A 113,834-nucleotide genomic window follows, 5' to 3' on the forward strand; every position below is an offset into this window, starting at 1 on the left:
ACCGAAGAGCCGACGCCCACCGAAGACGCCACCACGCCGGCCACCGAAGAGCCGACGCCCACCGAAGACGCCACGACCTCCGCCTCACCGTCCCCATCGGAGAGCGCCCCCGAGGACGACGAGTCGTGGAACCCGTACGAGGACTGCGAGACCTTCGACCTCGACGACAACCTCTCGGCCGAGATCTCCGGTCTGCCGAGCAAGATCGTCGCGGGTTCGGGGTGGCACAACTTCGAGTTCGTCGCCACGAACAACTCCGACAAGGACCTGGAGAACGTCTGGATCGAGGCGTTCACCGAGTACGCGGACGAGGTCAACGACGAGTCCTCGCTGTACCTTGACCTGGCCGAGATCCAGGTCAAGGAGGACGGCAAGTGGACCAGCAGCTACCAGGACTTCTACAAGGACGAGGACGGCAAGATCGTCTTCACCGGTAGCTTCGTCGCCTCCCTCGACAAGCTGGAGGCGAACTCCTCCTCCTCGCTGGACCTCCGCGTCCGCGTGAAGTCCTCCGCCCCGGCCGGCGCGTCCTTCGCGGTGAGCCAGGCGATCTACGCCGGCGACGACGCCGCGTGCTACGGCAACGGTGAGTTCTACGAGTTCACTGTGCTCGCCGCGGGCAGCAACCCCGGTGACGTCGACCCCGCCGACCCGACCGGCGAGAAGCCCTCGGGCATCGACGGCAAGAAGCCGCAGGGTGAGGTCCAGGAGATCACGGGCAACCTGGCCGAGACCGGTTCCAGCTCCCAGCTCCCGGTCATCGCGACCATCGGTGGCGTCGCCATCCTCGCCGGTGCGGGCGTCGTGTTCGCCATGAAGCGCCGCAAGGTCGGTGCGGAGGCCTGAGCCTCGCTGAGGCCTGAGCCTCGCCAATAGCTTTACCGCAAGACAGAGAAGGACCTGCGCTCGGAGGGGGGTGCAGGTCCTTCTCTTATGTCTGTTGGGTTTGTCCGTCGCCGCCCGCTACTTCTTCGGCGGCACCGCCGGCATCCCCAGGAACGGCAGCCTGAGCGACCCGAACGCCTCGGCCGGGACCGCCGGGGACTGGGGCTCGACCGGCTTCAGGCGTTCGTATGCCGCTCCCTGCGCGGGACGCGGGTCGGTCTCGCCGTTGTTGGGCCAGTACGACATCGCCCGCTCGGCCTGCGCGGTGATCGTCAGGGAGGGGTTCACCCCCAGGTTGGCCGAGACGGCCGCCCCGTCGACGACCGAGATGCCGGGGTGGCCGTACAGGCGGTGGTACGGGTCGATGACGCCGGTCTCGGGCGAGTCGCCGATCGGGCAGCCGCCGAGGAAGTGGGCGGTGAGCGGGGTGCCCATCAGCTCGCCGACGTTGGAGCCGGCGAAGCCGTTGATATCGGCCGCGATGGCCGACGCGGCCTCCGAGGCGGCCTTGATCTGCTTGGGGTTGGGAGCGCCGTGGCCCTGGCGGGCGGTCAGCAGGCCTTTGCCGACGCCGTCCGGCTTCAGATACGTCGTCAGCGAGTTGTCCAGCGACTGCATCACCAGGCCGATGATGGTCCGTTCCGACCAGCGGCGGTTGGAGAGGGAGCGCAGGACCAGGAGGGGATGCCGGGCCGCGTTCGCCAGCCAGGCCGCCACCCTCGACGAGCCCTCCGCGTACGGGACCTGGAGGATCGACAGGCCGCCCATCGAGTTGGAGCCCTTGCCGTAGCGGACCGGCTCGATGTGGGTGTTCTCGTCCGGGTGGATCGAGGACGTGATGGCGACTCCGCGGGTGAAGTCGACCTTCGGCTCGCCCGTGACCTTGCGGTAGCGCCGGTTGACGGTCTGCGCGCCGACCAGGGCCTCCGAGTTGGTGCGGGTCAGCTCGCCCAGCTTCGGGGAGAGGTACGGCAGTTGGCCGCCCGCCTTCATGCGGTGCAGGAGGGTCTGGGTGCCGTACGTGCCCGCCGCCACCACCACTCGGCGGGCCTTGAACAACCTGCCCTCGGACTCCCCCCGCCCCTTGGTCTTCCCCTTGCGGTCGGTCGGCAGCGTCGCGACCGCGTAGCCGCCCTGCGAGTCGTCCGTGATCGAGACGACCGTCGTCAGGGGGTGGACAACGGCGCCCGCCTTCTCGGCCAGGTAGAGGTAGTTCTCGTTGAGGGTGTTCTTTGCGCCGTGTCGGCAGCCCGTCATGCACTCACCGCACTCCGTGCACGCCTTGCGCGCCGGGCCCGCCCCGCCGAAGTACGGGTCGGCGACCTCCTGGCCGGGCTTGGCCTGGGACTCCCCCTCGGCGTCCTTGCCGTCGCCGAAGAAGACGCCGACCGGTGCCATGTGGAAGGTGTCGCCGACGCCCATCCGCTGGGCCGCCGCCTTCAGATGGACGTCGGAGGGGGTCATCGTCGGGTTGAGCCGTACGCCGAGCATGCGCTGGGCCTGGTCGTAGTACGGCTTCAACTCCTCCTGCCAGTCGGTGATGTCACGCCACTGCGGGTCGTCGAAGAAGGGCTTCGGCGGTACGTAGAGGGTGTTGGCGTAGTTGAGGGAGCCACCGCCGACGCCCGCGCCCGCCAGCACCATGACGTTGCCCAGCAGGTGGATGCGCTGGATGCCGTACATGCCGAGCTTGGGTGCCCAGAGGTAGTTCTTCAGGTCCCAGGAGTTCTTGGGGAGGGTCTCGCGGGTCCAGCGGCGGCCGGCCTCCAGTACCCCGACGCGGTAGCCCTTCTCGGTCAGGCGGAGCGCCGTGACGGACCCGCCGAACCCCGACCCGACGACGATGACGTCATAGTCGTATCCGGAGCCGTCGTCCTGTTTGTGGGCAGAGTTCTCCTGTGACACGTGCTCTCCTCATTGAAAGCGGTAAAGCGGCGGTGCGGCCTCTGACCGAGGCAGTTCGGTCCAGCCGGTCAAGCTGGTCTAGCGGAAACGGAACGCCTTCATCAGGCGCAGGCTCCGGCTCATGAACTGCGCGTACTTCTCGTCGTCCATGCCCAGCGACGGCGCCATCGGCAGCAGTCGCTGCTGGGCGACCGTCTGGGCCTCCGTGTACTTGAGGATGCCCTCGGAGCCGTGGCGGCGGCCGAGGCCGGAGTCCTTCATGCCGCCCATGGGCGACTGGACGCTGCCGTACGCCGGGGCGTAGCCCTCGTTGACGTTGACCGTGCCGGTGCGCAGGCGGGCGGCGACCGCGCGGCCGCGGCTGCCGTCCTTCGTCCAGACCGAGGAGTTCAGGCCGTACGCCGTGGAGTTGGCCTGCTCGATCGCCTCGTCCTCCGTCTTGAATCGGTAGATCGAGACGACCGGGCCGAAGGTCTCCTCGGCGCAGACGGCCATCGGCGCCTCGACGCCGTCGAGGATGGTCGGCTCGAAGAAGTACGGGCCGATGTCGGGGCGGGCCGAGCCGCCGGCGACGACCTTCGCGCCCTTGGCGACGGCCTCCTCCACATGCCGGGTGACCGTCTCCAGCTGGCGCTCGCCGACCAGGGAGCCCATGTCGGCGCCGTAGGCGAGGGACCTGCCCAGCCGCATCGCCTTGGTGCGGGCGGCGAAGCGTTCCACGAAGGCGTCGGCGATCGACTCGTGGACGTACAACCGCTCGATGGAGATGCACAGTTGGCCCGCGGAGGAGAAGCAGGCGCGGACGGCGCCCGCGGCGGCCTTCTCGATGTCCGCGTCCTCCAGCACCAGCATGGCGTTCTTGCCGCCGAGTTCGAGGGAGACGCCGACCAGACGGGCGGCGGCGCCCTGGGCGACCTCGCGGCCGGTGCGGGTGGAGCCGGTGAAGGAGACGTAGTCGGCGTGCCGGACGACCTCGGGGCCGACGACCGGGCCCTCGCCGAGGACGACCTGGAAGACATCGGCGGGGAGTCCCGCCTCGATGAGCAGGTCACGGGCCCAGAGCGCGGTGAGGCAGGTCTCGGTGTCGGGCTTCATGACGACCGCGTTGCCCGTGACGAACGCCGGGAGCGCGTCGCCGACGGACAGCTCCAGGGGGTAGTTCCAGGGGGCTATCTGACCGATGACGCCGCGCGGGTGGCGCAGTTCGGTGACCTTCGTCAGCGTGGGCATGGCGCCCGCGTGTCGCTTCGGCTTCAGGTAGGCGGGGGCCTTACGGCCGTAGTGGCGGGCCGCGACGGCTACGGCCTGCACCTCCTCGTGGGCGTGCAGCCGGGCCTTGCCGGTCTCCAGCTGGATGAGGTCGAGGACCTCGGCCTGGCGTTCGAGCACCAGGTCGTGGAAGCGGAGCAGGACGGCGGCGCGCTGCCGCACGGGGACCTGGGCCCAGACGGCCTGCGCCTTACGGGCCGCCTCGAAGGCCTTCTGCACGTCCTCGGGCGTGGATTCCGGCAGGTCGGCCAGCTTCTCGCCGGTGAACGGCGTGTGGTTGGCCGTACGACCGGAGCCGACCACGCCCTTGGTGAGCTGGGCGACCAGCTCGGGGGTGACCACGTCGGCGGCGGTACGGGCGCCCTCCGGTGCGGGGGCGAGGGGGTTCGTGCCGGTCTTGGCCGGGGCCTGCGCGTCCGTCATGAGCCGCAGGGTATGCCGGAGCGGGGCCTTTGTGTACCCGTCAGTAACGCGGATTCACCGAGTGCTCACATGCCGCCAGTGTCCACTGGCAACAAACACGCTGATCAGGGCGTTGCCGAATCGGCGCCGAGTCACTCGATCTCGAGTCGGTCACGGGCTCCCTTGAAGACCGCGGTGCCCTTCTTCTCCGAGGGCGTGCCCTTGGGCATGTCGACGCGCAGCTCGTACATGCGGTCGTCCTCGGTAACGATCAACAGCTGCATGACGCGGGACGGGGACTCCTCCATGCCGTAGGTGGTGTCGACGAGGACGGCGTCGTAGCCCTTGAAGCTGGTGCGCGTGTACTGGCTGCTCGCGTCGTTGTTGTAGCTGTTCCAGGTTTCCTGGGCCTCCTCCGCCTGGTCCAGCAACGGGCGGGGCGCCTTGTCCCACTGGGTGAGGCGGACCTGGACGAGGCCGATGTCGTAGACGACGAGCCGGGGCGGGTCGGTGGCGCTGCCCTCCCTCGCCATCTCCTTGTACTCGGCGGGGAGGGAGAGGACGGCGTTCATGTCCTTCTCCTCGTGCGCGATCCAGGTGCCGCCGGCGGGGGTGGGAGTGGAAGTGGGGCGAGGGCTGGGGGTCTTGGCCGGGGTCAGGGGGGCCGAGCTGTAGGTGGGGTTCATCTCCTTGACGTCCTCGCCCTTGTCGACGAGGTAGGCGGAGGCGGTGAACCAGGTGCCGGCGATGAGGAGGACGCCGAGGAGTGCCACGGGGATCGGGCGGAGAAGGGTGCTGCCTCTGCGTTGCGGGGTCGGGTCGAGGGTGGGGGTGGGGTTGGGGTTGGGGTTGGGGTTGGGGGACGTGGGATCCGAGGACGAGCCGGATGTGGACCCGGATGTCGAATCGGCCCCATGCCCGTTCCCAGGGCCATTCCCAGGCCCGCTCCCCGGCCCATTCCCAGGGCCATTCCCAGGCCCGCTCCCCGGCCCATTCCCAGGCTCACTCCCCGGCTCGCTCCCAGGCCCGCTCCCTGCCTCGTCCCCCGCCTCGCCCGCCGGTCCACCCGCCGCCGCGCCTCGCAGCCGTACGGTCCCCGAGTCCTCCGCGAACTCCCGCAGCCCCGAGGCGTCCTGCGGCCCCGCCCCCGCCGCACCCCCGGAGGGCTCCGGCACCGGCCATCCCTCCGCCACCGCCTCCAGGACCGAGCCGACCTCCCGCGCGTCCGGCCGCCGCTCGGGATCCTTCGCCAGCAGCCGTACGATCAACGACCCCAGCGGCCCCGCCTGTTTCGGCTCGGGCGGGTCGGCGGCGAGGATCGCGGCGAGCGTGGACTCCAGGGTCGTACGGCGAAAGGGCGACCAGCCCTCCACGGCGGCGTACAAGAGCACACCCAGCGACCACAGGTCGGAGGCGGGCCCGGCGCCGCGGCCGGACATGCGCTCGGGGGCGATGAACTCCAGGGATCCGATGAACTCGCCGCTGACGGTGAGGGATTCCTCGCCCTGGATGTGGGCGATGCCGAAGTCGGTGAGGACGACGCGGCGGTGGGGGCCGAGCAGGACGTTGGCGGGCTTGACGTCCCGGTGCACGATGCCGACGTCGTGGGCGGCGCGCAGGGCGCCGAGAACGGACAGGCCGATGCGGGCCGTCTCCGCGGGCCGGAGCGGGCCGCGCTGGAGGACCTCGTGCAGGGACTCGCCGCGGACCAACTCCATGACGATCCAGGGCAGTCCGTCCTCGACGACGACGTCATGGATGGAGACGGCGGCCGGGTGGTCGACGCGGGCGGCGGCGCGGGCCTCGCGGTAGAGCCGATGGGCGGCCCGCTGATGGGCCGCGTCCTCCGGGTCGCCGGGCAACCTCGGCTGCTTGACGGCGACTTCGCGCTCCACGAGCTGGTCCAGCGCCCGCCAGACGGTGCCCATCCCGCCGGAGCCGATGCGCTCGACCAGGCGGTAACGCCCGCCGATCACACGCTCCTTGTGGCCGGTGCCGCCCCCGTCGTTGGTCATGCCCCATGCCTACCTTGCGGGGCGGGTCGTTGGCCAGTTCAGAGCTTGTCGATGTCCAGGTTCGAGATGGCCGTCTGCGCCACCTCGCGTCCGCGTTCCATGAAGTCGCCTGCGCCCGGGTAGTTGACGGTGAGCTTGTACATGTCACCGGCGGAGGTCTTGTAGTAGAAGATCCTCATCTCGCGCGGGCGCGGGTTCTGGGTGTCCGTGGTGGTGTAGACGATCGTGTTCTCTGCGGACTTCTTGCCCTGGTAGGTGGTCTCGTCGGGCTGTGTCTTCGGGTTCGCCGGCATGCTGGCTTCGTAAGAGCCGCTCTGCTTGAAGTCGCCGTCGTCGTCGTACATCTCGGCGGCCGCGGAGCCCGCGATGTTGCTGCCCGTGTCCTCGGCCTTCTTGTCGAGCCGCAAGCCGATCGATATGGCGCCGCTGGCGTCGGTGTACGTGACCCAGTGGTCGTCGTCCGTCTCCTCGGGCACACCCCGCTTGTAGCCGTCGGGCACCGCCAGGGTCGCGGCGAGAGCCTTCTCCTGGTGGGTCTTCCAGCCGTCCGGCAGCGGGCCCGCGAACGGATCCGCGATCACCAGATACGCCGCCACCGCACCCGCGACGACAGCCGCACCGATGCCGAGCAACGTCTTGCGCCCCAGCCGGACTCCGCCCTTGCCGCCGTCGGGGATCCGCACGACCTGGGTGGTGGCCGGCGTCGGCGGGTTGGCGGCCTCTTCCAGCAGCGCACGCGTCTGCGCAGCGTTCGGGCGGCGCGCCGGGTCCTTCTGGAGCAGGCCGTTGATGGCCTCGGCGAGCGGTCCCTGCGCGGCGGCGGGCGGCGAGGGCACGGCGTTGAGGACGGACTGGAGGGTCGCGGGGGTGTTGCTGCGGCGGAACGGCGAGACACCCTCCGTCGCCGCGTACAGGACGACACCCAGGGACCACAGGTCGCTCGACGGGCCGGGCCGCTGGCCCAGCACCCGCTCCGGCGCGATGTACTCGGGCGAGCCGACGAAGCCGCCGGTGTCGGTGAGGTTGGTCTCGCCCTCGATCTGGGCGATGCCGAAGTCGGTGAGGACGACGCGGTCGTGGCGGCCGAGAAGGACGTTGTCCGGCTTCACGTCACGGTGCAGGATGCCCGCCGCGTGCGCGGCCTCCAGCGCACCTAGCACTTCGAGGCCGATTCTCGCCGCATCCCGGGCCCCGAGCGTGCCCTCCTGCAGCGCGCTGCCCATCGAACGGCCCTGCACCAGCTCCATCACGATCCACGGCCGGCCGTCCACGACGGCGACGTCATGCACGTTCACGACCGCCGGATGGTCGAGCCGGGCCGCAGCGCGTGCCTCGCGGCGCATCCGCTCGAAGGCCTTGACACGTTCGCGTTCGGGAAGATGGTCCGGTACGCGCGGCTCCTTGACGGCGACCTCGCGATCCACGGTCTCGTCCTTGGCCCGCCAGACCGTGCCCATACCGCCGTGCCCGAGCTTGGCGAGCAGCCGGTAACGGCCCGCGATCAGACGTCCGGTGCCGGGGTCCGGATCCGCGGGCTGGGAGGGCGCGACGGGCGCGGACTGTGCCGGGGGCGGGGTCGGCGCGGCGGGCTGGGCGGGCGCGCCCTGGTGCGATACGACCTCGGTGGGCACCGCATACGGGTTGCCCGGGTGCGGCACAGGTGCCGACGGGTTCGGCTGCGGCGGTTGCAGGCCGAAACTCGTCGGCTCGTCGGGCCGGTAAGGGGCTCCCCCGTTGCTGCTCATGCGTCCATCAATATCGCGGCAAGCGCTTCGGCATCCAGCGGGAATGCTTTCCGGTCACAGAGCCGTGACTCAGGCCGCAACTTATCTCCGCTTTATCCGGGGTTGGTGGGCGTGGGGGGTGGGGTGGGCGTCGGGGTGCGGCTGGGTGAAGGGGAGAGGGAGGGGGAGGAGGACGCAGTGGAGGTGCTGGGTTTGCCGGAGGGGCCCGCCGTACTGGGGTTACTGGAGGAGCCGGCCGTACCGGGTCCACCGGAGGCACCCGGCGTATCACTCCCGTCGGCGGAACTCGCCGTCCCCGGCGTCGAACTGGTCGGCACCACACCCCCGTCCCCGTCGCCGTTCACCAGCAGCGCCGCCGCCGACACCCCCGCCACGGCCATCGCGGCGACCAGCACCGCCGTGGCCAGAACGCTGCGCGGCGAGTACGGCCGCTCCGCCCTGCTGAACCGTTTCGGCACAGGCGCGCGAACGGACACGACCCCCGTCTCCAGGAACTCACCCAGCATCCGCTCGGCCCCCGCCGCATCCAGCCGCCGCCCCGGATCGCGCTCCAACAGCCCCTGGACGACCGGCAGGATCGGCGCCGCCTGCCCGGGCGGACGTATCTCGTCGGACACGACGGCATGCACGACACCGCTCAAAGAGTCGCGACGGAACGGCGATTCACCACTGAGGGCCGCACACAGGAGCGCACCCAGCGACCACAGGTCGGAGGCGGGGCCGGTCCCGGAGCCCGACATCCGCTCGGGCGCGGTGTACTCGGGCGAGCCGACGAAGGACCCGGACTCGGTGAGCGTGCTGGCGCCCGGCACCTGGGCGATGCCGAAGTCGGTGAGGACGACGCGGTCGGTGCCGTGCTCGATGAGCACGTTGTCCGGTTTGATGTCCCGGTGCAGGACCCCGGCCGCGTGGGCCGTGCGCAGCGCGCTCAGCAGATCGACGCCGATCCGGGCGGCCTCCGGCGCGTCGACGGGCCCGCGCGCCGCGATCCGGTCGGCGAGGGAGACGCCGTCGATCAACTCCATGACGATGTACGGGCGTTCGTCGTCCTCCACGACGTCGTGCACGACGATGACATGCGGATGGCTGAGCTGCGCGACCGCCTGGGCCTCGCGAAACGTACGCTCGCGCTGGCGCCGAGCCTCGGCCGCGGAGAGCGTCTCGTCGAGGGGCAGTTCCTTGACGGCCACGCCCCGGCCCAGCAACTGGTCGGTCGCCCGCCATACGACGCCCATGCCGCCGCGACCGAGCCTCGCCTCGAGGCGGTAACGCCCCGCGATCACACGGAAGTTGGCGCCCTCGGTCCCCATGCGCCCCATCATGCCGCACCGGACTGATCCACTCCGGGGCGCCGATCGGCCAACTATGCAAAGCCGCAAAGGCTCCGCAACACGGCAAAGGAGGTCACGAGCCGTTCGGCTGCCAGCCCTTCAGCACCGCCGTGAACTGCTCGCGCGTGGTCGTCCAGTCCGACGCGGGCGAGGACATGAGGATCGCGTACTCCGTGCCGTCCCTGTCGATGTACGCCTGATCGATGGCGCGGCGCGGCCCGGGGAAGGGTGTGTCCTTGGCCTGCGCGGTATAGGTGTACTCCCACAGCGAGCCGTCGCGGTCGCGGTAGAGGTCCTCCTTGAGGGACACCGTCCGGAAGTCGACCAGCCGCACGCTCACCTGCTCCTCCAGATCGACCTGGTGGTCGTAGGCGTTCGCGAAGTCGGGCGAGATGTCGACGGCGATGCGGACGAAGTGGTCGCCGCCGTCGGGCGTGTAGTCGACCTGCTGGAGGCCGTCGTTCTCCTCGCCGACCACCTCCCGCTTCCAGCCCTTGGGCAGATAGAGGCTGAAGCCGAGCGGGTCGTCGACACGGACCCAGGACGCGGGCACACCGCCCACCGGGCGCTGGTCGTCCGTGGCCGAAGGACTCGGCGAGGTCGAGGGCGTGGTCGTCGACTCGGACGCGCCGGGGCTGTCCGGCCCCCACTTCTGCAGCACCACCGCGGTGCCCCCGCCGACGACCGCGGCGAGCGCGACGACGAGGGCGAACGTGCGCAGCGGACGGCGCTTGGACGGCCGGGCGGCGGCGCCGCCGTTCGTGTCGTACGGCTGCCCGAGCACCGTGGGACCGGCCATCGGGGGATACGGCGTGCCCGTCGGGGTCGCCTGCCCGGTGTACGGCGTCCCCCCGGTGGGCGGCGTCTGCCGTCCGGTGTACGGCGTGCCTCCGGTGGGCGGCGTAGCCCCGGAGTACTCGGGCCCGGTGCGGGCGTCCGGCTCGTACCGGGTGTGCTGCGTGGGCACGTACGCCTGCGCCGCATTCGGCCTCCGACCCTCCGCCGCCTCGGCGAGCATCTGCTCGGCCTCGGCCGCGTCGGGGCGGGTGGCCGGATCCTTGCGCAGCAGCGCGGTGATCACGGGCGTGAGCGGGCCGGCGTGCTGCAGCTCGGCGGCGTCCTCCTCGACCACGGCCTGCATGGTGCTCAGCGGCGAGGTACGGCGGAAGGGCGAGCGGCCCTCCACCGCGGTGTACAGCGTCGCGCCGAGCGCCCACAGGTCCGAAGAGGGGCCCGGGTCATGGCCGCGGACGCGCTCGGGGGCGAGGTAGTCGACCGAGCCGACGACCTCTCCGGTGCGGGTGATGGTGGTGTCGCCCTCGATCTGGGCGATGCCGAAGTCGGTCAGCAGGACGCGGCCGTCGTCGGCGGAGATCAGCACGTTGCCGGGCTTGATGTCGCGGTGCAGGACGCCGGCGGAGTGCGCGGCGCGCAGGGCCCGCAGCACCCACAGGCCGATGCGTGCGGCCTCGGTCGGCTCGATCCGCCCGCGCTCCTTGACCGCGTCGGCCAGCGAGTACCCCTCGACCAGCTCCATCACGATCCACGGCCGGCCGTCGTGCTCCAGCACGTCGTGCACGGTGACCACGGCGGAGTGGTTGATGCGCGCGGCAGCGCGCGCCTCGGCGCGGGTGCGGGCGAGCAGCCGCTCCTGGTCGCTCTCGGAGACATAGAGCGCGGCGGTCAGTTCCTTGATGGCGACGGCCCGATGCAGCACCTCGTCGTGCGCACGCCAGACTCGGCCCATACCGCCGCTGCCGATCGCGTCGGCGAGCCGGTAGCGCCCCGAAACGAGCTGGCCCTGCATCTGATTCACGTTGCCCCGCAATGTTCTTGACAGGGTCAGACTAAGGACCGGCCGACGTGACCGGAACCACGGGGGTACCAAGGAGACCGCACTGTGATGGTTGTCGCTTTCGATAGAGAGAAGCAACCATCACGCAGGGTTTACGCACGGAGTCGGCAGGTGATTTGACGGTCGCCGAGGGCCGGGAACAAGGCCCGTTGCCCGGGATCACCCCGTGACCTGTTCCCCACATCACCCGGTGGCCTGATACGTCGTCGACGCCTGCTCGAACAGCCGCGTCACCTCGTCCCGCTCGGCCTCCGGTCCGCGCAGCTGCACCACGTGGTACCGCCCGTCGATCAGGATCGCGAGATTCCGCACGAACAGCTCGCGCCCCTGGCCGTCGGTCCAGGTGAACTGCCCCTCCGCCATGGTCCGCTCACCGACCTGAATCGTCTTCAGCCCACTGGAGGAGGCCCAACTGGAGTCGCGGTACGGCTGTAGCTCCCGCTCGTGCTCCCGCTGGTAGACCATCGGGTCGCTGCCGTACTCGTCCGCGGTGTCCCGGCCGGGTACGACGATGAGGTCGAAGTCGCCGTGCGCGTACACGACCTGCCCGCGCCCGTTCTCCGGCGTGCGGTTCCATCCGTTGGCCACGGCGACCTGGAAACCGGCCGTGTCCTCACGCAGGGTGAACCCGTCGGGGACCTCGGGGTCGTTGCTCTGCGCCTTCGTGGAACCGGCTGACTCCGAGGGGCTGTTGCCGGACTCCGGGGAGGTCTGGTCGGGCCGGGGCTCGCTGCTCGCCTCGGCGGACTGCTCGGGCGGGGTCGGATCGGCCTGGCCCGCGGCGCCGGTGCGATCGGCGTCGGCCGTGGCGCCGTCGCCCTGGTCGGCCTTCGGCATGAACAGCATGGCGTACGCGATCGCCGCGGCCATGCCCAGCAGGACGAGCACCAGCAACGTACGGCCCAGCCGCTTCGGCGAATGCGTCTCCTGTCTGGCCCGCTTGTGCCGCCCATGATGCGCGGGCAGCCCGGCCCGCCGTCGGCGCACCAATTCGCCCCGCCGCCGGACGATCGGCAGCCGGTTCGGGTCGGCCGGCGGTACGGCGACGACATGCGCACCGGCCTCCGGCTCGGGCGCGGACCGCACGAGGGACCGCAGCCAGCCCCTCAGCTCCTCGAAGTCGAGGCGCTCGGTGGGGTCCTGACGCAGCAGCGATTCCACGACCGGCCTGAGCGGCCCGCACTCCTCCGCGAAGGCGGGCGGCTCCGCGCACACCAGCTGCACCAGCTCGGCCGTCGACTCCTCCGGATACGGCGCATGCCCCTGCACGGCCCGGAAGAGCAACGCCCCCAGGGCCCACAGATCGGTCGCGGGCCCGATCGGCGCGGCCAACTGCCAGTTCTCATGCACCGGCCCGGCCTGCTCCGGCGCCCACCGCTCGGTCACAGGCCCAACGACGGCCATCCGCGCCTGCCGCGCCCGCTCAGCGGCGAGTGCGGTGGTGGGACCGCCGTGCGCGGCGGGGGTGCGGGAGACGAGGTCGTCCCAACGGGTCGGGGGGTGCGGGGAGTTGGGGGTGGAGGTGCCATGGGTGGTGGTGGGAGCGGGCAGGCCACGGGTGGGGAACCCGTCGGCGCCGGGAGCGGGCAGACCCTCGTCCGTCGGCGCACCGCCGACCGCCCCGCTTCGGGGCGCCGCGCCGTGCCAGGGCGTGGCCTGCACGCCGTACGGGTCGGCGATCTGACCCGGGGGCGTGGCGATGCCGTCGCCGGAGGGATACGGCTGCTGCGCCGATCCGTTGGCCAGCGGGGCGGGGCCGCCTTCGGGCGCCGAGCGGGCCCCGGGCAACGCCGGACGTCCGTTCTGCTGCGACTCCTGCACCCGGGCCGCCGCACGGGCCCCCGCCCGATACGCGGCGATCGCTCCGGCCCGCGCGGCCCTGATGTCCCCACCGGTGTCGAGGGCATCGCCCGGTGCCGCACCGGACCCCCCGGTCCCGTTGCCCGCGTCGGCCCCGGGCACCGGCAACCCTCTGGCCGCTCGCGCCTCGATGGCGGCCCGCCGTGCAGCGTCGGGATCCGTGCCACCGGCACCGGACCCGCCACCGCTCCCCGTCGTGCCCGCCCCGCTCGCCGTACCGCCTGCGGGCACCGGCAGTCCACCCGCCGCCCGCGCCTCGATCGCCGCCCGCCGTGCAGCGTCGGGATCCGCGCCACCGGCACCGGACCCGCCGAAGCCGCCGCCCGAACCCGACCCGTCACCGAACGCCGTGGCCCCGGACCCGACCCCGCCGTCACCGTCCTCGACGGGCACCGGGTCATAGCCGCACAGCGCCTCCTCCGCGGCTCCGACCGCGAGCCCTGTGAGCATCACCCGGCCGTCGTCGCAGATGAGCACCGTGCGCGCGGTGATGTTCCGGTGGACCCAGCCATGGGCGTGCAACACCCGGAGCGCCATGAGGACGTCGGAGGCGACCTCGGCCGCCCGGTACGCCGTCAACGGCTTCTCGGCGAGCAACGCGGCCAGCGGACGCGCGCCCACCAACTCGCTCACTATCCACAGCGACCCGCCGTCGGCGAACACGTCGAAGACCTGGTCCAGCCGCGGATGGTCGGGGATCCGCGCCGCGGCCTGCGCCGCCTCCACCGCCCGCCGCACGGCGGGATCGGTCGGCCTGCGCGTGCTCGAACGCCCCGTGGACCGTCGCCCGGCCCCGCGGTCCCGCGTGTCCCGTGCCGTGAACCCGTCGGGCAGCCCCTCGGCGTCGAGCACCTCCGCCTCGACGACCTCCGGCAACGGCACCTGCCGGACGAGGACTTCCTGCCCGCTGTAGGTGTCGAAGGCCCGGGTCTCGGTGAGTTCGTACTCGTCGGAAGGCGGCAGCGGCAGGCGGTAGCGGTCGGCGAGCACCCGACCCGCATAGTCGTCCACGTTGCCTCCCCCGGCCGCCCGGTTGGTCATTCCCGTTCGCCTTGCGCCGTATTCCGAACGCACGACTGGATGCGTACGGTCCGCAATCATTCACGATACGTGCCAGAGGCAACCCGCAAAGAGGGTTGCCGGATCTCACGGCTCAAACCCGGCCGCCGCAACCCCTGGCCCTCGCAACCCCGAACCGGGACCAGCTCACTTCACGACTTCGGCCGGAACGATTCCGTCAGCGTCCGCCACGTCTTCTTGCGCAGCTCACTGTCCCAATTCGCGCTCTTCGCGGTGTACATCAGCGCATATCCGAGTCGGTCGTTCACGACGAAGCCACGGTCGATCGTCCGGTACTTCGTACCGTTCTCGACATAGGTGAACTCCCAGTCGGCCGTGTTCCAACTGCGGTAGTCCACCTTCTCTATGCGGATCATCTTGTACTGGGAGCGCGTCATGTACTGCTCCTGGTCCTTCCAGTCCGCCACCGGGTCGCCCTTCGGCGTGGTCGTCCAGGCGACGAGCAGCTTCTGCCCTTCAGGCCCGGTGAAGCGGTCCCCCGCCGACCCCGTGCTCTGGAACTTCCATCCCTCGGGCAGCCCGATCGAGTACCCCTGGCTCCCCTTGTGGGTCGACGCGACCCCGCTGTCGCTCCCGGATCCGGCCTCGGCCCCGCTCCCACCGCTCGCGCTCGCCCCGGCGCTCGGCGTGCCACCGGCCTCCGCCCCGGAACCCTTCCCCGTACTCGCGGACGGGGACGCGGCACCGTCCGTGTGCGTACCGCTGTCCTTGTCCTTCTTGGTGCCGGCACTCGCGTCGGCCGAAGCCTTGGCGGCCCCGCCACCGCTCGCCGACGCCTTCGAGCCGTCGTTACCGTTGAAGGCGATGGCCAGCACCACTCCGATCACGGCGAGCGCCACGACCACCGCGATGATCACCAGCGTCCGCTTCGGCACCACATCGGTCAGCGGCGCCCTCGGCGCAGGCCGCGGCGGCAGATCCGGCGGCGTCATCACGGGCCACCCCGAACTCCGCCCCTCACTCTGCCCGTTCGCCGCCTTGCCATCACGCCCACCGGCACCGGCACTGCCACCGGCACCGGCACCGGCACTTGCCGCAGCCCCGGCAGCCGACTTGGACCCGGCCCCGGACGACCGCCCCGAAGTCCCCTCCCCCGACGACGCCTTGGCCCCGCCCACTCCCGTGGACGACCCACCGGCCGCACTCTCGCGGCCACCCTGCGCGCCGGCCCCCGAAACAGCCGTCTCACTCCCGGACTTGTCGCTCCCGGACTTGGCACGAGCCGCAGCCGCCCCGGCCGCCCCCGCACTCACCGCGGCCTTCCGCACGGACCGCAGCGCCCCGCGCAACCGCTCCCCGGCCTCCTCGCCCCGCTTGCCACCGGATCCGGATCCGCTACCCGCACCCGAACGCCTCTTGCTCTCAGGCGCATCGGGCTGCGGCGGCAACGGCACGACCTTCGTCGCGTCCACCGGCTCCGGCTCGTCCTTCGGCTCGGGCGCATGGATGACGGCGTTGAGCATCACCCGCGCACCGGCGTCGTCGAGCCGCTTGGCGGGGTCCTTGGTGAGCAGGCCGTAGATGACGTCCTTCAGCGGTCCCGCGTTCTTCGGCTCCTCCAGCGGCTCGGTCATCACCGCCGTGAGCGTGGCGATGGCGGAGCCCTTGTCGTAGGGCGGCGCACCCTCGACCGACGCGTACAACAGACCGCCCAGCGACCAGAGGTCGGCCGCCGGGCCCGGCTTGTGGCCGCGGGCCCGTTCCGGGGAGATGTAGGAGGGCGCGCCGACGAGCATGCCGGTCGAGGTGATGGAGGGGTCGCCCTCGACCTGGGCGATACCGAAGTCGGTGAGCACGACCCGGTCGGTGTCGGACTCCAGCAGCACGTTCGACGGCTTCACGTCGCGGTGCAGGATGCCCTCGCGGTGCGCGGACCGCAGCACGTCGAGGATGGCCAGGCCGACCTCGGCCGCCCGCTTGGGCTCCAGGAGGCCGTCCTCACGGATGACCTCGGCGAGCGACTTGCCCTCGACGAGCTCCATCACGATCCACGGCCGGTCGTCCTCCTCGACGACGTCGAACACCGTCACCGCACTGTTGTTGCGGATCCGCGCGATCGCCTTGGCCTCACGCAACGTGCGCGTGATCAGCCGCCGCTTCTCCTCCTCGTCGATGTTCGACGGGAACCGCAGCTCCTTGACCGCGACCGTCCGCCCCAGGGTTTCGTCCTCGGCACGCCACACCGTGCCCATGCCGCCCCGGCCGAGCACACCGCCCAGCCGATACCGCCCCGCGAGGAGACGCTCGTGGTTGTCCTGACGAGTGTCCTGACGAGATGTCCCCGCCCGCTCCGCCTCCGACATGCGTCCCCTCATACAACCCGCCCTGACAGAGCCTCCATTGTCTCTCACCCGACAAGTGCCCTACGCCCAGGGTGCCCCTGGCCCCACGACGTCACCGCACGACCCGCCCCTCCCGTCCCCCGTTACACCCGAGCCCCACTGAATCTCACATTCCGCTAACCGGCATGATGGGCCGCGGCAAGGGAAGGAACCCGCATGGCACGACCGGCGACGCCACTGTTTCGGACGCTTTTGGGCACTTCCGTGTCCGTCTCCCTCCTCGGTCTGGTGTCCACGGCACTCCTCGGTCTGGCCCCGATCGCCTCGTCGGCACCTTCACCCAGGCCGTCGGGCGCTTTCCTCCCTCAACTCCTGGCCAAGGGCAAGGCCCCGGCCGCGGCTTTGCTGGCCCGCGACGAGACCGGCACCCGCTATGCCCAGGCCGGCCAGGGCATCGCCCTCACCGACCACTTCCGCGCCGGCAGCATCACGAAGAGCTTCATCGCGACGGTCGTCCTGCAACTGGCCGCCGAAGGACAGCTGTCCCTCTCCGACACGGTGGAGCGGTATCTGCCGGGCCTGGTACGCGGGGCGGGCAACGACGGGCGCGCGCTGACCCTTCGTTCCCTGCTGACCCACACCAGCGGCCTGTACGACTTCACCACCGAGACCGGGGGCACCGTCCCCGTCACCCCGCTTCAGGCCGTCCGCATAGCACTCACCCACCCCCCTGCCGAACGCGGCAGCTTCTCCTACTCGAACACCAACTACGTGCTGCTCGGCCTGGTCATCGAGCACGTCACCGGCCGCTCCTACGCCGCCGAGGCCGAGCGCCGCATCATCGCTCCGCTGGGTCTGACCGGCACCTCCTTCCCTGGATCCCGCACGTCTCTCCCCTTCCCGCACGGCCGCGCCTACGCCACCGACGGGACCGATGTCACCGAGCTCGACCCGCGGATGGCCGGCGCCGCGGGCGAACTGGTGACCACGCTCGCCGACCTCGACCGCTTCTACTCCGCGCTGCTCGCCGGCCGGCTGCTGCCCCCGCACTGGCTGCGCGAGATGCTCGACACCCGTGCCGCACATGGCTCGTACGGCATGGGGCTCTTTCCCGTGAAGTTGCCGTGCGGCACCGTCGTATGGGGGCACAACGGGCGCATCTCCGGCAGCTACGTGCGCTCCGCGGCCACCGTCGGCGGTCGTCGTGTCCTGACATTCCGGGTGAACACGACGGCGATCGCAGATCCCGGTCTCGAACCCCGGCTGCTCGCCGCCGAGTTCTGCCCTCGCACCAGATAGAACGGCCGAGGTCCGAGCAGAGATCCCCATTCCCGTCACCCTTCCGAGTGACGTTCTCCCAGCGGACCTACAACGGCACGATGTCCGGCGCCCCCAACCGCGCCGCGTCCGCCGTCAGGTCGTCCGGCTGTCGCTGCGACTCCCGCTCGGCCTCCACCCTCTTCTCGTAGTGCTGGATCTCGCGCTCGATGTGGTCCTTGTCCCAGCCCAGCACCGGCGCCATCAGCTCGGCCGCCTCGCGGGCGCACCGCGTCCCCCGGTCGAACGTCTCGATCGAGATGCGCGTCCGCCGCGTCAGCACGTCGTCCAGATGCCGCGCCCCTTCGTGCGAGGCGGCGTACACGATCTCGGCGCGCAGATAGTCGTCGGCGGACTGGAGCGGTTCGCCGAGCGCGGCATCCGCGGCGATGAGCTCGAGCACCTCCTCGGCCAGCGCCCCGTACCGGTTCAACAGGTGCTCCACCCGCACCACATGAATCCCTGTCCGCGCCGCGATCCGCGCCCGTGCGTTCCACAGCGCGCGGTACCCCTCGGCGCCCACCAGCGGAATGTCCTCCGTGACGCACTCGGCGACCCGCATGTCGAGCCCGTGCACGGCCGCGTCCACCGCGTCCTTGGCCATCACCCGGTACGTCGTGTACTTGCCGCCGGCCACGACGACGAGCCCGGGCACGGGGTGCGCCACGGTGTGCTCGCGCGACAGTTGGCTGGTGGCGTCCGACTCGCCGGCGAGCAGGGGCCGCAGTCCGGCGTACACACCCTCCACGTCGTCGCGGGTCAGGGGCACCGCGAGCACCGAGTTCACGTGTTCCAGCAGGTAGTCGATGTCGGCGCTGGACGCTGCAGGGTGGGCCTTGTCGAGGTCCCAGTCGGTGTCGGTCGTGCCGACGATCCAGTGCCGGCCCCAGGGGATGACGAACAGCACGGACTTCTCGGTGCGCAGGATCAGGCCCGTCGTGGAGTGGATGCGGTCCTTGGGGACGACCAGGTGGATGCCCTTGGAGGCGCGGACGTGGAACTGCCCGCGCTCCCCCACCATCGACTGGGTGTCGTCGGTCCACACACCGGTGGCGTTGACGATCTGCTGGGCGCGGATCTCGTACTCCCCGCCCCCCTCGACGTCCTGCACCCGGGCCCCGACGACGCGTTCGCCCTCGCGCAGGAACCCGGTCACGCGCGCGCGGTTGGCGACCTTCGCGCCGTAGGCCGCAGCCGTACGGACGAGGGTGGCCACATAGCGTGCGTCGTCCATCTGCGCGTCGTAGTACTGCAGGGCACCGACCAGCGCCTCCTTCTTCAGGGCGGGGGCGACCTGAAGGGCGTGGCGGCGGCTCAGGTGGCGGTGCAGGGGCAGGCCCCGGCCATGGGTGCGGGCCATCGACATCGCGTCGTAGAGCAGGACACCGCACCCCGCGTAGAGCCGCTCCCAGCCCTTGTACTGCAGGGGATACAGAAAGGGGACCGGCTTCACCAGATGGGGAGCCAGCCGCTCCAGCAGGAGCCCGCGCTCCTTCAGCGCCTCCCGTACGAGTGCGAAGTCGAGCATCTCCAGATAGCGCAGGCCGCCATGGATCAGCTTGCTGGACCTGCTGGATGTGCCCGAGGCCCAGTCACGGGCCTCGACCAAGCCGGTGGACAGTCCTCGGGTCGCCGCGTCGAGGGCGGTGCCCGCGCCCACGACGCCACCGCCCACGACCAGTAGGTCCAGCTCGCGCTCGGCCATTGCCGCCAGTGACTCGGCGCGCTCCGCCGGCCCCAGTGTCGCTGTCCTCACCGCTGCCTCCCGCTCATCGGTCGCGTAGGCCGCACCCGTCGGGCGAAGCCCGGTTCGTACCCCCCATTCCCAAATTCTGACCGGGTTGCCCGACTTCAGCCACTACTCACCCCCAGCCTGTGGACAACACACAAGGAAACGCGATCATTCAATCCAGCAAATCGGTCATATTTACTCCTAGTCTGACATTGCGCCCCCTCGTTCTGTCCACAGCGCTTGCGCACCTGCCCCGCTTCGGTTATTGGGAAGGACGGCCTACGCCATGCCCTCAGATCTCGCCGTCATCGGACTGGGCCCATACGGCCTGCCGCTGGCCAAGGCCGCCGTCGCCGCCGGCATCCCCACGCTCGGTTACCGGACCGGACCCGATTCCGCCTCCCTCAGCCCCGCCGAACTGCGCCGGATGCTCTCGGGGGGCTTCCGGCACGCCACCAGCCCCGCCGAGCTCGGCCGCGTACGCACCGCCGTCATCTGCCCGCCGACCCCGCAGGGCGCGGACGGCGGGCTCGATCTGAGCCAGATGGAGACGGCCGCCCGCACCCTGGCCGAAAGGCTGCGCCCGCACACCACCGTCATCCTGGAGTCGCCCGTCCCCCCGGGCACCACCGAGAACGTCCTGCGCCCGCTCCTCGAAGAGGGCTCGGGACTGCGCGCAGGCCGCGACTTCCACCTGGCCTACTCCCCCAGCCGCGTCGACCCCGGCAACCGCGACTTCACGCCCGCCAACACCCCCAAGGTCATCGGCGGCCTCACCCCTGCGTGCACCGAGTCGGCGGCCGCCTTCTACGGCCGTCTCACAGACAAGGTGGTACGCGCGCGTGGCGTGCGCGAGGCAGAGACCGTGCAGGTGCTGGAGACCAACTTCCGGCACGTCAACATCGCCCTCGTCAACGAAATGGCCGTCCTCTGCCACGACTTGGGCATCGACGTGTGGGACGTCATCCGCTGCGCGGAGACCAAGCCGTTCGGCTTCCAGGCCTTCCGCCCCGGCCCCGGCGTCGGCGGCCACGCCGTCCCGCAGGACCTCACCGGCCCCGCCGGCCGCACCCTGCGCATGGTCGAGCTGGCCCAGCAGGTCAACGGCCAGATGCCCCGCTACGTCATCCAGCGCGCCGCCACGCTCCTCAACGAGCACGGCAAGTCCGTGCGCGGCGCCCGCATCCTCCTCCTCGGCGTCACCTACAAGCCCGATGTCGCCGACCAGCAGTCCACGCCCGCCCACGAGGTTGCGACCCGCCTGCTGGAGCTGGGCGCCTGCATCAGCTTCCACGACCCCCACGTCGCCTCCTGGAGCGTCCTGGACCGCCCGGTACCGCGCGCGGACGCGCTGTACGAGGCGGTCGCGGAGGCCGACCTGACGATCCTGCTTCAGCAGCATCGGACGTATGACTTGCAGGGGCTGTCGGTGAAGGCGCAGCTGTTGCTGGACACGCGGGGGGCGGCGCCTACGGGGGCGGCGCATCGGTTGTGAACGGGGGCGCGTGGGGTGCGTGAGCCTCCGGGGTTGGTGCCGTGGGGCATTCTGCGCCGGTACCGTGTGGAGCAGGTGGAGCCCATGCAGCGGGTAATGCAGCACTGCGAAGGCTCCTGGGAACTGATCGGAGTGTGCCCCTACTTCTCTTGGGGGCGGCCGCTCACCAGCCGTAAATCCACAAGATGCACCTCCTCCGGAACTTCACCAGCCGAAGCCAAGTGCGATCCCAGCGGGTGGGCTTGCGGTGACGGCCCATGGGCGCGTCCCCTTCCACGATGCCGCCCATTGACCCGGTAGGCGGTCCGTCTGGAGCTCGGGCCGGGCCCCGAGGGCCGGGGTCCGGAACATCTCCTTGGAAGGGGGCGCCCCGGAGAACGGGACGCCGATCACGGGCACTACCGACTCCCTACGCCCGTTCGGCCCGCATTCGCCCCAAACGCAACCACGCGCCCCCTCCGGCACAACACGCCCCCGCCCAAGCCCACTTGGGCACGCAAAAGGGCCGGTCACCCCACCCGGAGTGACCGGCCCTTCCCTGACGTAGACGACGCAGACGCAGCGGCGTAGCCGCGTAACGCCTACCGCATGTGCTGCGAGTCCGCGACCGTCACCTCGACCCGCTGGAACTCCTTCAGCTCGCTGTACCCGGTCGTGGCCATGGCCCGCCGCAGGGCTCCGAAGAAGTTCATCGAGCCGTCGGGAGTGTGCGACGGACCCGTCAGCACCTCCTCGATCGTGCCGACCGTGCCCAGGTCGACCTTCTTGCCGCGCGGCAGATCCTCGTTGACCGCCTCCATGCCCCAGTGGTTCCCCTTGCCCGGCGCATCCGTGGCGCGGGCGAGCGGGGAGCCCATCATGATGGCGTCCGCGCCGCAGGCGATCGCCTTGGGCAGGTCGCCGGACCAGCCGACGCCGCCGTCCGCGATCACGTGCACGTACCGGCCGCCGGACTCGTCCATGTAGTCCCGGCGGGCCGCCGCCACGTCCGCGACCGCCGTGGCCATCGGGACCCGGATGCCGAGGACGTTGCGCGTGGTGTGCGCGGCGCCGCCGCCGAAGCCGACCAGGACGCCCGCCGCGCCGGTGCGCATCAGGTGCAGGGCGGCGGTGTACGTGGCGCAGCCGCCGACGATCACCGGGACGTCGAGCTCGTAGATGAACTGCTTCAGGTTCAGCGGCTCGTGCGAGGACGAGACGTGCTCCGCCGAGACCGTGGTGCCGCGGATGACGAAGATGTCCACGCCCGCGTCGACGACCGCCTTGGAGAACTGGGCCGTGCGCTGCGGGGAGAGCGCCGCCGCGGTGACCACGCCCGAGTCGCGCACCTCCTTGATGCGCTGCCCGATCAGCTCCTCCTTGATGGGAGCGGCGTAGATCTCCTGGAGGCGGCGCGTGGCGGCCTCGGTGGGCAGTCCGGCGATCTCGTCGAGCAGCGGCTGCGGGTCCTCGTACCGCGTCCACAGGCCTTCGAGGTTCAGCACGCCGAGGCCGCCGAGCTCGCCGATGCGGATCGCGGTGGCCGGAGAGACGACCGAGTCCATGGGGGCGGCCAGGAAGGGCAGCTCGAAGCGGTAGGCGTCGATCTGCCAGGCGATCGAGACCTCCTTCGGGTCCCGCGTACGGCGGCTGGGGACGACGGCGATGTCGTCGAAGGCGTACGCCCGGCGGCCGCGCTTGCCGCGCCCGATCTCGATCTCAGTCACGTCTGTGGCCTTTCCCTGATGCGTTCAGCGTCTTCCAGTATCGCCGACGGGCACGGCAAGGGCGGCCCCGGTGCTTCCGGGGCCGCCCTTCGCGATGCCTGGCGACTACTTGCTGCGGCTGTAGTTCGGCGCCTCGACCGTCATCTGGATGTCGTGCGGGTGGCTCTCCTTGAGGCCCGCGGAGGTGATCCGCACGAAGCGGCCCTTGGTCTCCATCTCGCCGATGGTCGCCGCGCCCACGTAGCCCATGGTCTGGCGCAGACCGCCGACGAGCTGGTGCAGCACGTTGGCCAGCGGGCCGCGGTAGGGCACCTGGCCCTCGATGCCCTCGGGCACGAGCTTGTCGTCGGAGGCGACCTCGGCCTGGAAGTAGCGGTCCTTCGAGTACGACCTGCCCTGGCCACGCGACTGCATGGCGCCCAGGGAGCCCATGCCGCGGTACGACTTGAACTGCTTGCCGTTGATGAAGAGCAGCTCGCCCGGGGACTCCTCGCAGCCCGCGAGCAGCGAGCCCAGCATCACGGTGTCGGCGCCGGCGGCGAGCGCCTTGCCGATGTCGCCGGAGTACTGCAGGCCGCCGTCGCCGATCAGCGGGATGCCCGCGGGGCGGGCGGCGAGGGAGGCCTCGTAGATGGCGGTGACCTGCGGGACGCCGATGCCGGCGACCACGCGGGTCGTACAGATCGAACCGGGGCCCACGCCGACCTTGATGCCGTCGACACCGGCATCGATCAGCGCCTGGGCGCCGTCACGGGTGGCGACGTTGCCGCCGATCACATCGACGCCCACGCTGGACTTGATCTTCGACATCCAGCTGAGGGCGTTGCTGTTGTGGCCGTGCGAGGTGTCGACGACCAGGAAGTCCACCCCGGCCTCGGCGAGCGCCTGGGCCCGCTCCAGGGCCTCGGGGCTGGCGCCGACGGCGGCACCGACGAGGAGGCGGCCCTCGGAGTCCTTGGCGGCGTTGGGGTACTTCTCCGCCTTGACGAAGTCCTTGACGGTGATGAGGCCCTTGAGGACGCCCGCCTCGTCGACCAGGGGAAGCTTCTCGATCTTGTGGCGGCGCAGCAGCTCCATCGCGTCGCTGCCGGAGATGCCGACCTGGCCGGTGACCAGCGGCATCGGCGTCATGACCTCGCGCACCTGACGGCTGCGGTCGCTCTCGAAGGCCATGTCCCGGTTGGTGACGATGCCGAGCAGCTTGCCGGCCGGGTCCGTGACGGGGACGCCGCTGATCCGGAACTTGGCGCACAGGGCGTCGGCCTCGGCGAGGGTCGCCTCCGGGTGCACCGTGATCGGGTCGGTGACCATGCCGGACTCGGACCGCTTCACCAGGTCGACCTGGTTGACCTGGTCCTCGACGGAGAGGTTGCGGTGCAGCACGCCGACGCCGCCGAGGCGGGCCATCGCGATCGCCATGCGGGACTCGGTCACCTTGTCCATGGCGGCCGAGAGGAGGGGGATGTTCACCCGGACGTTGCGGGAGATGCGGGACGAGGTGTCGACCGCGTTGGGGAGCACCTCGGATGCGCCCGGCAGCAGCAGCACGTCGTCGTAGGTCAGCCCGAGAGTCGCGAATTTTCCGGGCACTCCGTCGACGTTGGCAGTCATGACACCTTCCCCAAATGGCCTTGATCGGTGCGGATGTCCATGCTAACGGGAAGCAGGGCTCGCAAATTCCACGGTTCTGGCCCACCCCGGGCTTCGTATGTTCGTACGGAACCGGGGTGAGGCCTGTTCACTTGGGGGCGCACTCAAGGGAGCGCTAGGGGGAGCGCTACTGCTCCGCCAGCGCCCGCAGCCTGCTCAGCGCCCTGTGCTGGGCAACCCGGACCGCACCGGGTGACATTCCCAACATCTGACCCGTCTCTTCCGCGGTCAACCCCACCGCGATCCTCAGCAGCAACAGCTCCCGCTGGTTCTCGGGGAGGTTGGCCAGCAGCTTCTTTGCCCACTCGGCGTCGCTGCTCAGCAACGCCCTCTCCTCCGGGCCGAGGGAGTCGTCCGGGCGTTCCGGCATCTCGTCGGACGGAACCGCCGTCGAGCCGGGGTGTCGCATCGCCGCCCGCTGCAGGTCGGCCACCTTGTGCGCGGCGATCGCGAAGACGAACGCCTCGAAGGGGCGGCCGGTGTCCCGGTAGCGCGGCAGCGCGAGCAGGACGGCGACGCAGACCTCCTGCGCGAGGTCCTCCACGAAGTGCCGCGCGTCGCCCGGCAGGCGGGACAGCCGGGTGCGGCAGTAGCGCAGCGCCAGGGGGTGGACGTGGGCGAGCAGGTCGTGTGTGGCCTGCTCGTCTCCGTCGACGGCGCGATGGACGAGTGCACCGATCGCCCCTGCGGCACTCGCCGCCTCGTCGTCGCGCATCGGTCCATGGTGCCTTGCGGCCGTAAGGTCCGTGGCATCGCGCCCGTTGTTGTGCACCGAAGCGTTATGAGCAAGTGCGCCGGAACTCATCCCCTGCGCCCTCCCCTTCCGCTCGACCGACTCGTCCCCGAGAGACTCCACATCTCAAGGATGCGGCATCCGCGCCGAAACGAGCACCGGGCACCGACAGAGCCACTTGGCCGACCTGGCACCCGCGCCCCCAAAGGGGCGCGGGCCGAGACATCATGCGGCTCCGCCGCGTGGGCGCGACCAGCCACAAACGACCCGCACACAGCAACGGCCCACAGGACCGAGCTCTCAGCGAACCAGACCCCACCGGAATCCGAGCGCCACGGCGTGCGCCCGGTCCGACGCACCGAGCTTCTTGAACAACCGCCGGGCATGCGTCTTCACGGTGTCCTCGGACAGGAACAGCTCCCGACCGATCTCGGCGTTCGAGCGGCCGTGGCTCATACCCTCGAGCACCTGGATCTCACGCGCCGTAAGCGTCGGCGCCGCACCCATCTCGGCGGACCGCAGCCGCCGCGGGGCCAGTCGCCAGGTCGGATCGGCAAGGGCCTGCGTGACGGTCGCCCGCAGCTCCGCTCGCGAGGCGTCCTTGTGAAGGTAGCCCCGCGCGCCCGCGGCGACCGCGAGGGCCACGCCGTCCAGGTCCTCGGCGACGGTGAGCATGATGATGCGCGCACCGGGGTCGGCGGACAGCAGCCGCCGTACGGTCTCGACGCCGCCCAGACCGGGCATGCGTACGTCCATCAGGATCAGGTCCGAGCGGTCGGCGCCCCAGCGGCGGAGGACTTCCTCGCCGTTGGCCGCCGTCGTCACGCGCTCGACACCGGGCACGGTCGCGACCGCGCGGCGGAGCGCCTCTCGGGCAAGCGGGGAGTCGTCGCAGACGAGGACGGATGTCATGGCCGCCCTCCGCAGCTGATGCACGTCACCTTGAGCCTCCAGGCTGGTACGAAATCGTCACCTGTGCGGTCGACCGTCTCGGACGCCTGCCCGAGCGTGTATTCCTTCGACCGCCTCCGCCCTCTCAACGACGGTCACTCGAAAGAGTTACGGGGCCGTGTGCCATCTTCGGCACTCTACGTGAGGGGGCGGACACGGTGCAGACATGCACGACGGACCCACAACGTTTCATCACAACCCATGCCCCATTCAGCCCTTTTTCTTCCCATTTGTTGGCGTCTGAGGCTAGATTCGCAATGAGTCATATTTTCATCTCCTTAGATCGTAGATGTACGGTCGTGGACACCGTATCCGCCCAGAACGGCTACAAGGGGTCACGCAATGGCAGATTTCTCCCGCCTTCCCGGACCGAACGCGGACCTGTGGGACTGGCAGCTCCTGGCCGCCTGTCGCGGGGTGGACAGCTCGCTCTTCTTTCATCCGGAGGGTGAGCGCGGTGCGGCCCGGAGCGCTCGTGAGAACTCGGCCAAGGAGGTCTGCATGAGGTGCCCGGTGCGCGCGCAGTGCGCGGCGCACGCGCTGGCGGTTCGCGAACCGTACGGCGTCTGGGGCGGCCTGACCGAGGACGAGCGCGAGGAGCTCATGGGGCGGGCGCGCAACCGGCTGGTCGCGGCTGCGACGGCCGGCGGGGAGCCCGCCTCCCACAACTGAAGGAACGTTTCTTCAAGAGGGCACGCGCACGCGTACCCCCACGTTCGCTAGCGGGTGGCCGCGCGCGCCAGCTGCTCCAGCGTCACCGCCACGGCCGGCACCTGCGCCAGGTCGGGCAGGGTGAGCGCGACGATCTCCCGCCGGACCGCCGGCTCCAGCCGCACCATGCGCGCCCCCCGCGGCCGTACCGACTCGACGGCGAGCTGCGGCAGGACGGCCACGCCCAGGCCGGCGCCCACCAGACCGACGACCGCCGGATAGTCATCGGTGGCGAAGTCGATACGGGGCGTGAAGCCGGCGCTCTCGCACACCTCGATCAACTGGCCCCGGCAACGCGGGCATCCGGCGATCCACGGCTCGGCGGCGAGTTCCCCGATGGCGATGGAACCCGACGGCGCGGTGCGCGCGAGGCGGTGACGTTCGGGTACGAGGGCGACGAGCCGGTCGGTCAGCAGGGGGCGTACGACGAGGTCGTCCCACTCCCCTTCCTGGGCCGCACCCTCGTACCGGAAGGCAAGGGCCACGTCGTAGTCGCCCTCGCGCAGCAGCTCGACGGACTTCGGCGGCTCGGCCTCCTCCAGGGAGACGCGGGTGCCGGGGTGTGCGGCGCGCAGGGCGGCGAGGGCGGTCGGGACGAGGGTGGAGCTGCCGCTGGGGAAGGAGACGAGGCGGACGCGCCCGGCGCGCAGCCCGGCGATGGCGGCGACCTCCTCCTCGGCGGCGGTGAGTCCGGCGAGGATCCCGGCGGCGTGCCGCACCAGTGCCTCACCGGCCTGGGTCAGCCGCATCTCGCGACCGTTGCGGATCAGCAGGGGTGTGCCGACGGACGCCTCCAGGGCCTTCATCTGCTGGCTGACGGCGGGCTGGGTGCAGCCCAGCTCGCGCCCCGCCGCGGAGAACGAACCGGTGGCGGCGACAGCGCGCAGCACACGGAGATGACGAGCCTCGATCACGTCTTGAGCATAAGGCAGGCTTGGGGGCGCCCGGCATGTTCGGCGTCTGGCTTTGATGCATGTGGCTTTGATGCATGTGGCTTTGATGCGTGTGGCCGACAGGCGCTCGCAGGAGAGGTGTCTTCGCCAGGGCTTCACCGATCGGCGGGGCCTGTGCAGTAAGCGGATGTCCGCAGTCCGGGTCACTAATCTTGCGCCATGACAACGGCATTGATTACGGGATCGACCGCGGGCATCGGCGCCGCGTTCGCGCGGCGGCTGGCGGCTGACGGGCACGACCTCGTCCTGGTGGCCCGGGACACCAAGCGACTGCGCGAGCAGGCGACCGAGCTGCACGACCGCCACGGCATCGAGGCGGAGGTGCTGACGGCCGACCTCGCGGAGGACGCCGGCATCGAGACCGTCGCCGCCCGCCTCGGCGACCGCCGCAACCCCGTCGACCTGCTGATCAACAACGCCGGCTTCGGCAACAAGGGCCGCTACCTCGACGTCCCCATGGCCGACGAGCTGAAGATGCTCAAGGTGCACTGCGAGGCCGTACTGCGGCTGACGTCGGCGGCGACGGAGGCGATGCGGGAGCGGGGGCGGGGCGGTGTCGTGAACGTCGCCTCCGTGGCGGCCTTCGTGCCACGCGGGACGTACGGCGCGTCCAAGGCGTGGGTCGTGCAGTTCACGCAGGGGGCGGCGCGGGATCTGGCCGGGAGCGGGGTGCGGCTGATGGCGCTGTGCCCGGGGTTCGTGCGCACCGAGTTCCATGAGCGGGCCGGGATGGGGACGGACAACATTCCGGCGTGGATGTGGCTGGACGCGGACAAGCTGGTGGCGGCGGCGCTCGGGGACCTGGCACGCGGCAAGTCCCTCTCGATTCCGGATCCTCGGTACAAGGTGTTGCTGGGGGCGGCGAAGTTGGTGCCTCGCGGGATGCTCGGGGGGATCAGCTCCCGGACGGGGCGGAAGTACGGGCCGCAGTAGGAGAGTCGGCCCGACAGGCACGCCGCTCCTCCCGGCAGGAGAATGGTGCTGTCCAGCCGCGCCCAGGGGGACCGGGAGGCGACGAAGTCATGACCTTCGTGCAGCTCATCGACTGCAGGACCAGCCGCTTCGACGAGATGAACCGGCTGATGGACAGGTGGGTCGAGCAGACCAAGGGGAAGCGGACAGCGACGCACGACATCATCGGGAAGGACCGGTCGGACTCCGCGCACTTCATCGAGATCGTGGAGTTTCCGTCGTACGAGGAGGCGATGCGGAACTCGAATCTGCCCGAGACCGATCGGATCTTCCGGGAGATGATCGCGCTCTGTGAGGAGACGCCGACCTTCACCGATCTGGACGTCGTACGGGACGAGCAGTTGAACGTCCTGGCGGCGCGGGCCTTCTTCCAGGCGATGGGGAAGATGGCGCCGGAGGGCATCGGCGAGCACCTCACGGACGACTACGTGGATCACGATCCGTCATATCCGGAGCCCGTGCAGGGGATCGGCGGGGTGCAGGAGCAGTACGCGGGGTGGCGTGCCGCTTTCGACTTCACGTTCCGGATCGACGATCAGCTGGCGCAGGACGACCAGGTGTGCACCCGGTGGACGTGGGTCGCGCGGCACAAGGGTGAGTTCCTCGGGATCGCGGCGACCGGGCAGGACGTGACCATGCAGGGCATGACCTGGCAGCGGTTCCGGGGCGGCAGGATCTGCGAGAGCCGATGGCTCTACGACCGGGCGGGTCTGCTGGAGCAACTCGGGGTACTCGGTCAGTGATGCCCGCGAAGGGGAAGGCCCCGGTCCCGCGCGTGAGCGTGGGACCGGGGCCTTCTACGAGCGCTGGGCTCAGTGGGAGTGGCCGTGGCCGTGGCCCGCGGCGGCCGGCTCCTCCTCTTCCTTCTTCTCGACGACCAGGGTCTCGGTCGTGAGGAGGAGGGAGGCGATGGAGGCGGCGTTCTCCAGGGCGGAGCGGGTGACCTTGACCGGGTCGATGACGCCGGCCTTGACCAGGTCGCCGTACTCGCCGGTGGCGGCGTTGAAGCCCTGGCCCTTGTCGAGCTCGGCGACCTTGGAGGTGATGACGTAGCCCTCCAGGCCGGCGTTCTCGGCGATCCAACGCAGCGGCTCGACGACGGCGCGGCGGACGACGGCGACACCGGTGGCCTCGTCGCCGGTCTTGCCCAGACCGCCTTCGAGCACCTTCGCGGCGTGGACCAGCGCGGAGCCACCACCGGAGACGATGCCCTCCTCGACCGCGGCGCGGGTCGCGGAGATGGCGTCCTCCAGACGGTGCTTCTTCTCCTTCAGCTCCACCTCGGTGGCGGCGCCGACCTTGATCACGCACACGCCGCCGGCCAGCTTCGCGAGGCGCTCCTGGAGCTTCTCGCGGTCCCAGTCGGAGTCGGTGTTCTCGATCTCGGCCTTGATCTGGGCGACACGGCCCGTGACGTCCGCGGAGTCGCCGGCGCCGTCGACGACCGTGGTGTCGTCCTTGGTGACGGTGACGCGGCGGGCGCTGCCCAGCACGTCCAGGTCGGCCTGGTCGAGCTTGAGGCCGACCTCCTCGGAGATGACCGTGGCGCCGGTGAGGACCGCGAGGTCCTGCAGCATCGCCTTGCGGCGGTCACCGAAGCCGGGGGCCTTGACCGCGACCGCGTTGAAGGTGCCGCGGATCTTGTTGACGACCAGGGTCGACAGGGCCTCGCCGTCGACGTCCTCGGCGATGATCAGCAGCGGCTTGGAGGCACCCGACTGGATGACCTTCTCCAGCAGCGGCAGCAGGTCCTGGATGGAGGAGATCTTGCCCTGGTTGATGAGGATGTACGGGTCCTCCAGGACGGCCTCCATGCGCTCCTGGTCCGTCACGAAGTACGGCGACAGGTAGCCCTTGTCGAAGGCCATGCCCTCGGTGAAGTCCAGCTCCAGACCGAAGGTGTTGGACTCCTCGACGGTGATGACACCGTCCTTGCCGACCTTGTCCATCGCCTCGGCGATGAGCTCGCCGACCTGCTGGTCCTGGGCGGACAGCGCGGCGACGGCGGCGATGTCGGACTTCTCGTCGATCGGGCGGGCCGAGGCGAGGAGGTCCTCGGAGATGGCCGCGACGGCGGCGTCGATGCCCTTCTTGAGCGCGGCCGGGGAGGCACCCGCGGCGACGTTCTTCAGGCCCTCGCGGACCAGCGCCTGGGCGAGCACGGTGGCGGTGGTCGTACCGTCACCCGCGATGTCGTTGGTCTTGGTCGCCACCTCCTTCACCAGCTGTGCGCCGAGGTTCTCGTACGGGTCCTCGATCTCGACCTCACGGGCGATCGTGACACCGTCGTTGGTGATGGTGGGCGCGCCGAACTTCTTGTCGATGACGACGTTGCGGCCCTTGGGGCCGATCGTCACCTTGACCGTGTCGGCAAGCTTGTTGACGCCGCGCTCGAGGGCGCGACGGGCGTCCTCGTCGAACTTCAGGATCTTCGCCATGGGAGCGGTTCAGCCCTCTCGGAAAACGTGGGTGAAACGAACTGCGCCCCGGACGCCCGGCTTCATAAGGTCGCGGGGGCCCGGGGCGCAGCTCACAAGCAGAGAATGCTTGAAGTGAATTACTTCTCGATGATCGCGAGCACGTCGCGAGCCGAGAGGACGAGGTACTCCTCGCCGTTGTACTTCACCTCGGTGCCGCCGTACTTGCTGTACAGCACGATGTCGCCGGTCTTGACGTCGAGCGGCAGGCGCTCGCCGTTCTCGAAGCGGCCCGGGCCCACGGCCAGGACGACGCCCTCCTGGGGCTTCTCCTTGGCGGTGTCCGGGATGACCAGGCCAGAGGCGGTGGTCTGCTCGGCGTCGAGCGGCTGGACCACAATGCGGTCCTCGAGCGGCTTGATGGCAACCTTGGAGCTGGTGGTCGTCACGATCCGACCTCCCCCTTCGGAGATCTCACGGGGTTAACTGTCTGAGGTGGCGACCAGGTGGATCCGTCGTCGCGGGTGCCGGACCTGCCCGTCGCGTAGTTGGCACTCTCCAGTGGGGAGTGCCAGACCCGAGACTATGACCGGGATTAGCACTCGGTCAAGCGGACTGCTAATTCGCGGCGCTGGCCGGGCCGGGTTTTCTGGTGACCGGCGTTGCTGTGGCCGCCGTCCGGGGGCTGTGCCCCCAGACCCCCCTTTCGGCCTGAACGGCCCCGTCCTCAAGCGCCGGACGGGCTGGATATGGACGGCCGGCGCCGAAAGGATCCGCTAGACGTAGTCCTCCAAGCGGCCTACCGCCAATCCCCTCGTCTGGATCTCGCGCAGCAACCGTGTCGTGCGCTCCCTCAAGGTCAGGCCGGCCGGCTCACCCGAAGGGACCGAGACGATGTCGCCGGCGCGCAGGCGGTGGGGACCCTTCGCGTACGTCAGCCCGCCGTCGCCCTCCATCGCCGCCCGCCACAGCACCACCGCCGTCACCCCGCAGTCGGCCGCCGCGCGGAGAGTGGTGGCGTCGTAGGTGCCGTAGGGCGGGCGGAAGAGGTGGGGGCGGATGCCGAAGCGGGCGCGGAGTTTGTTCTGCTGGCCGCAGATCTCGGCTCGCTGGCCGGCGTACGGCAGACCGCGCAGGGCGGCGTGGTCGAGGGTGTGGTTCTGGATCGACGCGCCCACCGAGCGCAGGCGCGCGAAGTGGCCGTAGCCCGGGCCGGCCACGCTGTCCGTGAGGAACATGCTGACGGGCAGCCGCAGCTCGCGGACCATGTCGACGAAGCGGGGGTCCTTCTCGGCGCCGTCGTCGTAGGTGAGGAAGACGACCTTGGCGCGGGTGGGGACGCGGTCGACGACGGGCAGCGGGCCGCCCGCGCGCGGCGGCGGCCGACGGGCGGGCGGGGACGGGGGTGCGGGCAGCGGAGCGGTCAGGCCCCAGCGGCGGTACGGCTGTGCCGTGGGCGTCGCCCCCTTCGCCGCTGTGGGGGCCGGCCCTGTCGCCGGTCGTGCGTCATGCGTTTCCGTCCCGCCCGACCGGCCTCCTCCACCTCCGCCTCCACCTCGGCCGGGGTCGACCGGCCCGGTGGACTGGGCGCAGCCGGCGAGCAGGGCGTACGCCATGACGACGGCCGCCAGTACCCGCGCCCCCGCGCCCGGTCCCGACCTCACAGGTAGTCCTCCAGCCGGGCCACCGCATACCCCTCGGCCGTCACCTTGTTCAGGAATCGGCGGATCATGTCGGGCATTGTGCCCTTCCAGTCCCCCCTCCCCCGGAAGTGAGTGAGGACGATGTCACCCGGACGGATCTTCCGGTCCCACTCGCGGTACTCCCAGTGGTCGACGAAGACCTCCTCGTTCCACAGGGCGACGTACTCGATGCCGCAGTACTTCGCGGCGCGCAGGGTGTTCCTGTCGTAGTTGCCGAAGGGCGGACGGAAGAGCAGCGGGCGCCTGCCGTAGCGCTCCTCGATCACCTCCTGCATGCCGCAGATCTCACGCTTCTGGCGGAGGTAGGACAGGGCGGGGAGGTAGGGGTGGTGGAGGGTGTGGTTGTTCAGGGCCACGCCCTCTGCCTGCATCCGCTCGAAGTAGCCGTAGTCGTCCTTGATCAGGTAGTTGCTGAGGAAGGCGGTGTACGGCACCTGCAGGTCGCTCATCATCCGCAGGAACGCCGGGTCCTTCTCGGCGCCGTCGTCGATGGTGAGGAAGACGACCTTCTGCTTGGTGGGAACGGTCGTGAAGACCGGCGGGAGGCCGAGCGCCTCGTGGCCGCGGGCCTCGAAGCCCTTGCGCGTGGTGATCGTCGGCTTCCTGGCCGGGGGTGGCGGGGGCGTGAGCGGAACGCCGGCCAGACGCCAGCGCCTCGCGGCGGCGACCCGGGCGGCGTGGGCGGCTTGGGCGGACTGGAACTTCTTGGGCGGGGAGTCCTTGGCGTGCGGGTGCTGGGCCTGAGGGCCCTTGGCGTGCGGGTGCTGGGCCTGAGGGCCCTTGGCGTGCGGCTCCTTGGTGGCCGCACCTGCGGTGTCCGGGGCCGTGGTGGCGGCCGGCGACGGCGCCTTGAGGGGCTGTCGGCTCGAGGTGGGGCGTACGGGTTCGGATCCGCCGTGGCCGACCGGCGCGCAGCCCGAGGCGATGGCGGCAACGGCGAGAAGGGCGATACCGCCCCGCACCCGCGAACGCACGGCTGCCTGATGACCGTCCTGGCGACCGTGCCCTACGACTGCCCCATTGAGGCGACTTTTGTCATTTTGTCCTACTACTCGCATGGAGCCGGATCCTCGCAGCCACCCGCCCCGAAGCCGGGCCGACACCGCCACCGGGGGCAGACCATCCACCGACTGGCCCACATGAGGGGACGGGCTGCCGACTGGCCGACGTGGAGCGGACGAGCCGCCGACCGGCCCACGCGAAGCCACGGGCGGACGCCCACCGGCTCGGCCCACGCGGCGCCACGGGCGCACGTCTACCGACACGGCTCAGGTGGAGCGGGCGAGCCGCCGACCGGCCCGAGGTGAGCCATGCGCGCACGCCCATGGCTCGGCCGACCCACAGCTACCCGCCCCCGACACGGCCCACAGTGACCACACGCGCCGCCGCCCCGACCCACGATGAGCAGACGCCCCACCGCCTGGCCGACAATGACCCGGTGAACGACCTCGCCTCCTTCTCCTCCCTCCTCACCCCCGAGGGCCGCGCCCTCCTCGACGCCGTGCGTGACACCGATCCCGCCGGTGAACTCGCCGTCGCCACAAGGCTGCGCCGCGAGCATCCCGCCGAGTTGGTGTCGGCGGCGCTCGGGCAGGCGCGGCTGCGGCAGCGGGCGGTGGCGAAGTTCGGGGCGGTGGACGCGGGGCGGATGTTCTTCACGCCCCACGGGGTCGAGCAGTCGACGCGGGCGAGTGTGGCGGCGTATCGGGCCGGGCGGTTGCGGGAGCTGGGGGTCGGCTCGGTCGCCGACCTGTGCTGCGGGATCGGGGGCGACGCGATCGCGCTCGCGCGGGCCGGGGTCAGGGTGTTGGCAGTGGACCGGGATCCGGTGACGGTCGCGGTGGCGCGGGCGAATGTCGAGGCGCTGGGGCTCGGGGAACTGGTGGAGGTGCGGGAGGCGGATGTCGTGGGGGTGGACACGGGCGGCTATGACGCCGTGTTCGTCGACCCGGCGCGACGGGGCGGGCGCGGGCGGATCTTCGATCCCGAGGCGTACTCGCCGCCGTTGTCCTGGGCCGTGGAGGCGGCGCGGAAGGCGCCACGTGCCGCGCTGAAGATCGCGCCGGGCATTCCCCATGAGGCGATTCCCGACGATGCCGAAGCCGAGTGGATCTCGGACGGTGGCGATGTGAAGGAGGCGGTGCTGTGGTTCGGGACGGAGCCCGGGGCGGTGCGGGCCACGCTGCTGCCGGGACCGCGCTCGCTGCTGTCCCGCAGTCTTCCCGACCCTGAAGTCCGGCCTGTCGGGCGGTACTTGTACGAGCCGGACGGCGCCGTCATCCGTGCCCACCTGGTCGCCGAGGTGGCTGATCAGCTGGACGGTGGGCTGATCGACGCGACCATCGCGTACGTCACGGCGGACGAACTGCGGCCGACCGCGTACGCGACGGCGTACGAGATCACCGATCAACTCCCCTTCAACGTCAAGAAGTTGAAGGCCCTGTTGCGCGAGCGGGAGGTCGGCACGCTGACCGTGAAGAAGCGGGGGTCGGCCGTCGAGCCGGAGGAACTGCGGAAGAAGGTCAGGCCTCAGGGGCCCCACTCGGCGACGGTGTTTCTGACGCGGGTGGCGGGGGCGCCGACGATGCTGGTGGGGCACCCGGCCTGAGTGGTGAGGTCTGCGCCGCAGTCCTGAGTGATGAGGTCTGCGCCGCAGTCCTGAGTCACCAGGTCTCCGCCGCAGTCCTCACTCACGAGTCTCCGCCGCCCGGCGCAGCAGCAGCTCCCTCTCCCGCGCGTTCCCCGTCAGCTCCGCCGCCCGCTCGAACTCCGCCCTCGCCTCCGCCGTACGGCCGAGACGGGCGAGGAGATCGCCGCGCACGCTCGGGAGCAAGTGGTAGTTGCGGAGGGCCGGTTCGGCGGCGATCGTGTCCACGATCCGCAGCGCGGGCTCCGGGCCCTCGGCCATCGAGACGGCGACCGCGCGGTTCAACTCGACCACGGGGGAAGGGGATCGGGCGGCGAGGAGGCCGTAGAGGATGGCGATGGTCTTCCAGTCCGTCTCCGCGTAGCTGTACGCGTGCGCGTGGCAGGCAGCGATGGCGGCCTGGAGGGCGTACGGGCCGGGGGCGCCGGTGGCCGTGGCGTCCGCGCGGGAGAGGGCCTTGATGCCGCGGGCGATGAGCATGCGGTTCCAGCGGGTGCGGTTCTGGTCCTTGAGGAGGACCGGTTCGCCGGACGGGCCGGTGCGGGCCGCCGTGCGGGAGGCCTGGAATTCGAGGAGGGCGGTCAGGGCGTGCGCCTCCGGCTCCTTCGGCATCAGCCCGGACAGCACGCGGGCCAGGCGCAGCGCGTCCTCGCAGAGGGCCGGGCGCAGCCAGTCGTCGCCGGCCGTGGCGGCGTAGCCCTCGTTGAAGATCAGGTAGATCACGTCGAGGACGGAGCCGAGGCGGGCCTCGCGGTCGGGGCCGTACGGGACCTCGAAGGCGATGTTCTTCGTGGCGAGTGTGCGCTTGGCGCGGACGATGCGCTGCGCGACGGTCGGTTCCGGGGTCAGGAACGCCCGGGCGATCTCCGGGGTCGTCAGACCGCCGAGGAGACGGAGGGTGAGGGCGATGCGGGCCTCCGGCGACAGGACCGGGTGGCAGGTGGTGAAGACCAGGCGGAGCAGGTCGTCGTCGATGTCGTCGGGGTCGTAGTGGGCGGCGGGCTCCTCGGGCGGTGCGGTCGTCTCCAGGTCGCGGCCGATCTCCGCGAGCTTGCGGGCGTAGTTCTCGCGGCGGCGGATCAGGTCGACGGCACGGTGCTTGGCGGTGGCCATCAGCCAGGCGCCGGGGTTGTCGGGGACGCCGTCCCCGGGCCACTGCTCCAGCGCGGCGACCAGCGCGTCCTGCGCGAGTTCCTCGGCGATGCCGACGTCGCGCACTATGCGGGCGACGGCGGCGATGACGCGCGGGGACTCGATGCGGAAGACGGTTTCGATGGTCGCTGTCGTGTCGTCCGGGGTACCGCCGGTGTCTGCGGTGGGCTGCGGCTTCACAGCCCACCATGCAACACCTGTACGGCCGTGGATCCAAGGAGGGCTGATCAGCCCTCGGCGATCTCGCGCACCTCGCAGGTGACCTGCCATTCCTCCCCGTGCACCTTCAGGAACCGCGCGGCCCACTCCAGCGCCTCGGCCTTGTCCTTGCACTGCATGATCGCGTAACCGCCGATGACCTCCTTGGACTCGGTGAAGGGCCCGTCGGTGACGGAGGTCTTCGCGCCGTCCCAGTGCACGCGGGTGCCCTGCGCCGACGGGGTGAGCCCGGCGGTGTCGAGCATCACGCCGGCCTTGGTGATCTCCTCCAGCAGTTCGCCCATGCGCTGCATCAGCTCGGGGCTGGGGCCCTCGGCGGGCGCGGTGGACTCGTCGATCCGGACGAGCGACAGGTAGCGGGGCATGGTGACTCCTCGGGTTTCGGGGTCGGTGACCGGGTTCCTTTCCGGCCTCTCACCCCTGCGTCGAACGGGAGACGCCCGGATCGACACGCTCGCCGATTTTCTTCAGCGATTCTTCTCCGGCCGGCGTTTCCGCAGGCCGTGCGCCCCTTCCGTACACTCGGCGGCCACGGCAGCCACCGCCTGCGCTGCGTCCTCACTGAGCACGTTACGGACGGTCACTGACTTTCCACAGGCGAACGGTCCCGTCATCGCTGCCCGATGCCAGGAGGCGGCCGTCCGAGCTGAAGTCCATGGACACGACACCCGACATGTGCCCATGGAGAGTTCTCAATGGCTTCGGGTTCTCCGCGATGGACACGAGCTTGATCGTGTCGTCGGCACCCGAGTTGAAGGCAAGCACGGGGTCCCTCGGATGGAAGGCGGCGCTTTGCATGGCAGGGAGCATCGCGACAGGTGTCCACGTTCCGTTCGTTCCCAGCTGCCACAACTCACTGGCCAGGACACTGCTCACCAGCAGACGGTCGCCCTGAAGGCTGGTGGTCAGGGCAAGCTCGGCATCATCGGCGCTTACCTTCTTCCCCACCTTGAAAAGCTGCCGCCCCTGGTCGAATCCCGGCACGGGGTACATCCGAAGGTGCTTCCCGGCAAGGACCCCCAAGCTACCGCCGTGGAGGAAGGCAACCGCATCGGCCGCCGCCTCATGCCAGTCCTTCCGGTGCTCGGTCCCTTTGAGCCGACTCTGGGCGTCGACACGCCTGAGGAAGACGGTGTACCAGTCTTCGTCCGGGTCGCCGTAACTGAGCCCGGCGAGATACCCACCATCCTCACTGAAGGCCAGGTCGCCGACCGCGTCGTTCCACCCGGCAGGCAGCCGCCGTGGCGGCCGTTGCCACACATCCCAGAGCTGCATCTCCTCGGCACGGTAGACGGCGAGGATCTTGCCGTCCGGATGGAAGGCCATGGAGGTGACTGCCCGGTCCTTCGGTTCACCTGTCTTCCTGTCACGAACCAGACGCGGTGGTGCCAGCAGCGGGTGCTGACCGGTAAGGAGGCCACCCCGCCAGACCGCGCCCTCTCCATCTCCCCAGATCACGTCGTTCGTCTTGGGCTGGAAGACGACCACGCCCACTGGAGTGTCCGCCGCCCCCGAAAACGTCACCAGGCTCTCGTCCTCATGATGCCGGACCACCGCCCCCGTCCCCGTGGCCGCGACCGCCACCCCCGCCGCCAGCACCACCCGGCGCCGTACGACCACCGACTCCGGCCGCCGGGGCGTGGGCCGGGGTTCCTCGTACGTCCGACGAGCGGCCAGCGCCTCCTGGAGGCGGATGTGGCGGAACTGGTACGCCCCGCCCGACTGCCGGAGGATCTCCCGACTCCGGGCGTCGGTGAGGAAGGCCATCAGACGCCACGGCAACTTGCCGCTCGCGGCAAGCCAGAGACGGACCAGGACGAAGCGGGGCCACGCGCGGGACAGCAGAACGAGGAGGGCGAAGAGCATCCCGGGCAGCACATGCGGCACGCCATAGCCGAAGTGCTCCGGACCGAATGAATCCCCCGAAGTCCGCCACATATATGAGGCGAAGTCCCCGGTCTCACCGTCCCTCGGCCAACCCGGCCACCCGTTGGCCATGCGAAAGACCAGGCCTCCGCCCAGCAGCCCCACCTGCAGCCCGAGCAGCCCGGTTGCAGCGAAGACCACGCCGGACATCAGTGCCCCGGCCAGTGCCGACCGTCGGTCCTGGGCCAGGGAGTTCGCGGGGCTCACCTGAGTCGCCCGGGACGGGGGCGCGTTGAGCCAGCCGTGTGTGGCCAGGCACAGCCCGGTGACGACGCTCAGCGCAAGGCAGACCGTCACCAACGTGGCGACAGCCTCGGCGCTTTGCAGCGTCCCAGGTCCCAGCGTGGAGCCGAGAACCTCGACGAGGGTGACGGACGCGCCCACCGGGAGGACAACGGCGAGGCACAGCACCACACCGATACGGAATCCTTGCCACAGCCGATTCCGCGAGCCGGGGAGCGACCAGTACAGCCGTCCCGGCAGCGGATCACCCACCGCGTACCAGACGACGGACCCCAACACCGCGAACCCCCCGCCGATCGCCAGCGTCATCGCGGCCACCGAGCCGGCCCCTTCAGCACCGTCCAGCCCCTCGGTCACAGCCACCCACACAGCGGCCCCGAACGCGACCAGCAACCCCAACACCAGCCCGGCGACAGGCCCGGCCCAGGTCGGCAGCAGCCGCCCGCCCATCAGCCACCAGTTCAGGTCCCGTTCGCGGTGGTCGTGCAGATAGCCGGCCAGGTACGTCAGCCAGCGCCGCGCCTGCTCGGGGCGCCAGCGCTGCGGCGCCTCCGCGTCCTCGGGGAGCCGTGTGTCGGGGGCGTACACCGTGTCGACGACCCGGTGGGTGAGGTGGTCCTCGACCGCGTACCGGCAGTCGAACGCCTCCCGGTCGAGGAGTTCTTCGGGTGTGCCACCGCGCTGGTACACCAGCCGGGCCGTGGTCACCATCAGCGGTGTGGACAGTGCCTCCGCCAGCGGCCCGTCCGGCTCCGTGCGCAGGCGGGCCACGACTCCGTCCCACACCACGCCCTCCGGCCACTCCGTGTCCCGGAGATATCCGACGACGTCCTCGGGCGGCACCGGCAGCACCTCCACCACCGGCGCCTGACGCAGCCTCGGGGCGCCGCCGCGGATGAGTTCCTCGTACTCCACGGCGCGGCAGGTGACCACGACGGGCCGCTCGCCGCCGATGGCGTGGTTGATGCCGCGAATGGCGCCGCGCCGGGCGGACTCGGGGATCTCGTCGAGACCGTCGAGTACGGGGAGCAGCAGGCCGTGGGCCAGCAGGCTGCGCGGGATCTCCTCACGGCCGCTGTAGTGCGGGACGGCGAGGGAGCGCACGATCCAGTCGTCGAGGCGCTCACGCAAGGGGTCCCACGGGGACACCGGGAGCAGGACGGGGACGGGGGTCCCCGGCGCGCGGGTGTCGAGGAGTCCCAGGGTCAGCAGCATCGCGAGTACGGTCTTGCCCGCGCCGGGCTCACCGATGACGACCAGCCTGCGCTGAGCCAACTGGCGATAGCCCCGGGCGAGTTGGGCGGTCACCTCCTCGAATCGCCCGGCGAGCCGGCCGTCGAGATGAACCCGCACCACCCTGCCGCCCACCGCCCCGGGTGCGCGCGTACGCGACTCGTCGGCGACCTCTCGGGCCGTCGCCGTCCAGGCGAGGGGCAGTACCCGGGGGTCGCGCAGCCGCCTGGCCTCCGCCTCCTCCAGCCACTGCGCCCTGAGCGTCCGCGCGAGGTCGTCGGCGTACGCCGCCGGGTCGGGCGCCGTCGGCTCCTGGCGGAAGAAGTCCGCGAGGGCCATCAGCAGCGAGGCGATACCCACGGGCAACCCGGCCACCGTGGCCAGGGTCTCGGCCTTCCCACTCAGGATCATCCCCACGGCGAGGCCGGTCGCCCCCAGTCCGACGCCGGCGAAGAGACCGTCCCGGACGAGTCGCCGGCGCGCACGCGCCCTTCTCAAAGGCCCCCGAAGCACACCTGAATCATGGCCGTGCTGAACTCTCCGCGCCCCTCCATGCACAGGAGGTGAACGTGCTCATGGTGGGCGCGCGGGGTCACCTCAGGCGTACGCGAACCCACGCACTCCTACCGCAGCGACTCCCACAACTCCCCCGCCTCCGGCTCCTCCGCCACCACCCGGTTGGGATCCGACGCCGCCGGCACCACTGGCATCGTCACCGTCCGCACCGCGTCCGACGACAACCCGCTCAGGCTCTGCCCGAGGCTCATCAGCTCGCTCAGCGAGTCCAGCCCGGTGTCCGTCGTGAGGCTGCCCGTCACCGCGTCGGCCACGCGGTAGAGCTGGGCCGGGTCGGTGAGGAGGCCGGCGGTGGAGATCTGGTCCAGGAGTGCCTTGACCAGCTTCTGTTGCAGGCCGATGCGGCCCAGGTCACTGCCGTCGCCGATGCCGTGCCGGGTGCGGGCCAGGGCCAGCGCCTGCTCGCCGTCCAAGTGATGGGTGCCCGCCTCCAGTCGGAGGTGGCTGTCCTCGTCGTCGATGTCGTCGTCCGTCGTGACGGTGACGCCGCCCAGCGCGTCCACCAGCTTCGCGAAGCCCGAGAAGTCGATCTCGATGTAGTGGTCCATGCGGACGTCGCTGAGGGACTCGACCGTCTTCACCGCGCAGACGGGGCCGCCGATCGCGTACGCGCTGTTGAACATCGTGCGGTACGCCTCCTCCGTCGAACCACCCGACGACAGGGGACAGGACGGGCGGGTGACCAGGGTGTCGCGCGGGATGCTGACGACCGTCGCCTCCGTGCGGCCGGCGTCGATGTGGACCACCATCGCCGTGTCCGAGCGGGCGCCGGTGCTGCTGCCGCCGCCCAGCTCCTGGTTCTCCTCGCCGCTGCGCGAGTCCGAGCCCAGGACCAGGATGTTCAGCGACCCGGTGGGCAGGGGGGACGCGGAGGACGAGGTCGAGGGCGCCGGTGTCGTCATCGCCCGCTGCGGGCGGTTGTCGCCGAGGGCGCTGTTGATGTCGACGCTCTTGATGTTGTCGTTCAGGTGCCAGTAGGCCCAGCCCGCCGTCCCCACGCCCAGCACCAAGGCGCCCGCGAGGATCAGGCCGGCGGTCTTCAGCACCTTCGACCGCCGGCCCGCTCGTCTGCCGTCGTCCCCGTTCTCGTTCGCGTTCGCGTCTCGTCCAGTCACGGAGGGAACGTAAGTCCGAATTATTACGGGCAGGAACGTCAGACCCGGTTTTCTTCGGAAAATCTCAGACTTCTCAGCCCAGGATCACTCCAGGATCAGCCCAAGATCAGCCCAAGATCAGCCCAGCGTCACCGTCGGCACCGGATTGCTCCCGCTCCACGACCCGTTGAACCCGAAAGTCACCGAACCGCCGTCGGGAACCGTCCCGTTGTACGAGGCGTTGGAACAGGTGACCGTCGCCCCCGACTGTGTACAGCTCGCGTTCCAGGCCTGTGTGAGCTGCTGCCCCGCACCGAACGTCCAGCTCACCTTCCAGGACGACAGGGCCGCCCCGGAGCAGGCGATCCGGACCTGCCCGGTGAAGCCGGTGTTCCACTGGTTGCTGACGCTGTAGGCCGCCGTGCACGCGTCCGTGGGCGGCGGGGTCGTCGTGCCGCCGCCGAGCGACTCGGCGATGGCGTGGTAGGCCGGTTTCGGCGCGAAGTTCTCGTCGTACGGCGTCGCCGCGCCCTGCCCCGGGAAGGTGCTCGGGATCCAAGAGTCGGAGTCGGTGAAGCCCCAGACCGTGACGCCGACGCAGCGGGACACGGCGAGGCAGGCGTTCATGACCGCCTTGTAGTCGGCGGCCTGCTGCGTCAACTTGGCGCTGTCCGAGGGCAGTTGCATACGGACGTCCAGCTCCGTGATCGCCACGTCGACGCCGAGATCGGCGAACCGCTGGATGTTCTGCTGCAAGGTGGACGGCACCTGGCCGAGGATCAGATGGGCCTGGAGCCCGACCCCGTCGATCGGTACGCCCCGCTCCTTCAGCGACCTGACCAGGTTGTACAGGGCGGTGCTCTTCGCGTTGACGCCCTCGACGTTGTAGTCGTTGATGTAGAGCTTGGCGCTCGGGTCGGCGGCGCGGGCGGCGGTCAGGGCCTGGGCGATGTAGTCGGCGCCGAGGCCGTTGTACCAGAGCGTCTGGCGGTAGGTGCCGTCCTCGTTGAACGGCTCGTTCACCACGTCCCAGGTCGCCAGTCTGCCCTTGTAGCGGCCGACCTCGGTGGCGATGTGGTCGGTCATCAACTGGCTCAGCTCGGCCGAGGTCCAGCTGCCGTTCGTCAGCCAGCTCGGGTTCTGGCTGTGCCAGACCAGGGTGTGACCGCGCACCTGCTGGCCGTGCGCCTCGGCGAAGTCGACGATCTGGTCGGCCTCGGCCCAGTTGAAGGTGCCGCGTGTGGGCTCGACGGAGCCCCACTTCATGGCGTTGCCGGGGGTCAGTGCGTTGAACTCCCGCCCCGCGATGTCGCCGTAGGTGCCGGTGAGCTTGGAGCCGGTGACGGCGGTGCCCATGACCTTGCCCTTGGCGGCGGCGAGGTCGCGGAGCGGGGTGTCGGCGGCGTGCGCGGCGGGCGCCGTGAGCAGCGTCCCGAGGCAGGTGACGAGTGCCGCCAGGGATAAGCCGGTTCTCAGAGATCTCATTGCGGGTGCCTCCGAAAGTTTCGGTTGAACAACCGATTGGCTTCGGTGCAGTGTGAGGCGCCGGGAAACACCCGTCAATGCAGGAACCCGCCTCTCCCGCTAAAGCGCCGGAGGCTCCCCCGTACTGCTGCGCACCACCAGACTCGTCGCCAGCTCCACCCGCGTAGCCGCCGGCGTCCCCTCCTCCCGCGCCAGGTCGAGGACCAGCTTGGCCGCCGCTTCCGCCATCTCCGTCAGCGGCTGCCGTACGGTCGTCAGCGGCGGCCCCACCAGGCGTGCGACCGGCAGATCGTCGAAGCCGACCACGCTCAGGTCCTCCGGGATCCGCAGCCCCAGCTCGCGCGCGGCCTCGTACAGCCCGAGCGCCTGGAGGTCGTTGCCGGCGAAGACGGCTGTCGGCCGGTCCCGGCGGCGCAGCAACTCCAGCCCCTGTCGGTAGCCGGTCTCGTGGTGGAAGTCGCCGGGCCGGATCAGGTCCTGGTCGACCGGGAGCCCCGCCGTTTCCAGGGCGGCCCGGTAGCCGTCGATGCGGGCGCGGCTGCACATCATCCGGGACGGTCCGGTGATCGCGCCGATCCTGCGATGCCCCAGCTCGACCAGATGCCGGGTCGCGGCGAGCCCGCCCTGCCAGTTGGTCGCCCCGATAGACGGCACGTCGGCGCCCGGGTCGCCCGCCGGGTCCATCACCACGAACGGGATCGACCGGCTGGTGAGCAGGGCGCGCTGGGACTCGTCGAGGCCGGACAGCACCAGGATCACGCCGTGCGGGCGGCGGGCGGCCACCTGGTCGGCCCAGGTCCGCCCGGGTGTGAGCCGCCCCGCGCTCTCGCTCAGCACCACGCTCAGCCCGGCGTCCCGGGCGACGTTCTCCACCCCCCGGATGACCTCCATCGCCCACGCGCTCTCCAGCTCGTGGAAGACCAGGTCGATCAGGGGCGAGCGGCTCGCCTCGGCGCGCCGGCGCCGGTAGCCGTGGGCGCGCAGCAGCCCCTCCACCCGGGTGCGGGTGGCCGGGGCGACGTCGGCACGTCCGTTGAGGACCTTCGAAACAGTCGGCGCGGAGACGCCGGCCTCGCGGGCGATCTCGGCGAGTGTCGCGGTCTGCGTGGACCGGCCGGCCGTCGGCGCCGCGGTGGTGGTCCTCCGGGTTTCCGACGGTGTCGAGCGGCTTTCCGACTCTGCCGTCCGGGTCTTCGACTCTGTCGTCGGGCTTTCCGACTCGGTCGTCCGGGTTTCAGCGGGCTCACGGGCAGTCATGGCGGCGATCGTATCCCTGCGCGGCCTCTTGACGAACCCTTCTCGCCGCCCCTAAGTTCCCGGAACATTCGAGGTGAACAACGAAACATTCGCGAGTGGGCCATCGCCCCGACAGGAGTTTCATGACCACCGCCCCCTGGCGCGACCCCGCCCTGCCCGCCGCCACCCGCGTCGACGACCTCCTCTCCCGGATGACCCTGCAGGAGAAGACCGCCCAGCTGTACGGCGTGTGGGTGGGCGCCGCCTCGGACGGCGAGGGGGTCGCCCCGCACCAGCACGACATGACCGTCGACTACGACTGGGCGGAGCTGATCACCCACGGCCTCGGCCAGCTCACCCGCTCCTTCGGCACCGCCCCCGTGGACCCGGCGCTGGGCGCGCAGGCACTGGCCCGCGCCCAGCGCCGTATCGCCGAGGCGGGCCGTTTCGGCATCCCTGCGGTGGCGCACGAGGAGTGCCTGGCGGGCTTCACGGCCTGGCAGGCCACCGCCTACCCGGTACCGCTGGCCTGGGGCGCCAGCTTCGACCCGCCGCTCGTCGAGGAGATGGCCCGGCGCATCGGCGGCGACCTGCGCGCGGCCGGCATCCACCAGGGTCTCGCGCCGGTCCTGGACGTCGTACGCGATCCGCGCTGGGGCCGGGTCGAGGAGACCATCGGCGAGGACCCGTACCTGACCGGCACGATCGGTGCGGCCTACGTCCGGGGCCTGGAGTCGGCCGGGATCGTCGCGACGCTCAAGCACTTCGCCGGGTACGCGTCCTCGGCGGGCGCGCGCAACCTGGCACCGGTACGGGCCGGCATCCGGGAGTTCGCGGACATCACCCTCCCCCCGTTCGAGATGGCGCTGCGCGAGGGCGGGGCGCGCTCGGTGATGGCGGCGTACAACGAGACGGACGGGGTGCCGGCGTCGGCGGACCCGGGGTTGCTGACCGAACTCCTCCGCGAGCAATGGGGTTTCACGGGCACGGTGGTCGCCGACTACTTCGGCATCGGCTTCCTCCAGACGCTGCACCGTGTGGCGGGCAGCCCTGCGGAGGCGGCGCACGCGGCGCTGGCTGCCGGTATCGACGTAGAGCTCCCGACCCTGAAGTGCTACGGGAAACCGCTGGTGGAGGCGGTGCGATCGGGCGAGGTCCCGGAGGAGCTGGTGGACCGGGCGGCCCGCCGGGTCCTGCTCCAGAAGTGCGAACTCGGCCTCCTGGACGAGGAGTGGACCCCTGAGCCGCGGACGACGCACCTCGACCTGGATTCCCCCGCGAACCGTTCCGTCGCCCGTCGGCTGGCGGAGAAGTCGGTGGTCCTGCTGGACAACCCGGACGGGACCCTGCCCCTCCCCCCGGACACCCGTATCGCGGTCGTGGGCCCGCGCGCGGCGGACGCCCTGGCCATGCTGGGCTGCTACTCCTTCCCCTCCCACGTCCTCACGCACCACCCCGAGGTGCCGATGGGCATCGACATCCCGACCGTCCTGGAGGCACTGCGCACCGAACTCCCCGACGCCAAGGTGACCTTCGCCGAGGGCTGCGACGTCGCCGACCCGGACCCGGCGGGCTTCGAGGAGGCGGTGGCGCGGGCGTCGGAGGCGGACGTGTGCCTGGCGGTACTGGGCGACCGGGCCGGGCTGTTCGGGCGGGGCACGTCGGGCGAGGGCTGCGATGTGACGGACCTCCGACTGCCGGGCGTACAGGGCGAGTTGCTGGACGCGCTGGTGGCGACCGGCATCCCGGTGGTCCTGGTCCTCCTCACCGGCCGCCCGTACGCACTCGGCCGCTGGCAGGGGCGGCTGGCGGCGGTCGTCCAGGCGTTCTTCCCCGGGGAGGAGGGCGGCCCGGCCGTGGCGGGCGTGCTGTCGGGGCGGGTGAATCCCTCGGGGCGGCTGCCGGTGAGCGTGCCGCGGGTGCCCGGGGGGCAGCCGTGGACGTACCTTCAGCCGCCGTTGGGGTTGGCGGGAGAGGTCAGCAATCTGGACCCGACGCCGCTGTACGCGTTCGGGCACGGGCGCTCATACACGACGTTCGAGTGGACGGACTTCACCGGCGGCGAGGCCCTCACGGAGATCGGCACGGACGGCTCGTACGACGTGTCGGTGACGGTCCGCAACACGGGCGACCGCGAGGGGGCGGAGGTGGTCCAGCTGTACCTGCACGATCCGGTGGCGTCGGTGACGCGGCCGGATGTGCGGCTGATCGGGTACCAGCGGGTGGAGTTGGCGCCGGGGGAGGCGGGCCGGGTGAGCTTCCGGTTCCACGCGGATCTGTCGTCGTTCACCGACCGGTCGGGTCGAAGGGTGGTTGAACCGGGTGCGCTGGAGCTGCGGTTGGCGGCGTCGAGTGCGGACGTACGGCATACGGCTCGACTGAAACTCACGGGCCCTGTACGGGAGTTGGGTACGGACCGACGGTTGCGGTGCGACGCGGAGGTGTCGGGGCCGGAGTGACCGAGGGGGGACCGACCCCCGGCCCCGCGCAGAGCGGTCCTGGTAGCCGCTCTCGGGCTCACCCTGTCCGCACGTCGACGGACTCGAACCGCCACCGATGCACCGCCCGAGCAACCAACTCCCCGTCCGGCTCCGGCAGTTCGGGAAGCTCCGCGTCGAACTCCGCATCCCACCAGGTGACGACGAGCACCCGGTCCTGCGGCGCCCGCAAGATCTCCCGGCGCAGCGGCCGTACCGCCAACTCCTGCGCCCGGGCCCAGGCGAGCAGCTCCTCGCCGCGGCCCGGAACCGCCCGCGCCTCCCACATCAGCGCGACCGTCACGAGTACAGGTTCTCCTTGCTGACCTCGTGCACATGGTCGTGGGAGTGGTCGGTGCCCGGCACATGTGGGTCCGTCACCGGCAGCGAGGAGTCCGCCGACAGGTCCCAGCTGGACGCCGGCCGGTTACGGGCCACCATCTCCGCGCCCAGCGCGGCCACCATCGCCCCGTTGTCCGTGCACAGCTTCGGCCGGGGCACCCGCAGCCGGATGCCGGCCGCCTCGCAGCGCTCCTGGGCCAGGGCCCGCAGGCGGGAGTTGGCGGCGACACCGCCGCCGATCATCAGGTGGTCGACGCCCTCGTCCTTGCAGGCGCGGACGGCCTTGCGGGTCAGCACGTCGACGACCGCCTCCTGGAAGGAGGCCGAGACGTCCCGGACCGGAACCTCCTCGCCCGCCGCCCGCTTGGCCTCGATCCAGCGGGCGACCGCCGTCTTCAGACCGGAGAAGGAGAAGTCGTACGCGGGGTCGCGCGGGCCGGTGAGACCGCGCGGGAACGCGATCGCGTTCGGGTCGCCCTCGCGGGCGTAGCGGTCGATGACCGGGCCACCGGGGAAGCCGAGGTTGAGCACACGGGCGATCTTGTCGAAGGCCTCGCCCGCCGCGTCGTCGATGGTGGCGCCCAGCGGGCGGACGTCCGACGTGATGTCGGACGACAGCAGGAGCGACGAATGTCCCCCACTCACCAGCAGCGCCATCGTCGGCTCCGGCAGCGCGCCGTGCTCCAGCTGGTCCACGCAGATGTGGGAGGCGAGGTGGTTGACGCCGTAGAGCGGCTTGCCCAGCGCGTAGGCGTACGCCTTCGCCGCCGACACGCCGACCAGCAGCGCGCCCGCGAGCCCGGGGCCGGCGGTGACGGCGATCCCGTCCAGATCCCGCGCACTCACCCCCGCCTCCTTCAGCGCGCGTTCGATGGTCGGGACCATCGCCTCCAGGTGCGCCCGGGAGGCGACCTCCGGCACGACGCCGCCGAAGCGGGCGTGCTCGTCGACGCTGGAGGCGACGGCGTCGGCGAGCAGGGTGGTGCCGCGGACGATGCCGACGCCGGTCTCGTCACAGGAGGTCTCGATGCCGAGGACGAGGGGTTCGTCCCGCGAGTCAGCCATTGATCTCGGTTCCTTGTACGGAGTCTTCGCCCGCGGCGGTGCCGCTCTCGGGCGCTGTGGTCAGGCGCATCACCAGCGCGTCGACGTTCCCCGGCTGGTAGTAGCCGCGCCGGAAGCCGATCGCCTCGAAGCCGTAGCGCTCGTAGAGCTTCTGCGCGCGGACGTTGTCCACACGGCACTCCAGCATCACTTCGGCGCACTCGAAGTCGCTCGCGGCGCGCAGCAGTTCGTTGAGGAGACGGCCGCCGAGCCCCGTACCCCAGTGGTCACGGGCGACGGCGATGGTCTGGATGTCGGCGACCGCGGCGAAGCCGCTGTCGGATCCGGTCCCGGAGGCGGCGAGGCCGGCGTATCCCACCAGCCGGTCGGCCCCCTCGGCGACGACATAGCGCCGCGTCGCCTCGGGCCCGCGCGCATGGGCCAGCTCGGACCAGAACATGCCCCGGGACCAGGCGTCCTCGGGGAACAGGTCCTTCTCCAGCTCCAGCACACGGTCGATGTCCCACCAGCGCATCTCGCGCAGCGCGGGACCGGAGGGAGCGGCGGAAGGGGTCACGGGCTCGGTCACTTGGGGGTGACCACCTTGTAGTTCTTGGGGACCTGGGCGTCAGGCCGGCGCAGGTACAGCGGCCGGGGCGCGGGGAGTTCCTCGCCCGCCGCCAACTTCTCGGCGGCCAGGGCCGCGAGCGCCGCCGCCGACACATGCTCGGGCTCGTGGGCGCTGGGGAAGGTGTCGGGGTACAGCAGCGCGCCCGCGCCGACGGCGGGCAGTCCGGCGACCTGGTCGGCGATGTCGGCGGGGCGGTCGACGGCCGGGTCGGTGAGGCGGGTGCGGGAGTCGGCGTACCGCGCCCAGTAGACCTCCTTGCGCCGGGCGTCGGTCGCGACGACGAACGGGCCCTTCTCGATGTCGGCGGCGTAGGCGAGGCCGTCCAGCGTGCACACGCCGTGCACGGGGACGCCGAGGACGAGCCCGAAGGTGTCGGCGGTCATCAGACCGACGCGCAGCCCGGTGTAGGGGCCGGGTCCGATGCCTACGACGATGCCGGTGACGGCGTCGAGCTTCACGTCGGCCTCGGCGAGGACCCGGTCGACGGCCGGCAGCAGCAACTCGCCGTGACGGCGCGCGTCCACCTGGCTCGACGAGGCGATGACGTCCGTACCGTCGTGCAGCGCGACGGTGACGGCGGGGGTGGCGGTATCCAGAGCGAGCAAGAGCACGCAAACAGCCTACGGCGCTCACGCCCCAGGAAGCGCCGACCCGGTCGGACGCCTCACGGCTGCTACGGTCGAGCGAAAGCGCGACGTACGAGCGAACAACCGAGGTGGGCGACGGTGGCAGGCAGCAGCGCCGGATTCGTGGTGGGACTCACCGCGGTGGCCCTCGCGACCATCGGCTTCCTCGGCTTCCAGGCCTCGGCGAGCGTCCCGGCCGGCCTGGGCAGGCCGCACGCGAAAAGCTCACCCGACGTGGGTATGTCCAAGACTCCCCGCGACCCGAAGGACCCTGCCGCGCTGCCCGCCGGGTCCGGTACGGGTGTGCGGGTCGTGTACTCGGTGGACGACGAGCGGGTGTGGCTGGTCGGCGCGGGCGACACGGTCAAGCGCACGTTCCGCGTCTCCCCCGGAACGGTCGACCCCGCGCCGGGCGTCTACGCGGTCACGTCCCGCTCGAACTCGGTCACCGGCAGCGACGGCACCCCCGTCGAGCACGTCGTCCGCTTCGCCACCGTGGAGGACGTCACCATCGGCTTCAGCGCGGCCGTGGACGGCTCGGTGCCGGTACCCGAGCCGGACGTGCAGACGGGCGGCATCCGCGGGTCACGCGCGGACGGCGACGCGATGTGGGAGTTCGCGACGATCGGCCGAGCCGTGGCCGTGATCCCCTAGCCGTGATGCCCTAAGCCGCTTCGCGGTGCCCGTGCTCGCGGTGCCCGTGCTCGGCCGGCGGTCGGGTCGTCTCCGGCTCGGGGACGCGCGGCGGGGTGGAGATCAGGTTCGCGGCGGCGCCGGCCGCCAGCAGATCGCGCATGGACACCCCGGCAACCACATGCGGCCGCTGCTGGACCTTGTTCTCCGAAGCGTTCTCCGAAGCCGACATGGACGCCTCCTGGGGCCGGGAGGGGACGTAGTTAGGTAGACCTAACTACGGACTGGATACCATGTGACCACGCGCAAGACCGCAAACGCAATATTTTGCCGACGTCTTGTCGGAATGTTCATCCGGCTCAGGCGGACAGCACGCTCAGATCCGCCGCCGCCCAGCGCTCCCCGAGCCCGGTCACGGTCACGTGCCGCACCTCGTCGGTCGTGTCTCCGACCGCCCGGTGGATCACTACCTGCAACCGCTCCTCGGTCAGCTCCTCGACCTTGCCCTCGCCCCACTCCACGACGATCACCGACTCGGGCAGCGAGACGTCGAGGTCGAGGTCCTCCATCTCGTCCAGGCCGCCGGACAGCCGGTAGGCGTCGACGTGGACGAGCGGCGGACCGTCGCCGAGGGAAGGGTGCACACGGCCGATCACGAAGGTCGGGGAGGTGACCGCGCCCCTGACCCCCAGTCCCTCGCCGAGCCCTCTGGCCAGCGTCGTCTTGCCCGCGCCGAGCTCCCCGCTGAGCATCAGGAGGTCGCCCGCGCGCAGCAGCTTGGCGAGGCGGCGGCCCAGCTCCCGCATCTGGTCGGGAGAAGTGACGGTCAGCTCGATGTCACCCGCGTCGCGCGGTGCTGCTGGTGCTTCCATAGCCACTTACGGTAGCCCCTGCGGGCACCGCACCCGCGCGGGTGAGCAGGTCGGCCAGACGGTCGGTGACCACTTCCGGGTGCTCCAGCATCACCAGGTGCCCGGCGTCCGGCACCAGGACCAGCTCGGCGTCCGGCAGGTGGTCGGCGATCGCCTCGCTGTGCTCGCTGGGCGTGACGAGGTCGCCCACCCCGGCCAGCACGAGCACCGGCATGTCGGTGAAGTGGGCGAGCGCCTCGGCCTTGTCGTGGTCGGCGAAGGCCGGGTAGAACTCCGCGACCACGTCGATCGGCGTGCCCTCGATCATCCGCTCGGCGAACCGGGCGACGGCCGGGTCGACGTCCCGGGACGAGAACGAGTACCGCTTGATGATCCCCGCGAACAGGTCGGCGGTGGCCCGGCGCCCCTTCTCGACCAGCTCGGCCCGCTGCCCCAGCGCCTTGAGCACGCCCGGCAGAATGCGCCGCACGGCGTTCACTCCCGCGACGGGCAGCCCGAAGTTGACCTCGCCGAGCTTCCCGGAGGACGTACCGACGAGGGCGGTGGCGACGACACGGTCGCCGATCAGCTCCGGGTACTGGTCCGCGAGGGCCATGACCGTCATTCCGCCCATGGAGTGGCCCACCAGCACCAGCGGCCCCTCGGGCGCGGCGGCGTCGATGACGGCCTTCAGGTCGCGCCCGAGCTGCTCGATGTCGACGTGCCGGCCGTCCTGCGCCTGGGCCACGCCCCGCCCGGACCGGCCGTGGCTGCGCTGGTCCCAGTGGACGGTGCGGACGACGCCCCTGAGCGCGGCGCGCTGGAAGTGCCAGGAGTCCTGGTTGAGGCAGTAGCCGTGGCTGAAGACGACGGTGACGGGGGCGGGTGCCTTGCGGCCGAAGAGCCGTCGGCGGCGCGGGGTGAGGGCGGGGGCGGCCTCGGGGTCGATGTCGTCGACCTCGTAGTACAGCTCCGTGCCGTCGTCGGCGTACGCCTTGCCGGGCGTGCCGCGCAGCGAGCCGTACGGTCCCGCCGAGTCCAGGGCGAGGCGGGCCTTCTGCCGCATGCCCCGGCCCACCGTCATCCGCTCTATGGCGACGCCCGCGGCGGCGCCCGCCGCGATCACGCCTATCGCCGCACCGGCGAAGCCGGTCGCCCTGCGCCAGTTGGCGGCCGCCCCCGTGGCGGAGGCGACGGCCGCGACGGCCTCCGCGCTGCTCTCGCTCACGTACCGCTCCTCTGGTTACCCGTTTGGTTCCACGTTCATATGAACGCATGCCCATGAACGCATGCCCATGGACTCATTCCTAGGACCACCGTCACGTGGACGCATCACGTGGACGCATCACCTGGCCGCACCGCACGACCGGATCACATGGCCACATCGCACGACCACATCACAGGGACCCATCCCTATAGACGCGAGGAACGCGCGTTCCGATCCGGGTGACGATTTCGTACGCGATGGTCCCCGCGGCCTGCGCCCAGTCCTCGGCGGTGGGCTCGCCGCGGTCGCCGGGTCCGAACAGCACGGCCTCCGCGCCCGGCTCGGGTTCGTCCCCGCCCAGGTCGACGACGAACTGGTCCATCGCGATCCGTCCCGCGACCGTCCGCCACTTGCCGCCGACCAGGACCGGCCCGGCGCCGGAGGCGTGCCGCGGGATGCCGTCGGCGTAGCCGAGGGGGACGAGGCCGAGGGTGGTCTCGCCGGGGGTCGTGTAGCGGTGCCCGTAGCTGACGCCGTGGCCGCCCGGCACATGCTTGACCAGCGCGAGGGACGCCGACAGCGTCATCACGGGGCGCAGCCCGAAGTCGGCGGGGCTGCCGAGCTCGGGGCTGGGCGAGATGCCGTAGGTCGCGATGCCGGTGCGCACCAGGTCGAAGTGGCTGTCCGGGAGGGTGAGGGTGGCGGGCGAGTTGGCGATGTGCCGCACCTCGGGGCGCACGCCCTGCGTCTCGGCGTGGGCGACCATCTCCCGGAAGAGGGAGAGCTGGGCGGCGATGGACGGATGCCCGGGCTCGTCGGCGCAGGCGAAGTGCGACCAGAGCCCGGTGATCCGGATCAGCCCGTCGGCCTCGGCCCGCAGGGCCTCGCGGACCAGCTCGGCCCAGTCCTCACCCGGCTGGCAGCCGTTCCGTCCGAGCCCGGTGTCGGCCTTGAGCTGCACGCGCGCGGGGGCGCCGGCCTGCCGGGCGGCCTCGGTGACCTCCCGCAGGGCCCACATCCCGCTCACGGAGACGTCGAGGTCGGCCTCGATGGCCTCCCGCCAGGGCCCGCCCGGCGTCCACAGCCAGCACATGATCCGTACGCCGTCCACCCCGGCGGCCCGCAGCACGAGGGCCTCCTCGGGCGTGGCCGTACCCAGCCATTGGGCGCCCGCCTCGACGGCCGCGCGGGCGCATCGCACCGCCCCGTGGCCGTACGCGTCCGACTTCACGACGGCCATCAGGGCCGCGCCCGGCGCGAGGGCGCGCAGGGTTCGCACATTGGCCCGCAGGGCGGCCAGATCGATCTCGGCGCGGGCGCGCAGGGGCGCGGTCCGCAGGGCTGTTGTCTCTGTCATCGCGCCCCCAGTGTCTCAGAGGGGTCCGACAACGCCGCCGGGCCGGGAGCCATGACCTCCTACTCCTCCAGCCTGTGCCCCCACACGTACAGCCGGTCGCCCTTCTTCAGCACGCCCCACAGCGCCCGGGCGTCGTCCAGGGTCATGTTGACGCAGCCCCGCGAACCGATGGGGGTGAAGAGGCCGCCGTAGACGCCGTGGAAGGCCTGGCCGCCGTTGAAGAACTGCGAGTAGGGCATGGGGCTGTGGTACAGCGACGACACATGGTTCTTGTGCCGCCAGTAGACCGCGTGCCACCCGGTCCGCGTCCCGAACCCCTCCCGTCCGCTCCGGATGGAAGCGGGCCCGAACACGACCCTCCTGCCGTCCTGCACCCACATCAGTTGCCGGTCGAGATCGACACAGGCGACCCGGTACGCCCGCACCGGGCACTTCTTCTCGGCGTTCGGGTTCTTGCGGGCGGAGAGGAGCTGCATGGTGCCCCAGGTCACGGGCCCGGCGAACCCGGTGGCGGGCTCGATCTTGTGCTCGGTCTGGAAGGCGCGGATGGCCCGGCAGTCGGCGACCGACTGCTCCCCGTCCACCTCCAGCTTCAGCCACCGCTCGACCTGCCGCTGCTGAGGGCCCGTCCGCTCGCTGCAGTCCACGTCCTCGACGGCGTCCTCGCGGGGGACGTACTCCACGCGGTCGTACGTCCCCTCCGCCGCGTCCTGCGGCTCGACGGCGTCCTCCTCGGCGCTGGGCGTGTACACCTTCGGCGGCAACGCCTGGTCGGGCGTGTCGGTCTGCCAGAGCGGGAGCGGGTTCAGGGGGACGCCCGGCACGAGTTCGGGCTGCGGGCCGGAATCCGGGGGTACGGGTTCGAGCTGGGCGGGAGAGGGGCGTGCGGGTTCGAGCTGGGGGCCGGATGGCGAGGGCACGGGTTCGGACGGCGGTGCCGAAGGCGAGGGCACGAGTTCCGACGGCGGCCCGGAAGGTGCGGGCACGAGTTCGGACTGCGGCCCGGAATGCGGGGGCACTGGGTCGTCGGCCGAGGCGCTGCCGACGGGCAGCAAGGTGGCCGCGGTGAGCACCACTGCGATGCTCCGACATGCGATACGTCCGCTGATCATGCGCTCACAGAAGCGTGAGGGCCTGCCGTGCGGGGAGGTGGCGCGCGGCGGGGTCACTCTTTTGAGGACCGTCCGAGGACCGTCGTTCGAGGACTCATAGGGTGCTCGGCATGAGCATCATCGGGGTCGGAATCGACGTGGCCGAGATCGACAGGTTCGGGGCGGCGCTGGAGCGCACCCCCGGGCTGGCCGAACGGCTTTTCCTGGAGGACGAGTTGCTGCTGCCGAGCGGCGAGCGTCGGGGCGTCGCCTCGCTCGCGGCCCGGTTCGCGGCGAAGGAGGCCCTCGCGAAGGCGCTGGGCGCACCGGCGGGCCTGCTCTGGACGGACGCGGAGGTCTTCGTCGAGGACAGCGGCCGGCCACGCCTGCGGGTCACGGGGACGGTGGCGGCCCGGGCGGCCGAACTGGGCGTGCGTTCCTGGCATGTGTCGCTGAGCCACGACGCCGGGGTGGCGTCGGCGGTGGTGGTGGCGGAGGGCTGAGCCTCCGCCACCCGCGCGATGCTGTCAGCAGATCGACTGACTGCTGTTCACCCGCGTGATGTTCCGGAACGTGGTGTTCTCGCCGCAGGGACTCTCCCTGATGGCCGAGTTGGTCACGGTCAGGTTCTGCACGGTGATGTCCCGGTTGTTCGCGAACTCCGACCGCGCCGCCAGCCGCAGTTCGCCGCCCCCGGTGATGGTCCCGCTCTGGGCGGCGAGGTTGACGTTGGAGCAGTTCTCGATCAGGACCGAGTTGTTGCCGGTGTTGCTGATGCTGACCCGGTCGATGACGGCCCCGCCGCTCTCGGACACGCAGAACACCCCGCGCCCGCCGCCGCGCGCGATGACCTCGCCGACCCGGATGTTGGTCGGGTAGGAGCTGCCGACCCGCCCGTTGCGGTTGGCCATGCGGAAGGCGGCGTACCCGGTGCCGGTCCCGGCGTTCTCGGCGTCGACCTTGCCGACGGTGGCGTTGATGGTCTGGTTGAACAACAGCCCCGACTCGCCCACGTTCCGGGCGGTCACCGTGCCGATGGTGATGCCGTCGACGCCGTAGGTCTCCACGGCGTGGCTGGAGGCGCCGGAGACGTATACGTTGTCGATCCGGACGTTGCGGGTCCACTGGCTGGTGTTGCCGCGGTTGTCGATCCGCACACCCAGCCCGGCGGACAGCCGCATGTCGATCTGCCCGAGCACGACGTTCTCGACATTGCGCATGAAGATCCCGTACAACGGGCTGCCCGTCAGGTTCAGATGCTGGACCTCGACGTCCCGCGTGCCCCGCGAGTAGACGGGCGCCTGGTCGCCGGAGCCGCTGCCGGTGACGTTGATGGTGCCGCAGACGTCGAGCGCGGTGTAGCTGGGCAGGGAGATGCGCGACCCGGCGGACATCGATCCCGAACCCCGCACCACCACCCGCTCCTTGGCGGTACGCCCCGAGGTCAGGCTGTTCACGGCCGCCTGGACGGCGGCCCGCATGTCACCGCCCGTGTAGACGGTGCTGCTGCCGCGCCGCGCGGTCCAGGTGCTGCCGCTGAGGGTGGCTTCGGCCTGATAGGAGCCTTCACCGCAGGCGGCGGCCGCGGCGGGGGTGGGGGCGGTGAGGGTACCGACGGCGGTGAGGAGGGCGGTGGCGCCGATGGCGGCGGCGAGCAGGGGGGCTCTGCGTCCCATGGGGGGTTCCTCTCATCGAACCGATGAACGGACGAACCGACGAACCGGTGCCGCGTCGAACGGATTCGACTGAATCGATTCATCCTGTGGGGGCCGGAGAGTTTGGCAAAGGCACGGCAAAGCGTCAATGGATGCGACGCGCTTCGCCCGGTACGGGAGACTCGATCGCATGCGGACTGCGTACGGCGTGGAGACGGTAAGGGCGGCCGAACGGGAGCTGATGGCCCGGCTTCCGGACGGCGCGCTGATGCAGCGGGCGGCGGCCGGACTCGCCGCCGCCTGCGCGGATCTGCTGGGCCGGGTGTACGGCAGCCGGGTCGTCCTGCTGATCGGCAGCGGCGACAACGGCGGCGACGCCCTGTACGCCGGGGCCCGACTGGCCAGGCGCGGGGCGGGGGTCAGGGCGGTGCTGCTGACGCCGGAGCGGGCGCATGGCGGGGGGCTCGCGGCGCTGCGCCGGGCGGGCGGCACGGTCACCGGGGTTGATGCCGCCGAGGAGTTGATCGAGCGCGCCGATCTGGTCGTGGACGGCATCGTCGGGATCGGCGGCAAGGGCGGGCTGCGTCCGCAGGCGGCACCGCTGGCCGAGGCGGCGGCGCGATCGAGGGCCGCCGTGATCGCCGTTGACCTGCCGAGCGGCGTGGACGCGGACACGGGCGAGGTGCGCGGCCCGGCGATGCGCGCCGACCTGACGGTCACCTTCGGCACGCACAAGCCGGGGCTGCTGATCGATCCGGCACGGGAGTACGCCGGGGTGGTGCGGCTGGTGGACATCGGACTCGCGCTGCCGGCCGACGCGGCGGAGCTGGAGGCGCTGCAACACACGGACGTGGCCAGGCTGTTGCCGCTGCCGGCGGCGGAGACGGACAAGTACCGGCGCGGGGTCGTGGGCATCGCGGCGGGCTCGTCGAGGTATCCGGGAGCCGCCGTGCTTGCGGTCGCGGGGGCGTTGCGGGGCGGGGCAGGGGCCGTACGGTACGTCGGTCCCGCCGGGGACGCGGTGATCGCCCGGTTCCCCGAGACGCTGGTGTCGGACCGGGGACCGAAGAAGGCGGGCCGCGTGCAGGCATGGGTGGTCGGACCGGGGGCCGGTGACGACGCGGCGCCGGTGGCGGAGGTGCTGGCGACGGACGTACCGGTACTGCTCGACGCGGACGGGCTGCGGCTGGCGGACCGGGAGGCGGTACGGAACCGTACGGCACCGACCCTGATGACCCCGCACGCCGGGGAGGCGGCGGCGCTGCTCGGGGTGGCGCGGGAGGAGGTCGAGGGGGCTCGGCTGGCTTCGGTACGGGAGTTGGCGGGGCGGTATGCGGCGACGGTGCTGTTGAAGGGGTCGACGACGTTGGTCGCCGACGCCGGGGGCGCGGGCCCGGTCCGGGTGAATCCCACGGGAACCGGGTGGCTGGCCACGGCCGGCAGCGGGGACGTGCTGTCGGGATTGGCGGGATCGCTGCTGGCGGCGGGGCTGTCGGCGCTGGATGCCGCGAGCGTCGCGGCGTATCTCCACGGCCTGTCGGCGAGATTCGCGGCGAACGGGGCGCCGGTGGGGGCGCATGACGTGGCCGAGGGGATTCCGGGGGCTTGGCGGGATGTACGGGGCTGAGCAGAGCGCGTTACTGGGACGCCGCCCCGCCTCACCGTGCCGACGTACGAGTGGGGGCGTCGTATGAAGGCGATCGTCGTGGGAGCGGGCATCGGAGGACTGGCAGCCACGCTGAGCCTGCGCCGCGCGGGCGTCGAGGTGACGCTGGTCGAGCAGACGGCGCGCTTCACGGAGGTGGGCGCCGGAATCCAACTCGCCCCGAACGCGACGCGGGAGCTGCGCCGGCTGGGCGTACTGGACGCGGTCGCCGCGCTGGCCGCCCGCCCTGCCCACGTGAGCTTCCGCACCTGGTCGGACGGGTCGGAGATCTGCCGCTATGCGTTGGGCCGCGAGGCGGAGGAGGAGTTCGGGGCGCCGTACTTGGTGGTGCATCGAGCGGATCTGCACAGTGCCCTGGCCGCTGCGGTGCCACCGGAGTCGGTACGCCTGAACACTCCGGTCGTCGCCGTCGGCCAGGACGACGACCGCGCCCAGGTGACGACGGCGACGGGCGAGCGCCTGGTCGCGGACCTGGTCGTGGCGGCGGACGGGATCCGCTCCTCGGCCCGGCAGTGGCTGTTCGGCGAGGACGAGGCGGTGTTCTCGGGAACGGCTGCCTACCGGGCCCTGATCCCGGCCGACGAGGTGGTCGATCTGGGCCTGCCGCCACTCGCCGCCTGGCTCGGCCCGGACCGCCACTTCGTCCACTACTGGGTGCGGCGCGGCGAACTGCTGAATGTCGTGGCCGTGTTCAGCACGGAGGCGGCGGCACAGGAGTCGTGGACGGCCAAGGCGGAGCCCGGAGAGCATCTGCGTGAGTTCGCCGACTGGGACCCCCGGGTGCGGAGTGTCCTCGAACGCGCGGGCCAGGTGTACCGCTACGGCGTCTACACCCGCACCCCGCTCACCCGCTGGAACGTCGGTCGGGTGACCCTCCTGGGCGACAGCGCCCACGCGATGGTGCCGTTCCAGGCGCAGGGGGCGGCGCAGGCGATCCTGGATGGGGCGGTGCTGGGTGACGTCATCGCGGACGCGACTCGGGCCGGGGTTCCCGACGCGCTTGACCGCTACGTTCGGCGACGGCTGGCGGACGCCACGGGCATGCAGGCCCGTTCCGCGCGGGCGGGCAGCGAATTCCACTTGCCGGACGGCCCGGAGGCCGAGGCGCGGAACGTGCGTATGGCGGCGTACGCGGCCGAGCACAGGTTCATACCCCAGGCGACGGCGTGGTCGGAGGAACCTCGCGGAACAGATCCTCACGATCGGTGATCTCGTAAGCGCGATCATGCCACTTCTGGATCTGGGCCAAGTCCGTGGTCTCCAGCAGTCTCAGCCCTACGGACCCTGGCACTTCAATCCCACGCCAGACGAAGAGACGAGCGATGACTCTCCGCTCAAGCCTCTCCCGAAAGCCCTCCTCTTACCCTTCCCTGAAGCCACGCTCCGCTTCCTGCAGCCATGCCCGGCGCATGAACTCGTTGCGGATGTACGAAGGCAGCCTCAAGGGAGTCCGGCCGTCGGGTTCAGTCGTCAACGAACAGGTCCTCCGCGTTTTCAGCATGGAGCGCCCGCTCGAACCACGTGTCGAGCTGATCGAGGTCGGAACAGCTCTCCACGCGCTCACGCGCCGAGGCCGGGATCGGGATGCCGCGCATGTCGAGGAGCTTGAGGACCTTCGCCGCACGTTCCTGTTCGATGCCCTCTTCGCGCACCTGCTGCGCAAGCGGGTGCCGCCAGAAGTACTGCATCGCCGTCATCAGGTCCCTCCAGATCTGCTGTGCCTGGGGATCGGCCAGGCATGAGTCGACGAACTGCACGAAGGCCGCGGCACTGTCGGCATCGACGGTCCGCAGGGCGGCTGCCAAGGGTTCCCGTATGGCGGCCGCGTGCGGACCCCGACCGTGTGTCATCGCCGAGAGCACCGCAAGGGATACGTCTCGTTCAGCCTCCCACTCGTCCACGATCACGGGCACGTTGTCCGGGCCGAGTACGAGCGGCCGGACGGAGAGCGAGTGGTGCCCCGGCAATCCGAGGCGGATCGGCTGCGCGGCCCAGCGGGCCGTGGCACTGTTCTGGGTGGTGACGATGAGTACCGGCTCGCAGCGGTACTTCTCGTACAAGTACGAGAGGTAATACGGCCAACTTCCACGCTTCCTGTCGTCCGGCTTCCGCTGCGACTCGACGACCAGCAGGTAGGCCCCCTCGTCCGTGTCCGCCCGCAGCAGGGTGTCCACACGCCGCTCGACCGGTTCGATCTCGGTGAGATCCACGTTCATGCCGGCGAATGCAGCGCCCGGGTCAGTAGCGCCGGATCCTTTTGGAAGATCCGGTGCTTCGCGTCGTGCGAGGAGCTGACCATCAGCTCTCCTTCCTGTCAGACCTGATCGACGAACTACGCCGCGGCGAGGTCACACCACACGTACTTGCCGCAATTCCCCTCCCTGGTCAGCGGCTGCCACCCCCACAGGTCCGAACAGGCCCGCACCAACGCCAGCCCACGCCCTTGCTCCGCCTCACCCAACTCGCCCATCGCGCACGGCGGTTCAGGCGGCTCCGGGTCGGCGTCCCACGCCCCGATCCGCAGCACACCGGCCGACCACCGCACCCGCAGCGCGGCGGGCCCCTTGGTGTGGCGTACGGCGTTGGCGACCAGCTCGGTCGCGAGGAGTTCTGCGGTGTCGGCGAGGCCGATGAGGCCGTGCATGGTGAGGATCAGCCGGAGGGTGCGGCGGGAGACGGTGACGGCTCGGACGTCGTTCGGGATGGAGAGGGTGTACTCCCAGGGTTCTGTTTCGGGCATGGGTGAACTCCGTTCGGGTGGCGGGGAGTTGTGCGTGCGGTGTCATTGCCGCGGCCGCCATGGCAGGACGGAGCGGTGCACTTCCGCAGCGCTTACGGCACATCACTGACGGTAGACCTGGATTTGAAGGTTCAGCAACCCGGTCGCGTAATCTGACCCCCGAACGAGTAGCGCTCACAAGCGCGTTGAACCGAGGAGCAGTCCATGGCGGGGTTGAGGCGCGAACCAACAGCACGTCAGTTGCGCCTGGGCATCGAGCTGCGCCGACTTCGTGACGCGGCAGGTCTCACAGGCCGGGAGGCGGCAGCGCTGCTTGGCGTGAGCTCCACTCAGATCAATCAGATCGAGTCCGGCCTCACCGGCGTGAGCGAGAAGCGTCTGCGTCGCCTCGCAGCCAACTACTCATGCGTCGACGACGGGCTCATCGACGCCCTCATCGCCATCGCCACCGACCGAACACGCGGCTGGTGGGAGGAGTACCGAGGCATGCTGCCCACGCCGTTCCTCGACCTCGCCGAACTGGAGCACCACTCCACATACCGGCGCGACGTGGAGCTTCTGTTCATCCCCGGCCTGCTCCAGACAGATGACTACGCCCGCGCCGCCTTCTCCTCCAGGATCCCCGAACTCCCGAACGAGGAACTTGAGTTGCGAGTCCACCACCGCATGCAGCGCAAGGTGATCCTGGAAGCCCCTACCCCCACCTCATACGAGGCGGTCATCCACGAGGCAGCACTGCGCATCCGGGTCAGCAATCGCGCCACGTCGCGAGCCCAGCTCACCCGCGTTCTGGAGGTCTCCGAAGCGGACCACATCACCGTGCGCGTCGTCCCCTTCGACCTGGACGGCTTCGGTGGGGCATGGAGCCCCATGATGCTGGCCGGAGGCACCGTCCCCAAGCTGGACACGGCCGTCCGCGACGCACCTCACGGCACCGGCTTCATCGACTCCGAGGCCCAGCTGGGCGTCTTTCGAACACTCTTCCGTAAAGTGGAAGCTGTGTCGCTCGACCCCGCACGCTCGCGTGACCTCATCTCCAGACTGGCCAAGGAACTGTGAGGCCCCCCGTGACCACACCCGACAACTGGCGGAAGTCGTCCTACTCGGGCGGCGGCGACGGCAACAACTGTGTCGAGATCGCCAACTCCCCCACCCGCATAGCCGTCCGCGACTCAAAGACCCCGACCCGGACACCCCTCACCTTCCACACCGCAACCTTCACGGTCTTCATACAGGCCCTCGCCACCCCGGAGATCATCACAACCCCCCTCCCCCAGTAATCTCCCCGATGACCAGCGCTTCACGTTCCAACGCGGAGCGCTACGCACACAACGGGAGAACACAGCCTTGAAGTTCAAGTCTCTGGGCACCGCGCTGACCACCGCGGCCCTCATAGGCACGGCCCTCACCGGCACCGCCGGCACCGCCTCCGCGGCGACGGCGGACTGCAGCAGCTCGCTCGTCAACGTCAAGCCCAAGGAGTCCGTCAACCTCCGCAGCCAGCCCAAGACGAGCGCCACGGCCCTCGGCGTCTGGGGCAAGGGCAAGCCGGGCGGGGTCTGCTTCGGCGACCGGGGGCCCACCACGGGTGGCTCCTACACGGCCTGCGGCAAGACGAGCAACAAGTGGTACTTCGGCGGCCCCAACAGCTCCAGCGTGGAGGGCTGGGTCCCGGCGACCTGCCTGCCCATCTGACCGGCTGACCGGTCCAGACCGGTCCTGACCGATCGATCAAGGGGCGAACGGCACACTGCCGTTCGCCCCTTTCCGTCACTCCACCGTCACTCCACCGTCACCGACTTCGCGAGGTTCCGAGGCTGGTCCACCTCGTTGCCGCGAGCCGTCGCCAACTCACAAGCGAACACCTGCAAGGGAACCGTCGCGACAAGCGGCTGAAGCAAGGTCGGAGTCGCCGGAATCCGAATCAGATGATCCGCGTACGGCACGACCGCCTCGTCCCCCTCCTCAGCGATCACGATCGTCCGCGCCCCCCGAGCCCGGATCTCCTGCATGTTGGACACGATCTTGTCGTGCAGGACGGACCGCCCCCGAGGCGAAGGCACGACCACGACCACCGGCATGTCGTCCTCGATCAGGGCGATCGGCCCGTGCTTCAACTCCCCCGCCGCAAACCCCTCGGCGTGCATATAGGCGAGCTCCTTCAACTTCAGCGCACCCTCCAGCGCCACCGGATACCCCACATGCCGCCCCAGGAACAGCACCGTGTTCTTGTGGGCGAGCGAACGCGCCAGCTCCCGCACCGGCTCCATGGTCTCCAGCACCCGCTCGACCTCACCGGAGATGTGCGACAGATCCCGGATGACGACGTGGATCTCGTCCCCCCACTTGGTGCCCCGCACCTGCCCCAGATACAGGGCGACCAAGTAGCACGCCACCAACTGCGTCAGAAACGCCTTGGTCGAGGCAACGGCCACCTCGGGCCCGGCATGCGTGTACAGCACCGCATCCGATTCACGCGGGATCGTCGACCCGTTGGTGTTGCAGATCGCCAGCACCTTGGAACCCTGCTCACGGGCGTGCCGTAGCGCCATGAGCGTGTCCATCGTCTCGCCGGACTGGGAGATGGCGATGACCAGCGAACGGGCATCGAGAATCGGATCCCGGTAACGGAATTCGCTCGCAAGCTCCACCTCGCACGGGATACGCGTCCAGTGCTCGATGGCGTACTTGGCGATCAGCCCGGCGTGGAAGGCCGTACCGCAGGCGACGATGACGACCTTGTCGATTTCCCGCAGCTCGGAGGCGCTGATCCGCACCTCGTCCAGCGTCAGCGAGCCGGCCGCGTCGATGCGCCCCAGCAACGTATCGGCGACCGCCTTGGGCTGCTCGGCGATCTCTTTGAGCATGAAGTAGTCATAGCCCCCCTTTTCCGCCGCCGACGCGTCCCAGTCGACGTGATACGACCGCACCTCCGCCGGCCGCCCGTCGAACCCGGTGACGGTCACCCCGTCCCGCCGCAGCTCGACGACCTGGTCCTGACCCAGCTCGACCGCCGAGCGCGTATGGGCGATGAACGCGGCGACGTCCGAGGCGAGAAAGGCCTCACCCTCCCCAACGCCCACCACGAGCGGCGAGTTCCGCCGCGCACCGACGACCAGATCGGGCTCATCGGCGTGCACCGCGACCAGCGTGAACGCCCCTTCCAGCCGCCGGCACACCAGGCGCATGGCCTCGGCGAGATCGGCACAGGCGGAGAACTCCTCGGCGAGGAGGTGAGCGACGACCTCGGTGTCGGTCTCGGAGCCGAGCTCATGCCCGCGCTCCGCCAACTCGGCTCGCAGCGCGGCGAAGTTCTCGATGATCCCGTTGTGCACGACGGCGACGCGCCCGGCGTTGTCGAGATGCGGATGAGCGTTCGCGTCCGTGGGCCCCCCGTGCGTGGCCCACCGCGTGTGCCCGATCCCTGTGGTCCCCGTCGGCAAGGGCCGCTCGGTCAGCTCCTTCTCCAGATTGACGAGCTTCCCCGCCTTCTTGGCGGCCGCCAGCCCCCCATCCGCCAGGACGGCGATTCCCGCCGAGTCGTATCCCCGGTACTCCAGCCGCTTCAGCCCGGCCATCACGATCTCAAGCGCCGACTGCGACCCCACGTATCCCACAATTCCGCACATGCACGGCAGCCTACGACCGAAACAGCACCCGAAAGGGCCTCCGCGTGCCCGAATTCGGAAATTCCCACGACGGTACGAACACCCCTACAGCACTTCCTCGGGTCTGGATCATGTGCACGCCGAAGATCAGCGCGGCCACAACCAACGGGCTTGCTCCGCAGGTCAATTGATTGCCATCCGAAGGTTGCTGATCATTGGGTTCGCAGGCGTGTGCACGAATCCCGATCGTGGGTTGGCCCTGGACAGGAGCGGTGGCTGTGGCGGTGGCGATGCGGACGGTTCCGTTGGTCGGCGGGCCGGTGGAGTTACGGGGTGCGCTGGATCTGGAGATCACGCCGACGGGGGTGATGCCACGCCGGTTGCCCGCGTGGACCAAGGAGCAGTATCAGAACCCGTCGGTCTACGGGGTGACCGTGATGCCTTCGGGCGTGCGGCTGGTGTTCCGCACCGATGCGCGGGAGCTCGAGTTCGAGGTGCTCACCTCCACAGGACAGCTCGACACCGACCCCCAACCCCGTCCGACCGGGATGCTGGAGCTGGTGGTGAACGGCGCCCTGGCCGAGCGTCGCCAAGCGCCCGTGGGCAACGTACTGCGGATGTCGGGCCCCGGGGCCGTGCAGCGACTGATCCCGGGCGATCCGGGGAGCGTACGGTTCACCGGGCTGCCGGCCGGCATGAAGGACGTCGAGCTGTGGCTGCCGCAGCAGACCCCCACGGAACTGGTGGCACTGCGCGCCGACGGCGACGTGCTTCCGCCGCTACCGGACGGCCGGCGCCGCTGGGTGCACCACGGCAGCTCCATCAGCCACTGCCTTGAGGCCGACGGCCCGACCGGCACCTGGCCGGCGGTGGCGGCCGCACTCGCGGGAGTGGAGGTGATCAACCTCAGCCAAGCGGGCAACGCGCTGCTGGACCCGTATGTCGCCCGGACGATCCGCGATGTGCCCGCCGACCTGATCAGCCTCAAGGTGGGCATCAACATCGTGGCTCTGGCCGCCTTCCGGCTGCGGACGTTCGGCCCGGCGGTGCACGGGTTCTTGGACACGATCCGGGACGGGCACCCGGACACCCCGCTGCTGCTGATGTCTCCGGTGAGCTGTCCGGCGGTCGAGGAGACTCCCGGTCCGACAGCGATGGGCCCGGACGGGAAGATCACCGCCCTGGGTGACTCGGCACAGGTGGCCGCCGGGGCGTTGACGCTGGCAGTGGTCCGTGCCGAGTTGGAACGGATCGTGGCCGCCCGGCAGACGCGTGATCCCCACCTCTACTATCTCGACGGCCGCGAGTTGCTCGCCCCGGACGAGGCGGACGATCTGGCCGACGGCCTCCACCCCACCGCCGCCGCGTACCGCCGGATGGGCGAGCGCTTCGCCACCCACATCTTCGCGAAGGACGGTCCCTTCGCCTGAACGAACACGTCCGGATCCGACGCGACGGCGCTCGCTGTCGTGCCCGTGCCCAGGGGCTTCCAGGCCCCGGCAGCTAAGTCTTCGCCCGATAGGCCCGCATGGCCAACGGATAGAACACCACCGCGATCCCGGCCGCCCACACCAACGACCACAACACCGGCTCCGCCACCGCCCCACCCAGCAGCAACCCCCGGAACGCATCCGACAGATGTGTCACCGGATTGACGTCGCTCCACGCCTGCAGCCACCCCGGCATGGTGTCCACCATGACGAACGCGCTGCTGGTGAAGGTGATCGGGAAGATGAGCGTGAAGGCGAACGCCTGCACCTTCTCCGCGTCCCCGGCGAGCATCCCGATCAGCACCGCGCTCCACGACACCGCCGCCGCGAACACCACCACGAGCAGCGTCCCGAGCAGGAAGCCGTCGAAACCGCCCGTGACCCGGAAGCCGAGCAGCAGGCCGAGGCCGATCATCAGCAGGAGAGCCCACACATGCTTGGCGAGGTCCGCGGTGATGCGGCCGATGAGCGGGGCCGAGCGGGCTATCGGCAGGCTGCGCAGACGGTCGAAGACGCCCTTGGTGAGGTCGGTGTTGAGCGCCATGGCCGTGTACATCGTCATGAACAGGGTGTTCTGCACGATGATCCCGGGCAACGCGTACTTCAGATACGCCTCGGGCGACCCGGCCATCTGCCCGCCCAGGACGTACGTGAAGAGGAACACGAACATGATGGGCGTGATGCTGTAGTCGACCAGCTCCAGCGGGTTGTGCTTGACCGCGACCAGGCTCCGCCAGGCCATGGTGAAGGTCTGCCGCAGCCCGTCGAGCGGACGCACACGGCCCGACTTGGTGATCGGCGCCGTGATGGTCGTGGTGGTGGCGGTCATGACCGACTCACCGCCTGCTGCAGCTCGCCGTCGTCGTCCCGGACGGATGCGCCGCCGTTGCCCTCGGGTGCTCCCGGCTCGGCGCGATGGCCGGTCAGGGACAGGAAGACCTCGTCGAGCGAGGAGCGGCGCAGGGCGAGCTCGCCCACCGCTATCCCCTCGCGGTCGAGCGTGCGCACGACGGCCGGCATCAGCTCGGGGTCCTTCACCGGGGCGGTGATCATCTCGCCCTCGATGCGGGCCTGAGGGCCGGCGGCACCGGCCACCAGCTGGTGCGCCCGCGCGAGGTCCTGCCCCAGCACCGGCCGCAGCTCCAGCACCTGCCCGCCGACCTGGGACTTCAGCTGGTCCGGGGTGCCCTCGGCGATCACCCGGCCCTTGTCGATCACCACGATGTCGTCGGCGAGCACATCGGCCTCGTTCAGATACTGCGTGGTCAGCAGGGCCGTGGCACCGTCCGCGACCAGGCTCCGCAGCAGGTCCCACAGCTCGCCGCGGCTGTGCGGGTCCAGGCCGGTGGTCGGCTCGTCGAGGAAGAGGATGCTGGGCCGGCCCACGAGGCTGGCCGCGAGGTCCAGACGCCTGCGCATACCCCCCGAGAAGGTCTTCACGGCCCGCCCGGCCGCGTCCGTCAGCTGGAAACGCTCCAGCAGCTCGGCCGCGCGCGCCCTGGCCTCCCTCCTCGGCAGACCGAGCAACCGCCCGATGAGCAGCAGGTTCTCCGTGCCGGTCAGGTTCTCGTCCACCGCCGCGTACTGTCCGGTCAGCCCGACCATGGCGCGTACGACCCCGGCCTCCCGGACCACGTCGTGCCCGGCCACCCGGGCCCGGCCGGCATCAGGCCTGAGCAGCGTCGCGAAGATCCGCACCGCGGTCGTCTTCCCCGCGCCGTTGGGCCCCAGCAGCCCGAGCACCGAGCCCCTGCGGGCCCCCAGGTCGACCCCTGCCAGCGCCTCGGTCTCCTTGAACCGCTTGACCAGGCCTTCCGCCTCGATCGCATACGTCATGGGCCACCCCCTCGGGGTTGGCGGACCCGGCCTGAGCCCACCTCTCCCACAACTGTGACGCACAGCACTGACATTCCCCCGTTTGCCCCGATTTCCGCCCACCGCCGACGGGACGGAGGCCGGAAACAGGCCAACTTCACCCCTCCCTCCGGCCAACAGGCACACGGGAAGACCACACAAGGAACACAGGAACCCCCTGCACGCAGAGGCATCGCACGCCCCACACGACCGCTCACCCGCCATGGATGACTTCAGGCCACCCCGTCCGTCCAGCGAGAAAGCCCTTGTCCACCCCCCTCGCCCCCCGCTTACAGTGACCCACGCTTGACCGGATCATGACTAATCCGGCGGCGCTCAGTTCAAGCCAGCGACGGGGGAACGGCGTCACCGCGCCACGGGGGGCACATCGTCATGCCGCAGTGCCTGCGCACCGCGCGGCGGCCCCGACCGAGCCGCGGCCTCCTTCCCCCTGACAGGGGGTACGCAGTTGCGCTCCAGACCATCGAGATCCCTGTTCAGACGGCTCGCCACAGCCACCCGAGTCCTCCCGCCCGTCCTCGCCACCGCGCTCCTGGCCGGCATCGCCGCCGGCTCGGGTCCGGTCGTCCGGCCGTCCGCGCAGGACGCCGCCCCCGCGAGTGACAGGTACTCCTGGTACGAGGACACCGCCGCCGAACAGCTGCGGCAGGACCAGTGCCTGATGACCGGCGTCCTGCGCCTGGGCGGGACGTCCATGGCCACGACCGCGCAGGACGCGCTCAACCAGCCGCAGGACAAGCTGCACACCCTGGCCGACCGCGAGCACTGGCAGCAGACGCCGCTGGCGACGTCGTACCAGAAGGACCGCGACCAGGCGGCCAGGGAACTCGACACCATCAACTCCCTCCGGGACACGTGGCACACGCCCGTCGAGGGACTCACGACGCCGGCCGGCTTCACCGAGACCGGGTTCCACTGGCCGCCCGGCACCAACAACGACGGCCAGGAGAGCTTCTACGGCCAGACCGGTCTGACCAAGTGGATCTCCGAACGCTTCTGGAAGAACGACGACGACTTCTACCAGGACTCCACTCCCGAGACCGACGCGAAGACCCTCCAGGCGGTCGACACCCTGGGGACTCCGCTCTACGGCAAGGACCCGGACCCGAGCCTGCCGTCCGACGAATGGAACCGCGCCCTCGCCGAGCAGAACGCGTTCTCCTGGATGCACGGAGTGCCCGGGGTGAACGCGGGCGCGGACGACGCCCGGATCTTCCTGGAGTCCGGGGGTTTCCCCCGCACCGCTCCGGCGCCGGAGAGCGCCGAGTACCGGATCGCGGTCGAGAACCTCAAGGCCCGGTTCGCGACCTGCGCCTGGCGTGACCCCCTCGACCCCAACGGCGTGCTGAACGACGCCACTTCCACCGCCGCCGCCGAGTGGCAGCAGGAGATCTCCTCCCAGGCCACCCAGCGCAACCAGATCCTGACCGCCAACAAGGACGCCGTCACGGCTCTCACCACCGCCTCCAAGGCGATGGGCGACCTGCTCGGCCAGTCCTGGGCCGCCGACCGGCTCACCCGCTGGCAGGACTACTGGTCCGAGGGCGGCGTCGGCTGGATCGGTGACGCGCCGACGACGATCCAGGTGACCGGCAAGACGGGCATGTGCCTGGACGCGGCGGGCGGCGGCACGGCCAACGGCACCGTCGTCCAGATCTACACCTGCAACGGCTCGGCCGGGCAGCAGTGGACGGTCGAGGGCGACGACAAGGGCCTGCACCTGCGCAACGTCAAGGCCCTCAAGTGCGTCGACGTCTCCAGCAACAACTCGGCGAACGGCACGAAGATCCAGCTGTGGACGTGCAACAGCTCCCCGGCACAGACCTGGGAGTACAACGTCCGCGCCGCCACGCCGCTGAAGAACGTCGGCACGGGCAAGTGCCTGGACCTTCCGACGTACGACAACAGCCAGGACTCCCGGCTGTGGACCTGCTCCGGCGGCACCCCGCAGAAGCTCACCATCAAGCCGTCGGGCCACACCGGCACGGTTCCGCCGGCGGCCCAGTTCACCAAGGCCAAGGCCAACATCGCCAAGGCCCAGGCCGGGGCGGCGAACAAGCTCGCCGCCCTCAAGAGCCAGCTCACCGCCGCGCAGAAGGCGGCCACCGCCTCCGACACCGCCGAGCAGGCCGCGTACACCATCGCCGACGGCAACGGCGCGCCCCGGGGCCGTGGGCTGCTCGTGGGCCAGCAGAAGGCGCAGGTCACCAAGGGTGCGGTCGCCGCGCTGGAAGCGATGGTGAAGGCGGGCGAGACCGCCGAGGCCGCCACCCGTGCCGCAGCCGCCGACAGCGCGACCATCACCCAGCGGGCGCTGGCGCAGGCCGCGCAGGTGAAGGCCGAGTTCCGCCGGGAGGCCGCCGAGAAGGCGGAGTTCCAGGCGAAGGCCGCCGCCGACGCCGCGAAGGTCCACCGCGACAACGCCAAGAAGGACAAGGAGACCGCGGAGGCGAAGCTCGCCGTCGCCCTCCAGGCCGAGAACGACGCCAAGGCGGCCGCCGCCGAGGCGCACTCCCGGCGGCTGGCGGCCGAGGCCGAGGAAGCGACCGCGAAGAAGGAGAAGGAGACCGCCGAGGCCAAGCAGGCCGAGGCCAACCAGCACAAACAGACCGCTCAGGCCGAGGCGGACAAGGCGAAGCAGGCCAAGGACAAGGCCGAGACCGCCGACCGCACCGCGCAGAGCAGGCGGGACGACGCGGTCGCGGCCCGCGACAACGCCAAGGCCAAGCGGGACGACGCGTGGGAGGCCGAGCAGAAGGCCGACGCCGCGCGCGCCAAGGCCGACGCCAAGGACGCCTACGCCAACTCCCTGGACGCGGGCGAGGCGGCCGACGCCGCCCGCGGCGCCGCCGACGAGGCGGACAGCCAGGCGGACATAGCCGAGACGGCCGCGGTGAACGCCCGTTCCGCCGCGGACGCCGCCACCCGGGCCGCCGCCGAGGCGGACGCCGCCGCCACCCGCGCCGAGGCCGCCGCCAAGCGTGCGCGTGCCGACTCGGACGCCGCCCAGGCCGCCAAGCTGAAGGCCGACGCCGCCGTACGCACCGCCACCGCGGCGGTCGCCGACGCCGTCAAGGCCGCCGCACACGCCGCCCAGGAGGCCAAGACGGCGGTGCAGCTGGCCGACGAGGCCGAGGCGCACGCCAAGGAGGCCCGAGGCCACGCGAACGCGGCGCTCGCCGAGGCCGCGAAGGCGCGTGTCGCGGCAGCCAAGGCGGCCGGCTTCGCCCACGTCACCGCCCAGGCGGCGGTGGACGCGACGAAGTCCGCCGAGCAGGTCGCCGCCCCGGCCAACGACGCCATCCAGCTGGGCTCGCCCTACCTCACCACCGACTCGGCCGCGAGCCTGGTGGTGCTGAGCGGGCAGGCGTCGAAGTCGATCGCCGATCAGCAGAAGGCCGTCGCCGTCGCGCACGCCCGGAACGCGTTCGAGGAGGCCGAGGCCGCCCAGGCCATCGCGGACCAGGCGACGGGCGACGCCAAGGCGGCCCTCCAGCACGCGGCGAAGGCCGCCGGCTACGCCAGGGACGCCCGCGGCTACGCCCAGGAGGCCCTAGTCTACGCGGCCGACGCGGCCGAAGCCGCCGCCAAGGCCACGCAGTCACTGGCCCGCACGGTCGAGTACGACCGCCAGGCCACCGAGGACGCGGCAGCGGCCGACGCGGCGGCCGGCCGGGCCGAGGGCTACGCCACCGACGCCCGCTCCGCCGCCGACCAGGCCGCCCTCGACGCCGAAGCCGCCCGCGCGGCAGCGGCGGAGGCCGAACAGGCCGCCAAGGACGCCCGAGCGGCGGCCGACCGCGCGGACGCGGCGGCGACGGAGGCGGAGGAAGCGGCCAAGGACGCCGACAAGTACGCCCAGGAAGCCCAGGAAGCGGCCGACCGGACCGAGAAGCAGGGCAACGGGCAGCAGATCGAGACGGGAACCGTCGTCGACGAGAACGGTGCCGCCATCGGCAACATGTTCTACGTCGTCGACCATCTCCAGGAGATCGGCGATCCGCAGGTCGTGAAGCAGACGGACGGCTGCGAGGGCTGGATCGACAAGCTCTTCTACCAGGGCGACTGCACGATCACCTCGAAGATCCGGTTCAAGGCCATCCTCGACGTGTACATGTGCAGCGCGGAGGACCTGGACCCGCAGAAGTACATGTGCCCCTCCGCCGCGACGAAGTACCTGGGCGAGTTCCCGACCGAGGAACTGTCCACAGAGGTCACGCACAACATCACGATCGCCGAGTTCAACAAGGACATCGACCCGATCGACATCCTCTTCGGCAGCTGGATCAAGTGCGTCCAGAAGATCGCCCCGGGCGGCTCGGGCGGAAGCTGGGGCGGCTGCGCCTGGGCGGCCGTGGATGTGGCGAGCCTCTTCGCGGGCAAGATCCTCAGGCCCATCGCGGACGCCGTCACAGCACTGGACGCCGCCGCGCGGACCGGCATCGGACTCGCGGACGCCTGGAAGGGCCTGCGCGCCGTCGGCCTCACCGAAGCCGCCATCGAGGGCATCGGGGCGAAGGTCCTCAACGAGCTGCTCGAACAGTGCACCAGGAGATCCCTGCGTGCCGCGGCCGCGAGCAGCGCCGATCCGTGCAAGGGGGCGATCGCGTACGGAAGCACCGATCTCGCTCTCATGGCGTACAAGGCCAGGAAGGCAGCCGGAATCAGCACGGGCCGGAACGTCGCGGTGGCCCGGGTTCCGGGGTGGAACGACCCCAAGACCGGCGATCTCGTGGTCGGTTTCAGCAAGGGGAACAACTACCACTCGGAGAACCACATCCTCGACCAGCTGAAGGCAAAGGACGTCGACCCGAAGAAGATCACCGAGCTGTACAGCGACCGAAGCCCCTGTGACGTGTGCCAGCCACTGCTGAACGACGTACTCGAACCGGGGACTCCGATCTCCTGGGTGGTGCCCAACGGGCCCGGCTCCGGGGATCTCCTCTGGTCCAAGATCTCGAAGTTCGAGGGAAGATCCTTGCGGTCCGCCAAGCAGTCCGCCGAACAGTCCGCCGAGGAGTAAGCAGTCAGTCGGGTGGGGTGGGCGTCCGCGCGACGCCCACCCCACCCCCGCCAGGAGAAGAAGGACCATGTCCGACTACGGCTTCGCCCGCGCATCCGATGAAGTCCTCGCCGTCCGCAACGAGCTGGCCGACGAGGCGGTCCAGGCGCTGCGGCGCGCCGGCCTGCCCGCCTTCCTCGACGGAGGAACCGCACCGGCGGACCGAGCCGGCGCCGTGGTCCAGGTGGAGCCCGACGCGGAAACGGCCTCGGCGCCGGTGTCCGTGGGGTGGCGCTGCGACCCCGGCATGGTCGAGGCGGCTGTCGACAGCCTCACGTCCGGCGGTCCTGGCACACCGGCCGCCCGCTACCCCGGGATGATCGGTCAGCACATGCAGAGCACGCTGATCAAGATCCTGCTCTCGGCGGGAGTCATCGCGACGCCGGACAACGACACCATGAGCCCGGAACGTGTCCTGGTCTTCGGCATGATGTCCGACCTGCCGCCCGCCCTGAGACCCACGTTCGTGCCACCGGGAAGCTGATCCGCACCTGCCCCGCATCCGGGCGTGACGCACCCCACCCCCCACCCCGTTCAAACTCCGTTAACAATGGACTGTGATCTCTCCGGTCTCCTCGATGCCCCGGAGCGCCCACCGGCAGCGGCCGGAGGCGACTCCCTACGTCGATCTCACCCGCGCCGAGTGGAGCGCGCTGCGCGACAAGACCCCGCTGCCGCTCACCGCGGAGGAGGTCGAGAAGCTGCGCGGTCTCGGTGACGTCATCGACCTCGACGAGGTCCGCGACATCTACCTCCCGCTCTCCCGCCTCCTCAACCTCTACGTGGGCGCCACCGACGGCCTGCGCGGCGCCCTGAACACCTTCCTCGGCGAGCAGGGCTCCCAGTCCGGCACCCCGTTCGTGATAGGAGTCGCCGGCTCGGTCGCCGTAGGAAAGTCCACGGTCGCCCGACTCCTGCAGGCCCTGCTCTCCCGCTGGCCCGAGCACCCGCGCGTCGAACTGGTCACCACGGACGGCTTCCTCCTGCCCACCAAGGAGCTCCAGGCCCGCGGCCTGATGTCGCGGAAAGGTTTCCCCGAGTCCTACGACCGCCGCGCGCTCACCCGCTTCGTCGCCGACATCAAGGCGGGCAAGGACGAGGTCACGGCCCCCGTCTACTCCCACCTCATCTACGACATCGTCCCGGACCGCAAGCTCACGGTCCGCCGCCCCGACATCCTGATCGTCGAGGGCCTGAACGTCCTCCAGCCCGCCCTCCCCGGCAAGGACGGCCGCACCCGTGTCGGCCTCGCCGACTACTTCGACTTCAGCGTGTACGTCGACGCCCGCACCGAGGACATCGAGCACTGGTACCTCAACCGCTTCAAGCGGCTGCGCGAGACGGCCTTCCAGAACCCGTCCTCGTACTTCCGCAAGTACACCCAGGTGTCCGAGGAGGAGGCCCTCGACTACGCCGGCACGATGTGGCGCACCATCAACAAGCCCAACCTGGTGGAGAACATCGCCCCCACCCGCGGCCGAGCCACCCTCGTCGTACGCAAGGGCCCGGACCACAAGGTGCAGCGGCTGAGCCTGCGCAAACTCTGACGACTACGCTGCCCCCATGCTCCACCTCCGCCTGATCACGCCGTCCGACAAGACCGACGACGTGGTCCGCCTGATCGAGAAGACGGCAGGAACGGCCCACCTCGCCGTCGTGCCCGGCGCCGCGCGCAACCCCGCCGGGGACCTGGTGCTGTGTGACGTGGCACGCGAGGCGGGCGACGAACTCCTCACCAACCTCCAGGAGTTGGGCATCGAGGAGTCCGGGTCCATCGCCGTCGAGAACATCGACCTGTCGCTGTCGAAGCGGGCCGACAAGGCCGAGGAGGAGGCCCCCGGCGAGGGCGCGGACGCGGTGCTGTGGGAGCACCTCGCGGACGCCACGCACGAGGAGTCGACCCTCTCCGTCACCTACCTCTCCTTCATCACGCTGGCCACGATGATCGCGGCCTGCGGTGTGGTGCTGGACAACGCGATCCTGATCGTGGGCGCGATGGCGGTCGGCCCGGAGTTCGGCCCGTTGGCAGGCTTCTGCACGGCGATCGTCCAGCGGGCGCCGCGCCTGGCGTTGCGCTCACTGATCGCGCTGCTGGTGGGCTTCGCGGTGGCCATGCTGGTCACGGTGGGCTTCAGCCACTTCATGGACTCCGTAGGCCTGTTCAGCGTGGAACAGCTGGACGCCGAACGCCCCAACACGAACTTCATCTACCGGCCCGACTGGTTCTCCTTCGTCGTGGCCGTCCTCGCGGGCTGCGCGGGCACCCTGTCCCTGACCTCGGCCAAGTCCGGCGCTCTGGTGGGTGTCGCCATCTCGGTGACCACGGTCCCGGCCGCGGCGAACGCAGCGGTGGCGTTCAGCTACAACGAGTACAGGCAGGCGTGGGGCTCCACCGAGCAACTCCTGCTCAACCTGCTCGGCATCATCCTGGCGGGCACGCTCACGCTGCTGGCCCAGAAGTGGCTGTGGGCCAGGCAGCGCGAGCGGACGGCGAAGGCGAGCGGCCTCTAGGGCCCTGTCCGGCGCTAGTACCGCACTTCGCAGTTCGCGGCGATGCTGTCACCGAGGTCGCGGAACACCACGTCGGAGCCGGCGCCACAGTTCACCGTGTCGTTGGCGAAGCCGTCGCTCACGCCGATCGTGTCCCTGCCGGAGCCGGTCGTCACGGTGTCGGAGCCGGGGCCGGCGTCGACGAGGGTGCGGAGCGCGATGCTCGACCCGTTGAAGCTGTCGTTCCCGTCGACCAGCCCGACCGAGAGCCCGCTGGTGGTGGCGACGCTGCCGCAGTCGGCGCTGGTGGCGGACAGCCGGACGCACCCCATTCCCACCGTGACGCCCGTGGTGTCCGCGAGGATCAGCCGTCCGCCGGACACGGTGGCCGTCACCTGGTTCGCCACACCGGCACGCGCGCTGAGGTAGGCGCTGCCGAAGAGGCGGAACACGGTGGAACCGGGGGTCTGGGCCGCGGCCGGGGTGGCAAGCGCGGTGACGAGGAAGCCGGCGGCCAGCACCGGGCCGACCGCCCGCTTCAGGGGAGTGCTCACGATCTTCATGCTGTGTTTCTCTCTTCCGTCGAGGCAGGTGCCCGGGCAGTGCCGGGCGCACCCCCCTCGACGCAAGTGAAACAATCAGTGATCAGGCACGCACTCTTTGCGACGTACATTCGAGTGACATACGCCCGGTGAGCCGTGGGACTAGCCCAGCGCCGACTTCACCGCATCGGCCAAGCGCCCGGCAACGGACCGGGCCTGATCGATGTCGGCCGCCTCGACCATCACCCGCACCAGCGGTTCCGTCCCCGACGACCGCAGCAACACCCGCCCCGTCGAGCCCAGTTCGCGTTCCGCGTCGTCGACAGCGGCAGCGAGGTCGGCTGAGGTCTTCACCCGGGACTTGTCCACATCCGGCACATTGATGAGCACCTGCGGCAGCCGCTCCATCACGGAGGCAAGATCCCGCAGCGAACGCCCGGTCTGCGCGACCCGCGCCGCCAACAGCAGCCCGGTCAACGTACCGTCACCGGTCGTGGCGTGATCGAGGATGATGACATGCCCGGACTGCTCGCCCCCCAGGGCGTACCCGCGCTCCTTCATCTCCTCCAGCACATACCGGTCACCGACCGCGGTCTGCACCAGCGCGATGCCCTCACGCTCCATGGCCAGCTTGAAGCCGAGGTTGGACATCACGGTCGCGACCACGGTGTCGGCCCGCAACTCGGACCGCTCCCGCATGGCCAGGGCGAGGACGGCGAGGATCTGGTCCCCGTCCACCTCGTCCCCGCTGTGATCCACGGCGAGGCAACGGTCGGCGTCACCGTCGTGCGCGATCCCCAGCGCGGCCCCGTGCTCGATGACGGCGGCCTTCAGCTTGTCCAGATGCGTGGACCCGCACCCGTCGTTGATGTTGAGCCCGTCCGGCTCGGCCCCGATCGTGACCACGTCGGCCCCGGCCCGCGCGAAGGCCTCCGGCGAGACGCCCGCCGCTGCACCGTGCGCCTCGTCGAGGACGATCTTCAGCCCGTCCAGCCGGTTGGGCAGCACGCCGAGAAGGTGGGCGATGTACTCCTCGAACCCCTGGTCGTACGACCGCACCCGCCCGACGCCCGCACCGGTCGGCCGCTCCCACGGCTCACCGTGCCGGTGGGACTCGTACACGGACTCGATACGGTCCTCCAGCTCGTCGGCGAGCTTGTGGCCGCCGCGGGCGAAGAACTTGACGCCGTTGTCGGGCATGGCGTTGTGGCTGGCGGAGAGCATGACGCCGAGGTCGGCGCCGAGCGAGCCGGTGAGATGCGCCACCGCGGGCGTCGGCAGCACACCGACCCGCAGCACATCGACACCCGCGCTCGCCAGGCCGGCCACCACGGCGGCCTCCAGGAACTCCCCGGACGCACGCGGGTCCCGTCCGACCACCGCGGTCGGCCGGTGGCCCTCGAAGGTGCCCGCCTCGGCCAGTACGTGCGCCGCCGCCACCGACAGACCGAGCGCCATCTCGGCCGTCAGATCCGCGTTGGCGACGCCGCGCACGCCGTCCGTGCCGAAGAGTCGTCCCACTTGTCCTCCTGAGGAAACATCAGTTCCGGGAAGCGGAGCCGGCGTGTGCGATACGCCGCCGGGGGCTCCCGCCTCCCAGGCATTCCATGCCGGGGGCATCGGATCACACAAGCCTTTGAACGCCTTGTGCCGTTATACGCCCGAGGCCGGTGATAAAACGAACGCCCCGGTGGCACTGTGGCGTGCCGCCGGGGCGTTCGGAGTACCGGAGTACGTGCAGAGGCAGCCCGCGCTTAGCGCTTGCTGTACTGCGGGGCCTTGCGGGCCTTCTTCAGACCGGCCTTCTTGCGCTCGACCGCACGGTCGTCGCGCTTGAGGAAGCCGGCCTTCTTCAGCGGGCCGCGGTTGTTGTCGACGTCGGCCTCGTTCAGCGCGCGGGCGACACCGAGACGGAGCGCACCGGCCTGACCGGAGACACCGCCACCGGCGATGCGGGCGATGACGTCGTAGCGACCTTCGAGCTCGAGCACCTTGAAGGGCTCGTTGACTTCCTGCTGGTGCACCTTGTTCGGGAAGTAGTCCTCGAGCGTACGCCCGTTGATCTTCCACTTGCCGCTGCCCGGCACGATGCGCACCCGGGCGATGGCGTTCTTACGACGACCCAGGCCGGCGGCGGGCTGGGGCTCACCGAAGCGCGAGGCGAGGGACTCGGAGGTGTACTCACCCTCCACCGGAACCTCGGACTCGGTGGTGTAGCTGTCGATGTCAAGCTCTTCGAGCGGCTGCTCGGCAGTGGTCTCGGCCACGATTCTCCTCAGATTCTCTTCAGGCTTAGGGGGTGGCCGGACTTACTGCGCGACCTGGGTGATCTCGTACGGCTGCGGCTGCTGCGCGCCGTGCGGGTGCTGGTCACCCTTGTAGACCTTCAGCTTCGAGAGCATCTGACGGCCCAGCGTGTTCTTGGGGAGCATGCCCTTGACGGCCTTCTCGATGGCCTTCTCGGGGTTCTTGTCGAGGAGCTCGTCGTAACGGACGGAGCGCAGACCACCCGGGTAGCCGGAGTGGCGGTACGCCATCTTCTGGGTCCGCTTGTTGCCGGAGAGGTGCACCTTGTCGGCGTTGATGATGATGACGAAGTCACCGGTGTCGACGTGGGGCGCGTAGATCGGCTTGTGCTTGCCCCGCAGAATGGAGGCGGCGGTGCTGGCGAGACGGCCCAGGACGACGTCCTGAGCGTCAATGACGTGCCACTGGCGCGTCACATCGCCGGGCTTGGGGCTGTACGTACGCACGGTTCGTAGCCTTCGCTTCGAGTGAATGGTCCTGACAAGGTCACCGAAACGATCACGACAGCCTGAGCCACTGCGGCGACGCATACCGCGTACGTGGGGTTGCTGGTCATCGGCCCGGTGGACCGGTGTAAGGGCCCGTCCCGTGAGAATGAGCAAGCCAATACACAACGAACATGCAGGATACCTGCGACGGCTCGGCCGGGTCAAAACGGGTTGCCGCCCGGCGTGCGCCTGCGGACGAGGCCCAGGCATTTCAGCCCGTCCGGCGTTTGAGGACGAGGCCCCTTCAGGGCCGGAACGGGGGTCTGGGGGCGGAGCCCCCAGAAAGGCGGCCCGGGGTCGAAGGGGCAGAGCCCCTGGAGGATGGGACGGGCAGGGGCGGCGGGGGCGAGAGATCCCGACCGAACCGGCAGCAGTGAACGGCGAGCGCCACCGCCAGACCACACAGCGTGACCGCATCCCGGAAGGCCCTCCGCTGCACGGCTTCCAGATAGGGCCAGCTCACACCGGGAACCTGCGAAACCATCGCCACCCACAACCAAGGCCCCCGACCCACCGCCCCCTCCCCCGGCACCCCCGCCACCAGCAGCGGCACCACAACCAGCAGATAGTGGTCGTACGACGGCCTGGAGACCAGAAACGCCGAGAGCATCAGCATCGCCGCCGTCTCCGCCAACCGCCCCGCACCTCCACCCGCGCCCCCACCCCGCCACCACCACCGCCGGTACGCACACCCCACCCCCACCCCCGCAGCCACCACCGCACCCCCCGCGGCCACCACCCCCGGCACCCCCACCCTCGGCAGCACCGCAATCGGCGAGGCCTCGTACAGCCGCACAAACCCATCACCACCGCGCAGCAGAAACGGCAGCGTGCGCGTAAAGAACCCCGCAGGATCCGGCAGCAGCAACGCCGCCCCCACGGACGCCACCACCGGCACCCCGGCCATCACCCCCAGCCCCCGCCACCGCCCCGCGAACACGAACAGCAACCCCACCGGCGCCAGCAACGGCTTCAACGCGACGGCCGCCCCGATCACCACCCCCGCCGCGACCCACCGCCCCCGCCCCGCCAGCAACAGCCCCCACGGCAGCGCGAGCACGGCCGTAGCCGTCCAGTTCCCCAGCAGCACCAGGTGGGCGAACGGAGCGAACCCCACCGCGAGCCCGATCAGACCGAGCGCAGCGAAGCGGCTGCGCAACGGAACCCCGTGCAGCCGCAGCGCGCACACCCAGCCACCCACCAGACACCCGGTCACCGCCACCGGCACCAGCACACCCAGCACACCCCGCGGAATCACCGCCTGCGGAGCCGCCGCCAGCACCGCGCTCGGCAAATAAAGGAAGTGGGAGTCGTCATACGGCGAGCCCCCGGCCAGCCAGACCCGCGCCGCCCGCACGACGATGGCGTTGTCCATCCCTCCGTCCGAGGTCACACGCGCCGTACGCACCACCAGCGCCGCCAGCACGGCCCCGAGCACCACCCACAGATGCCACGTCGCCCGTCGTACCAACCACCCGGAGATGTCGCTTTTGTGCTCGCTCATCGACTGAACGCTAGGTGCCCTTGGGCTCCTTGGGGCGGAGCGGCACACCCGCGACCCGTCTAAGATGCGCCCCATGAGCTATGGGCAGCAGGGGGGACCGCAGTCCCAGTGGGATCCCTGGAAACCGCACTCCCAGCAGCCGTGGAGCAGCGGCGGCGGCGACGAAACTCCGGACTGGGCCGCCCTCGCTGAGGCCTCCGAGTCGCGCAACAAGCGGCGCCGGCTGCTGTTCATCGGCGGCGGCGCGCTCGCCACCATCGCGGTCGGCACCGCCGTCGCCGTGGCCGTGGTCTCGGCGAACAGCGGCAACTCCGCCGACAACAATCCGACTTCGGGGCAGTCCGGGACCGCGGCACTGCCGGGCGCCACCGCCAAGGCCCCGTCGTTCGCGTCGACGAGCGCTCCGCCGCCGCTGGACCCGAAGGACTTCGTCTCCGACAAGAGCAAGGACACCGCTCCGCTCGGCGCACAGATCCTGTTCCCGGGCACACAGCTCACCGAGGCCGGGACGCTGTACAAGAAGGGCGCGACGGACGACACGAAGAGCTGCTCGGCGGTCGCCAAGGGCGGGCTCCCGAAGATCCTCACCGCCAACGACTGCACCCGCATGCTGCGTGTCTCCTACGTCAAGGGCGGCATCGCGGTGACGGTCGGCGTGGCCGTCTTCGACACCGAGGCCCAGGCCACCAAGGCCGCGAGCAAGGCCGACCCCCAGAAGGACTTCCTCAGGTCGCTCTCCGGCAAGGGCATCGGTGGCTTCTGCAACTCCACCGTCTGCCTGATGTCCGCCAACTCCTACGGCCGTTACGCCTACTTCACCATCACCGGCTTCACCAGCGGCAAGGACGTGACGAACAAGGACACGGCGGTCTACCAGACCAGCAACAACCTGAAGGCCTTCACGTTCCGCCAGATCCGCACGCGGGGCGAGGTCCAGGCGTCGGCGGCGGCCAACGAGTAGGACGAGTGACGAGTAGCGGGTGAGCTGCGGCGGTGGTCGACATGCAGTCGATCACCGCCGCAGCTCATTCGTACTACTCCCCCCTACACCCTCACCCTCACCGGTGCTTCATACGCAGCCGGATCGGCACCACCGCCGACTCCAGCTGCGTCTTCAGCGTCATCTTCGACACACCCTCGGTCCGCTCCTCGAAGCGGATCGGGATCTCCACCGCGCTGTGCCCGGCCCGTACGGCCTTGAACTTGAGCTCGACCTGGAAGCTGTAGCCCGCGCTGTCCAGGGTGGCCAGGTCGATGTCCCGCAGGGTCGCCGCCGACCACAGGTTGAACCCGGCCGTGATGTCCCGGATCTTCGTGCCGAGCACGGTGCGGGCGTAGCGATTGGCGAACCGGGACAGCAGAACGCGGTGCATGCCCCAGTCCTCGTCGAGCGAGCCGCCCTCGACGTACCGGCTGCCGACGACCAGGCCCACCCCGGAGGCCACGGCCGTCCCCAGCATCCGCGGCACCGCCTCCGCCGGGTGGCTGCCGTCGGCGTCCATCTGGACGACGTACGCGGCGCCCTCCGTCAGCGCGGCGCTCATGCCCGCGACGTACGCCCGCCCCAGCCCGTCCTTCTCGGTGCGGTGCAGCACGCTCATCCGGCGCCGGCCGGCGGGCTGGTCGGTGTTGTACTTCTCGGCCAGTTCCTCGGCCAGCCGCCCGGTGCCGTCCGGGCTGGAGTCGTCGACGATCTTCAGGTGCAGCCCGTCGATCGGCAGGCCCAGCACCAGCTCGGCCATCCGCGGCAGGTTCGCGGCCTCGTTGTACGTCGGCATCACGACAGTGACCGGTACGCCCGGGTGTCTGTCGTGGCTGTCACGTCCCGTCATGTCTTTCTCTTTCCCTCCCCTAGGAGCCCCTACCGGAGCCCCTCCCCAACGGGCGCGGTCCTTCCCAGCGCCCGGAACCGCCAGCCCGCCGCGGTCCAGCGGTCCGCGTCGAGCACCCCCCGCCCGTCCACGATCCGCGGACGGGAAACCAGCGACCGGGCCCGCTCCGGGTCGATCTCCCGGAACTGCGGCCACTCGGTCAGATGCAGCACGAGATCGGCGCCCCCCAGCGCCTCCTCGGCCGACAGCGCGTAGCCGAGGAGCGGGAACGCCTTGCGGGCGTTGTCCATCGCCTCGGGGTCGTAGACCGTGACATCGGCGCCGTCGAGGCGCAGCCGGGCTGCGACATTGAGCGCGGGCGAGTCACGGATATCGTCGGAGTCCGGCTTGAAGGCGGCCCCGAGTACGGCGATCCGGGCCCCCAGCACCGAGCCGCCGCACTGCTCCCGGGCCAGCTCGACCACCTTGTCGCGGCGCCGCATGTTGATCGCGTCGACCTCGCGCAGGAAGTCCAGGGAGACCCCCAGCTCGTCGGCGCGGTGCGCGAAGGCGCGGATGTCCTTGGGCAGACAGCCCCCGCCGAAGCCGACGCCGGCCCGCAGGAACTTGGGGCCGATCCGGTCGTCGTACCCGATGGCCTCGGCGAGCACGCCGACGTCACCGCCCGCTGCCTCGCACACCTCCGCCATCGCGTTGATGAAGGAGATCTTGGTGGCGAGGAAGGCGTTGGCGGCCGTCTTGACCAGCTCGGCGGTCGGGAAGTCGGCGGTGACGAGCGGGGTCCCGGCGGTGAGGACGGAGGCGTACACCTTCCGCAGGATCGTTTCAGCACGCTCCGACCGCACCCCGAACACCAGCCGGTCCGGCCGCAACGTGTCCTCGACCGCGAACCCCTCCCGCAGGAACTCCGGGTTCCAGGCGACCTCGACACATGCGTGCGTGTCCGCGAGCCGACCCGCCGTCCCCACCGGCACGGTCGACTTGCCGACCACCAGCGCGTCGGGGGCGGCGTGCTCGGCGATGGCCGCGAAGGCGGAGTCGACGTACGTCAGATCCGCGCCCTCGGAGCCCCCCAGCTGAGGCGTCCCGACACACACGAAGTGCACGTCCGCGAAGGCCCCGGCCTCCGCGTAGTCGGTGGTGAACCTGAGCCGCCCGCTCGCCGTGTGCTCGGCGATCAGCTCGGGCAGCCCGGGCTCGTGGAACGGCACCCGGCCGGCCTGCAGCGCGGCGACCTTGTCCGGGTCGACGTCGACGCCGAGGACCTCGTGGCCGAGCTCCGCCATGCAGGCGGCGTGGGTGGCACCGAGGTAGCCGGTGCCGATGACGGTGAGCCGCATGGGTACGGCGCCTTTCTTGCTTCAGCGCGGACGCGCTCAGGAGGTCCTGATGCTCAGGAGGTCCTGATGCTCAGGAGGTCTTGATGCTCAGGAGGTCTTGATCCAGATGCGGTACTCGCTCGTGCCGTTCGCGTTGCGGAACGGGATCTCGGCCAGCAGCCGGTAGTGCGAGTTGCCCTTGGTCGCGGCGGCGATGATGTCGTCCACCCTCGGGTTGGTGAGCCCGTCGAGGACGATCAGGTCGAAGTCGCCGTCCTTGACGGCCGCCTTGTAGGCCTCGTCACCGCTGTAGTACTTGCCCTTGGCGTCCTTGTACTCCATGCCGAAGAGGCTGTGCCACTGACGGTGACTGGACTTGTCGTACAGGTAATAGACGGGCACCTCGGGCGTCGACGCGAGGTAGTTGCCCTTGCGGTCCACATGGGGCTCGATGGAGTTGATCATCTTCGTGGCGTTCGGCCAGATGTCGAAACGCCAGTCCGCCTGCTGGATGCCCAGGCACAGCACTGCCGTCCAGAGCATGATGCCGAGCTGGGGATAGCGGAAGTGCGCGCCCACCAGGCGGGTCACGCCCACCCCGGCCATCGGCGCGGCGAAGAGCAGACCGAAGCCGACGTGCTTGAACAGCGAGACCACGGTCCCCAGATGGATCTGGTACGCCGGTGCCAGCACGGCCGTGCCGCACAGCACCAGGCCGAGCAGCGCCCGCCAGCGCCAGCCGGGGCTGCCCAGGTGCAGGGCGAGCGGCGACTCGTTCATACGGCTGCGCCGGACGTACGAGATGGCGCCGCCCACGGCGGCCAGGAACATCAGCCCGCCCCACTTGACGGTCTGCTCCAGCAGGAACGCGGTGGTGTCGGTGCCCTTGGCCCGGTCGGTGGTGGTCTGGCGCACACCGGCCATCAGGTCGGTGGTGTACATACCCGCCGCCAGCAGACCGCCGATGCCGAGGGCGAGCAGCACCATCCGCGCGAACGCCTTGCCGCCCTTGTGCGGCCACGCGGTCAGCAGCGCCAGCACGACGATCGTCGGCAGATACAGCGCGGAGGCGTACTTCACCCCGACCGCCAGCACCCCGACGGGCGCGGCCAGCAGCACGGCGAACACCGGCGCCCGGTCGGTGCGCACGACGATCCAGGTCGTCAGGGCGAGCAGGAACACCGCGGCCGCGTCGTAGGTCGCGAAGTAGCCCATGACGACGGTCGACTGGAGCACCGCGAAGAGCGCGGCGGCGGCCAGCGCGGCCCGCTCGTTGAACAGGCGCCGCGTGAACGAATACAGCAGCCCGGTCGTGCAGAGCATGAAGAACAGGCTCAGGGTGCGCGCCCCGGCCAGCCCGAACTTCGCGTCCACGATCGCCGCGAGCACCGGGTAGAGCTGCGGCGACCCGGAGAAGTACGCGGCGTAGTCGCGGGGCAGCTCGGTGCCGTTGAGCAGGTGGTCCAGCTCGGCGTGGCCGGCCGCCAGGTACAGGGCCTCGTCCTGGAACGCGGTGTTGGACAGCCGCAGCGACAGTGCCGCCTGGATGGCCATGATGCACAGCAGCACGGCCCGGCTGACCCAGGCCCGCCGCCGGCTCGCGGCCATGTCCCAGCCGGCTTCCGGCGTTTCGGGGATGTGGTACTCGGGCTCGTCCGGCACCTGCTGGTACTGGACCGTGCGCAGGGCGTACGTCGGCTGGTCCTCGTGCTGCCCCTGCGGCTGCTGCGGGATCTGCGCCGGGTACGGCTCCTGGTACTGCTCCTGGTACTGCTCCTGGTACGACTCCTGGTACTGCTCCTGCTGATGCCCGTACTGGCCGTCGTCGTACCCGTAGCCCTGCTGAACGGACCGCTGCCCGTTCGAGTTGAACCAGCTGGAGGCCGACTCTTCCTCGGCGTACGGATCGTAGGGCTGAGGCGTGTAGTGATCGTGTCGGGAGGTCATCACGGCTTCCTGACGTCGAAGCCGAAGCTGTCGTCGGCGGCCAGGCGCTTGAACTCCTTCAGCGCCAGCGGGCTCGCCTCCAGTCGCCAGTCGGCACGCTTTTTGTGGTTGAACCAGACGAAGCCGAGCATGTCGTCGTCCGCCGTGACGCCCGCGAACAGATTGCGGATGTCGGCACGCCGCCGCTCACCCGCCATCGCGGCGGTCTCCAGCAGGATCATCGGCTTCTTGGTGAAGGTGCGGACCTGGTCCCGGGTCGCCCCGAAGACGCTGTCGAAGGCGCCGTCCTCCTCGATGGTCCAGTAGCCGATCAGGCCGACCCAGTCGACGTACGCGTCGCCCGGGTAGTACGGCTTCAGCTTCACGCTCTTGACCGGGTTGACGATGTTGGGCGACCAGGCCCAGATGACGTTCGAGGCGCCTACGTCGATGAAGGTCTCGTGGATGTGCCGCCAGGCGGCCACGTAGTCCTCGGGGGTCACGTCCTTCGTGCCCCACTTCTCCCAGTGCCCGTTGAACTCGTCGGCGAAGGAGATCACGACGGGCAGGTTCAGCTTGCGGACCGCCGTCGCGTACTCCTTGATGTACGCGTCCGACTTGCCCGCCGCGATATCGGCGATCGGCGTGTCGAAGGGCTCCCACGACATCAGCGTCATGGCGCCCTCACGCCAGGCGTTGCGCACCCCGGTGGCATCGAAGCCGTCGCCCCAGGCGGCGTAGTACTCGATGAGGTTCGGCTGCTTGCCGACCATCCTCGTGTATGTGTCGAGGCCCTTCATGGAGTTCGGCGCACCGTCGACCGCGGCGCCGAAGTACTTCTTGCCCGGCTTCAGCAGCGGTACGACGTCGTAGGGCACGTCGCTCTCGGGACTGGCCTCGGCGTCGGCGCCGGCCTCGCCCTGCCGGCCGGTCTCCGAGGAGCCGCCCGAGTCCTCACCGAGGACCGAGCAGCCGGTGAGGGCGAGCGCGCCGGCGAGCAGACAGGCCGCCAGAGCCGTACGAGTGCGGGTGAACGCCTTCATCAGGCCACCGCCTTCTCGCGGGGCTGCACCAGGACCCGGCCCACGACGAGGGCGTAGAACAGCCCCGAGGACAGGATCAGGGCGAAGTCCGGGGCGTCCATGGTGAACGACCGGTAGACCGCTCCCAGGACCCAGATCAGCGCGGTGCCGCCGCTCCAGACCCACATGCCGATCCAGAAGCGCCGGGTCTTGTTCTTCTTGGCACCGGAGGAGCCGGTGGGCTGCCAGCCCATGCGGTTTTTGCGGAGGATGTCCCAGATGGCGAAGACATGGGCCCAGCCGTACATCAGACGGGCCGCCCAGGCCTCCAGGCGGTAGGGCGCCTTGTGCCACATCGGGAAGATGATCGTGGTGTAGATGATGCTGGGCAGCACCAGGACCAGATGCTCGACCATCAGCTTCTCCGGCATCATGATCAGCAGCACGATCGGGATGACCGGGGCGGCGAAGGTGAACAGCGCCGTGTGGATGTAGTAGAAGAAGCCGGACATGTAACACAGGCGGCTGGAGAGCCTGATCTTCGCCTGCCAGAACTTCCGGCTGCCGAGCAGGCTCATCGAGCCGGAGCACCAGCGGTACTGCTGGTTGAAGAAGGCACCCGCGGTGTCCGGGCACACCCCCGTCGACACGGCGACCGGCACATACCGCAGATCCCAGCCGAGCCCGCGCAGATCGAACCCGGTGTGCACGTCCTCGGAGTGCTCGATCAGCGTCGTACCGCCGTTGGTCTCCAGGGCCGCCCGCCGGTACACCGCGCAGCTGCCGACGCAGATCGCGCCGTCGCTGCCCTGCCTCGACACCTGCACGGACCGGTAGAACAGCTCCTGCACCGCGCCCGCGCCGCGCTCGATCCAGTTCTGCGAGTCCAGCACCCGGAAGTACTGCGGCGACTGGACGATCCCGATGCGCGGGTCCGCCTCCATGTACGGCAGCAGCTCCTGGAGCAGATCGGCGCGCGGAGTGAAGTCGGCGTCCAGGATCAGGATGTACTGGCCGTCGGACTGCCCGAACCCGAAGTGCAGGTTGCCGGCCTTCTTGAACCAGCCCCGGTTCTCCCGGGTGCCGTAGCGGAACCCGAAGTCCCGTGCCATGGCGGCCAGTTCGGGACTGGCCCCGTCATCGAGCACGAACGGCACGCAGACACCCGGATACCGGTCGGCCATCTCCCGCACATGCCGCCAGGTGTTGTGCAGCACCTCGATGGGCTCGCCGCACACCGGCAGGAAGACGTCGACCGTCGGGTACACCTCGGGCCGCCAGTTGTGCACCAGCCGCTTGTGGTGCGCGATGTCGAAGTCCCGGGTGAAGCCGTTCACCCGCAGCGACACCAGGTAGTAGAGGACCGTGAAGACCAGCAGCGGCGTGTAGATCCACAGCACCGGCGTCGACTGGGCCAGCTTGAACTGACTCATCACCAGACAGCAGAAACTGACCAGCGAACTGATCGTCAGGATCCACAGACGCCGGCGCGCGTAGGAGTACTTCTCCTTGTCCGTCGGCGGCAGCGGCAGCAGCCCCAGCGGAGCGCCGTCACCCCGCCCCGCCTTCCGCCGTCCACCGCCGCCGTTTTGACGCACGGCGCGTCGCCCCCCGGTCCGCGCAGGACCAACTGAACTCATGAAAAACCCACCCCCGGGCCTGGATAAGACCCGTTGACCCCCACCCTCTACTCGGCCGTCCCCATGTCGATTTCTCGAACAAAGGCCAAGCAGCTCGAACTAGCGCCCGAGCGACGAAAGGCTATACGAGAGGTAAGAAGGCCGTAAGGGGCATCAAGAGGACTTACGCCCAGTAAGTCCAGACATGTGCGCTATCTGGCCTCAAATGTCGGGTAACTAACAGGTTTCGCATCCGGACGTCCCGGGCAGGGATCGCCTGTTCCGCGCCTCCTTGCTCCGCGCGGCGAGCAACTCGTCGGCCGGGTACCCGACTTCTTCGAGAGTCAGCCCATGCGGCCGTACGACATGCACGGCCGAGTCCCTGACCCCGGCGGCGAGCACCTTGCCGGGCCAGTCCGCGGGCCGGTGCCCGTCCCCCACGAACAGCAGCGCCCCGATGAGCGACCGCACCATGTTGTGGCAGAAGGCGTCGGCCCGCACGGTGGCGGTGATGATCCCGTCGTCCCCCCGCACCAGGCTCAGCTCCTGCAGCGTACGGATGGTGGTGGCCCCCTCCCGCTTCTTGCAGTAGGCGGCGAAGTCGTGCTCCCCGAGCAGCCCCCGCGCCGCCTCGTTCATGGCACCGACATCGAGGGGCCAGTCGTGCCAGAGGACGTGATTGCGCAGCAGCGGGTCGACACCGCCCGGGTTGTCGGTGACGCGATACGCGTACCGCCGCCACACCGCCGAGAACCGCGCGTTGAACCCGCTGGGCGCCTCCCTCAGCGCCCACACCCGCACGTCCTTCGGCAACCGCCCCGCAAGCCGCTTGAGCAGCTTCTCGTGGTGCTCACGCCAGACCGACTCCGGCAGATCGACATGCGCCACCTGCCCCCGCGCATGCACCCCGGCATCGGTACGCCCCGCCACGGTCAGCTCATACGCCGTACTCCCCGACCGCGTCACGGTCCGCAGCGCATCCTCGATCTCCCCCTGCACGGTCCGCCTACCGCCGGCCTGCTTGGCCCAGCCTGAGAACTCGGTCCCGTCGTAGGACAGGTCGAGACGGATACGGACGTAACCGGGTGCAGCTTCATCACTCACGTACAGATCCTCTCAGCAACACAAGAGCGGGCCCGCTCCTCGAAAGGAACGGGCCCGCAATCGCCCTTCAGGGGCGCGGGGAACTGCGCGAACAACCACGACGAAGCCGCAGCCGCAAGATGGCAGCCACCCGGCAGACGCTTAGGCGTCCTTCGACTCCTCGGCGGGAGCCTCGTCGGCCTTGGTCGTGTCGACCTTGGCCTCGGCAACCTCGGCGACCTCGGCGTCCTTGGCAGCGCGCTTCGTCGCGGCCTCGGCCTCACCCGTGGCCTCCTGCGCCACCGTCAGCGCCTCGACCAGCTCGATGACAGCCATGGGCGCGTTGTCGCCACGGCGGTTACCGATCTTGGTGATACGGGTGTAGCCACCCGGACGGTTCTCGTACCGCGGGCCGATCTCGGTGAAGAGCGTGTGGACGACGCTCTTGTCCGTGATGACCTGGAGCACCTGACGGCGGTTGTGAAGGTCGCCCTTCTTCGCCTTGGTGACCAGACGCTCGGCGTACGGCCGCAGACGGCGGGCCTTCGCCTCGGTGGTGGTGATACGGCCGTGCTCGAACAGCGCCTTCGCAAGGTTCGCGAGGAGGAGCTTCTCGTGCGCGGCACTGCCGCCCAGACGGGCACCCTTGGCGGGCTTCGGCATGGTGTTTCTCCTAGGTGTCTGCCCCGGCCGTGTCAGGTACCGGGGTCAGTATCCGAGCAGACGGTTGTCCGTCGGAGATCCGGACGAGGCCCCGAAGGGGCCCGTCCGGAAGGGGCGCGGGGAACTGCGCGACAAGCCACAGCGCACCCGCACCCAAGATCAAGCAGTCGGTCCCGAGCCCTTAGTACTGCTCGGTCTCGACGAACCCGGCATCCGCATCGTCGTCCGCGCCGAAGGCATCCGCGGCGGCCGTGGGGTCGAATCCGGGCGGGCTGTCCTTCAGGGCCAGGCCCATACCGGCCAGCTTCGCCTTGACCTCGTCAATGGACTTCGCACCGAAGTTACGGATGTCCAGGAGGTCGGCCTCGCTGCGCGCAACCAGCTCACCCACGGAGTGGATGCCCTCACGCTTGAGGCAGTTGTACGACCGAACGGTGAGCTCCAGCTCCTCGATCGGCAGCACCAGATCGGCGGCGAGCGCGGCGTCCGTCGGGGACGGACCCATGTCGATGCCCTCGGCGTCGATGTTGAGCTCACGGGCAAGCCCGAACAGCTCGACCAGCGTCTTACCAGCAGACGCCATGGCGTCACGCGGACGCATCGCCTGCTTGGTCTCGACGTCGACGATCAGCTTGTCGAAGTCGGTGCGCTGCTCGACACGCGTGGCCTCGACCTTGTACGTGACCTTCAGAACCGGCGAGTAGATGGAGTCGACCGGGATACGGCCGATCTCCTGGCCCACCTGCTTGTTCTGCACGGCGGAGACGTAACCACGACCACGCTCGACCGTCAGCTCCATCTCCAGCTTGCCCTTGCCGTTGAGCGTGGCGAGGACCAGGTCGGGGTTGTGCACCTCGACACCGGCCGGGGGCGCGATGTCGGCGGCGGTGACCAGACCCGGACCCTGCTTGCGCAGGTACATCACGACCGGCTCGTCGTGCTCCGAGGAGACGACCAGCTGCTTGATGTTGAGGATCAGGTCGGTGACGTCCTCCTTGACGCCCGGCACGGTGGTGAACTCGTGCAGCACGCCGTCGATACGGATGGACGTGACCGCCGCACCCGGGATCGAGGACAGGAGGGTCCGGCGCAGGGAGTTGCCGAGGGTGTAACCGAAGCCCGGCTCCAGCGGCTCGATCACGAACCGGGAACGGAACTCGTCGACGACCTCTTCGGTCAACGAGGGACGCTGAGCAATCAGCATGTGTGGATCAGATCCTTCTTTCGTGGACGCCCGCTATTTGACGCCCGACGGAAACCGCGCCCATGAAAAGCGCGGGTACTGCAAGGGTACGGGCGATACAGCCCACCAGAGCCGTACCGCCCGAAACCAAGCCTGCGTGAAGCAGCCGTACGTCAGACGCGACGACGCTTCGGCGGGCGGCAGCCGTTGTGCGGGGTCGGGGTGACGTCCTGGATGGAGCCGACCTCGAGACCGGTCGCCTGAAGCGAACGGATCGCGGTCTCACGACCCGAACCCGGACCCTTCACGAACACGTCGACCTTGCGCATGCCGTGCTCCTGGGCGCGGCGGGCAGCCGACTCGGCGGCCATCTGCGCGGCGAACGGCGTGGACTTCCGGGAGCCCTTGAAGCCGACGTGGCCGGCGGAGGCCCAGGAGATCACGTTGCCGGACGGGTCCGTGATGGAGACGATCGTGTTGTTGAACGTGCTCTTGATGTGCGCGTGGCCGTGAGCGACGTTCTTCTTTTCCTTGCGGCGCACCTTCTTGGCAGCGCCCTGACGACCCTTGGGGGGCATCTATAACTCCTACGGGAGGTGGTCGGTCCTACAGCGAAGACCGCTGGACGGCGAGTCCGCTGCGGACTACTTCTTGCCCGGCTTCTTCTTACCGGCGATGGCGCGACGCGGGCCCTTGCGGGTACGGGCGTTCGTGCTGGTGCGCTGACCGCGGACGGGCAGACCACGACGGTGACGGAGACCCTGGTAGCAACCGATCTCGACCTTGCGGCGGATGTCGGCCTGGATCTCGCGACGGAGGTCACCCTCGGTCTTGATGTTGTTGTCGACGTACTCACGAATCGCGACGAGCTGCTCCTCGGAGAGGTCGCGAACGCGGGTGTTCGGGTCGATGCCGGTCTCGGCCAGCGTCAGCTGGGAGAGCGTCCGGCCGATGCCGAACACGTAGGTGAGGGCGACCTCCACGCGCTTGTCGCGCGGGATGTCAACACCGGAAACGCGTGCCATTCAATGGCTCCTGGTGATCTTCGGAGGTCTTCCGCAGAACCGGCTCCCAGCCGCCGTACCAGGTACGAACTGGGTCCCCGGCCTCCGGACCGGGGGTGTCAGACGAACGCATGCGCCGCCTGGGCTCCACGTATTTACATATTCAGCTCGCGTCGCGCGAATCCCTGCGAATGCAGAGGGAGAGATCTGCTGCGATCAGCCCTGGCGCTGCTTGTGGCGCGGGTTCTCGCAGATGACCATGACCCGACCGTGACGGCGGATCACCCTGCACTTGTCGCAGATCTTCTTGACGCTCGGCTTGACCTTCATTGGGTGAGGTTCTCCGGGTCAGTTGCCGAAGTCCCGCGCGGAAACGCGGGACATGGGCAAGATCTACTTGTACCGGTAGACGATCCGGCCACGCGTCAGGTCGTACGGAGACAGCTCCACCACGACCCGGTCGTCAGGGAGGATGCGGATGTAGTGCATACGCATCTTGCCGCTGATGTGTGCCAGGACCTGGTGGCCGTTCTGGAGCTCGACCTTGAACATGGCGTTCGGCAGAGACTCGACGACAGTGCCCTCGATCTCGATGGCACCTTGCTTCTTGGCCACGCTTCGCCCTTCGGAATCGACTACCTTGATCGACCCCTGCACTGTTCCCTTACGGGCGCATGCGGACATGCGAGTGCACGAGAGCCGACGAGTCAGTCTACGTCAGCGCACCCGGAAAGACGAATCGGGGAAGTCTGCCCCACAGCGGTGATCATTACGCCAGCGGATCGGGCGCGGCGGTGATCCCGTACTCGGCGAGCTTCGCCTTGCCCCCGTCGGGAGCCGTGAGCACGAGCGGACCCTCCTCCGTCAGCGCCACGGAGTGCTCCCAGTGGGAGGACCAGGTGCCGTCGGTGGTGATGACCGTCCAGTCGTCGGACAGGACCTCGGTCTTCGGGGTGCCCAGCGAGACCATCGGCTCGATCGCGAGGCAGAAGCCCGGCACCAGCTTGGGGCCCTTGCCCCGCCGGCGCTCGACGTAGTTCAGCAGGTGCGGGTCCATGTGCATCTCGGTGCCGATGCCGTGGCCGCCGTAGTCCTCGATGATCCCGTACTTGCCGCCGCCCGGCTTCGGCTGGCGGCGGATGTACGTCTCGATGGCGCGGGAGACGTCGACCAGCCGATTGCCCTGCTTCATCGCCGCGATGCCGGCCCACATCGACTCCTCGGTCACCCGGGAGAGCTCGACCAGCTCCGGAGCGTGACCGGAGCCCACGAAGGCCGTGTAGGCGGCGTCGCCGTGCCAGCCGTCGATGATGGCGCCGGCGTCGATGGAGATGATGTCCCCGTCCTTGAGGACGACGTCGTCGGACGGGATGCCATGGACCACGACCTCGTTGGCGGAGGTGCAGATGGTCGCCGGGAACCCGCCGTAGCCGAGGAAGTTCGACTTGGCCCCGTGCTCGGCGAGCACCTTGCGCGCGACCTCGTCCAGGTCCTTGGTGCTGGCCCCGGGCACCGCGGCCTCACGGGTGGCCGCGTGAATGGCGGCGACGACCAACCCCGCCTCACGCATCTTGGCGATCTGCTCGGGGCTCTTGATCTGCACCATGGGGACGGGGGCCTTTCTCGGACCGGTAACGGGACTGCTTCAACCATAAGGGCGGAGTCGGCGCACCCCACCCCATGCAGCAGCCGCGGCCCCCGGATCGGGAACCGCGGCTTGAGCTGCGTACGCGCCGCGAACGCGCCTACTTGCCGTCCTCGTCGCGCTGGAGCGCCTCCATCGCACGACCCGTGACCTCATCGACCTTGCCCAGCGCGGAGATGGTGACGACCAGCCCCTGCGCCTTGTAGTAGTCGATGATCGGCTCGGTCTGCGTGTGGTAGACCTCCAGCCGCTTGCGGACCGTCTCCTCGGAGTCGTCGTCCCGCTGGTACAGCTCGCCGCCGCAGGCGTCGCAGACGCCCTCCTGCTTCGGCTTGCTGTACGTGACGTGGAAGACGTGGCTGGAGTCCTTGCGGCAGATCCGCCGCCCGGCGATCCGCTTGACGACCTCTTCCTCGGGGACCTCGAGGTCCAACACCGCGTCCAGCTTCATGCTCTCGGACTGCAGCATCTCGTCGAGCGCCTCGGCCTGGGACACATTGCGCGGGAAACCGTCCAGCAGGAAGCCGCCCTCGGCGTCCGGCTTCTCCATGCGGTCCTTGGCCATCCCGATGGTGACCTCGTCCGGCACCAGGTTGCCCGCGTCCATGTAGGACTTCGCGAGCTTCCCGAGCTCCGTCTGCTGGCTGATGTTGGCGCGGAACAGGTCGCCCGTGGAGATGTGCGGGATCGACAGGTTCTTGGCGAGGAACGCGGCCTGCGTTCCCTTGCCGGCACCCGGCGGCCCGACGAGGACGATACGCATCAGCGGAGGAACCCTTCGTAATTGCGCTGCTGGAGCTGGCTCTCGATCTGCTTCACGGTCTCGAGACCGACACCCACGATGATCAGGATGCTGGTCCCGCCGAACGGGAAGTTCTGGTTTGCCCCGAAACCAGCCAACGCCATCGTCGGCACGAGAGCGATCAGACCCAAGTACAGCGAGCCCGGCCAAGTGATCCGGTTGAGCACATAGGAAAGGTACTCAGCGGTCGGTCGGCCAGCCCGGATGCCCGGGATGAAGCCACCATACTTCTTCATGTTGTCCGCGACTTCCTCGGGGTTGAACGAGATGGCCACGTAGAAGAACGCGAAGAACACAATGAGGAAGAAGTACAGAGTGATGTGAACCGGCGCCCCTGTGTCGGCCAGGTTCGCCGTGATCCAACTCGCCCATCCGGACTGTTGCGAACCGGCGAACTGCACGATCAACGCCGGAATGTAGAGCAGCGACGAGGCGAAAATGACGGGGATCACACCCGCCTGGTTCACCTTGAGCGGGATGTACGTCGAGGTACCGCCGTAGGAACGGCGGCCGATCATGCGCTTCGCGTACTGCACCGGAATACGGCGCTGGGCCTGCTCGACGAAGACCACCAGGCCGACCATGAACAGGCCGACGGCGATGACCGTGCCGAACTCGATCCAGCCGCCCGCCAGGGAGCCCTGCTGCTTGATGGCCCACAGCGCCGACGGGAAGGTCGCGGCGATCGAGATGAACATCAGGATCGACATGCCGTTGCCGATGCCGCGGTCGGTGATGAGCTCACCGAGCCACATGACGGCGGCCGTACCGGCGGTCATCGTGATGACCATCACGATGGTGGTGAAGATCGAGCGGTCGGGAACGATCTGGCCGGCCACCTGGCAGTTCGGGAACAGCGAGCCGCTGCGGGCGGTGGCCACCAGGCCGGTGCCCTGCAGGATGGCCAGCGCCACCGTCAGGTATCGGGTGTACTGCGTGATCTTCGCCGTACCGGCCTGGCCCTCCTTCTTCAGGGCTTCCAGGCGCGGGATCACGACGGTCAGCAGCTGCAGGATGATGCTTGCCGTGATGTACGGCATGATGCCGAGCGCGAAGATCGTGATCTGCAGCAGTGCGCCACCACTGAACATATTGACCAGACCGAAGAGGCCCTGGTTGGTGCTCGCCTGGTCGATGCAGACCTGAACGGCCCTGTAGTCGACGCCGGGGATCGGAATATGCGTACCGACCCGGTAGATCACGATGATGCCGAGCGTGAAGAGCAGCTTCTTGCGCAGGTCGGGCGTCTTGAACGCCCGGGCGAACGCGGTGAGCACGGTGCCTCCTGCGACCCCCGCGCTACTGCGTCAAGGGTGACGGTCTTGAGGTTCGACTAATAGGGACGACTTAGCTAACGGTCAACTGCCGCTCAGAGTGCCCCACAAGAAGCACTCCGTAAAAGTGGGCAGTGCAGGCCACCATACCGGCGAGACTGCCCCCCTTGGAACGACCAACCGGGGATACCCCATTTGTGGGGTATCCCCGGTCGGGATCGCTCAAGTCATCGAGACGCCTGATGTGTTCAGACGAGCTCGGTGACGGTACCGCCGGCGGCGGTGATCTTCTCCTTGGCGGAGCCGGAGACGGCGTCGACCGTCACCTGCAGCGCCACGGAGATCTCGCCCTGGCCGAGGACCTTGACGAGGCTGTTCTTGCGAACGGCACCCTTGGCCACGAGGCCCTCGACGGTGACTTCGCCACCCTCGGGGTACAGCGCGGCCAGCTTGTCGAGGTTCACGACCTGGAACTCGGTCTTGAACGGGTTCTTGAAGCCCTTCAGCTTCGGAAGACGCATGTGGAGGGGCATCTGGCCACCCTCGAAGCGCTCCGGAACCTGGTAACGAGCCTTCGTACCCTTGGTACCACGACCGGCCGTCTTACCCTTCGACGCCTCACCACGACCCACACGGGTCTTGGCGGTCTTGGCGCCCGGGGCGGGACGGAGGTTGTGGATCTTGAGCGGGTTCTGCTCCGCCATGATCAGTCGACCTCCTCGACCGTCACGAGGTGGCGGACGGTGTGCACCATGCCGCGGAACTCGGGACGATCCTCCTTGACGACCTGCGTGTTGATCCCCTTGAGACCAAGGGAGCGCAGGGTGTCACGGTGGTTCTGCTTGCTGCCGATGTAGGACTTGACCTGCGTAATCTTGAGCTGCGCCATGATTACGCACCCGCCCCGGCACGCGCACGGAGAAGAGCCGCGGGGGCGACGTCCTCGAGCGGCAGACCACGGCGGGCCGCGACCTCCTCGGGACGCTGCAGGCCCTTCAGGGCCTCCACGGTCGCGTGCACGATGTTGATCGCGTTGTCGGAGCCGAGCGACTTCGACAGGATGTCGTGGATACCGGCGCACTCGAGCACGGCACGCACCGGACCACCGGCGATAACACCGGTACCGGGCGACGCGGGCTTGAGCAGCACGACGCCGGCAGCCTTCTCACCCTGGATCGGGTGCGGGATGGTGCCCTGGATACGGGGGACCTTGAAGAAGTGCTTCTTGGCCTCCTCAACACCCTTGGCGATGGCGGCCGGCACCTCCTTGGCCTTGCCGTAACCGACACCCACGGTGCCGTCACCGTCGCCCACCACGACCAGCGCGGTGAAGCTGAAGCGACGACCACCCTTCACAACCTTGGCGACACGGTTGATCGCGACAACGCGCTCAACGTAAGCGGTCTTCTCGGCGGCAGCTGCGCCGCCGTCACGGCCCTTCCGGTCCCGCCGCTCGCCGCCACCGGCACCGCCACCGCGGCGCTGGGGTCCAGCCATTGGAATTACCTCTCTCTGTTTCCGCTAGCTACGGAAGCGGCTCAGAACTTGAGCCCGGCTTCGCGGGCGGCGTCCGCCAGGGCGGCAATGCGCCCGGCGTACTGGTTGCCACCACGGTCGAATACGACGGCCTCGACGCCGGCGGCCTTGGCGCGCTCGGCGACCAGGGCGCCGACCTGCTTGGCCTGCGCGGACTTGTCGCCCTCGCCACCGCGGATCGAGGTGTCCAGGGTGGACGCCGACGCAAGGGTGTGACCCTTGATGTCGTCGATCACCTGGGCCACGATGTGGCGGTTCGAGCGGGTAACGACCAGACGCGGACGCTCCGCCGTTCCGTTGATGTGCTTACGGATCCGGATGTGGCGGCGCTTGATCGCGGCGCGCTTGTAGGCGTCGCCCTTAAGGATCTTCTGTCCGTATGCCATGGCTTACTTACCCGCCTTTCCGACCTTGCGGCGGATGACTTCGCCCTCGTACTTGACGCCCTTGGCCTTGTACGGGTCGGGCTTGCGCAGCTTGCGGATGTTGGCCGCAACCTCGCCGACCTTCTGCTTGTCGATGCCCTCGACCGAGAACCGGGTGGGGGCCTCCACCTTGAAGGTGATGCCCTCGGGGGCCTCGACGGTGATCGGGTGGCTGTAGCCCAGAGCGAACTCCAGGTTCGAACCCTTGGCCGTCACGCGGTAACCGACACCGCTGATCTCGAGCTTCTTCACGTAACCCTGGGTCACGCCGGTGATCATGTTCGCCACCAGCGTGCGGGACAGGCCGTGCAGGGCCTTGTTCTGACGCTCGTCGTTCGGGCGGGTGACGTTCAGGACGCCGTCCTCACCCTTGACGATGTCGATCGGCGCGGCAACGGTGTGGGTCAGAGTGCCCTTGGGGCCCTTGACCGAGACCGTACGGCCGTCGATGGTGACGTCCACGCCGGCGGGAACCGTGATGGGGAGCTTGCCAATGCGCGACATAGCTGTTTCCTCCGTTCCCTTCCGCTACCAGACGTAGGCGAGGACTTCCCCACCCACGCCCTTCTTGCCGGCCTGCTTGTCGGTGAGGAGCCCGTGCGACGTGGAGATGATCGCCACGCCGAGGCCGCCCAGCACCTTCGGCAGGTTGGTGGACTTCGCGTACACCCGGAGACCGGGCTTGGAGATCCGCTTGATGCCCGCGATGGAGCGCTCACGGTTCGGGCCGAACTTCAGCTCGAGGACGAGGTTCTTGCCGACCTCGGCGTCCTCGACCTTCCAGCCCGTGATGAAGCCCTCCTGCTGGAGGATCTCCGCGATGTGCGACTTGATCTTCGATGCCGGCATCGTCACGGAGTCGTGGTATGCCGAGTTCGCGTTCCGCAGACGCGTAAGCATGTCTGCGATCGGATCAGTCATGGTCATGAATTGGCCTTCGGCCTCTCTCGCCGGGGTTTCCTGGTGCGCCATCCCTCTCCCCGATCCGAGACGGGACGGGTGCGGCGCGGTGGACCTACGGCGTAGTAAGTCGTACGGGCGACCGTCAGGCGCCCAACCCTCCAAGCCTAAGCCATGGAAGGGAGGGCGCCTGACACGCCCAGTGCTTACCGAGAGCCTCTGGAATCCCTAAAAAGCGGGACTACCAGGAGCTCTTGGTCACGCCCGGCAGCTCGCCACGGTGAGCCATCTCACGAAGGCACACGCGGCACAGGCCGAACTTGCGGTACACGGAGTGGGGACGGCCACAACGCTGGCAGCGCGTGTAGCCACGCACGCCGAACTTGGGCTTGCGGGCAGCCTTCGCGATCAGAGCCTTCTTCGCCATCTCGCTCACGCCTCCTTGAAGGGGAAGCCGAGGTGACGAAGGAGGGCACGGCCCTCAGCGTCGTTGGTCGCCGTGGTGACCACGGTGATGTCCATACCCCGGGTACGGTCGATCTTGTCCTGGTCGATCTCGTGGAACATGACCTGCTCGGTGAGACCGAAGGTGTAGTTGCCACGGCCGTCGAACTGCTTGGGGGACAGACCACGGAAGTCGCGGATGCGCGGCAGCGCGAGCGACAGGGTGCGGTCCAGGAACTCCCACATGCGGTCGCCACGAAGCGTGACGTGGGCACCGATCGGCTGGCCCTCACGCAGCTTGAACTGCGCGATGGACTTGCGGGCCTTGGTGACGGCCGGCTTCTGACCGGTGATCGTGGTGAGGTCGCGGATGGCGCCCTCGATCAGCTTGGAGTCGCGGGCGGCGTCGCCCACACCCATGTTGACCACGATCTTGACGAGGCCGGGGATCTGCATGACGTTCTCGTACTTGAACTCGTCACGCAGCTTGCCCGCGATCTCCTCGCGGTACTTCGTCTTCAGACGCGGAGTGGTGGTGGTAGCCATCAGATGTCCTCACCCGTCCGCTTGGCAACGCGGATCTTGTTGCCTTCGTCGTCGAAGCGGTAACCGACACGCGTGACGACCTTGTTGCCGTCCTTCTCAACGACCAGCTGGACGTTGGAGACGTGGATCGGCGCCTCGGTCGTGACGATGCCGCCGGCCTGGGAACCGCGAGCGGTCGGGCCAGCCTTGGTGTGCTTCTTGACCCGGTTGACACCCTCGACCAGGACGCGCTCGTCGCGCGGGTAAGCGGCAATGACCTTGCCCTGCTTGCCCTTGTCCTTGCCGGTGATGACCTGGACCAGGTCGCCCTTCTTGATCTTCATGCTTACAGCACCTCCGGCGCGAGCGAGATGATCTTCATGAACTTCTTCTCGCGCAGCTCACGGCCGACGGGGCCGAAGATACGGGTGCCGCGAGGGTCGCCGTCGTTCTTCAGAATGACGGCGGCGTTCTCGTCGAAGCGGATGTACGAGCCGTCCGGACGGCGGCGCTCCTTGACGGTGCGAACGATGACCGCCTTGACGACGTCACCCTTCTTCACGTTGCCACCGGGGATCGCGTCCTTGACGGTGGCGACGATGACGTCACCGATGCCCGCGTAGCGGCGACCGGAGCCACCGAGCACACGGATGCAAAGGATTTCCTTCGCACCAGTGTTGTCGGCGACGCGCAGTCGCGACTCCTGCTGGATCACGTCTATCTCCTGTTTGTCTGCCGGTTCCCGGCAGGGGTCCTGTTACGGGACCCCTGCCGAGCCTGGCGGAACTGACCTGCGGGATTACCCCCGCAGGAAATTACTTGGCCTTCTCGAGGATCTCGACGATGCGCCACCGCTTCGTGGCGGACAGCGGCCGGGTCTCCGCGAGGAGGACACGGTCGCCGACGCCGGCGGCGTTCTGCTCGTCGTGCGCCTTGAGCTTGTTGGTACGGCGGATGACCTTGCCGTACAGCGCGTGCTTGACGCGGTCCTCGACGGCGACGACGACGGTCTTGTCCATCTTGTCGCTGACGACGAGACCCTCACGGGTCTTGCGGAAGCCGCGGGCCTCTGCAGTCTGCTCAGTCACGTTGCTCTCACTCATCAGGCGCTCTCCACCGTCTCGATGCCCAGCTCGCGCTCACGCATCAGGGTGTAGATCCGCGCGATGTCCTTACGGACGGCCTTGAGCCGACCGTGGTTCTCGAGCTGACCCGTCGCCGCCTGGAAGCGGAGGTTGAACAGCTCTTCCTTGGCTTCGCGGAGCTTGTTCAGCAGCTCCTCGTCACCCAGTTCGCGCAGCTCGGACGCCTTGGTACCGGCCGACATCACGCTTCACCTGCCTCGCGCTTGACGATCCGGCACTTCATCGGCAGCTTGTGGGCCGCACGGGTCAGCGCCTCACGGGCGATCTTCTCGTTGGGGTACGACAGCTCGAACATCACGCGTCCGGGCTTGACGTTGGCGATCCACCACTCCGGAGAACCCTTACCGGAACCCATGCGGGTCTCGGCAGGCTTCTTGGTGAGGGGACGGTCCGGGTAGATGTTGATCCAGACCTTGCCACCACGCTTGATGTGACGCGTCATGGCGATACGAGCGGCCTCGATCTGACGGTTCGTCACGTACGCCGGGGTCAGCGCCTGGATGCCGTACTCGCCGAACGCAACCTGCGTGCCGCCCTTGGCAGCGCCGCTGCGCTTCGGGTGGTGCTGCTTGCGGTGCTTGACCCTACGGGGGATCAGCATGTCGGTCAGGCCTCCGTTCCGGTGCTCTCAGCCGGAGCGGCGGGGGCCTCGGCCTTGGGGGCCTCGGCGCCGGCAGCCTGCTGCGGCTTACGACCGCGCCGCTCGCCACCACGGCCACCACGGGCCGGGCGGTCGGAGCCGCCACCGCGGGCCGGGCGGTTACCCGCACGGGCGGCAGCGTTCTCGGCGCGGACCTCGGCGATGTTCTTGACGTCGCCCTTGTAGATCCAGACCTTCACACCGATGCGGCCGAAGGTCGTCTTGGCCTCGAAGAAGCCGTAGTCCACGTTCGCGCGGAGCGTGTGCAGGGGCACACGGCCCTCGCGGTAGAACTCCGAGCGGGACATCTCGGCGCCACCGAGGCGGCCACCGCACTGGATCTTGATGCCCTTGGCGCCGGCCTTCATCGCCGACTGCATGCTCTTACGCATGGCGCGGCGGAAGGAGACGCGGGAGGAGAGCTGCTCGGCAACGGCCTGAGCAACCAGCTGAGCGTCCGTCTCGGGGTTCTTGACCTCGAGGATGTTCAGCTGGACCTGCTTGCCCGTGAGCTTCTCGAGGTCACCGCGGATGCGGTCGGCCTCGGCGCCACGGCGGCCGATGACGATGCCCGGACGCGCGGTGTGGATGTCCACGCGGACACGGTCACGGGTGCGCTCGATCTCAACCTTCGAGATGCCGGCGCGCTCCATGCCGGACGTCATCATCCGACGGATGGCGACGTCTTCCTTGACGTAGTCCTTGTACAGCTTGTCGGCGTACCAACGCGACTTGAAGTCGGTCGTGACACCGAGCCGGAACCCATGCGGGTTTACCTTCTGGCCCATTACCGGGTTCCTTCCTTGCTGCTGACGACCACGGTGATGTGGCTGGTCCGCTTGCGGATCCGGTAGGCACGGCCCTGGGCACGCGGACGGAACCGCTTCAGGGTCGGACCCTCGTCAACGTACGCCTCGCTGATGAACAGCGAGGAGGCGTCCGGGTGGTCGTAGTTGTGCGCGGCGTTGGCAATGGCGCTGTCGAGCACCTTGCCGACCGGCTCGGAGGCGGCCTGCGGAGCGAATCGCAGGACCGCCTGGGCCTCCGTGGCGTCCATGCCACGGATGAGGTCCACCACGCGGCGGGCCTTCATGGGCGTGACGCGGATGTACCGCGCCTGGGCCCTGGCTTCCATGGTTGTCCCTTCAGTTACTTACGTGTCTGAATGCGATCCGCTATTAGCGGCGCTTCGACTTCCGGTCGTCCTTGACGTGACCCCGGAAGGTGCGCGTCGGCGAGAACTCGCCGAGCTTGTGGCCGACCATCGACTCGGTGACGAACACCGGGATGTGGGTCTTGCCGTTGTGCACCGCGAGCGTGTGGCCGAGCATGGCCGGCACGATCATGGAGCGACGGGACCAGGTCTTGATGACGTTCTTGGTGCCGGCTTCGTTCTGAGCATCCACCTTCTTGGCGAGGTGCTCGTCGACGAAGGGCCCCTTCTTGAGACTGCGCGGCATCTAAACCCGCTCCTAGCGCTTCTTGTTCGTCTTGCGGCGGCGGACGATGTACTTGTTCGAAGCCTTCTTCGGCGAACGAGTACGACCCTCCTTCTGACCCCACGGGGAGACCGGGTGGCGACCACCGGAGGTCTTGCCCTCACCACCACCGTGCGGGTGGTCAACCGGGTTCATCGCCACACCGCGAACGGTCGGGCGGACGCCCAGCCAGCGCTTACGACCGGCCTTGCCCCAGTTGATGTTGCTCTGCTCGGCGTTGCCGACCTCGCCGACCGTGGCGCGGCAGCGCTGGTCGACCAGGCGGATCTCACCGGAGGGCATGCGGAGGTGGGCCATGGTGCCCTCCTTCGCGAGCAGCTGCACCGAGGCACCGGCGGAGCGGGCGAACTTGGCGCCGCCACCGGGACGGATCTCGATCGCGTGGATCGTGGTACCGACCGGGATGTTGCGGAGCGCCAGGTTGTTGCCCGGCTTGATGTCGGCCCCGGGACCGTTCTCGACGCGGTCACCCTGCTGCAGGTTGCGCGGGGCGAGGATGTAGCGCTTCTCGCCGTCGGCGTAGTGCAGCAGCGCGATGCGCGCGGTGCGGTTGGGGTCGTACTCGATGTGCGCGACCTTCGCCGGCACGCCGTCCTTGTCGTGACGACGGAAGTCGATCACTCGGTAGGCGCGCTTGTGTCCGCCACCCTGGTGGCGAACGGTCACACGACCGGCGTTGTTACGGCCGCCCTTGCTGTGCAGCGGGCGGACCAGCGACTTCTCCGGCGTGGACCGCGTGACCTCGACGAAGTCGGCGACGCTGGAACCACGACGGCCCGGCGTAGTCGGCTTGTACTTGCGGATTCCCATTTCTCAGTCCTCGTCCGATATCGGACGATCCGGACCGCCCTTAGGCGGTCGGACCGCCGAAGATGTCGATACGGTCGCCCTCGGCGAGGGTCACGATCGCGCGCTTGGTCGCCGCACGCTGGCCGAAGCCGGTGCGGGTCCGCTTGCGCTTGCCCTGGCGGTTGATCGTGTTGACCCCGGTGACCTTGACCGAGAAGACCGCCTGGACGGCCTGCTTGATCTGGGTCTTGTTGGCGTTCGGGTCGACGATGAACGTGTACTTGTTCTCGTCCAGGAGCGCGTAGCTCTTCTCCGACACGACCGGCTTCAGCAGCACGTCACGGGGGTCCGTGTACGCCTTGCTGGCCGGGGTGACGACGGTGTTCTTGCCCTCGGCGGCGTGGCGACGCGCCTTGGCGACGCGCGCGGCCTTGGCGGCCTTCGCAGCCTTGGAGGCAATGCTCGGGTGACGCGTAGCCATCAGGCCTCGCTCCCTTCGGTGTCAGCGGCCTTGGGGCCAGACACGAAGGACTCGAACGCGGACTGGGTGAAGACCACGTCGTCCGAGACGAGAACGTCGTACGTGTTCAGCTGGCCCGGCTCCAGGATGTGGACCTGGGGCAGGTTGCGGGCGGACAGCCACGCGGCCTCGTCGGCGCGCTCGACGACCAGGAGCAGGTTCTTGCGCTCCGAGATCTTGCCGAACAGCGACTTGGCGGCCTTCGTGGACGGGTTGTCGCCCTCGATGACGCCGGAGACGACGTGGATGCGGTTGTTGCGGGCCCGGTCGGTGAGGGCGTGGCGCAGGGCCGCGGCCTTCATCTTCTTCGGGGTCCGCTGCGAGTAGTCACGCGGCACGGGACCGTGCACGACGCCACCACCGGCGAACTGCGGAGCGCGGGTCGAACCCTGACGGGCGCGGCCGGTGCCCTTCTGGCGGTAAGGCTTCTTGCCACCACCACGGACTTCGCCGCGGGTCTTGGTCTTGTGCGTGCCCTGACGGGCCGCGGCCAGCTGCGCGACGACGACCTGGTGAAGCAGCGGAACGCTGATCTTCTCGACGTCGAAGATCTCCGCGGGGAGCTCGACCGTCCCGGTCTTGTCGCCTGCCGGCGAAAGGATGTCAACAGTGCTCATCGGTTACCTCAGGCCCCCTTGGCCGCGGTGCGGACCAGGACGAGGCCGCCGTTCGGACCGGGAACCGCGCCCTTGATGAGCAGCAGACCCTTCTCCGCGTCAACGGCGTGGACGGTCAGGTTCTGGGTGGTGACCCGCTCGTTGCCCATGCGACCCGCCATGCGGAGGCCCTTGAACACACGGCCCGGGGTGGCGCAGCCACCGATGGAACCGGGAGAGCGGTGCTTGCGCTGGGTGCCGTGTCCGGCGCCGAGGCCCTTGAAGTTGTGACGCTTCATGACACCGGCGAAGCCCTTGCCCTTGCTCTTGCCGGTCACGTCGACCTTGATGCCGGCCTCGAACACCTCGGCGGTGATCTCCTGGCCGAGGGTGTACTCGCTGGCGTCAGCGGTACGGATCTCGACGAGGTGGCGGCGGGGAGTGACGTCGGCCTTGGCGAAGTGGCCCTTGAGGGGCTTGTTCACCTTGCGCGGGTCGATCTCGCCGAACGCGATCTGGACGGACTCGTAGCCGTCGGCGTCGTTCGTGCGGACCTGGGTGACGACGTTGGGGCCGGCCTTGACGACGGTGACCGGAACAACACGGTTGTTCGCGTCCCACACCTGCGTCATGCCGAGCTTCTCGCCCAGGATGCCCTTGATCTGCTTAGCCATTCTCAGATCACCGGCCTTCAGAGCTTGATCTCGATGTCGACACCGGCCGGGAGGTCGAGTCGCATCAGAGAGTCAACGGTCTTGGGCGTCGGGTCGAGGATGTCGATCAGGCGCTTGTGCGTGCGCATCTCGAAGTGCTCGCGCGAGTCCTTGTACTTGTGCGGCGACTTGATGACGCAGTACACGTTCTTCTCAGTGGGCAGCGGCACCGGGCCCGCGACCGACGCACCAGTGCGGGTCACCGTCTCGACGATCTTCTTCGCCGAGGAGTCGATGACCTCGTGGTCGTAGGCCTTGAGCCGGATGCGGATCTTCTGTCCCGCCATGGCTACTCCGTAGTCCTGTCTCTTCTTACGCTCTGGAACCCGGTGTTCCCGTGCCCGCCCCTCCGACCCACGCGGTCGGGCGTGTCGCGCCCCCGCTGACACAGATGCCCCTTGTTCGAGCATCCCTTGTCTGGGAACACGGCCCTTCCGGAACCGCAAGCCGGGGGCGGAAGGCCCACCGGGTGCCTGGCCGGTGCTGCACTGACACTTCCCGAAAGATTCCCGTACGTCCGCCCCAGCGCTGCCTTACGGCAGTTAGGGCGACGAGTACTGTGGGACTCGCTTTCGGTCCTCCCGGCGGGAGGCGCGCAGCATCAACACTCGACCGAGCAACCCCGCTAGTCTGCCATACGGGGCAGGGGGCTGGCCAATCGAGCCGGAGAGAATACCCCGAGGGTGACGCAGGTCAAACCCGGGCGTGCGCGCCCTCGAACCGACCGGGCACCCGACGCGTGATCTGAGCCTTTCCATCCGTGTTGTCCTCGGCGCCGTCCTCGGCCAGCGCCCGGATCACTCCGTGGTCCGGGGACAGCCGGCACGCCGGGTCCGTGCGGGCGGCGTCCCCGGTGAGGGCGTAGGCCTGGCAGCGGCAGCCGCCGAAGTCCTCGTCGCGTCGGGCACAGCTGCGGCAGGGGTCGGGCATCCAGTCGGTGCCGCGGTAGCGGGTGAACGCCTTCGAGTGGTCCCAGATCCACTTCAGCGGACGGTCCCGGACGTTCGGGGCGTCCAGGTCCGGCAGCGAGGCCGCGGCCGGGCAGGGCAGGACGGTGCCGTCCGGGGTGACGGTGAGGGAGACCGCGCCCCAGCCGCCCATGCAGGGCTTGGCGACACCGTCGAAGTAGTCGGGGACGACCCAGACCAGCTCGGGTCCCGCGGTGAGCCTCTCCCGCCACCGCCGCACGGCGTCCCGCGCCCCGGCGAGCTGCGCGCGCGTCGGCAGCAGGGCGGCGCGGTTGAGCAGGCCCCAGCCGTAGAACTGCGCGTTCGCCAGCTCGATGCGGTCCACGCCCCAGGAGACGCCCAGCTCGACGACGGCGTCGAGGGCGTCGAGGTTCTCGCGGTGCAGGACGACGTTGAGGCCGAGGGGGAGGCCGGCGGCGCGTACGAGTGCGGCGGCCCGTTCCTTCTCGGTGAAGGACCTGCGTCCGGCGATGCGGTCGGAGGCGCGCGGGTCGGCGTGCTGGACGGACAGCTGGACGCTCTTCAGGCCCGCGGCGGCGAGCGCGGCGAGGCGGGACTCGTCCAGGCCCACGCCGCTGGTGACGAGCTGGGTGTAGATGCCGGCGGACTCGGCCGCGGTGACGATCTGCTCCAGGTCCCGGCGCAGCAGCGGCTCGCCGCCCGAGAGATGCGTCTGGACGACGCCGAGAGCACCCGCCTGGCCCATCACGTCCGTCCACTGCTCGGCGGTCAGCTCGCGGGAACGGCGCGTCAGTTCAAGGGGGTTGGAGCAGTACCCGCAGTGCAGCGGGCAGGCGTGGGTGAGCTCGGCCAGCAGGGCCCAGGGACGGGCGGGTGACGGCGGGTCGGCGGAGGTCATCGGAGCCAGCCCTCCTTGCGCAGCCGTTCGAGGAACGGGGGGACGTCGTCGGCCACCGGCGCGCCGGGGAAGCGTTCGGCCAGTTCATCGACGATGGCGCGCACGCTGCGGCTGCCGTCGCACAGGCCGACGACCGCTTCGGCCGAGCCCGTGAGGACGCCGACGCGTTCCGGGAGGAGCAGCAGGTCGGCGTCGCGTACGGGGTCGTGGCGCCGCACGATGGCGGGGGCCAGGGCGGGCCGCCAGTCGGTTCCGGGCGACGTCGTCACTGCTGCTCCCGGGAGCCCGCCCGGTCCACGGCGTCCAGCAGAGACCACAGGACGTCGCACTTGAAGCGCAGCGCGGCCACGGCGCCCTCCTGCTCGTCCCGGTCGCGGGCCCAGGTCAGCACCAGGTCGAGGGCCTCGCGGCTGTCGCGGCGGCCCTGGGAGACACGGGTGCGGAAGTAGGCGAGGCCCTCAGGTTCGATCCACGGGTAGTGGCGCTCGAAGGCGGCTGTGCGGGTGCGCATCAGGTCCGGCGCGGAGAGTTCGGTCAGGGAGGCGGCGACGGCTTCGAGGGGCGGGCGCAGCCGGCAGAAGTTGACGTATCCGTCGACCGCGAGCCGTACGCCCGGCAGCACCGAGTCGGCGCGCAGCAGCGTCTCGCGGTCCACGCCGGCCGCCTCGCCGAGCCGCAGCCAGCGCTCGATGCCGCCCTCGCCCGTCTGCGCCCCGTCGTGGTCCTGGATGCGGCGCAGCCACATCCGGCGCAGCTCGGAGGTGGGCAGTTTGGCGGTGATCAGGGCGTCCTTGACGGGGATGTGGCGCTGGTAGTGGAAGCGGTTGACGATCCAGCGGCGCAGTTCCTCGGGGCTGAGGTCGCCGCTGTGCATCCGTATGTTGAAGGGGTGGCGGTGGTGGTAGCGCTCCTCCCCCACCGCACGCAGTCGTGCCTCGAACTCCGCGGGGCTCCAGGGCTCCGCGAGCGGGGCGGGGGGCGTGTGCGCAGCTGCCGTGTTCATGGCTCGATCACCATCCCGTCGTACGCCACCTCGATGCCCAGCCGGGCGAGCCGCTTGTGCTGGGGTGCCGCCGGGTCGACGAGGGGGTTGGTGTTGTTGAGGTGGGTGTAGAGGCATCGGGCGGACAGGGGGGCGAGGCGTTCGGCGGTGCCGCCCGGTCCGTCGATGGGCAGGTGGCCCATGCCGGTGGCGGTGCGGGAGGAGATGCCGGTACGGCGGGGCTCCTCGTCGTCCCAGAAGGTGCCGTCGACGATGACGCAGTCGGCCTCGGCGGCGGCCTGCTGGAGGCTGTCGGGCCAGGCGGCCAGGGCGGGTGCGTAGAGCGCGGTCGCGCCGGAGGCCGGGTCGTACAGGCGCAGTGCGACGACCCAGGCGTCGTCGTCCGGGGCGTCGGCGGCGTACCGCGGGCGCTTGCCGGACACCGGGATGCCGCTGATCCGCAGGCCGGAAGCCGTGGGGTCCAGCGGTTCGGCGCCGCGTGCGGGGAGATCCCGCCAGGTCAGGTCGGTGTACGGCGTCAGCACCTCACCGAGGCGCAGGCGGTCCCGCAGCGCCTGGCGGACCGGGGCCGTCGCCGTCACCTGGAGGCGGTCCGCCTCGCGCAGCCGTGCGAGGCCGAGGGTGTGGTCGAGTTCGGCGTCGGTGAGGACGACTCCGGCGATCGGGGTCTGCCGGGGGCCGGGGCCCGGGTGGAGCTCGGGCCGGTCCTCGATCTGGTCGCCGATGTCGGGGGTCGCGTTGACGACGTACCAGCGGCCCTCGCCCGTCCGTACGGCGAGCGAGGCGTGCCGGCGGCGCCGGTGCGGATGGGCGCGGGCCCCGGAGCAGCCGGGGCACGCACAGTTCCACTGGGGGATGCCGCCGCCGGCGGCGGTGCCGAGTACCAGCAGCAGCATGTACGTCTACGTCCTTTCTGCCGGGAGGGTCGCTCGACGGGGGTTGCTCGACCGAGGGCTAATCGACGGTCACGCGGAAGACCTTGTCGTTGCCGTCCGCGCTGCGTGCGGTGCCCAGCCACAGCTCGTTCCTGCCGGGGACCTTGGTGAGGGCGCGGAGCGCGTGGCCGCCGAAGACGTTGGTCTTCGTCTTGTCGCCCGTGCCCCCGATCGCCGCGTCGATCCCGACGCGCCACAGCTGGTAGCCGCGCAGGGACGACACGTAGAGGTTGTCGCCCGCCACGGCGACCTGGGCGGGGGCGGTGGTGTGCGCCCAGGTGACCTTCGGGTTCGTCATGCCCTTGGCGGTGCAGTGGCCCTCGCAGCTCGGCCAGCCGTAGTTGCGGCCCGGCTCGATCAGGTTGAGTTCGTCCGTCGCTTCCTGGCCTATTTCCACCGACCACAGCCGGCCCGCACGGTCCCAGGCGAGGCCCTGTGGGTTGCGATGGCCGTAGCTGTAGATGTGGTTGTCGAACGGGTTGCCGGGGGCCGGGGCGCCGGTCTTGGTGATCCGGAGGATCTTTCCGTTGATGGAGTTCGTGTCCTGCGCGAGCTCCGCCTGCGTGGCCTCGCCCGTCGCGACGTAGAGGTACCCGTCGGGACCGAAGGCGATCTTGCCGCCGTTGTGGTTCGAGCCCCGTCTGATGCCGTCGAGGACGACGGTGTAGCCGCTCAGCGTCGTGCCGTCGTAGTTCATCCGCACGACCCGGGTCTCGGTCTTCGTGGTGTGCATGAAGAACACGGCCTTGTCCTTCTTGCCGTCCCAGGTCGGAGACACGGCGACGCCCAGCAGCCCGCCCTTGGCGGAGTCACCGGGCAGGTACACGGCCATGTGCGGCACCCGCCCGGCCAGGGTCCTGGATCCGTCCTCGCGGAGGTGGTAGACGCGGGAGGTCTCGTTCTCGGTCACCAGCGCCGAGCGCCCGTCGGGCAGGAAGGACATGCCCCAGGGGTTGGACCAGCCCGAGGACAACGTGGTGACGTCGGCGGCGGCGTACACCGAAAGATCCTCGGGGTCGGCGGCGGACGGCACCGCTGTCGCCAGCAGAGCGGCGACAGCGGTGACCGAGGCTATGCAGAACCGCGCGGGACATCGCACCCAGCGGCCGGAACGTGTCATGCCGACACCTTTCGTCATGCCCCGAGTGAGCCGTCGCGGCGCGACGGGAGCCGCGCCGCTGTGCACAGCAAATCTTTACGAGGCATGACCGACCTGCCACATGGGGGGAGCCGCGGGGGTGAGTCCCGCGGCTCCGCGTCAGCCCTGCGTCAGCCGCGCGTCAGCTGTCCGTTCCCGTCCGACGCGGTCCCGCGAGCTGGGGCGGGGGCGGCTCGGCAGGGTTCTGCCGGGCGAGCAGGCCCAGCGCGTCCCGGAGCAGCGTGCTCGACGTGTGCACGGTGTAGGGGAAGTAGACGACCTCCACGCCCACTTTCGCGAACTCGGTCTCCAGGGCCGTCCAGACCTCGGTGCCGAGCCAGTCGTCACCCTTGAAGATGACGTCGAAACCGACTTCCTTCCAGACCTCGATCTTGTCGTTCACGGTCGCGACGAACGTCTCGTCCACATGGCGCACACTGCGGACGATCTGCAGTCGTTCGGCGAGCGGTACGACGGGCGGCCTGCCTTTCAGGCTCACCACCAGCTCGTCCGAGCAGACGCCGGCGATGAGCCGGTCGCAGTGCCCGCGCGCCCGGCGCAGGATGTTCAGATGGCCCACGTGGAAGAGGTCGAAGACCCCCGGCGCGTAGCCGAGACGTTCTCCCGTCAACGCTTTTCCTTCGGGCCCTTTTCGGCGGTCGCGGTGGCTACGAACTCTTTCGACCTGAGCGAGGTGTTCTTTCCGTCGGTGACGGCGATCCGGTAGCGGTGGCGGGAGCCGGGGGCGACGGAGTCCGTGTACTCCATCCTGGGGCGGTCCCACTCCGTGGACCGCTGCGTCGGCGAGGCCACGAGGATGCCGTCCCGGTAGATCAGGTACTTCAGCTCCGCGTCGTCGCGGTCCCAGGCGGCACGCCAGAAGAGCCTGACCTGGCCGGCCTTCGAGGGCAGGGTCTCCAGCCGGGGCACTCCCTTCGGGGCTCCCCGGTCGGGTCCGGCCGCGAAGCGCGTCAGGCTCTGCTGCCGTTTGCCGTTGACCTCGGTGAACTCGCCGCCCGCCCACAGGACTCCGCCGGCCATCACCATGGCGCGGGGGCCGTTGCCCTCGCCGGTCCCTCCGTCCGTGTCGGGGAACCAGTGCAGGATCCGCCGGTTGCGGACGGACTGGGCGAGGAAGTGCTGGCGGTTGTTGTACTCGGGGAAACCACCCGGGGTGTCACGGCAGTTGTGGGCGTGGGAGCCGCTGTAGAGGACACCGTTGTGCACGGCGACGGCCTGGGTCGCGCCCAGGCAGGTGTCCTTCCACACCATCTTGCCGTTGTCGAGGCGGCCGGCGATGCGGCCGTCGAAGATGCCCGTGCCCCTGCCCTCGGCCGCGAGGTAGAAGTTGTCCGCGTCGCGTGTCAGCGCCTTCACGGACGATCTCGGCGGCAGCCAGTCCGCGTACGAGGTCACCGTCTTGCCGGTGCGGGGATGCAGGGCGACGAGCGACTTCTCCAGCTCGCCGTTGAGCAGGTAGAAGTCGCCGCCGACGAGGAGCTTGCCGAACTTGGGCACGGCGAGGATGGCCCGTACGGGAGCGTCGATCTCCGCCTTGAACGGCAGCAGCTTCCCGCTGGGGGTGAACGCCGCGATGCGCTCCCGGTCCTTGCCGTTGACGACCGTGAAGTCGCCGCCCAGATAGACCGAGTCGCCCATGACCTCGATGGCCCGCACGAACGACGTCATGTTCGGGCGGAAGTCCGCGCGCAGCGAGCAGGCGGCCCTGTTGAGCGCGACCGCACTGGCCACCTCGGTCTTGCCGGCCTTGGTGAACGAGCCACCGACGTAGAGGATTCGGCCGTCCTGCGACGCCTTCAGCGCCCGTACGGTGTCACCGCTGCCGGTGAACGGCACGGCGCACGGCAGGAGCGCGCCGGTGGCGGCGTCGAACGCTGCGAAGTTCTTGCGGGCGACCTCCTGCTCACCGGGCTTTGCGCCCGGCGGGCGGACCTTGTCGAAGGTCCCGCCGACGTACACGACCCCGTCCACGTACTCGATCGACCAGACGATGCCGTCGGTCTGCCAGGTCGCCAAGGCGTCGGCGGTCAGGGTCTTTTCGTCGCCGTCGGCTGCCGCCGCCGTGGCGGTGATGAGCGAGGCAGCCGCGAGGAGGGCCGCGGCCGAAGCCGTGGTGGCCCCCCGCTTCATGCTTTTTCTGAGGCGCATGGAACTTCCCGGGTTGCAGCGAGTACGGGCGGTGAGAAGGGGAGAAGCCGGCCGTCTCGGTCCTGAGACGGCCTCATGTGGCGCGTTCGCGCAGCACACCGACGAGTTCATGCACTCCCAGAGGTGTGCGAAATCGCCACAAACTTATACCAAATACGGAAAATCCAGTGGTCATTGCGACGGCAAGTCCGATGGCCGTGTCACCTGCCAGCAGCCGCGCGGGAAGCACCAGCGCCACCGTGAGGCACAGCCCGGTGACCGTCGCGAGGAGGTATCCGTGGTCGACGACCGTGAAGCCCGGGTGCCGCCGCACCAACGCGGCCGAGACGAGGTTCTCGACGACGGTCGCCGCGCCCCAGGACAGGGCGGCGCCCAGGACGCCGAGGCGGGGGACGGCAAGGAGGCCGACCGCCAGCTGCACCGCGAACGCGACGCCGGTGACCGCCAGATGCCAGGAGCTCTTGCCCGCCATGAGCAGCACTGTCTGGGCGTTCCCCACCCCCACGTTGACCGCCGCGGCGACACAGAGCACGACCAGCGCGTCCGCGCCCTGCTCGAACTCGGGCCCGAACAGGGACAGGACGGTGCCCGGGAAACTCGTGAGCAGGACGAGCAGGGGCCAGGAGAACAGCACGATCCAGCGTGTCGAGACCCGGTACAGATGGCAGGCCTGCGGAAAGTCGCCCACGGCGAGGAGACGGCTGATCTCCGGAGCGACGGCCAGCCGGATGGCGAGCTGCAGCAGGGTTGCCGCGATGACGACCCGGCCTACGGCGGTGTAGATGCCCGCCTCTTCGCTCGTCGCCAGGCAGGACAGCAGGACGACGCCCACCCAGACCGCGCTGATGTCGAAGACGGAGGAGACCGCCCGTGGCGCCGCGAACGCCCAGAACCCCCGCCGGGCGACGAGCGAAGAGGCAGCCGTCGCCCCTCCCGATGTCCGTCCCGGGCCCGTCCGGCGGCACCTGCGCACCGCGAACCAGGCGATGACGAAGCCGGCCAGCGAGGGCACGAGCCAGGCGGCGGCCAGGCTCAGCACTCCGGGAGCCAGCAGCACGACCGGTACGGCGATCAGCACCCGCAGCACCGGCTTGCCGATCTGCTCGACGCCGACGAACGGGATCACCGTCCCGTAGCCCTGGGTGGCGCCCAGCAGGATCAGGGTGACCGTGGCCAGGGGCAGGAACACGGC

108 protein-coding genes and 1 pseudogene (1 of these 109 cut by a window edge) are annotated in these 113,834 nt (G+C 69.8%); 21 read left to right on the forward strand and 88 right to left on the reverse strand.

Features of this window, described 5'->3' with window-relative positions:
* Positions 1-846 (forward strand): LPXTG cell wall anchor domain-containing protein (locus BLU79_RS09400; protein WP_256333226.1); only part of this gene is annotated, 846 nt, incomplete at its 5' end.
* 117 nt (positions 847-963) lie between these two features.
* Here the strand turns inward: BLU79_RS09400 and BLU79_RS09405 are convergent.
* The 8 genes from BLU79_RS09405 to BLU79_RS09440 all read right to left on the reverse strand — a co-directional run bounded on the left by BLU79_RS09405 (position 964) and on the right by BLU79_RS09440 (position 16,650).
* Positions 964-2,790, reverse strand: a complete 1,827-nt coding sequence (locus tag BLU79_RS09405; RefSeq protein WP_093905199.1) for a GMC oxidoreductase — start codon at positions 2,788-2,790, stop codon at positions 964-966.
* Between the two features lie 78 nt (positions 2,791-2,868).
* A complete protein-coding gene (locus BLU79_RS09410; protein WP_093905200.1) occupies positions 2,869-4,482 on the reverse strand; it encodes a succinic semialdehyde dehydrogenase in 1,614 nt (537 codons plus the stop codon).
* Positions 4,483-4,613: 131 nt separating this feature from the next.
* Positions 4,614-6,476 (reverse strand): serine/threonine-protein kinase, encoded by a 1,863-nt coding sequence (locus BLU79_RS09415; RefSeq protein WP_093905201.1) that lies wholly within the window; start codon positions 6,474-6,476, stop codon positions 4,614-4,616.
* Positions 6,477-6,514: 38 nt separating this feature from the next.
* A complete protein-coding gene (locus BLU79_RS09420; RefSeq protein WP_177000953.1) occupies positions 6,515-8,221 on the reverse strand; it encodes a serine/threonine-protein kinase in 1,707 nt (568 codons plus the stop codon).
* 92 nt (positions 8,222-8,313) lie between these two features.
* Positions 8,314-9,531, reverse strand: coding sequence for a serine/threonine-protein kinase (locus tag BLU79_RS09425; RefSeq protein WP_093905202.1), 1,218 nt, complete (start codon positions 9,529-9,531; stop codon positions 8,314-8,316).
* A 94-nt stretch (positions 9,532-9,625) separates the two neighbouring features.
* The gene (locus tag BLU79_RS09430) at positions 9,626-11,359 is read right to left on the reverse strand and encodes a serine/threonine-protein kinase (RefSeq protein ID WP_093905203.1); all 1,734 of its coding nucleotides are present in this window, start codon (positions 11,357-11,359) and stop codon (positions 9,626-9,628) included.
* A 231-nt stretch (positions 11,360-11,590) separates the two neighbouring features.
* Positions 11,591-14,308: a protein kinase gene (locus BLU79_RS09435; RefSeq protein ID WP_093905204.1), complete on the reverse strand. Its 2,718-nt coding sequence runs from the start codon at positions 14,306-14,308 to the stop codon at positions 11,591-11,593.
* Between the two features lie 170 nt (positions 14,309-14,478).
* Positions 14,479-16,650: a serine/threonine-protein kinase gene (locus tag BLU79_RS09440; RefSeq protein WP_093905205.1), complete on the reverse strand. Its 2,172-nt coding sequence runs from the start codon at positions 16,648-16,650 to the stop codon at positions 14,479-14,481.
* 195 nt (positions 16,651-16,845) lie between these two features.
* On the opposite strand from BLU79_RS09440, the gene BLU79_RS09445 reads away from it, so the two are divergent.
* Positions 16,846-17,928, forward strand: coding sequence for a serine hydrolase domain-containing protein (locus tag BLU79_RS09445; protein ID WP_093905206.1), 1,083 nt, complete (start codon positions 16,846-16,848; stop codon positions 17,926-17,928).
* Between the two features lie 67 nt (positions 17,929-17,995).
* Here BLU79_RS09445 and BLU79_RS09450 read toward each other — a convergent pair whose 3' ends face one another.
* Positions 17,996-19,702, reverse strand: a complete 1,707-nt coding sequence (locus tag BLU79_RS09450; RefSeq protein WP_093905207.1) for a glycerol-3-phosphate dehydrogenase/oxidase — start codon at positions 19,700-19,702, stop codon at positions 17,996-17,998.
* Positions 19,703-19,964: 262 nt separating this feature from the next.
* Here BLU79_RS09450 and BLU79_RS09455 point away from each other — a divergent pair, with 262 nt between their 5' ends.
* Complete coding sequence (locus tag BLU79_RS09455) at positions 19,965-21,173, forward strand: nucleotide sugar dehydrogenase (RefSeq protein WP_093905208.1); 1,209 nt, start codon at positions 19,965-19,967, stop codon at positions 21,171-21,173.
* Between the two features lie 581 nt (positions 21,174-21,754).
* Here BLU79_RS09455 and BLU79_RS09460 read toward each other — a convergent pair.
* From BLU79_RS09460 to BLU79_RS09475, 4 genes are all read right to left on the reverse strand, one after another.
* The gene (locus tag BLU79_RS09460) at positions 21,755-22,879 is read right to left on the reverse strand and encodes a GuaB3 family IMP dehydrogenase-related protein (RefSeq protein WP_093905209.1); all 1,125 of its coding nucleotides are present in this window, start codon (positions 22,877-22,879) and stop codon (positions 21,755-21,757) included.
* A 105-nt stretch (positions 22,880-22,984) separates the two neighbouring features.
* Positions 22,985-24,490, reverse strand: coding sequence for an IMP dehydrogenase (gene guaB, locus BLU79_RS09465; RefSeq protein ID WP_093905210.1), 1,506 nt, complete (start codon positions 24,488-24,490; stop codon positions 22,985-22,987).
* Between the two features lie 166 nt (positions 24,491-24,656).
* Complete coding sequence (locus tag BLU79_RS09470; RefSeq protein ID WP_093905211.1) at positions 24,657-25,244, reverse strand: sigma-70 family RNA polymerase sigma factor; 588 nt, start codon at positions 25,242-25,244, stop codon at positions 24,657-24,659.
* A 318-nt stretch (positions 25,245-25,562) separates the two neighbouring features.
* Positions 25,563-26,174 carry a response regulator transcription factor gene (locus tag BLU79_RS09475; protein WP_003948568.1) on the reverse strand — a complete coding sequence of 204 codons (612 nt, stop codon included), beginning with the start codon at positions 26,172-26,174 and terminating at the stop codon, positions 25,563-25,565.
* A 381-nt stretch (positions 26,175-26,555) separates the two neighbouring features.
* On the opposite strand from BLU79_RS09475, the gene BLU79_RS09480 reads away from it, so the two are divergent.
* Complete coding sequence (locus BLU79_RS09480; RefSeq protein WP_093905212.1) at positions 26,556-26,885, forward strand: WhiB family transcriptional regulator; 330 nt, start codon at positions 26,556-26,558, stop codon at positions 26,883-26,885.
* 47 nt (positions 26,886-26,932) lie between these two features.
* On the opposite strand, the gene BLU79_RS09485 is transcribed toward BLU79_RS09480, so the two are convergent.
* Positions 26,933-27,838: a LysR family transcriptional regulator gene (locus tag BLU79_RS09485; RefSeq protein WP_093905213.1), complete on the reverse strand. Its 906-nt coding sequence runs from the start codon at positions 27,836-27,838 to the stop codon at positions 26,933-26,935.
* 198 nt (positions 27,839-28,036) lie between these two features.
* On the opposite strand from BLU79_RS09485, the gene BLU79_RS09490 reads away from it, so the two are divergent.
* Both BLU79_RS09490 and BLU79_RS09495 read left to right on the forward strand, forming a co-directional pair.
* The gene (locus tag BLU79_RS09490) at positions 28,037-28,810 is read left to right on the forward strand and encodes an SDR family NAD(P)-dependent oxidoreductase (RefSeq protein ID WP_093905214.1); all 774 of its coding nucleotides are present in this window, start codon (positions 28,037-28,039) and stop codon (positions 28,808-28,810) included.
* Between the two features lie 89 nt (positions 28,811-28,899).
* The gene (locus tag BLU79_RS09495; protein WP_093905215.1) at positions 28,900-29,592 is read left to right on the forward strand and encodes an ester cyclase; all 693 of its coding nucleotides are present in this window, start codon (positions 28,900-28,902) and stop codon (positions 29,590-29,592) included.
* Between the two features lie 69 nt (positions 29,593-29,661).
* Here the strand turns inward: BLU79_RS09495 and groL are convergent, their stop codons facing one another.
* The 4 genes from groL to BLU79_RS09515 all read right to left on the reverse strand — a co-directional run bounded on the left by groL (position 29,662) and on the right by BLU79_RS09515 (position 33,943).
* The gene (gene groL / locus BLU79_RS09500; protein ID WP_093905216.1) at positions 29,662-31,287 is read right to left on the reverse strand and encodes a chaperonin GroEL; all 1,626 of its coding nucleotides are present in this window, start codon (positions 31,285-31,287) and stop codon (positions 29,662-29,664) included.
* 119 nt (positions 31,288-31,406) lie between these two features.
* Positions 31,407-31,715: a co-chaperone GroES gene (gene groES, locus BLU79_RS09505; protein WP_003998759.1), complete on the reverse strand. Its 309-nt coding sequence runs from the start codon at positions 31,713-31,715 to the stop codon at positions 31,407-31,409.
* 327 nt (positions 31,716-32,042) lie between these two features.
* On the reverse strand, positions 32,043-32,882 hold the full coding sequence (locus BLU79_RS09510; RefSeq protein WP_093905506.1) for a polysaccharide deacetylase family protein: 840 nt from the start codon (positions 32,880-32,882) through the stop codon (positions 32,043-32,045).
* A 44-nt stretch (positions 32,883-32,926) separates the two neighbouring features.
* Positions 32,927-33,943, reverse strand: coding sequence for a polysaccharide deacetylase family protein (locus BLU79_RS09515; RefSeq protein ID WP_256333227.1), 1,017 nt, complete (start codon positions 33,941-33,943; stop codon positions 32,927-32,929).
* Between the two features lie 464 nt (positions 33,944-34,407).
* On the opposite strand from BLU79_RS09515, the gene BLU79_RS09520 reads away from it, so the two are divergent.
* On the forward strand, positions 34,408-35,577 hold the full coding sequence (locus BLU79_RS09520) for a THUMP-like domain-containing protein (protein WP_256333253.1): 1,170 nt from the start codon (positions 34,408-34,410) through the stop codon (positions 35,575-35,577).
* A 78-nt stretch (positions 35,578-35,655) separates the two neighbouring features.
* Here the strand turns inward: BLU79_RS09520 and BLU79_RS09525 are convergent, their stop codons facing one another.
* From BLU79_RS09525 to BLU79_RS09550, 6 genes are all read right to left on the reverse strand, one after another.
* On the reverse strand, positions 35,656-36,948 hold the full coding sequence (locus BLU79_RS09525; RefSeq protein ID WP_256333228.1) for an RNA polymerase sigma factor: 1,293 nt from the start codon (positions 36,946-36,948) through the stop codon (positions 35,656-35,658).
* A 47-nt stretch (positions 36,949-36,995) separates the two neighbouring features.
* Complete coding sequence (locus BLU79_RS09530) at positions 36,996-37,352, reverse strand: YciI family protein (RefSeq protein ID WP_093905220.1); 357 nt, start codon at positions 37,350-37,352, stop codon at positions 36,996-36,998.
* Positions 37,353-37,557: 205 nt separating this feature from the next.
* Entirely contained in the window at positions 37,558-40,887 is a 3,330-nt protein-coding gene (locus tag BLU79_RS09535; RefSeq protein WP_093905221.1) for an NACHT domain-containing protein, read from the reverse strand.
* A 125-nt stretch (positions 40,888-41,012) separates the two neighbouring features.
* Positions 41,013-42,080, reverse strand: coding sequence for an LCP family protein (locus BLU79_RS09540; protein WP_093905222.1), 1,068 nt, complete (start codon positions 42,078-42,080; stop codon positions 41,013-41,015).
* Positions 42,081-42,197: 117 nt separating this feature from the next.
* Positions 42,198-43,544 carry a glycoside hydrolase family 10 protein gene (locus tag BLU79_RS09545; protein WP_177000954.1) on the reverse strand — a complete coding sequence of 449 codons (1,347 nt, stop codon included), beginning with the start codon at positions 43,542-43,544 and terminating at the stop codon, positions 42,198-42,200.
* Positions 43,545-43,643: 99 nt separating this feature from the next.
* Positions 43,644-44,801 carry a LacI family DNA-binding transcriptional regulator gene (locus tag BLU79_RS09550; protein WP_256333229.1) on the reverse strand — a complete coding sequence of 386 codons (1,158 nt, stop codon included), beginning with the start codon at positions 44,799-44,801 and terminating at the stop codon, positions 43,644-43,646.
* Between the two features lie 122 nt (positions 44,802-44,923).
* On the opposite strand from BLU79_RS09550, the gene BLU79_RS09555 reads away from it, so the two are divergent.
* Entirely contained in the window at positions 44,924-47,239 is a 2,316-nt protein-coding gene (locus BLU79_RS09555) for a beta-xylosidase/alpha-l-arabinosidase (protein WP_093905223.1), read from the forward strand.
* Positions 47,240-47,297: 58 nt separating this feature from the next.
* Here the strand turns inward: BLU79_RS09555 and BLU79_RS09560 are convergent, their stop codons facing one another.
* The 4 genes from BLU79_RS09560 to tsaB are packed head-to-tail and all read right to left on the reverse strand — an operon-like array spanning position 47,298 to position 49,885.
* Positions 47,298-47,561, reverse strand: coding sequence for a hypothetical protein (locus tag BLU79_RS09560; RefSeq protein ID WP_093905224.1), 264 nt, complete (start codon positions 47,559-47,561; stop codon positions 47,298-47,300).
* Positions 47,558-48,664: a tRNA (adenosine(37)-N6)-threonylcarbamoyltransferase complex transferase subunit TsaD gene (tsaD, locus tag BLU79_RS09565; RefSeq protein ID WP_093905225.1), complete on the reverse strand. Its 1,107-nt coding sequence runs from the start codon at positions 48,662-48,664 to the stop codon at positions 47,558-47,560. Before tsaD ends, BLU79_RS09560 begins: the two co-directional genes overlap by 4 nt.
* Entirely contained in the window at positions 48,657-49,178 is a 522-nt protein-coding gene (gene rimI, locus BLU79_RS09570) for a ribosomal protein S18-alanine N-acetyltransferase (protein ID WP_093905509.1), read from the reverse strand. The genes tsaD and rimI overlap by 8 nt, the downstream gene beginning before the upstream one ends.
* Before the next feature lie 50 nt (positions 49,179-49,228).
* Positions 49,229-49,885 (reverse strand): tRNA (adenosine(37)-N6)-threonylcarbamoyltransferase complex dimerization subunit type 1 TsaB, encoded by a 657-nt coding sequence (gene tsaB, locus BLU79_RS09575; RefSeq protein WP_093905226.1) that lies wholly within the window; start codon positions 49,883-49,885, stop codon positions 49,229-49,231.
* 114 nt (positions 49,886-49,999) lie between these two features.
* Between tsaB and BLU79_RS09580 the strand changes: the two genes are divergently transcribed.
* Positions 50,000-50,554 (forward strand): hypothetical protein, encoded by a 555-nt coding sequence (locus BLU79_RS09580; RefSeq protein WP_093905227.1) that lies wholly within the window; start codon positions 50,000-50,002, stop codon positions 50,552-50,554.
* A gap of 10 nt (positions 50,555-50,564) precedes the next feature.
* Here BLU79_RS09580 and BLU79_RS09585 read toward each other — a convergent pair whose 3' ends face one another.
* From BLU79_RS09585 to BLU79_RS09605, 5 genes are all read right to left on the reverse strand, one after another.
* A complete protein-coding gene (locus tag BLU79_RS09585) occupies positions 50,565-50,765 on the reverse strand; it encodes a hypothetical protein (protein WP_093905228.1) in 201 nt (66 codons plus the stop codon).
* 127 nt (positions 50,766-50,892) lie between these two features.
* The gene (tsaE, locus tag BLU79_RS09590) at positions 50,893-51,405 is read right to left on the reverse strand and encodes a tRNA (adenosine(37)-N6)-threonylcarbamoyltransferase complex ATPase subunit type 1 TsaE (protein WP_093905229.1); all 513 of its coding nucleotides are present in this window, start codon (positions 51,403-51,405) and stop codon (positions 50,893-50,895) included.
* A complete protein-coding gene (locus BLU79_RS09595; RefSeq protein WP_093905230.1) occupies positions 51,371-52,612 on the reverse strand; it encodes an alpha/beta fold hydrolase in 1,242 nt (413 codons plus the stop codon). Before BLU79_RS09595 ends, tsaE begins: the two co-directional genes overlap by 35 nt.
* Positions 52,613-52,781: 169 nt before the next feature.
* Positions 52,782-53,948, reverse strand: coding sequence for an alanine racemase (alr, locus tag BLU79_RS09600; RefSeq protein ID WP_093905231.1), 1,167 nt, complete (start codon positions 53,946-53,948; stop codon positions 52,782-52,784).
* Positions 53,949-54,007: 59 nt separating this feature from the next.
* Positions 54,008-54,868, reverse strand: a complete 861-nt coding sequence (locus BLU79_RS09605) for a L,D-transpeptidase family protein (RefSeq protein ID WP_256333231.1) — start codon at positions 54,866-54,868, stop codon at positions 54,008-54,010.
* A 302-nt stretch (positions 54,869-55,170) separates the two neighbouring features.
* Between BLU79_RS09605 and BLU79_RS09610 the strand changes: the two genes are divergently transcribed.
* The gene (locus BLU79_RS09610) at positions 55,171-55,542 is read left to right on the forward strand and encodes a holo-ACP synthase (RefSeq protein ID WP_093905510.1); all 372 of its coding nucleotides are present in this window, start codon (positions 55,171-55,173) and stop codon (positions 55,540-55,542) included.
* A 24-nt stretch (positions 55,543-55,566) separates the two neighbouring features.
* Here BLU79_RS09610 and BLU79_RS09615 read toward each other — a convergent pair whose 3' ends face one another.
* The gene (locus tag BLU79_RS09615; RefSeq protein ID WP_093905233.1) at positions 55,567-56,715 is read right to left on the reverse strand and encodes a hypothetical protein; all 1,149 of its coding nucleotides are present in this window, start codon (positions 56,713-56,715) and stop codon (positions 55,567-55,569) included.
* A 169-nt stretch (positions 56,716-56,884) separates the two neighbouring features.
* Here BLU79_RS09615 and BLU79_RS09620 point away from each other — a divergent pair, with 169 nt between their 5' ends.
* Together BLU79_RS09620 and BLU79_RS09625 are read left to right on the forward strand one after the other, a co-directional pair.
* Positions 56,885-58,321, forward strand: coding sequence for an NAD(P)H-hydrate dehydratase (locus BLU79_RS09620; protein ID WP_093905234.1), 1,437 nt, complete (start codon positions 56,885-56,887; stop codon positions 58,319-58,321).
* A gap of 63 nt (positions 58,322-58,384) precedes the next feature.
* Positions 58,385-59,569 (forward strand): FAD-dependent monooxygenase, encoded by a 1,185-nt coding sequence (locus tag BLU79_RS09625; protein ID WP_093905235.1) that lies wholly within the window; start codon positions 58,385-58,387, stop codon positions 59,567-59,569.
* Between the two features lie 254 nt (positions 59,570-59,823).
* On the opposite strand, the pseudogene BLU79_RS09630 reads toward BLU79_RS09625, so the two are convergent.
* Positions 59,824-60,659, reverse strand: a pseudogene (locus BLU79_RS09630) (hypothetical protein).
* 33 nt (positions 60,660-60,692) lie between these two features.
* Positions 60,693-61,100, reverse strand: coding sequence for an ATP-binding protein (locus BLU79_RS09635; RefSeq protein ID WP_093905236.1), 408 nt, complete (start codon positions 61,098-61,100; stop codon positions 60,693-60,695).
* A 204-nt stretch (positions 61,101-61,304) separates the two neighbouring features.
* Here BLU79_RS09635 and BLU79_RS09640 point away from each other — a divergent pair, with 204 nt between their 5' ends.
* The 3 genes from BLU79_RS09640 (at position 61,305) to BLU79_RS09650 (ending at position 62,795) form a co-directional block, all read left to right on the forward strand.
* The gene (locus BLU79_RS09640; RefSeq protein WP_093905237.1) at positions 61,305-62,159 is read left to right on the forward strand and encodes a helix-turn-helix domain-containing protein; all 855 of its coding nucleotides are present in this window, start codon (positions 61,305-61,307) and stop codon (positions 62,157-62,159) included.
* 8 nt (positions 62,160-62,167) lie between these two features.
* On the forward strand, positions 62,168-62,380 hold the full coding sequence (locus BLU79_RS09645) for a DUF397 domain-containing protein (protein ID WP_093905238.1): 213 nt from the start codon (positions 62,168-62,170) through the stop codon (positions 62,378-62,380).
* 67 nt (positions 62,381-62,447) lie between these two features.
* Positions 62,448-62,795, forward strand: coding sequence for a hypothetical protein (locus BLU79_RS09650; RefSeq protein WP_093905239.1), 348 nt, complete (start codon positions 62,448-62,450; stop codon positions 62,793-62,795).
* 86 nt (positions 62,796-62,881) lie between these two features.
* Here BLU79_RS09650 and glmS read toward each other — a convergent pair whose 3' ends face one another.
* A complete protein-coding gene (glmS, locus tag BLU79_RS09655) occupies positions 62,882-64,729 on the reverse strand; it encodes a glutamine--fructose-6-phosphate transaminase (isomerizing) (RefSeq protein ID WP_093905240.1) in 1,848 nt (615 codons plus the stop codon).
* 269 nt (positions 64,730-64,998) lie between these two features.
* On the opposite strand from glmS, the gene BLU79_RS09660 reads away from it, so the two are divergent.
* Positions 64,999-66,138, forward strand: coding sequence for a GDSL-type esterase/lipase family protein (locus BLU79_RS09660; protein WP_093905511.1), 1,140 nt, complete (start codon positions 64,999-65,001; stop codon positions 66,136-66,138).
* A gap of 73 nt (positions 66,139-66,211) precedes the next feature.
* On the opposite strand, the gene BLU79_RS09665 is transcribed toward BLU79_RS09660, so the two are convergent.
* Complete coding sequence (locus BLU79_RS09665; protein ID WP_093905241.1) at positions 66,212-67,027, reverse strand: ABC transporter permease; 816 nt, start codon at positions 67,025-67,027, stop codon at positions 66,212-66,214.
* On the reverse strand, positions 67,024-68,034 hold the full coding sequence (locus BLU79_RS09670) for an ATP-binding cassette domain-containing protein (protein WP_093905242.1): 1,011 nt from the start codon (positions 68,032-68,034) through the stop codon (positions 67,024-67,026). Before BLU79_RS09670 ends, BLU79_RS09665 begins: the two co-directional genes overlap by 4 nt.
* 700 nt (positions 68,035-68,734) lie before the next feature.
* Between BLU79_RS09670 and BLU79_RS09675 the strand changes: the two genes are divergently transcribed.
* The 4 genes from BLU79_RS09675 to BLU79_RS09690 all read left to right on the forward strand — a co-directional run bounded on the left by BLU79_RS09675 (position 68,735) and on the right by BLU79_RS09690 (position 75,646).
* Positions 68,735-73,096, forward strand: coding sequence for a ricin-type beta-trefoil lectin domain protein (locus BLU79_RS09675; protein ID WP_256333254.1), 4,362 nt, complete (start codon positions 68,735-68,737; stop codon positions 73,094-73,096).
* Between the two features lie 67 nt (positions 73,097-73,163).
* A complete protein-coding gene (locus BLU79_RS09680) occupies positions 73,164-73,619 on the forward strand; it encodes a hypothetical protein (protein ID WP_093905244.1) in 456 nt (151 codons plus the stop codon).
* Positions 73,620-73,713: 94 nt separating this feature from the next.
* Positions 73,714-74,682, forward strand: a complete 969-nt coding sequence (coaA, locus tag BLU79_RS09685) for a type I pantothenate kinase (protein WP_177000955.1) — start codon at positions 73,714-73,716, stop codon at positions 74,680-74,682.
* A 16-nt stretch (positions 74,683-74,698) separates the two neighbouring features.
* A complete protein-coding gene (locus BLU79_RS09690) occupies positions 74,699-75,646 on the forward strand; it encodes a DUF389 domain-containing protein (RefSeq protein WP_093905246.1) in 948 nt (315 codons plus the stop codon).
* Between the two features lie 14 nt (positions 75,647-75,660).
* Here BLU79_RS09690 and BLU79_RS09695 read toward each other — a convergent pair whose 3' ends face one another.
* The 5 genes from BLU79_RS09695 to BLU79_RS09715 form a co-directional block, all read right to left on the reverse strand.
* The gene (locus BLU79_RS09695; protein WP_143052478.1) at positions 75,661-76,179 is read right to left on the reverse strand and encodes a hypothetical protein; all 519 of its coding nucleotides are present in this window, start codon (positions 76,177-76,179) and stop codon (positions 75,661-75,663) included.
* A 150-nt stretch (positions 76,180-76,329) separates the two neighbouring features.
* Complete coding sequence (gene glmM / locus BLU79_RS09700) at positions 76,330-77,688, reverse strand: phosphoglucosamine mutase (protein WP_093905248.1); 1,359 nt, start codon at positions 77,686-77,688, stop codon at positions 76,330-76,332.
* Between the two features lie 233 nt (positions 77,689-77,921).
* On the reverse strand, positions 77,922-78,434 hold the full coding sequence (rpsI, locus tag BLU79_RS09705) for a 30S ribosomal protein S9 (protein ID WP_093905249.1): 513 nt from the start codon (positions 78,432-78,434) through the stop codon (positions 77,922-77,924).
* A 42-nt stretch (positions 78,435-78,476) separates the two neighbouring features.
* On the reverse strand, positions 78,477-78,920 hold the full coding sequence (rplM, locus tag BLU79_RS09710; protein ID WP_030046395.1) for a 50S ribosomal protein L13: 444 nt from the start codon (positions 78,918-78,920) through the stop codon (positions 78,477-78,479).
* Positions 78,921-79,206: 286 nt separating this feature from the next.
* Positions 79,207-80,466: a glycosyltransferase family 87 protein gene (locus BLU79_RS09715; RefSeq protein WP_093905250.1), complete on the reverse strand. Its 1,260-nt coding sequence runs from the start codon at positions 80,464-80,466 to the stop codon at positions 79,207-79,209.
* A gap of 73 nt (positions 80,467-80,539) precedes the next feature.
* Between BLU79_RS09715 and BLU79_RS09720 the strand changes: the two genes are divergently transcribed.
* Positions 80,540-81,427 (forward strand): hypothetical protein, encoded by an 888-nt coding sequence (locus BLU79_RS09720; protein WP_093905251.1) that lies wholly within the window; start codon positions 80,540-80,542, stop codon positions 81,425-81,427.
* Positions 81,428-81,524: 97 nt separating this feature from the next.
* On the opposite strand, the gene BLU79_RS09725 is transcribed toward BLU79_RS09720, so the two are convergent.
* From BLU79_RS09725 to BLU79_RS09945, 44 genes are all read right to left on the reverse strand, one after another.
* Positions 81,525-82,298: a polyprenol monophosphomannose synthase gene (locus tag BLU79_RS09725; protein WP_093905252.1), complete on the reverse strand. Its 774-nt coding sequence runs from the start codon at positions 82,296-82,298 to the stop codon at positions 81,525-81,527.
* A gap of 29 nt (positions 82,299-82,327) precedes the next feature.
* The gene (locus BLU79_RS09730; RefSeq protein WP_093905253.1) at positions 82,328-83,638 is read right to left on the reverse strand and encodes a UDP-glucose dehydrogenase family protein; all 1,311 of its coding nucleotides are present in this window, start codon (positions 83,636-83,638) and stop codon (positions 82,328-82,330) included.
* 87 nt (positions 83,639-83,725) lie between these two features.
* Positions 83,726-85,564, reverse strand: coding sequence for an ArnT family glycosyltransferase (locus tag BLU79_RS09735; protein WP_093905254.1), 1,839 nt, complete (start codon positions 85,562-85,564; stop codon positions 83,726-83,728).
* Positions 85,564-86,586 (reverse strand): glycoside hydrolase family 26 protein, encoded by a 1,023-nt coding sequence (locus tag BLU79_RS09740; RefSeq protein WP_093905255.1) that lies wholly within the window; start codon positions 86,584-86,586, stop codon positions 85,564-85,566. The genes BLU79_RS09735 and BLU79_RS09740 overlap by 1 nt, the downstream gene beginning before the upstream one ends.
* Positions 86,586-88,001 (reverse strand): glycosyltransferase family 2 protein, encoded by a 1,416-nt coding sequence (locus BLU79_RS09745; protein ID WP_093905512.1) that lies wholly within the window; start codon positions 87,999-88,001, stop codon positions 86,586-86,588. The genes BLU79_RS09740 and BLU79_RS09745 overlap by 1 nt, the downstream gene beginning before the upstream one ends.
* A 420-nt stretch (positions 88,002-88,421) precedes the next feature.
* The gene (truA, locus tag BLU79_RS09750) at positions 88,422-89,288 is read right to left on the reverse strand and encodes a tRNA pseudouridine(38-40) synthase TruA (RefSeq protein ID WP_093905256.1); all 867 of its coding nucleotides are present in this window, start codon (positions 89,286-89,288) and stop codon (positions 88,422-88,424) included.
* A 141-nt stretch (positions 89,289-89,429) separates the two neighbouring features.
* Positions 89,430-89,930, reverse strand: coding sequence for a 50S ribosomal protein L17 (gene rplQ / locus BLU79_RS09755; protein ID WP_093905257.1), 501 nt, complete (start codon positions 89,928-89,930; stop codon positions 89,430-89,432).
* A 181-nt stretch (positions 89,931-90,111) separates the two neighbouring features.
* Positions 90,112-91,134 (reverse strand): DNA-directed RNA polymerase subunit alpha, encoded by a 1,023-nt coding sequence (locus tag BLU79_RS09760; protein ID WP_093905258.1) that lies wholly within the window; start codon positions 91,132-91,134, stop codon positions 90,112-90,114.
* Positions 91,135-91,286: 152 nt separating this feature from the next.
* Entirely contained in the window at positions 91,287-91,691 is a 405-nt protein-coding gene (rpsK, locus tag BLU79_RS09765; protein WP_003956432.1) for a 30S ribosomal protein S11, read from the reverse strand.
* Between the two features lie 66 nt (positions 91,692-91,757).
* Positions 91,758-92,138, reverse strand: a complete 381-nt coding sequence (gene rpsM / locus BLU79_RS09770) for a 30S ribosomal protein S13 (RefSeq protein ID WP_055536772.1) — start codon at positions 92,136-92,138, stop codon at positions 91,758-91,760.
* Between the two features lie 195 nt (positions 92,139-92,333).
* Positions 92,334-92,447 carry a 50S ribosomal protein L36 gene (gene rpmJ / locus BLU79_RS09775; RefSeq protein ID WP_003998809.1) on the reverse strand — a complete coding sequence of 38 codons (114 nt, stop codon included), beginning with the start codon at positions 92,445-92,447 and terminating at the stop codon, positions 92,334-92,336.
* 63 nt (positions 92,448-92,510) lie between these two features.
* The gene (gene infA / locus BLU79_RS09780) at positions 92,511-92,732 is read right to left on the reverse strand and encodes a translation initiation factor IF-1 (RefSeq protein WP_003948620.1); all 222 of its coding nucleotides are present in this window, start codon (positions 92,730-92,732) and stop codon (positions 92,511-92,513) included.
* Positions 92,733-92,886: 154 nt separating this feature from the next.
* A complete protein-coding gene (gene map / locus BLU79_RS09785) occupies positions 92,887-93,723 on the reverse strand; it encodes a type I methionyl aminopeptidase (protein WP_093905259.1) in 837 nt (278 codons plus the stop codon).
* 139 nt (positions 93,724-93,862) lie between these two features.
* Positions 93,863-94,525 (reverse strand): adenylate kinase, encoded by a 663-nt coding sequence (locus tag BLU79_RS09790; RefSeq protein WP_093905260.1) that lies wholly within the window; start codon positions 94,523-94,525, stop codon positions 93,863-93,865.
* Complete coding sequence (gene secY, locus BLU79_RS09795) at positions 94,525-95,841, reverse strand: preprotein translocase subunit SecY (RefSeq protein WP_093905261.1); 1,317 nt, start codon at positions 95,839-95,841, stop codon at positions 94,525-94,527. The genes BLU79_RS09790 and secY overlap by 1 nt, the downstream gene beginning before the upstream one ends.
* Positions 95,842-96,086: 245 nt before the next feature.
* On the reverse strand, positions 96,087-96,542 hold the full coding sequence (gene rplO, locus BLU79_RS09800; protein WP_023547373.1) for a 50S ribosomal protein L15: 456 nt from the start codon (positions 96,540-96,542) through the stop codon (positions 96,087-96,089).
* 2 nt (positions 96,543-96,544) lie between these two features.
* The gene (gene rpmD, locus BLU79_RS09805; RefSeq protein ID WP_003974250.1) at positions 96,545-96,727 is read right to left on the reverse strand and encodes a 50S ribosomal protein L30; all 183 of its coding nucleotides are present in this window, start codon (positions 96,725-96,727) and stop codon (positions 96,545-96,547) included.
* 2 nt (positions 96,728-96,729) lie between these two features.
* Positions 96,730-97,335, reverse strand: coding sequence for a 30S ribosomal protein S5 (gene rpsE / locus BLU79_RS09810; protein ID WP_015658456.1), 606 nt, complete (start codon positions 97,333-97,335; stop codon positions 96,730-96,732).
* A gap of 41 nt (positions 97,336-97,376) precedes the next feature.
* Complete coding sequence (gene rplR / locus BLU79_RS09815; protein ID WP_007494754.1) at positions 97,377-97,760, reverse strand: 50S ribosomal protein L18; 384 nt, start codon at positions 97,758-97,760, stop codon at positions 97,377-97,379.
* A gap of 3 nt (positions 97,761-97,763) precedes the next feature.
* A complete protein-coding gene (gene rplF, locus BLU79_RS09820) occupies positions 97,764-98,303 on the reverse strand; it encodes a 50S ribosomal protein L6 (RefSeq protein ID WP_093905262.1) in 540 nt (179 codons plus the stop codon).
* Positions 98,304-98,327: 24 nt separating this feature from the next.
* On the reverse strand, positions 98,328-98,726 hold the full coding sequence (rpsH, locus tag BLU79_RS09825) for a 30S ribosomal protein S8 (protein WP_007384075.1): 399 nt from the start codon (positions 98,724-98,726) through the stop codon (positions 98,328-98,330).
* A 214-nt stretch (positions 98,727-98,940) separates the two neighbouring features.
* Positions 98,941-99,126, reverse strand: a complete 186-nt coding sequence (locus BLU79_RS09835; RefSeq protein ID WP_003948630.1) for a type Z 30S ribosomal protein S14 — start codon at positions 99,124-99,126, stop codon at positions 98,941-98,943.
* Between the two features lie 5 nt (positions 99,127-99,131).
* Entirely contained in the window at positions 99,132-99,689 is a 558-nt protein-coding gene (rplE, locus tag BLU79_RS09840) for a 50S ribosomal protein L5 (RefSeq protein ID WP_020135807.1), read from the reverse strand.
* Positions 99,689-100,012 (reverse strand): 50S ribosomal protein L24, encoded by a 324-nt coding sequence (gene rplX, locus BLU79_RS09845; protein WP_053674523.1) that lies wholly within the window; start codon positions 100,010-100,012, stop codon positions 99,689-99,691. The genes rplE and rplX overlap by 1 nt, the downstream gene beginning before the upstream one ends.
* Positions 100,013-100,014: 2 nt before the next feature.
* On the reverse strand, positions 100,015-100,383 hold the full coding sequence (gene rplN, locus BLU79_RS09850) for a 50S ribosomal protein L14 (protein ID WP_003998823.1): 369 nt from the start codon (positions 100,381-100,383) through the stop codon (positions 100,015-100,017).
* Between the two features lie 100 nt (positions 100,384-100,483).
* A complete protein-coding gene (gene rpsQ / locus BLU79_RS09855) occupies positions 100,484-100,771 on the reverse strand; it encodes a 30S ribosomal protein S17 (RefSeq protein ID WP_046263523.1) in 288 nt (95 codons plus the stop codon).
* Positions 100,771-100,995 (reverse strand): 50S ribosomal protein L29, encoded by a 225-nt coding sequence (gene rpmC / locus BLU79_RS09860; RefSeq protein WP_005481220.1) that lies wholly within the window; start codon positions 100,993-100,995, stop codon positions 100,771-100,773. Before rpmC ends, rpsQ begins: the two co-directional genes overlap by 1 nt.
* Positions 100,995-101,414 carry a 50S ribosomal protein L16 gene (gene rplP / locus BLU79_RS09865; protein ID WP_009327094.1) on the reverse strand — a complete coding sequence of 140 codons (420 nt, stop codon included), beginning with the start codon at positions 101,412-101,414 and terminating at the stop codon, positions 100,995-100,997. Before rplP ends, rpmC begins: the two co-directional genes overlap by 1 nt.
* A 5-nt stretch (positions 101,415-101,419) precedes the next feature.
* The gene (rpsC, locus tag BLU79_RS09870; RefSeq protein WP_093905263.1) at positions 101,420-102,241 is read right to left on the reverse strand and encodes a 30S ribosomal protein S3; all 822 of its coding nucleotides are present in this window, start codon (positions 102,239-102,241) and stop codon (positions 101,420-101,422) included.
* A complete protein-coding gene (gene rplV, locus BLU79_RS09875) occupies positions 102,241-102,588 on the reverse strand; it encodes a 50S ribosomal protein L22 (protein ID WP_006347229.1) in 348 nt (115 codons plus the stop codon). The genes rpsC and rplV overlap by 1 nt, the downstream gene beginning before the upstream one ends.
* A 43-nt stretch (positions 102,589-102,631) precedes the next feature.
* Complete coding sequence (gene rpsS, locus BLU79_RS09880) at positions 102,632-102,913, reverse strand: 30S ribosomal protein S19 (protein WP_093905264.1); 282 nt, start codon at positions 102,911-102,913, stop codon at positions 102,632-102,634.
* 12 nt (positions 102,914-102,925) lie between these two features.
* A complete protein-coding gene (gene rplB / locus BLU79_RS09885) occupies positions 102,926-103,762 on the reverse strand; it encodes a 50S ribosomal protein L2 (RefSeq protein ID WP_030039757.1) in 837 nt (278 codons plus the stop codon).
* A 40-nt stretch (positions 103,763-103,802) separates the two neighbouring features.
* Positions 103,803-104,222, reverse strand: a complete 420-nt coding sequence (rplW, locus tag BLU79_RS09890; RefSeq protein WP_093905265.1) for a 50S ribosomal protein L23 — start codon at positions 104,220-104,222, stop codon at positions 103,803-103,805.
* A complete protein-coding gene (rplD, locus tag BLU79_RS09895) occupies positions 104,222-104,878 on the reverse strand; it encodes a 50S ribosomal protein L4 (protein WP_093905266.1) in 657 nt (218 codons plus the stop codon). The genes rplW and rplD overlap by 1 nt, the downstream gene beginning before the upstream one ends.
* An 8-nt stretch (positions 104,879-104,886) precedes the next feature.
* The gene (rplC, locus tag BLU79_RS09900; RefSeq protein ID WP_093905267.1) at positions 104,887-105,531 is read right to left on the reverse strand and encodes a 50S ribosomal protein L3; all 645 of its coding nucleotides are present in this window, start codon (positions 105,529-105,531) and stop codon (positions 104,887-104,889) included.
* A 17-nt stretch (positions 105,532-105,548) separates the two neighbouring features.
* Positions 105,549-105,857 carry a 30S ribosomal protein S10 gene (gene rpsJ, locus BLU79_RS09905; protein WP_003948644.1) on the reverse strand — a complete coding sequence of 103 codons (309 nt, stop codon included), beginning with the start codon at positions 105,855-105,857 and terminating at the stop codon, positions 105,549-105,551.
* Between the two features lie 406 nt (positions 105,858-106,263).
* Entirely contained in the window at positions 106,264-107,397 is a 1,134-nt protein-coding gene (gene pqqE, locus BLU79_RS09910) for a pyrroloquinoline quinone biosynthesis protein PqqE (RefSeq protein WP_093905268.1), read from the reverse strand.
* On the reverse strand, positions 107,394-107,666 hold the full coding sequence (gene pqqD, locus BLU79_RS09915) for a pyrroloquinoline quinone biosynthesis peptide chaperone PqqD (RefSeq protein WP_093905269.1): 273 nt from the start codon (positions 107,664-107,666) through the stop codon (positions 107,394-107,396). The genes pqqE and pqqD overlap by 4 nt, the downstream gene beginning before the upstream one ends.
* Entirely contained in the window at positions 107,663-108,400 is a 738-nt protein-coding gene (pqqC, locus tag BLU79_RS09920) for a pyrroloquinoline-quinone synthase PqqC (protein WP_093905270.1), read from the reverse strand. The genes pqqD and pqqC overlap by 4 nt, the downstream gene beginning before the upstream one ends.
* On the reverse strand, positions 108,397-109,296 hold the full coding sequence (pqqB, locus tag BLU79_RS09925) for a pyrroloquinoline quinone biosynthesis protein PqqB (protein WP_093905271.1): 900 nt from the start codon (positions 109,294-109,296) through the stop codon (positions 108,397-108,399). Before pqqB ends, pqqC begins: the two co-directional genes overlap by 4 nt.
* 58 nt (positions 109,297-109,354) lie before the next feature.
* Positions 109,355-110,455, reverse strand: coding sequence for a PQQ-dependent sugar dehydrogenase (locus BLU79_RS09930; protein ID WP_177000956.1), 1,101 nt, complete (start codon positions 110,453-110,455; stop codon positions 109,355-109,357).
* A gap of 160 nt (positions 110,456-110,615) precedes the next feature.
* The gene (locus BLU79_RS09935; protein ID WP_093905272.1) at positions 110,616-111,104 is read right to left on the reverse strand and encodes an FAD synthase family protein; all 489 of its coding nucleotides are present in this window, start codon (positions 111,102-111,104) and stop codon (positions 110,616-110,618) included.
* Positions 111,101-112,642: a hypothetical protein gene (locus BLU79_RS09940; RefSeq protein ID WP_093905273.1), complete on the reverse strand. Its 1,542-nt coding sequence runs from the start codon at positions 112,640-112,642 to the stop codon at positions 111,101-111,103. Before BLU79_RS09940 ends, BLU79_RS09935 begins: the two co-directional genes overlap by 4 nt.
* 73 nt (positions 112,643-112,715) lie before the next feature.
* On the reverse strand, positions 112,716-113,834 hold the 3' portion of the coding sequence (locus BLU79_RS09945) for an oligosaccharide flippase family protein (protein ID WP_093905274.1). The gene runs 441 nt beyond the window's last position; the window shows 1,119 of its 1,560 coding nt (coding positions 442-1,560); its start codon lies beyond the right edge, outside the window — the gene reads right to left on this strand; the stop codon is at positions 112,716-112,718.

Source organism: Streptomyces sp. cf386 (genome assembly GCF_900103585.1).
In the GTDB taxonomy this organism is placed as follows: Bacteria; Actinomycetota; Actinomycetes; order Streptomycetales; family Streptomycetaceae; genus Streptomyces.

Bases quoted from the DNA above. Each gene is read 5' to 3' on its own strand.
- BLU79_RS09680 (WP_093905244.1), top strand. From the start codon at position 73,164: ATGTCCGACTACGGCTTCGCCCGCGCATCCGATGAAGTCCTCGCCGTC.
- BLU79_RS09740 (WP_093905255.1), bottom strand. From the start codon at position 86,586: ATGAAGGCGTTCACCCGCACTCGTACGGCTCTGGCGGCCTGTCTGCTC.
- glmS (WP_093905240.1), bottom strand. From the start codon at position 64,729: ATGTGCGGAATTGTGGGATACGTGGGGTCGCAGTCGGCGCTTGAGATC.
- BLU79_RS09475 (WP_003948568.1), bottom strand. From the start codon at position 26,174: ATGACATCCGTCCTCGTCTGCGACGACTCCCCGCTTGCCCGAGAGGCG.
- BLU79_RS09530 (WP_093905220.1), bottom strand. From the start codon at position 37,352: ATGCCCCGCTACCTGTCGCTCGTCCGGATCGACGAGTCCACCGCGCCC.
- BLU79_RS09660 (WP_093905511.1), top strand. From the start codon at position 64,999: ATGCGGACGGTTCCGTTGGTCGGCGGGCCGGTGGAGTTACGGGGTGCG.
- rpsE (WP_015658456.1), bottom strand. From the start codon at position 97,335: ATGGCTGGACCCCAGCGCCGCGGTGGCGGTGCCGGTGGCGGCGAGCGG.
- rplQ (WP_093905257.1), bottom strand. From the start codon at position 89,930: ATGCCGAAGCCCGCCAAGGGTGCCCGTCTGGGCGGCAGTGCCGCGCAC.
- BLU79_RS09415 (WP_093905201.1), bottom strand. From the start codon at position 6,476: ATGACCAACGACGGGGGCGGCACCGGCCACAAGGAGCGTGTGATCGGC.
- rpmD (WP_003974250.1), bottom strand. From the start codon at position 96,727: ATGGCGCAGCTCAAGATTACGCAGGTCAAGTCCTACATCGGCAGCAAG.
- BLU79_RS09425 (WP_093905202.1), bottom strand. From the start codon at position 9,531: ATGGGGACCGAGGGCGCCAACTTCCGTGTGATCGCGGGGCGTTACCGC.
- rplP (WP_009327094.1), bottom strand. From the start codon at position 101,414: ATGCTGATCCCCCGTAGGGTCAAGCACCGCAAGCAGCACCACCCGAAG.
- pqqE (WP_093905268.1), bottom strand. From the start codon at position 107,397: ATGACCTCCGCCGACCCGCCGTCACCCGCCCGTCCCTGGGCCCTGCTG.
- BLU79_RS09670 (WP_093905242.1), bottom strand. From the start codon at position 68,034: ATGACGTATGCGATCGAGGCGGAAGGCCTGGTCAAGCGGTTCAAGGAG.
- rpsS (WP_093905264.1), bottom strand. From the start codon at position 102,913: ATGCCGCGCAGTCTCAAGAAGGGGCCCTTCGTCGACGAGCACCTCGCC.
- rplV (WP_006347229.1), bottom strand. From the start codon at position 102,588: ATGGAAGCCAGGGCCCAGGCGCGGTACATCCGCGTCACGCCCATGAAG.
- BLU79_RS09430 (WP_093905203.1), bottom strand. From the start codon at position 11,359: ATGCAGGGCCAGCTCGTTTCGGGGCGCTACCGGCTCGCCGACGCGATC.
- BLU79_RS09635 (WP_093905236.1), bottom strand. From the start codon at position 61,100: ATGCCCGAAACAGAACCCTGGGAGTACACCCTCTCCATCCCGAACGAC.
- alr (WP_093905231.1), bottom strand. From the start codon at position 53,948: ATGACAGAGACAACAGCCCTGCGGACCGCGCCCCTGCGCGCCCGCGCC.
- BLU79_RS09510 (WP_093905506.1), bottom strand. From the start codon at position 32,882: ATGGCGTACGCCCTGCTCGCCGGCTGCGCCCAGTCCACCGGGCCGGTC.
- BLU79_RS09730 (WP_093905253.1), bottom strand. From the start codon at position 83,638: ATGCGGCTCACCGTCATCGGCACCGGCTACCTCGGTGCCACCCACGCC.
- rpsM (WP_055536772.1), bottom strand. From the start codon at position 92,138: ATGGCACGCGTTTCCGGTGTTGACATCCCGCGCGACAAGCGCGTGGAG.
- tsaD (WP_093905225.1), bottom strand. From the start codon at position 48,664: ATGGCTGACTCGCGGGACGAACCCCTCGTCCTCGGCATCGAGACCTCC.
- rpmJ (WP_003998809.1), bottom strand. From the start codon at position 92,447: ATGAAGGTCAAGCCGAGCGTCAAGAAGATCTGCGACAAGTGCAGGGTG.
- rplX (WP_053674523.1), bottom strand. From the start codon at position 100,012: ATGAAGATCAAGAAGGGCGACCTGGTCCAGGTCATCACCGGCAAGGAC.
- BLU79_RS09495 (WP_093905215.1), top strand. From the start codon at position 28,900: ATGACCTTCGTGCAGCTCATCGACTGCAGGACCAGCCGCTTCGACGAG.
- BLU79_RS09715 (WP_093905250.1), bottom strand. From the start codon at position 80,466: ATGAGCGAGCACAAAAGCGACATCTCCGGGTGGTTGGTACGACGGGCG.
- BLU79_RS09735 (WP_093905254.1), bottom strand. From the start codon at position 85,564: ATGACCTCCCGACACGATCACTACACGCCTCAGCCCTACGATCCGTAC.
- rpmC (WP_005481220.1), bottom strand. From the start codon at position 100,995: ATGTCGGCCGGTACCAAGGCGTCCGAGCTGCGCGAACTGGGTGACGAG.
- BLU79_RS09545 (WP_177000954.1), bottom strand. From the start codon at position 43,544: ATGAGATCTCTGAGAACCGGCTTATCCCTGGCGGCACTCGTCACCTGC.
- BLU79_RS09445 (WP_093905206.1), top strand. From the start codon at position 16,846: ATGGCACGACCGGCGACGCCACTGTTTCGGACGCTTTTGGGCACTTCC.
- BLU79_RS09435 (WP_093905204.1), bottom strand. From the start codon at position 14,308: ATGACCAACCGGGCGGCCGGGGGAGGCAACGTGGACGACTATGCGGGT.
- pqqC (WP_093905270.1), bottom strand. From the start codon at position 108,400: ATGAACACGGCAGCTGCGCACACGCCCCCCGCCCCGCTCGCGGAGCCC.
- BLU79_RS09410 (WP_093905200.1), bottom strand. From the start codon at position 4,482: ATGACGGACGCGCAGGCCCCGGCCAAGACCGGCACGAACCCCCTCGCC.
- BLU79_RS09555 (WP_093905223.1), top strand. From the start codon at position 44,924: ATGACCACCGCCCCCTGGCGCGACCCCGCCCTGCCCGCCGCCACCCGC.
- BLU79_RS09835 (WP_003948630.1), bottom strand. From the start codon at position 99,126: ATGGCGAAGAAGGCTCTGATCGCGAAGGCTGCCCGCAAGCCCAAGTTC.
- BLU79_RS09610 (WP_093905510.1), top strand. From the start codon at position 55,171: ATGAGCATCATCGGGGTCGGAATCGACGTGGCCGAGATCGACAGGTTC.
- BLU79_RS09725 (WP_093905252.1), bottom strand. From the start codon at position 82,298: ATGACGGGACGTGACAGCCACGACAGACACCCGGGCGTACCGGTCACT.
- pqqB (WP_093905271.1), bottom strand. From the start codon at position 109,296: ATGCTGCTGCTGGTACTCGGCACCGCCGCCGGCGGCGGCATCCCCCAG.
- BLU79_RS09490 (WP_093905214.1), top strand. From the start codon at position 28,037: ATGACAACGGCATTGATTACGGGATCGACCGCGGGCATCGGCGCCGCG.
- BLU79_RS09470 (WP_093905211.1), bottom strand. From the start codon at position 25,244: ATGCGCGACGACGAGGCGGCGAGTGCCGCAGGGGCGATCGGTGCACTC.
- rpsK (WP_003956432.1), bottom strand. From the start codon at position 91,691: ATGCCCCCCAAGGGTCGTCAGGGCGCTGCCAAGAAGGTGCGCCGCAAG.
- guaB (WP_093905210.1), bottom strand. From the start codon at position 24,490: ATGACTGCCAACGTCGACGGAGTGCCCGGAAAATTCGCGACTCTCGGG.
- BLU79_RS09440 (WP_093905205.1), bottom strand. From the start codon at position 16,650: ATGTCGGAGGCGGAGCGGGCGGGGACATCTCGTCAGGACACTCGTCAG.
- coaA (WP_177000955.1), top strand. From the start codon at position 73,714: ATGCCCCGGAGCGCCCACCGGCAGCGGCCGGAGGCGACTCCCTACGTC.
- rplR (WP_007494754.1), bottom strand. From the start codon at position 97,760: ATGGCATACGGACAGAAGATCCTTAAGGGCGACGCCTACAAGCGCGCC.
- BLU79_RS09790 (WP_093905260.1), bottom strand. From the start codon at position 94,525: ATGCGTATCGTCCTCGTCGGGCCGCCGGGTGCCGGCAAGGGAACGCAG.
- rpsC (WP_093905263.1), bottom strand. From the start codon at position 102,241: ATGGGCCAGAAGGTAAACCCGCATGGGTTCCGGCTCGGTGTCACGACC.
- BLU79_RS09480 (WP_093905212.1), top strand. From the start codon at position 26,556: ATGGCAGATTTCTCCCGCCTTCCCGGACCGAACGCGGACCTGTGGGAC.
- BLU79_RS09760 (WP_093905258.1), bottom strand. From the start codon at position 91,134: ATGCTGATTGCTCAGCGTCCCTCGTTGACCGAAGAGGTCGTCGACGAG.
- BLU79_RS09675 (WP_256333254.1), top strand. From the start codon at position 68,735: ATGACCGGCGTCCTGCGCCTGGGCGGGACGTCCATGGCCACGACCGCG.
- groL (WP_093905216.1), bottom strand. From the start codon at position 31,287: ATGGCGAAGATCCTGAAGTTCGACGAGGACGCCCGTCGCGCCCTCGAG.
- BLU79_RS09455 (WP_093905208.1), top strand. From the start codon at position 19,965: ATGCCCTCAGATCTCGCCGTCATCGGACTGGGCCCATACGGCCTGCCG.
- tsaE (WP_093905229.1), bottom strand. From the start codon at position 51,405: ATGGAAGCACCAGCAGCACCGCGCGACGCGGGTGACATCGAGCTGACC.
- BLU79_RS09625 (WP_093905235.1), top strand. From the start codon at position 58,385: ATGAAGGCGATCGTCGTGGGAGCGGGCATCGGAGGACTGGCAGCCACG.
- BLU79_RS09930 (WP_177000956.1), bottom strand. From the start codon at position 110,455: ATGACACGTTCCGGCCGCTGGGTGCGATGTCCCGCGCGGTTCTGCATA.
- rpsQ (WP_046263523.1), bottom strand. From the start codon at position 100,771: ATGAGTGAGAGCAACGTGACTGAGCAGACTGCAGAGGCCCGCGGCTTC.
- rplC (WP_093905267.1), bottom strand. From the start codon at position 105,531: ATGGCTAAGCAGATCAAGGGCATCCTGGGCGAGAAGCTCGGCATGACG.
- rplO (WP_023547373.1), bottom strand. From the start codon at position 96,542: ATGGCGGAGCAGAACCCGCTCAAGATCCACAACCTCCGTCCCGCCCCG.
- rpsJ (WP_003948644.1), bottom strand. From the start codon at position 105,857: ATGGCGGGACAGAAGATCCGCATCCGGCTCAAGGCCTACGACCACGAG.
- BLU79_RS09940 (WP_093905273.1), bottom strand. From the start codon at position 112,642: ATGCGCCTCAGAAAAAGCATGAAGCGGGGGGCCACCACGGCTTCGGCC.
- rplD (WP_093905266.1), bottom strand. From the start codon at position 104,878: ATGAGCACTGTTGACATCCTTTCGCCGGCAGGCGACAAGACCGGGACG.
- BLU79_RS09640 (WP_093905237.1), top strand. From the start codon at position 61,305: ATGGCGGGGTTGAGGCGCGAACCAACAGCACGTCAGTTGCGCCTGGGC.
- BLU79_RS09615 (WP_093905233.1), bottom strand. From the start codon at position 56,715: ATGGGACGCAGAGCCCCCCTGCTCGCCGCCGCCATCGGCGCCACCGCC.
- BLU79_RS09585 (WP_093905228.1), bottom strand. From the start codon at position 50,765: ATGTCGGCTTCGGAGAACGCTTCGGAGAACAAGGTCCAGCAGCGGCCG.
- rpsH (WP_007384075.1), bottom strand. From the start codon at position 98,726: ATGACCATGACTGATCCGATCGCAGACATGCTTACGCGTCTGCGGAAC.
- map (WP_093905259.1), bottom strand. From the start codon at position 93,723: ATGGTGCAGATCAAGAGCCCCGAGCAGATCGCCAAGATGCGTGAGGCG.
- rplB (WP_030039757.1), bottom strand. From the start codon at position 103,762: ATGGGAATCCGCAAGTACAAGCCGACTACGCCGGGCCGTCGTGGTTCC.
- rplW (WP_093905265.1), bottom strand. From the start codon at position 104,222: ATGGCTACGCGTCACCCGAGCATTGCCTCCAAGGCTGCGAAGGCCGCC.
- BLU79_RS09420 (WP_177000953.1), bottom strand. From the start codon at position 8,221: ATGAGCAGCAACGGGGGAGCCCCTTACCGGCCCGACGAGCCGACGAGT.
- BLU79_RS09665 (WP_093905241.1), bottom strand. From the start codon at position 67,027: ATGACCGCCACCACCACGACCATCACGGCGCCGATCACCAAGTCGGGC.
- rimI (WP_093905509.1), bottom strand. From the start codon at position 49,178: ATGCGCTGGTGGGACATCGACCGTGTGCTGGAGCTGGAGAAGGACCTG.
- BLU79_RS09620 (WP_093905234.1), top strand. From the start codon at position 56,885: ATGCGGACTGCGTACGGCGTGGAGACGGTAAGGGCGGCCGAACGGGAG.
- rplF (WP_093905262.1), bottom strand. From the start codon at position 98,303: ATGTCGCGCATTGGCAAGCTCCCCATCACGGTTCCCGCCGGCGTGGAC.
- BLU79_RS09550 (WP_256333229.1), bottom strand. From the start codon at position 44,801: ATGACTGCCCGTGAGCCCGCTGAAACCCGGACGACCGAGTCGGAAAGC.
- BLU79_RS09690 (WP_093905246.1), top strand. From the start codon at position 74,699: ATGCTCCACCTCCGCCTGATCACGCCGTCCGACAAGACCGACGACGTG.
- BLU79_RS09720 (WP_093905251.1), top strand. From the start codon at position 80,540: ATGAGCTATGGGCAGCAGGGGGGACCGCAGTCCCAGTGGGATCCCTGG.
- rplE (WP_020135807.1), bottom strand. From the start codon at position 99,689: ATGGCTACCACCACCACTCCGCGTCTGAAGACGAAGTACCGCGAGGAG.